Source organism: Candidatus Tumulicola sp. (assembly GCA_035601835.1).
Taxonomy (GTDB): domain Bacteria; phylum Vulcanimicrobiota; class Vulcanimicrobiia; order Eremiobacterales; family Eremiobacteraceae; genus DATNNM01.
The window spans coordinates 57672-172041 of record DATNNM010000007.1 but is presented as its reverse complement, the minus strand read 5'-3'; the positions used below and the strand labels follow the sequence as shown (position 1 = coordinate 172041).

The 114370-nt window shown below is 64.5% G+C and carries 113 protein-coding genes, 1 tRNA gene, 1 other RNA gene and 1 pseudogene (1 of these 116 running past the window's edge); 82 read left to right on the top strand and 34 right to left on the bottom strand.

Features of this window, described 5'->3' with window-relative positions; genetic code table 11:
- Positions 1-75: 75 nt before the first annotated feature.
- The 7 genes from VN934_02640 (at position 76) to VN934_02610 (ending at position 5411) form a co-directional block, all read left to right on the top strand.
- The gene (locus tag VN934_02640; GenBank protein ID HXM17688.1) at positions 76-687 is read left to right on the top strand and encodes a superoxide dismutase; all 612 of its coding nucleotides are present in this window, start codon (positions 76-78) and stop codon (positions 685-687) included.
- Between the two features lie 9 nt (positions 688-696).
- Positions 697-1473, top strand: a complete 777-nt coding sequence (locus tag VN934_02635) for an enoyl-ACP reductase (GenBank protein HXM17687.1) — start codon at positions 697-699, stop codon at positions 1471-1473.
- An 85-nt stretch (positions 1474-1558) separates the two neighbouring features.
- Positions 1559-1768, top strand: a complete 210-nt coding sequence (iscX, locus tag VN934_02630; protein HXM17686.1) for a Fe-S cluster assembly protein IscX — start codon at positions 1559-1561, stop codon at positions 1766-1768.
- Complete coding sequence (locus VN934_02625; GenBank protein HXM17685.1) at positions 1738-2367, top strand: CoA pyrophosphatase; 630 nt, start codon at positions 1738-1740, stop codon at positions 2365-2367. Before iscX ends, VN934_02625 begins: the two co-directional genes overlap by 31 nt.
- Positions 2364-4370, top strand: a complete 2007-nt coding sequence (locus VN934_02620) for an ATP-dependent Clp protease ATP-binding subunit (GenBank protein HXM17684.1) — start codon at positions 2364-2366, stop codon at positions 4368-4370. Before VN934_02625 ends, VN934_02620 begins: the two co-directional genes overlap by 4 nt.
- Positions 4358-4615 (top strand): YciI family protein, encoded by a 258-nt coding sequence (locus VN934_02615; protein ID HXM17683.1) that lies wholly within the window; start codon positions 4358-4360, stop codon positions 4613-4615. The genes VN934_02620 and VN934_02615 overlap by 13 nt, the downstream gene beginning before the upstream one ends.
- Before the next feature lie 25 nt (positions 4616-4640).
- Positions 4641-5411, top strand: a complete 771-nt coding sequence (locus tag VN934_02610; protein ID HXM17682.1) for a hypothetical protein — start codon at positions 4641-4643, stop codon at positions 5409-5411.
- Positions 5412-5421: 10 nt separating this feature from the next.
- Here VN934_02610 and VN934_02605 read toward each other — a convergent pair whose 3' ends face one another.
- Both VN934_02605 and VN934_02600 read right to left on the bottom strand, forming a co-directional pair.
- The gene (locus VN934_02605) at positions 5422-6327 is read right to left on the bottom strand and encodes a hypothetical protein (GenBank protein ID HXM17681.1); all 906 of its coding nucleotides are present in this window, start codon (positions 6325-6327) and stop codon (positions 5422-5424) included.
- Between the two features lie 67 nt (positions 6328-6394).
- On the bottom strand, positions 6395-6865 hold the full coding sequence (locus VN934_02600) for a DoxX family membrane protein (GenBank protein HXM17680.1): 471 nt from the start codon (positions 6863-6865) through the stop codon (positions 6395-6397).
- Between the two features lie 121 nt (positions 6866-6986).
- On the opposite strand from VN934_02600, the gene VN934_02595 reads away from it, so the two are divergent.
- Both VN934_02595 and VN934_02590 read left to right on the top strand, forming a co-directional pair.
- A complete protein-coding gene (locus tag VN934_02595; GenBank protein HXM17679.1) occupies positions 6987-8000 on the top strand; it encodes an NAD(P)/FAD-dependent oxidoreductase in 1014 nt (337 codons plus the stop codon).
- 18 nt (positions 8001-8018) lie between these two features.
- Entirely contained in the window at positions 8019-8639 is a 621-nt protein-coding gene (locus tag VN934_02590) for a hypothetical protein (protein HXM17678.1), read from the top strand.
- Positions 8640-8708: 69 nt separating this feature from the next.
- On the opposite strand, the gene VN934_02585 is transcribed toward VN934_02590, so the two are convergent.
- Entirely contained in the window at positions 8709-9470 is a 762-nt protein-coding gene (locus tag VN934_02585) for a hypothetical protein (GenBank protein HXM17677.1), read from the bottom strand.
- Positions 9471-9625: 155 nt separating this feature from the next.
- On the opposite strand from VN934_02585, the gene VN934_02580 reads away from it, so the two are divergent.
- The 9 genes from VN934_02580 to VN934_02540 are packed head-to-tail and all read left to right on the top strand — an operon-like array spanning position 9626 to position 18419.
- Positions 9626-10408, top strand: coding sequence for a thiazole synthase (locus VN934_02580; GenBank protein ID HXM17676.1), 783 nt, complete (start codon positions 9626-9628; stop codon positions 10406-10408).
- A 4-nt stretch (positions 10409-10412) separates the two neighbouring features.
- On the top strand, positions 10413-11570 hold the full coding sequence (gene thiH, locus VN934_02575) for a 2-iminoacetate synthase ThiH (GenBank protein HXM17675.1): 1158 nt from the start codon (positions 10413-10415) through the stop codon (positions 11568-11570).
- Positions 11567-11767, top strand: coding sequence for a sulfur carrier protein ThiS (gene thiS, locus VN934_02570; GenBank protein ID HXM17674.1), 201 nt, complete (start codon positions 11567-11569; stop codon positions 11765-11767). The genes thiH and thiS overlap by 4 nt, the downstream gene beginning before the upstream one ends.
- Positions 11764-12429, top strand: a complete 666-nt coding sequence (gene thiE / locus VN934_02565) for a thiamine phosphate synthase (protein ID HXM17673.1) — start codon at positions 11764-11766, stop codon at positions 12427-12429. Before thiS ends, thiE begins: the two co-directional genes overlap by 4 nt.
- 13 nt (positions 12430-12442) lie before the next feature.
- A complete protein-coding gene (locus VN934_02560; GenBank protein ID HXM17672.1) occupies positions 12443-13027 on the top strand; it encodes a sulfite oxidase-like oxidoreductase in 585 nt (194 codons plus the stop codon).
- Positions 13024-13935 (top strand): hypothetical protein, encoded by a 912-nt coding sequence (locus VN934_02555; GenBank protein ID HXM17671.1) that lies wholly within the window; start codon positions 13024-13026, stop codon positions 13933-13935. The genes VN934_02560 and VN934_02555 overlap by 4 nt, the downstream gene beginning before the upstream one ends.
- Before the next feature lie 35 nt (positions 13936-13970).
- Positions 13971-15596, top strand: coding sequence for a retropepsin-like aspartic protease (locus tag VN934_02550; GenBank protein ID HXM17670.1), 1626 nt, complete (start codon positions 13971-13973; stop codon positions 15594-15596).
- A complete protein-coding gene (locus VN934_02545) occupies positions 15593-16786 on the top strand; it encodes an amidohydrolase family protein (protein ID HXM17669.1) in 1194 nt (397 codons plus the stop codon). Before VN934_02550 ends, VN934_02545 begins: the two co-directional genes overlap by 4 nt.
- Entirely contained in the window at positions 16776-18419 is a 1644-nt protein-coding gene (locus VN934_02540) for an ABC transporter substrate-binding protein (protein HXM17668.1), read from the top strand. The genes VN934_02545 and VN934_02540 overlap by 11 nt, the downstream gene beginning before the upstream one ends.
- Positions 18420-18458: 39 nt before the next feature.
- On the opposite strand, the gene VN934_02535 is transcribed toward VN934_02540, so the two are convergent.
- From VN934_02535 to VN934_02525, 3 genes are read right to left on the bottom strand one after another with little or no spacing between them, the layout of a single operon-like run.
- Positions 18459-19505: a zinc-binding dehydrogenase gene (locus tag VN934_02535; protein HXM17667.1), complete on the bottom strand. Its 1047-nt coding sequence runs from the start codon at positions 19503-19505 to the stop codon at positions 18459-18461.
- Between the two features lie 16 nt (positions 19506-19521).
- Positions 19522-20817 (bottom strand): hypothetical protein, encoded by a 1296-nt coding sequence (locus VN934_02530; GenBank protein ID HXM17666.1) that lies wholly within the window; start codon positions 20815-20817, stop codon positions 19522-19524.
- Positions 20814-21428: a DUF4337 family protein gene (locus tag VN934_02525; GenBank protein HXM17665.1), complete on the bottom strand. Its 615-nt coding sequence runs from the start codon at positions 21426-21428 to the stop codon at positions 20814-20816. Before VN934_02525 ends, VN934_02530 begins: the two co-directional genes overlap by 4 nt.
- Positions 21429-21628: 200 nt before the next feature.
- On the opposite strand from VN934_02525, the gene VN934_02520 reads away from it, so the two are divergent.
- The gene (locus VN934_02520; GenBank protein ID HXM17664.1) at positions 21629-22129 is read left to right on the top strand and encodes a hypothetical protein; all 501 of its coding nucleotides are present in this window, start codon (positions 21629-21631) and stop codon (positions 22127-22129) included.
- Positions 22130-22150: 21 nt separating this feature from the next.
- Here the strand turns inward: VN934_02520 and VN934_02515 are convergent, their stop codons facing one another.
- The 4 genes from VN934_02515 to VN934_02500 form a co-directional block, all read right to left on the bottom strand.
- Positions 22151-22702, bottom strand: coding sequence for a hypothetical protein (locus tag VN934_02515; protein ID HXM17663.1), 552 nt, complete (start codon positions 22700-22702; stop codon positions 22151-22153).
- 82 nt (positions 22703-22784) lie between these two features.
- Positions 22785-24251, bottom strand: coding sequence for a copper amine oxidase N-terminal domain-containing protein (locus VN934_02510; protein ID HXM17662.1), 1467 nt, complete (start codon positions 24249-24251; stop codon positions 22785-22787).
- A 332-nt stretch (positions 24252-24583) separates the two neighbouring features.
- Positions 24584-25885: a copper amine oxidase N-terminal domain-containing protein gene (locus tag VN934_02505; GenBank protein HXM17661.1), complete on the bottom strand. Its 1302-nt coding sequence runs from the start codon at positions 25883-25885 to the stop codon at positions 24584-24586.
- Between the two features lie 96 nt (positions 25886-25981).
- On the bottom strand, positions 25982-27382 hold the full coding sequence (locus VN934_02500; GenBank protein HXM17660.1) for a copper amine oxidase N-terminal domain-containing protein: 1401 nt from the start codon (positions 27380-27382) through the stop codon (positions 25982-25984).
- 317 nt (positions 27383-27699) lie between these two features.
- Between VN934_02500 and thyX the strand changes: the two genes are divergently transcribed.
- On the top strand, positions 27700-28500 hold the full coding sequence (thyX, locus tag VN934_02495) for an FAD-dependent thymidylate synthase (GenBank protein ID HXM17659.1): 801 nt from the start codon (positions 27700-27702) through the stop codon (positions 28498-28500).
- 310 nt (positions 28501-28810) lie between these two features.
- On the opposite strand, the gene VN934_02490 is transcribed toward thyX, so the two are convergent.
- Complete coding sequence (locus VN934_02490; protein HXM17658.1) at positions 28811-29350, bottom strand: redoxin domain-containing protein; 540 nt, start codon at positions 29348-29350, stop codon at positions 28811-28813.
- A gap of 65 nt (positions 29351-29415) precedes the next feature.
- Here VN934_02490 and VN934_02485 point away from each other — a divergent pair, with 65 nt between their 5' ends.
- Genes VN934_02485 through VN934_02455 form a run of 7 tightly spaced genes read left to right on the top strand, consistent with a single transcriptional unit; the run spans position 29416 to position 39584 of the window.
- The gene (locus tag VN934_02485; GenBank protein HXM17657.1) at positions 29416-29916 is read left to right on the top strand and encodes a MarR family transcriptional regulator; all 501 of its coding nucleotides are present in this window, start codon (positions 29416-29418) and stop codon (positions 29914-29916) included.
- Between the two features lie 3 nt (positions 29917-29919).
- The gene (locus tag VN934_02480) at positions 29920-31233 is read left to right on the top strand and encodes an efflux RND transporter periplasmic adaptor subunit (GenBank protein ID HXM17656.1); all 1314 of its coding nucleotides are present in this window, start codon (positions 29920-29922) and stop codon (positions 31231-31233) included.
- 26 nt (positions 31234-31259) lie between these two features.
- Positions 31260-34484: an efflux RND transporter permease subunit gene (locus VN934_02475; protein HXM17655.1), complete on the top strand. Its 3225-nt coding sequence runs from the start codon at positions 31260-31262 to the stop codon at positions 34482-34484.
- Positions 34481-35887 carry a TolC family protein gene (locus tag VN934_02470; GenBank protein HXM17654.1) on the top strand — a complete coding sequence of 469 codons (1407 nt, stop codon included), beginning with the start codon at positions 34481-34483 and terminating at the stop codon, positions 35885-35887. Before VN934_02475 ends, VN934_02470 begins: the two co-directional genes overlap by 4 nt.
- A 54-nt stretch (positions 35888-35941) precedes the next feature.
- Positions 35942-36316: a plastocyanin/azurin family copper-binding protein gene (locus VN934_02465; protein HXM17653.1), complete on the top strand. Its 375-nt coding sequence runs from the start codon at positions 35942-35944 to the stop codon at positions 36314-36316.
- Positions 36317-36345: 29 nt separating this feature from the next.
- A complete protein-coding gene (locus VN934_02460; protein ID HXM17652.1) occupies positions 36346-37959 on the top strand; it encodes a peptide ABC transporter substrate-binding protein in 1614 nt (537 codons plus the stop codon).
- Positions 37956-39584 (top strand): peptide ABC transporter substrate-binding protein, encoded by a 1629-nt coding sequence (locus VN934_02455; GenBank protein ID HXM17651.1) that lies wholly within the window; start codon positions 37956-37958, stop codon positions 39582-39584. The genes VN934_02460 and VN934_02455 overlap by 4 nt, the downstream gene beginning before the upstream one ends.
- Positions 39585-39587: 3 nt before the next feature.
- On the opposite strand, the gene bioB is transcribed toward VN934_02455, so the two are convergent.
- Genes bioB through bioA form a run of 4 tightly spaced genes read right to left on the bottom strand, consistent with a single transcriptional unit; the run spans position 39588 to position 43718 of the window.
- Complete coding sequence (gene bioB / locus VN934_02450; GenBank protein ID HXM17650.1) at positions 39588-40619, bottom strand: biotin synthase BioB; 1032 nt, start codon at positions 40617-40619, stop codon at positions 39588-39590.
- Positions 40620-40626: 7 nt separating this feature from the next.
- Positions 40627-41298 carry an AAA family ATPase gene (locus tag VN934_02445; protein ID HXM17649.1) on the bottom strand — a complete coding sequence of 224 codons (672 nt, stop codon included), beginning with the start codon at positions 41296-41298 and terminating at the stop codon, positions 40627-40629.
- Complete coding sequence (locus VN934_02440) at positions 41270-42436, bottom strand: aminotransferase class I/II-fold pyridoxal phosphate-dependent enzyme (GenBank protein ID HXM17648.1); 1167 nt, start codon at positions 42434-42436, stop codon at positions 41270-41272. The genes VN934_02445 and VN934_02440 overlap by 29 nt, the downstream gene beginning before the upstream one ends.
- Positions 42429-43718 carry an adenosylmethionine--8-amino-7-oxononanoate transaminase gene (bioA, locus tag VN934_02435; protein HXM17647.1) on the bottom strand — a complete coding sequence of 430 codons (1290 nt, stop codon included), beginning with the start codon at positions 43716-43718 and terminating at the stop codon, positions 42429-42431. The genes VN934_02440 and bioA overlap by 8 nt, the downstream gene beginning before the upstream one ends.
- Before the next feature lie 157 nt (positions 43719-43875).
- Here bioA and VN934_02430 point away from each other — a divergent pair, with 157 nt between their 5' ends.
- The 4 genes from VN934_02430 (at position 43876) to VN934_02415 (ending at position 47933) form a co-directional block, all read left to right on the top strand.
- Positions 43876-45075, top strand: coding sequence for a hypothetical protein (locus VN934_02430; GenBank protein ID HXM17646.1), 1200 nt, complete (start codon positions 43876-43878; stop codon positions 45073-45075).
- Positions 45076-45259: 184 nt separating this feature from the next.
- On the top strand, positions 45260-45769 hold the full coding sequence (locus tag VN934_02425; protein ID HXM17645.1) for a hypothetical protein: 510 nt from the start codon (positions 45260-45262) through the stop codon (positions 45767-45769).
- Positions 45766-46341, top strand: coding sequence for a prepilin-type N-terminal cleavage/methylation domain-containing protein (locus tag VN934_02420; protein HXM17644.1), 576 nt, complete (start codon positions 45766-45768; stop codon positions 46339-46341). The genes VN934_02425 and VN934_02420 overlap by 4 nt, the downstream gene beginning before the upstream one ends.
- A complete protein-coding gene (locus VN934_02415; protein ID HXM17643.1) occupies positions 46338-47933 on the top strand; it encodes a hypothetical protein in 1596 nt (531 codons plus the stop codon). Before VN934_02420 ends, VN934_02415 begins: the two co-directional genes overlap by 4 nt.
- Here VN934_02415 and VN934_02410 read toward each other — a convergent pair.
- Positions 47930-48733, bottom strand: coding sequence for a class I SAM-dependent methyltransferase (locus VN934_02410; GenBank protein ID HXM17642.1), 804 nt, complete (start codon positions 48731-48733; stop codon positions 47930-47932). The genes VN934_02415 and VN934_02410 overlap by 4 nt on opposite strands.
- On the opposite strand from VN934_02410, the gene VN934_02405 reads away from it, so the two are divergent.
- On the top strand, positions 48723-50024 hold the full coding sequence (locus tag VN934_02405) for a glutamate-1-semialdehyde 2,1-aminomutase (GenBank protein HXM17641.1): 1302 nt from the start codon (positions 48723-48725) through the stop codon (positions 50022-50024). The genes VN934_02410 and VN934_02405 overlap by 11 nt on opposite strands.
- Here VN934_02405 and VN934_02400 read toward each other — a convergent pair.
- Both VN934_02400 and VN934_02395 read right to left on the bottom strand, forming a co-directional pair.
- Positions 50021-51685 carry an AMP-binding protein gene (locus VN934_02400; protein HXM17640.1) on the bottom strand — a complete coding sequence of 555 codons (1665 nt, stop codon included), beginning with the start codon at positions 51683-51685 and terminating at the stop codon, positions 50021-50023. The genes VN934_02405 and VN934_02400 overlap by 4 nt on opposite strands.
- 1 nt (position 51686) lies before the next feature.
- Entirely contained in the window at positions 51687-53273 is a 1587-nt protein-coding gene (locus VN934_02395; GenBank protein HXM17639.1) for a benzoate-CoA ligase family protein, read from the bottom strand.
- Between the two features lie 150 nt (positions 53274-53423).
- Between VN934_02395 and VN934_02390 the strand changes: the two genes are divergently transcribed.
- The 7 genes from VN934_02390 to VN934_02360 all read left to right on the top strand — a co-directional run bounded on the left by VN934_02390 (position 53424) and on the right by VN934_02360 (position 60265).
- A complete protein-coding gene (locus tag VN934_02390; GenBank protein HXM17638.1) occupies positions 53424-54539 on the top strand; it encodes an ABC transporter substrate-binding protein in 1116 nt (371 codons plus the stop codon).
- Positions 54540-54615: 76 nt separating this feature from the next.
- Complete coding sequence (locus VN934_02385) at positions 54616-55494, top strand: branched-chain amino acid ABC transporter permease (GenBank protein ID HXM17637.1); 879 nt, start codon at positions 54616-54618, stop codon at positions 55492-55494.
- Positions 55495-55498: 4 nt separating this feature from the next.
- Entirely contained in the window at positions 55499-56347 is an 849-nt protein-coding gene (locus tag VN934_02380; protein HXM17636.1) for a branched-chain amino acid ABC transporter permease, read from the top strand.
- Positions 56344-57108: an ABC transporter ATP-binding protein gene (locus VN934_02375; protein HXM17635.1), complete on the top strand. Its 765-nt coding sequence runs from the start codon at positions 56344-56346 to the stop codon at positions 57106-57108. Before VN934_02380 ends, VN934_02375 begins: the two co-directional genes overlap by 4 nt.
- Positions 57105-57827 carry an ABC transporter ATP-binding protein gene (locus VN934_02370; GenBank protein ID HXM17634.1) on the top strand — a complete coding sequence of 241 codons (723 nt, stop codon included), beginning with the start codon at positions 57105-57107 and terminating at the stop codon, positions 57825-57827. Before VN934_02375 ends, VN934_02370 begins: the two co-directional genes overlap by 4 nt.
- A 312-nt stretch (positions 57828-58139) precedes the next feature.
- On the top strand, positions 58140-58841 hold the full coding sequence (locus VN934_02365) for a response regulator transcription factor (protein ID HXM17633.1): 702 nt from the start codon (positions 58140-58142) through the stop codon (positions 58839-58841).
- Positions 58838-60265 carry a HAMP domain-containing sensor histidine kinase gene (locus VN934_02360; protein ID HXM17632.1) on the top strand — a complete coding sequence of 476 codons (1428 nt, stop codon included), beginning with the start codon at positions 58838-58840 and terminating at the stop codon, positions 60263-60265. Before VN934_02365 ends, VN934_02360 begins: the two co-directional genes overlap by 4 nt.
- Here VN934_02360 and VN934_02355 read toward each other — a convergent pair.
- A complete protein-coding gene (locus VN934_02355; GenBank protein ID HXM17631.1) occupies positions 60255-61556 on the bottom strand; it encodes an HD domain-containing phosphohydrolase in 1302 nt (433 codons plus the stop codon). The two genes, VN934_02360 and VN934_02355, sit on opposite strands and share 11 nt — an antisense overlap.
- Positions 61557-61648: 92 nt before the next feature.
- Between VN934_02355 and VN934_02350 the strand changes: the two genes are divergently transcribed.
- The 3 genes from VN934_02350 to VN934_02340 are packed head-to-tail and all read left to right on the top strand — an operon-like array spanning position 61649 to position 64457.
- Positions 61649-62113 (top strand): plastocyanin/azurin family copper-binding protein, encoded by a 465-nt coding sequence (locus VN934_02350; GenBank protein ID HXM17630.1) that lies wholly within the window; start codon positions 61649-61651, stop codon positions 62111-62113.
- A 4-nt stretch (positions 62114-62117) separates the two neighbouring features.
- The gene (locus VN934_02345) at positions 62118-63518 is read left to right on the top strand and encodes a hypothetical protein (GenBank protein HXM17629.1); all 1401 of its coding nucleotides are present in this window, start codon (positions 62118-62120) and stop codon (positions 63516-63518) included.
- Between the two features lie 12 nt (positions 63519-63530).
- Positions 63531-64457, top strand: a complete 927-nt coding sequence (locus VN934_02340) for a UPF0158 family protein (GenBank protein HXM17628.1) — start codon at positions 63531-63533, stop codon at positions 64455-64457.
- Between the two features lie 213 nt (positions 64458-64670).
- On the opposite strand, the gene VN934_02335 is transcribed toward VN934_02340, so the two are convergent.
- Entirely contained in the window at positions 64671-65501 is an 831-nt protein-coding gene (locus VN934_02335; protein ID HXM17627.1) for a M55 family metallopeptidase, read from the bottom strand.
- 64 nt (positions 65502-65565) lie between these two features.
- On the opposite strand from VN934_02335, the gene VN934_02330 reads away from it, so the two are divergent.
- From VN934_02330 to VN934_02320, 3 genes are read left to right on the top strand one after another with little or no spacing between them, the layout of a single operon-like run.
- Positions 65566-66075, top strand: a complete 510-nt coding sequence (locus VN934_02330) for a SprT family zinc-dependent metalloprotease (protein ID HXM17626.1) — start codon at positions 65566-65568, stop codon at positions 66073-66075.
- On the top strand, positions 66072-66800 hold the full coding sequence (locus VN934_02325; protein ID HXM17625.1) for a methyltransferase: 729 nt from the start codon (positions 66072-66074) through the stop codon (positions 66798-66800). Before VN934_02330 ends, VN934_02325 begins: the two co-directional genes overlap by 4 nt.
- 18 nt (positions 66801-66818) lie before the next feature.
- Positions 66819-67385: a UbiX family flavin prenyltransferase gene (locus VN934_02320; protein HXM17624.1), complete on the top strand. Its 567-nt coding sequence runs from the start codon at positions 66819-66821 to the stop codon at positions 67383-67385.
- Between the two features lie 3 nt (positions 67386-67388).
- Here the strand turns inward: VN934_02320 and VN934_02315 are convergent, their stop codons facing one another.
- A complete protein-coding gene (locus VN934_02315) occupies positions 67389-68216 on the bottom strand; it encodes a sulfite exporter TauE/SafE family protein (protein HXM17623.1) in 828 nt (275 codons plus the stop codon).
- Positions 68217-68314: 98 nt separating this feature from the next.
- Between VN934_02315 and VN934_02310 the strand changes: the two genes are divergently transcribed.
- The 4 genes from VN934_02310 to VN934_02295 are packed head-to-tail and all read left to right on the top strand — an operon-like array spanning position 68315 to position 71828.
- A complete protein-coding gene (locus VN934_02310) occupies positions 68315-69160 on the top strand; it encodes a bifunctional 3-deoxy-7-phosphoheptulonate synthase/chorismate mutase (protein HXM17622.1) in 846 nt (281 codons plus the stop codon).
- The gene (locus VN934_02305; protein ID HXM17621.1) at positions 69156-69425 is read left to right on the top strand and encodes a GIY-YIG nuclease family protein; all 270 of its coding nucleotides are present in this window, start codon (positions 69156-69158) and stop codon (positions 69423-69425) included. Before VN934_02310 ends, VN934_02305 begins: the two co-directional genes overlap by 5 nt.
- Positions 69425-70174 (top strand): TIGR00266 family protein, encoded by a 750-nt coding sequence (locus VN934_02300; protein ID HXM17620.1) that lies wholly within the window; start codon positions 69425-69427, stop codon positions 70172-70174. The genes VN934_02305 and VN934_02300 overlap by 1 nt, the downstream gene beginning before the upstream one ends.
- A gap of 46 nt (positions 70175-70220) precedes the next feature.
- A complete protein-coding gene (locus VN934_02295) occupies positions 70221-71828 on the top strand; it encodes a retropepsin-like aspartic protease (GenBank protein HXM17619.1) in 1608 nt (535 codons plus the stop codon).
- On the opposite strand, the gene VN934_02290 is transcribed toward VN934_02295, so the two are convergent.
- From VN934_02290 to der, 4 genes are read right to left on the bottom strand one after another with little or no spacing between them, the layout of a single operon-like run.
- Entirely contained in the window at positions 71825-72670 is an 846-nt protein-coding gene (locus VN934_02290; GenBank protein ID HXM17618.1) for a sulfurtransferase, read from the bottom strand. The two genes, VN934_02295 and VN934_02290, sit on opposite strands and share 4 nt — an antisense overlap.
- A gap of 15 nt (positions 72671-72685) precedes the next feature.
- Positions 72686-73243 carry an elongation factor P gene (efp, locus tag VN934_02285; protein ID HXM17617.1) on the bottom strand — a complete coding sequence of 186 codons (558 nt, stop codon included), beginning with the start codon at positions 73241-73243 and terminating at the stop codon, positions 72686-72688.
- Positions 73244-73247: 4 nt separating this feature from the next.
- Complete coding sequence (plsY, locus tag VN934_02280) at positions 73248-73850, bottom strand: glycerol-3-phosphate 1-O-acyltransferase PlsY (protein HXM17616.1); 603 nt, start codon at positions 73848-73850, stop codon at positions 73248-73250.
- A gap of 2 nt (positions 73851-73852) precedes the next feature.
- Entirely contained in the window at positions 73853-75238 is a 1386-nt protein-coding gene (der, locus tag VN934_02275) for a ribosome biogenesis GTPase Der (protein ID HXM17615.1), read from the bottom strand.
- Between the two features lie 55 nt (positions 75239-75293).
- Here der and VN934_02270 point away from each other — a divergent pair, with 55 nt between their 5' ends.
- The 9 genes and pseudogenes from VN934_02270 (at position 75294) to VN934_02230 (ending at position 86772) form a co-directional block, all read left to right on the top strand.
- Positions 75294-76124 carry a PEGA domain-containing protein gene (locus VN934_02270; GenBank protein ID HXM17614.1) on the top strand — a complete coding sequence of 277 codons (831 nt, stop codon included), beginning with the start codon at positions 75294-75296 and terminating at the stop codon, positions 76122-76124.
- Between the two features lie 50 nt (positions 76125-76174).
- The gene (miaB, locus tag VN934_02265) at positions 76175-77497 is read left to right on the top strand and encodes a tRNA (N6-isopentenyl adenosine(37)-C2)-methylthiotransferase MiaB (protein ID HXM17613.1); all 1323 of its coding nucleotides are present in this window, start codon (positions 76175-76177) and stop codon (positions 77495-77497) included.
- Positions 77470-80016 carry a DNA mismatch repair protein MutS gene (gene mutS / locus VN934_02260; protein HXM17612.1) on the top strand — a complete coding sequence of 849 codons (2547 nt, stop codon included), beginning with the start codon at positions 77470-77472 and terminating at the stop codon, positions 80014-80016. Before miaB ends, mutS begins: the two co-directional genes overlap by 28 nt.
- A gap of 70 nt (positions 80017-80086) precedes the next feature.
- Positions 80087-81580, top strand: a complete 1494-nt coding sequence (locus tag VN934_02255; GenBank protein ID HXM17611.1) for a sensor domain-containing diguanylate cyclase — start codon at positions 80087-80089, stop codon at positions 81578-81580.
- A gap of 47 nt (positions 81581-81627) precedes the next feature.
- Entirely contained in the window at positions 81628-83337 is a 1710-nt protein-coding gene (gene mutL, locus VN934_02250) for a DNA mismatch repair endonuclease MutL (protein HXM17610.1), read from the top strand.
- A 5-nt stretch (positions 83338-83342) separates the two neighbouring features.
- Complete coding sequence (gene miaA / locus VN934_02245) at positions 83343-84269, top strand: tRNA (adenosine(37)-N6)-dimethylallyltransferase MiaA (protein ID HXM17609.1); 927 nt, start codon at positions 83343-83345, stop codon at positions 84267-84269.
- A gap of 62 nt (positions 84270-84331) precedes the next feature.
- A pseudogene (gene hfq, locus VN934_02240) lies at positions 84332-84511 on the top strand (RNA chaperone Hfq).
- 157 nt (positions 84512-84668) lie between these two features.
- Complete coding sequence (gene dapF / locus VN934_02235; GenBank protein ID HXM17608.1) at positions 84669-85511, top strand: diaminopimelate epimerase; 843 nt, start codon at positions 84669-84671, stop codon at positions 85509-85511.
- Complete coding sequence (locus VN934_02230; GenBank protein ID HXM17607.1) at positions 85495-86772, top strand: radical SAM protein; 1278 nt, start codon at positions 85495-85497, stop codon at positions 86770-86772. Before dapF ends, VN934_02230 begins: the two co-directional genes overlap by 17 nt.
- Positions 86773-86799: 27 nt before the next feature.
- Here the strand turns inward: VN934_02230 and VN934_02225 are convergent, their stop codons facing one another.
- Positions 86800-87465: an NAD-binding protein gene (locus VN934_02225; protein ID HXM17606.1), complete on the bottom strand. Its 666-nt coding sequence runs from the start codon at positions 87463-87465 to the stop codon at positions 86800-86802.
- Positions 87465-88127: a TrkA family potassium uptake protein gene (locus tag VN934_02220; protein HXM17605.1), complete on the bottom strand. Its 663-nt coding sequence runs from the start codon at positions 88125-88127 to the stop codon at positions 87465-87467. Before VN934_02220 ends, VN934_02225 begins: the two co-directional genes overlap by 1 nt.
- A 133-nt stretch (positions 88128-88260) precedes the next feature.
- On the opposite strand from VN934_02220, the gene VN934_02215 reads away from it, so the two are divergent.
- The 6 genes from VN934_02215 (at position 88261) to ssrA (ending at position 92064) form a co-directional block, all read left to right on the top strand.
- A tRNA-Pro gene (locus VN934_02215) sits at positions 88261-88335 on the top strand.
- Positions 88336-88380: 45 nt separating this feature from the next.
- Positions 88381-88767 (top strand): Clp protease N-terminal domain-containing protein, encoded by a 387-nt coding sequence (locus tag VN934_02210; GenBank protein HXM17604.1) that lies wholly within the window; start codon positions 88381-88383, stop codon positions 88765-88767.
- Positions 88768-89394, top strand: coding sequence for a DedA family protein (locus tag VN934_02205; protein ID HXM17603.1), 627 nt, complete (start codon positions 88768-88770; stop codon positions 89392-89394). It begins immediately after the preceding gene.
- A gap of 41 nt (positions 89395-89435) precedes the next feature.
- Positions 89436-91274, top strand: a complete 1839-nt coding sequence (gene uvrC / locus VN934_02200; GenBank protein HXM17602.1) for an excinuclease ABC subunit UvrC — start codon at positions 89436-89438, stop codon at positions 91272-91274.
- 26 nt (positions 91275-91300) lie between these two features.
- Positions 91301-91669, top strand: a complete 369-nt coding sequence (locus tag VN934_02195) for a phage holin family protein (protein HXM17601.1) — start codon at positions 91301-91303, stop codon at positions 91667-91669.
- A 42-nt stretch (positions 91670-91711) separates the two neighbouring features.
- Positions 91712-92064: a transfer-messenger RNA gene (gene ssrA, locus VN934_02190) on the top strand.
- Between the two features lie 15 nt (positions 92065-92079).
- On the opposite strand, the gene VN934_02185 is transcribed toward ssrA, so the two are convergent.
- The 3 genes from VN934_02185 to VN934_02175 are packed head-to-tail and all read right to left on the bottom strand — an operon-like array spanning position 92080 to position 93540.
- The gene (locus tag VN934_02185; GenBank protein HXM17600.1) at positions 92080-92529 is read right to left on the bottom strand and encodes a periplasmic heavy metal sensor; all 450 of its coding nucleotides are present in this window, start codon (positions 92527-92529) and stop codon (positions 92080-92082) included.
- Positions 92519-93001, bottom strand: coding sequence for a hypothetical protein (locus tag VN934_02180; protein ID HXM17599.1), 483 nt, complete (start codon positions 92999-93001; stop codon positions 92519-92521). The genes VN934_02185 and VN934_02180 overlap by 11 nt, the downstream gene beginning before the upstream one ends.
- The gene (locus VN934_02175; protein HXM17598.1) at positions 92998-93540 is read right to left on the bottom strand and encodes an RNA polymerase sigma factor; all 543 of its coding nucleotides are present in this window, start codon (positions 93538-93540) and stop codon (positions 92998-93000) included. Before VN934_02175 ends, VN934_02180 begins: the two co-directional genes overlap by 4 nt.
- Positions 93541-93735: 195 nt before the next feature.
- Here VN934_02175 and VN934_02170 point away from each other — a divergent pair, with 195 nt between their 5' ends.
- Genes VN934_02170 through murI form a run of 3 tightly spaced genes read left to right on the top strand, consistent with a single transcriptional unit; the run spans position 93736 to position 97045 of the window.
- On the top strand, positions 93736-94194 hold the full coding sequence (locus VN934_02170; GenBank protein HXM17597.1) for a GerMN domain-containing protein: 459 nt from the start codon (positions 93736-93738) through the stop codon (positions 94192-94194).
- The gene (locus VN934_02165) at positions 94191-96242 is read left to right on the top strand and encodes an N-acetylmuramoyl-L-alanine amidase (protein HXM17596.1); all 2052 of its coding nucleotides are present in this window, start codon (positions 94191-94193) and stop codon (positions 96240-96242) included. The genes VN934_02170 and VN934_02165 overlap by 4 nt, the downstream gene beginning before the upstream one ends.
- On the top strand, positions 96239-97045 hold the full coding sequence (murI, locus tag VN934_02160; GenBank protein HXM17595.1) for a glutamate racemase: 807 nt from the start codon (positions 96239-96241) through the stop codon (positions 97043-97045). Before VN934_02165 ends, murI begins: the two co-directional genes overlap by 4 nt.
- On the opposite strand, the gene VN934_02155 is transcribed toward murI, so the two are convergent.
- On the bottom strand, positions 97038-97694 hold the full coding sequence (locus VN934_02155; GenBank protein ID HXM17594.1) for a hypothetical protein: 657 nt from the start codon (positions 97692-97694) through the stop codon (positions 97038-97040). The genes murI and VN934_02155 overlap by 8 nt on opposite strands.
- A 38-nt stretch (positions 97695-97732) precedes the next feature.
- On the opposite strand from VN934_02155, the gene VN934_02150 reads away from it, so the two are divergent.
- The 8 genes from VN934_02150 to VN934_02115 all read left to right on the top strand — a co-directional run bounded on the left by VN934_02150 (position 97733) and on the right by VN934_02115 (position 105898).
- Positions 97733-98485 (top strand): alpha/beta fold hydrolase, encoded by a 753-nt coding sequence (locus VN934_02150; GenBank protein HXM17593.1) that lies wholly within the window; start codon positions 97733-97735, stop codon positions 98483-98485.
- Between the two features lie 80 nt (positions 98486-98565).
- A complete protein-coding gene (gene secG / locus VN934_02145) occupies positions 98566-98943 on the top strand; it encodes a preprotein translocase subunit SecG (GenBank protein ID HXM17592.1) in 378 nt (125 codons plus the stop codon).
- Between the two features lie 18 nt (positions 98944-98961).
- Positions 98962-99990 (top strand): ABC transporter ATP-binding protein, encoded by a 1029-nt coding sequence (locus VN934_02140; protein ID HXM17591.1) that lies wholly within the window; start codon positions 98962-98964, stop codon positions 99988-99990.
- On the top strand, positions 99983-101056 hold the full coding sequence (locus VN934_02135; protein HXM17590.1) for a dipeptide ABC transporter ATP-binding protein: 1074 nt from the start codon (positions 99983-99985) through the stop codon (positions 101054-101056). The genes VN934_02140 and VN934_02135 overlap by 8 nt, the downstream gene beginning before the upstream one ends.
- 114 nt (positions 101057-101170) lie before the next feature.
- A complete protein-coding gene (gene topA, locus VN934_02130; GenBank protein ID HXM17589.1) occupies positions 101171-103429 on the top strand; it encodes a type I DNA topoisomerase in 2259 nt (752 codons plus the stop codon).
- The gene (trmFO, locus tag VN934_02125; GenBank protein ID HXM17588.1) at positions 103426-104811 is read left to right on the top strand and encodes a methylenetetrahydrofolate--tRNA-(uracil(54)-C(5))-methyltransferase (FADH(2)-oxidizing) TrmFO; all 1386 of its coding nucleotides are present in this window, start codon (positions 103426-103428) and stop codon (positions 104809-104811) included. Before topA ends, trmFO begins: the two co-directional genes overlap by 4 nt.
- Before the next feature lie 32 nt (positions 104812-104843).
- Entirely contained in the window at positions 104844-105374 is a 531-nt protein-coding gene (gene hslV / locus VN934_02120; GenBank protein HXM17587.1) for an ATP-dependent protease subunit HslV, read from the top strand.
- Complete coding sequence (locus VN934_02115) at positions 105329-105898, top strand: GNAT family N-acetyltransferase (protein HXM17586.1); 570 nt, start codon at positions 105329-105331, stop codon at positions 105896-105898. The genes hslV and VN934_02115 overlap by 46 nt, the downstream gene beginning before the upstream one ends.
- On the opposite strand, the gene VN934_02110 is transcribed toward VN934_02115, so the two are convergent.
- Genes VN934_02110 through VN934_02100 form a run of 3 tightly spaced genes read right to left on the bottom strand, consistent with a single transcriptional unit; the run spans position 105895 to position 108748 of the window.
- Entirely contained in the window at positions 105895-107295 is a 1401-nt protein-coding gene (locus VN934_02110; GenBank protein ID HXM17585.1) for an NAD(P)(+) transhydrogenase (Re/Si-specific) subunit beta, read from the bottom strand. The two genes, VN934_02115 and VN934_02110, sit on opposite strands and share 4 nt — an antisense overlap.
- Positions 107295-107591: an NAD(P) transhydrogenase subunit alpha gene (locus tag VN934_02105; protein HXM17584.1), complete on the bottom strand. Its 297-nt coding sequence runs from the start codon at positions 107589-107591 to the stop codon at positions 107295-107297. Before VN934_02105 ends, VN934_02110 begins: the two co-directional genes overlap by 1 nt.
- The gene (locus VN934_02100; protein ID HXM17583.1) at positions 107591-108748 is read right to left on the bottom strand and encodes a Re/Si-specific NAD(P)(+) transhydrogenase subunit alpha; all 1158 of its coding nucleotides are present in this window, start codon (positions 108746-108748) and stop codon (positions 107591-107593) included. Before VN934_02100 ends, VN934_02105 begins: the two co-directional genes overlap by 1 nt.
- A gap of 119 nt (positions 108749-108867) precedes the next feature.
- Between VN934_02100 and VN934_02095 the strand changes: the two genes are divergently transcribed.
- The 7 genes in view from VN934_02095 to VN934_02065 are tightly spaced (at most 39 nt apart) and all read left to right on the top strand, a layout consistent with a single transcriptional unit that may run on beyond the window.
- Positions 108868-109704, top strand: coding sequence for a hypothetical protein (locus tag VN934_02095; protein HXM17582.1), 837 nt, complete (start codon positions 108868-108870; stop codon positions 109702-109704).
- A 39-nt stretch (positions 109705-109743) separates the two neighbouring features.
- Entirely contained in the window at positions 109744-111159 is a 1416-nt protein-coding gene (gene hslU / locus VN934_02090) for an ATP-dependent protease ATPase subunit HslU (GenBank protein ID HXM17581.1), read from the top strand.
- Positions 111159-111680 (top strand): peptide deformylase, encoded by a 522-nt coding sequence (gene def, locus VN934_02085; GenBank protein HXM17580.1) that lies wholly within the window; start codon positions 111159-111161, stop codon positions 111678-111680. Before hslU ends, def begins: the two co-directional genes overlap by 1 nt.
- 19 nt (positions 111681-111699) lie before the next feature.
- Positions 111700-112578, top strand: a complete 879-nt coding sequence (fmt, locus tag VN934_02080; GenBank protein HXM17579.1) for a methionyl-tRNA formyltransferase — start codon at positions 111700-111702, stop codon at positions 112576-112578.
- A gap of 17 nt (positions 112579-112595) precedes the next feature.
- A complete protein-coding gene (locus tag VN934_02075; GenBank protein ID HXM17578.1) occupies positions 112596-113891 on the top strand; it encodes a transcription antitermination factor NusB in 1296 nt (431 codons plus the stop codon).
- On the top strand, positions 113881-114315 hold the full coding sequence (locus tag VN934_02070; protein HXM17577.1) for an FHA domain-containing protein: 435 nt from the start codon (positions 113881-113883) through the stop codon (positions 114313-114315). Before VN934_02075 ends, VN934_02070 begins: the two co-directional genes overlap by 11 nt.
- A gap of 38 nt (positions 114316-114353) precedes the next feature.
- Positions 114354-114370, top strand: the 5' end (the start) of a protein-coding gene (locus VN934_02065; GenBank protein HXM17576.1) for a protein phosphatase 2C domain-containing protein. 1096 nt of this gene lie beyond the right edge of the window; 17 of the gene's 1113 nt are visible here — the first part of the coding sequence; it begins with the start codon at positions 114354-114356; its stop codon lies off the right edge, out of view.

Genomic DNA, 114370 nt, shown 5'->3' with positions numbered 1-114370 from the left:
GACTTGCGCCGCGGAAGTGCAATTCGTTCAAGCCTTTTACTGCGCACATGCGTATCCACGAGGGGAGCGAGAGCCATGCCCTTTACCGTACCGAACCTGCCGTATGCATACGATGCACTCGAGCCGCACATCGACAAGGAGACCATGACGCTGCACCACGACAAGCATCATGCCGCGTACGTGAACAACCTCAACGCCGCGATCGAGAAACATCCCGAGCTCGGCAGCAAGAGCGTCGAGGATCTCATCAAGAACTTGAGCGGGGTGCCCGACGACATCCGCACGGCCGTGCGCAACAACGGCGGCGGACATGTGAACCATAGCATGTTTTGGGAGATCATGGGACCAGGCGGCGGCGGCGACCCCAAAGGCGCGCTTGCCGACGCCATCAAGAGCACGTTCGGCGACCTTGCCACGTTCAAGACGCAATTCCAAGACGCCGGCGTCAAGCAGTTCGGCAGCGGTTGGGTGTGGCTCGTCGTCGCGGACGGCAAGCTGCAAGTGGTCAGCACGCCCAACCAGGACAACCCGATGTCGCAAGGCCACAAGCCGGTCATGGGCAACGACGTTTGGGAGCACGCCTACTATTTGAAATATCAGAACCGGCGGCCCGACTACCTCAAGGCGTGGTGGAACGTCGTGAACTGGGACGCGATAGCCAAGCGCTTCGACGCGGCCAAGAAATAAGCGGCGGGCATGGACCGGCTGTTGTCGGGCAAGACCGCGCTCGTCATGGGGGTGGCGAACCGCTGGAGCATCGCATACGCGATCGCAAAGGCGCTTCACGCGCACGGGGCCGCTCTCGCGCTCACCTATGAAGGCGAGCGCACCAGGGACGAAGTCGAAAAGCTCGGCGTGGAGCTGGGCGACGCGCATACGACGCTCTGCGACGTGGGCAAAGACGAAAGCATCGCCGCGCTGCGCGCCTCGCTGGAATCAAAAGGGATCAAGCTCGACGCGCTCGTGCACAGCTTGGCTTTTGCGCGCAAGGAAGAACTCGGCGGCAAATTCTACGCCACGACGCGAGATGGTTTTTCGCTGGCGCTCGATATCAGCGCATATTCGCTCGTCGCTTTGGTCCGGGAGCTGCGGCCGCTCCTCAACCCCAACGCGTCGGTCATGGCGATGACGTATTTGGGGTCGGTGCGCGCGGTCATGAACTACAACGTCATGGGGGTGGCCAAAGCCGCTCTCGAGTCGGTCGTTCGGTATCTGGCGCTCGATCTCGGCGAAGAAGGCGGGGTGCGCGTCAACGCTATCTCGGCCGGTCCGATCAAGACCGCCTCGGCTCGAGCGGTCAGCGGCTTCACGAACATCGTCGGGGAGGTCGCGAAGCGTTCGCCGCTGCGCCGCAACGTGGTGGCGGAGGACGTCGGCAACGTCGCGACGTTTCTCGCCTCGGATCTCTCGTCCGGCATCAGCGGCCAAGTCCTGTACGTAGACGCCGGCTACAATATCGTCGGCATCGTGTAGCGCATCCAGCGGAGAACAGAGGTTCGCGGCACACGGGTGCCCAACCAAAAGGTCCGCCGCGACGCATGGGGGTTGTAGCAGCTAAATGGGCCTTACTTGGCAAGACGTTGAAGACATCGGGTTCGAGTTGGCGCAGGCTCATCCGGACAAGGATCCTCGCGAGGTGCCCTTGCCCGAGCTGCTGCAATTGGTCACCGACCTCGACGATTTCGAAGACGATCCCGAGCGGGTCGACGAGGGAACGCTCGAGCGCATCGCCGCCGCATGGCGCGAGGAACTCCTTCCAAAGACGTAGGTTCGCACCTGAAACACGCGGGCGCCGCCCCCGGTATCCAGCTCTTGCGGGAACGGCTCGCCGCGCGCCGCCCGCTTGCGCTGCGCGACGCACCTGCCACCCGGAGAGCGGCGGTGCTCGTGCCGATCATCGGATCGGACGACGACCTCATCCTGCTCCTCTTCCAGCGAACCCACTCCGTGCTTGAGCATAAAGGCGAGATTTGTTTCCCCGGCGGCTCGATCGAAGCTGAAGATAGGAACGTGACCGATGCGGCGCTGCGCGAGGCGAACGAAGAGTTGGGGTTGCAGCGCGCCGACGTCACGCTGCTCGGGCAGCTGGACGACGTCCACACGATCGCGAGCAGCTACATCATCACGCCGGTCGTCGGACACTTGACGCGCATGCCCGAGTTGATCTGCGATCCGCTCGAGGTGGAGCGCCCCGTGATCGTGTCGCTGCGCGAACTCACGGCGCCGGGCGCCTGTGGCACGCAGTGGCTCGAATGGGGCGGAGTGAGCCGCCTGCGCTACTACTATGACGTCGCGGGTGGGCGCATTTGGGGCGCCACGGCGCGCATGCTTCACGAGCTGCTCGAAGTCTGGTTCGGTGCGCGGTGAGCGCGGCGGCGGCGTGCGAGCGTTGCGGCAAACGGCCTGCGGTCGGATCTGCTCCGATATTGCGTGGCGGCAAAATCGCAGTAGCTTCCCTGTGCGCGCAGTGCATGGCGGCGCAGACGCGCAGCGGGCTCGCGGTGCTCGGGGGAGCGGCGCTGGCGGCGATCGCCGCAGGTTTGGGCGCCGCGCTGTTCGCCGAACGACTGTCGCGCTCGAATCCCGATGTCGCGACTCAGGCGCCTGAAGGCGCGACCGCCGAGCGCCCTCGCGGCGGCTTCGCCGCGACTCCCAATCGCCACCGGACGCCGATGCTCAACTCGTTTTCGCGCGATCTCACGCAGCTTGCGAGCGAGAACCGCCTCGATCCCGTCATCGGGCGCGACACCGAGATCGAGCGCATCATCCGGATCCTCGCCCGCCGCAACAAGAACAATCCGGTGCTCATCGGGGACGCCGGCGTCGGCAAGACGGCCATCGTCGAAGGACTCGCGCGCCGCATGGCGCGGGGCGACGTGCCGCGCACGCTCATCGGCCGCCGCGTTTTGGCCTTGACGCTCGCCGGCGTCGTAGCGGGCACGAAGTATCGAGGCGAATTCGAAGCTCGCCTCAATCGCGTGCTGGAGGAGCTGGCGCGCTGGCCGGACGACGTCATCTTGTTCATCGACGAACTGCACACCATCGTCGGCGCCGGCAGCGCCGAAGGCTCGACGGTGGACGCGGCCAACATGCTCAAACCAGCGCTGGCGCGCGGCGAGATCCGCTGCATCGGGGCGACCACGTTCGATGAATACCGGCGCTACATAGAGTCCGACGAGGCGCTCGAGCGCCGCTTTGCGCCGATCGTCATCGAGGAGCCGTCGCCGGAAGCTGCGTTGGAGATGTTGCGCGGCACGCGCGACCGCTACGAGCACCACCATCGCGTGCGCATCGCCGACGAAACGCTTGCCGCGTCCGTGCAGTTGAGCGCGCGCTATATCATGGACCGCAACCTGCCGGACAAGGCGTTTGACGTGCTCGACGAAGCGTGCGCGATGGTCGCGCTGCGCGGCGAACATGAAGTGGGCGCGGCGGATATCGCGCGGATCGTCTCGGGCTGGACGGGCGTGCCTCTGGACACGCTTGAAAGCGGGGAAGCCGAACGGCTGCTGCGCTTCGAAGATCTGCTGAGCGAGCGCATCGTAGGCCAGGACGACGCGGTGCGAGCTGTCGCCGAGTGCGTGCGCCGCGGGCGCGCCGGCATGAAAGAGCATCGCGGCCCGATGGGCGCGCTCCTATTCGTGGGACCGACCGGCGTCGGCAAGACGGAGCTGGCGCGAGCCACCGCGGCGGCGTTGTTCGGGAGCGACGACGCGCTCCTGCGCTTTGACATGTCTGAGTTCTCGCAGCCGCTAGCGGTGACGCGGCTGGTCGGCGCGCCACCGGGCTACTCCGGTCACGAGCGCGCTGGCGAGCTCACCGAGGCCGTGCGCCGTCGCCCGTACAGCGTCGTGCTGTTCGACGAAATCGATCGAGCGCATTCGGAAGTCGTCGACCTGCTGCTGCAGCTGCTCGATGACGGGCGGCTCACGGATTCGCAATCGCGAGCGGTGGATTTCCGCAACGCGCTCGTCATCTTGACCGCGACGGCGCCGAGTTCGGGCGATCTTTCCCGCGTGGGCGAGCATCTTTCGAGCGAATTGCTCAACCGGCTCGATGACGCGGTCGTCTTCCACCCGTTGGGGCGTTCGCAGATCCGCCACATCATCGCCCTGCAAGTGCGACCCCTCGTGGCGGCAGCGGCGGAGAAAGGCATCGCGCTGCGGGTGTCGGACGCCGCCCTCGAGATACTGGCGGCTGAAGCCGAAGATCAGCGTCAAGGCGGGCGGTTGGTGCGTCGCGTGCTCGAACGCCGCTTAAGCGCGCCGCTGGCCAAAGCGGTGCTGGCCGGAGAATTTCGAAGCGGACACAGCGTCTTGGCGGAAGCCGGCGCTCAAGGAGGCATCACGCTGCAACTATGCGCTACGTAGTGCTAGTGGACTACACGGATATGGAAGCGCGCGCCAAGGTGTTGGATCGCCATCGCGCTTATATCGAGGCGGCCCGGCAAAGGGGCGTCGTCACCGAATCAGGTCCCTTCGAGGACGGCAAAGGCGGCATGTATATCCTCAAACTGCCGGATGAAGCCGCCGCGCGCGATTTCGTCGCCAACGATCCGTATCAGGAGGCGCACCTGCGCATCACGCTGCGCCCCTGGAAATCAACCGCCGGCTAGCGCACGAAAAGACAGGTCAAACGTCGTGGCCGCTCCGTTCGAACCCGTCGCCGAGGCGACGAACGCATTCAAGAAGCTGTTTCAAAAGCGCAACTGGCTGCTTGGCCTACCGGTGGTTGTCGGGCAGATCGTCGGTGCCATGCTTGGTGCGGGCGCCTTTCTCCTCGTCATTGGCCCCACGATCTTGCCGGCTGCGACAAGCGCGTCATCGAAGCCACCCGACATAACGCCGACTCAAATCGCGACGATCATCCTGGTCTTTGTTCTCGCCATCGTCGTCGCCAGCATTGTGAACGCATTCGCCTATGCGTGGACGTTAGCAGCGGCCGACCCCGTTTGGGCCGACGGCGATCCGGCTTTCGACCGGGGCTTCAACCGAGCCGTTTCAAAACTGCTGCAGTTGGCCGCGTTTCAACTGCTGATCCTCGTGATGGTTCTCATATCATTGATCACGATCGTCGGTCCGATTATCATCGCCGTCCTTTTGATATATGGCCCGGCCTTCATCGTTCTTGGCAATCGCTCCGCGACGCAGGCGATCGCCGACTCCTTCAGACTAGTAAGCCGAAACGCCGCCGAGACGATGGTGCTGGTGTTGGCATTCATCGTCGTTTCGATCGCCGCGTTCATCCCGCAGTTCGTCTTGGGTTTTATTCCCTGGGTTGGAATCCTTGTGCAGCTCGCCATTCAAGGCATCTTAAACGGCTACATCGCGTTAGCCGTCGTCCGCTTCTACGGTCTGTTGACGATCGCGTCTGACACCCCGTCTGCGCCGGTGCCGAGCCCTTCGACCTAGCAGCCCGGTGCTAGGCGGAGTAGGCCTTCAGGATGTCGTGGATGCGGCCGGTCATGGCTAGCGAGTCATCCCACTTGCGCTGCCACAGATTGCGACCGAAGATAAGCCCGGTGACTCCTGCGTCCATGGCGATCCGGGCCTTGCGAATCACGTCTTCGTCGCCGACCTTGCTGCCGCCCGAGATCAACACAAGCGTGTTGCCCGCCGACTTGACGACCTTGGCGATCGCCGCTTCCTCGCTGAGGTGCAGCGTGTTGTAGGGCTTAGGCTGCTTGTCGAGGTTCTCGTCTACCTTGGGTACGTTGAGTTTGACGACGTCGGCGCCCAGCTCGCACGCCAAACGCGCCGCGTAGTCCACCGCGTAAAGCGTATCGTTGCCGCCCTTTTCCTTCATGGCCTTGCCGCGCGGATACGACCATAAGAAAAGCGGCATGCCGTAGCGGTCGCAATCTTGGCGCACCCGGTTGAGTTGCGCGATGTCCTCGTCCTGCCGCGGACTGCCCACGTACAGCGTGTAGCCGATCGCGTCCCCACCCAACCGCACCGCGTCCTCGACGCTGGACGTCATCGGTGAAAATGCTTCGTCGTCGTTTGGGACATTGGTCTTGCCGTTGACCTTCAGAAGCAATGGGATCTTACCGGCATACTTCGAGAAGTATTTCTTCGCCAGTCCGATGTGCATCGCGATGCCCGAGTAATTGCCCTCGATGGCGAGTCGAAAGATGTAGTCCTGGTCGATGCTCTCCGGATTGTCGAAGAAATCCACCGGTCCGTGCTCGATGCCTTGATCGATCGGCAGCATCAAGAGCGTGCCGTTGCCCGGGCCGTATTCGTAGAGCATGCGGTGCAAGCGCGCTCGCTTGCCGGGCATCAGCGACAGATCGTCGAGGGTGGGCCGGTGGACCTTGGTCAGCATCGAAGACCTCCAAAGCTGAAACGAATTGAAGAAGCCTGCTAGATTTCTGCGCCTCGACGGCCGCTACCTAGCGTCGCCTGCCCCTGAACAGCAGAGCATCGAGCGAAAACGTTCTCGCGCCCGGCGCAAGCGCGCACACGAGACTCACGACCGCCGTGAACATATCGAAGGCCGTCCAGCCGGCCAGCGTCATGAACGAGCCCTTCGCGATGAAGTATTGCAGCGCCAGGAAAGCGCCGCCGATGCCGCCGGCGATGGTGAGCAGTCCGAGGAGCAGCGAGACGCCGACGAGCAGTTCGCCCCAAGCGACGAGGTTCGCGACCACTTGCACGTGCGTGAGCACGACGTTGACGACGAAATCGTGGTACGGCCCGCTCGTGTCTTTGATCATGTTCTGCACGATCTGGACCATCAGGCCGTTCGGCGCCGACCACTCCGGGTTAGTCAGTTTGCCGTATCCGTGATAAAGCCAAAAGATGCCGGTGAAGATGCGGAGCACCGCAAGCCAGGCGTTGTTGGAGCCGGAAGAGGTTGCCACAGGCTATTCCTCCTTAAGCGGATCGCATGGCCCTGAAGGTCGATGCCTACAACTTCCAGCGCGGTGCTACCTTTGAGCTCGCTTGAGAAGAAAGACCGGCCTCGCGTCTAATACCTAGAGCGTGGAACTGTTCGATATAACCGCGATCGGCGGCGGCCCGTCGGGCCTCTTCGCTCTTTTCTATGCGGGCATGCGCGGGGCCAAAGCCAAGGTCATCGATGCTTTGCCTGAATTGGGCGGCCAGCTCTATGCGCTGTACCCGGAAAAATGGATCTACGACATGCCCGGCTACCCCGCTATCCTTGGAGCGGATCTGGTGAAAGCATGCATCGAGCAGGCCATGCAGTGGCCGCACGCGGTATGCCTCGAAGAGCGCGTGCAGCACATCGAAAAACTGCCCGACGGCAACATCAAAGTGACGACCGACAAAACCGAGCACTTGAGCAAGACCGTCGTCCTGTGCTCTGGCATCGGCGCCTTCACGCCGCGCAAGCTCGCGGCCCCGACCGCCGAGCAGTTCGAAGGCAAAGGCTTGACGTACTACGCGCGCAACTTCGACGACTTCGCGGACAAGCGCGTGGTGGTGGTGGGCGGCGGCGACTCGGCGGTCGACTACGCGCTCGCCATCGCGAAGAAAGCGAAATCGGTCGACGTGGTGCACCGCTCGCAGTTCCGCGCGCATCCCCATACGGTCGGGCAGCTGCGCGCGTCGGTCAGCGCGATCCATCAGCCCGACCACGAGATCAAGGAAGTGCACGGCGACGGCAAGGTCGAGGCGGTGACGATCGTCAACACCAAGTCGAAAGAAGAGACACGCGTGCCCACCGACATGATCCTGTGCGCGCTCGGCTTCGTCTCCGACCTGGGTGAAGTGAAGAAGTGGGGCATCGAGATCGAAGGCAGCGGCATCAAGGTCAACACCGCCACGCAAGAGACCAACGTGAAGGGCATCTATGCGGCCGGCGACGTGATCTCGCATCCGGGCAAACTCAAACTGATCGCGTGCGGCACGTCCGAGGCCGCCATCGCGGTCAACCAGGCGATCAATTACATGGATCCGAGCCAGAAAGTACAGCCCGTGCACTCGAGCAACTTGACGCTGCCGATCTCCGCCAAAGTCGGCGCCAAGCCGTAGCGCATTTCGATCCAGCCGATGGAAGCGATCGCCGCCGCGCTGCTCTTGCTGTTCTCAGCGGCGCCGCAGCACGGTCCAAGCGCGGGCCAAGTGCTCGAGCGCATGACGGCGCTCAACGCTCCGTTGCGTTCGTATACCGCGCGCGTGCACTTCTACATCAAGGTGCACAGCTTCATCACGCTGCCGTTCCGGCTGAACGCGACGTACTATTTCAAGCGACCCGATAAAGCGCTGCTGGTCTTCGATTCGTTGCCGAAGTCGGCCCAGCAATTCAAGCACTTCTATGCCACGCGCGGCACGCCCGAATCGTGGCCGAAGGAGTATGGGGTAGACGTGGTGAGCGGCGGCGACGCGGCGCCGACGGCAATCGTGCTTCTCTTGACCCCGAAATCAGAAGGCAGCCTCGACCATGCAGCGATCGCGGTCGATCCCCGCACCTATGCGGAGATCCATGAGGATTGGCTCTACCGCGACGGTTCGACGATCCACGTCGATACGAGCAACGGCCGGCGCGGGCGCTATCTGTTGCCGAGCCGGCAGGTCGGCGACTTCAACTTTCCATCATATAAAGCGCACGTGGTCGCCGATTTCGAGAGCTATTCGCTCAACCCCAACATCCCAGATAGCGTCTTCAAGTAAAAAGAAGAGGCGCAGCCCCAGAAGGGTTGCGCCCAACATCCGAACTTCGTTCGGAACGCTACATCGGTCTTAGGTCGGGACGACCGCCGTCCCCGTGTGGGTGAGCAGTTTGTACCAGCGCACGATCGCCAGGACGTTGAAGGCGCCCAAGACCGAGCTGACGGCCAAAGCCACGATGTGCCCGAGGATCGGGATGATGCCGAGGATCGCGTTGACGATGCCGCCGGCAATGCCCACGACGATCAGCCCCAGCAGCAGCATCAAGGTGGGTCCGAGATTCTCGCGCACCAACTTGATCGACGCGCCGATGGCGCCGGTGCCGCCCTCGTTGCCGAGCACGATCAGAGGGAGGACGTAGAGGCAGAAGAATCCCCAGATGATCGGTCCGATGAACGTGATGCCGAGCAGCAGCATCACGATCGCGACGATTCCTCCGCCGATGGCCACGGGGCCAAGTTTGCCCATCGCGCGGCCGATGCCGCCGCCGATATCAGGCGCGCCGCCGCCCCACATTGGTTCGGCTGCTTCGATCGCCCACGCGTAGGTCAGCATGATGAGCACGATGGCGACGAGACAGCCGATCCCGATGAGCACAATGCTGAGGAAACCTAGCCCGGCCGCGCCGGCGTTCGCAGCGCTGTTGTTGCCGCTCATCATGGCCGCGCCCAACAGCGGGGCGATCGCGATGAAGAAGACGATGCCCAGCACGATGCCGGCCACGATGAAGCCGATGAGGATGGGCAGAGCCAGCATCCAGTTCTGGCCTTTGAACAACATCTTGAACAGGTTCTGGAATTCGTTGACAGCGTCGATCTGAGGAGCAGTAGCCATTGGGCCTCCTTGGGCAGAGGGCGAAAAGCCGAAACTCCGAGCGAAACGAACGGTAGGAGTGGCCGTTCCTAGCGCTAGGGCGTTTCCCCTGCGACTGTTCGCGAGCCGGGATTGTCGCGACATCCCGCAGAACGGAAACAATCCCGGAGGAGTATGTGGCAGAAGCAGTGACCGACCTGTTCGAACTTGGCGGCCGGACGTTCCGTTCGCGCCTCATCGTCGGCACGGGCAAGTTCGCGAGCCCGGAGTTGATGGCAGATGCGCTTGCCGCCTCCGGCGCGGAACTCGTCACGGTAGCGCTTCGGCGCGTGGAGCTCGACTCGCCGAGCAATCCGATAACAGATTTCATCGATCGCGAGCGCTACCTCATCGTGCCGAACACTTCGGGCGCCGCCGATGCGGATGAAGCGGTGCGCCTCGCGCGTCTGGCTCGCTCCGCCGGCCTCCCGGCGTGGGTGAAAGTCGAGGTCATCCCCGATCCGCGCTACCTCATGCCGGATCCCGTGGACACGCTCAAAGCGTGCGAAGCGCTCGTCAAAGAAGGCTTCGTCGTGCTGCCGTACATCCACGCCGACCCGGTGCTGGCCAAGCGCCTTGAAGAAGTCGGCGTCGCCGCGGTCATGCCGCTTGCCGCACCGATCGGCTCGGGGCGTGGATTGAAAATGGAAGCCGCCATCGCGATCATCATCGAGCAGGCGCGCGTGCCAGTCATCGTCGACGCGGGTCTGGGCGTGCCCTCGCACGCTTCTGCCGCGATGGAGATGGGCGCAGATGCGGTGCTCGTCAATACCGCGATCGCGGCAGCCGCGCAACCGGCACGCATGGCTCGCGCGTTCAAACTCGGGGTCGAGGCCGGGCGGATGTCGCGCCTCGCAGGGCGCGCCCCTGAACTGCCGCTCGCCACGGCATCGAGTCCGCTCACAGGCTTCCTCGAGTAGAGCCATGCCTTTTTCGACGGAATTCGACCCGGCAGCGATCGCACGCGCGCTCGCGCGCGGCGCGCGCGCGGACGCCGACGCCGTCCGCGGCGCTGCCGCGCAGGGCGCGCCGACGCTCGAGCAAACTGCCGCGTTGCTCTCCGAATGCGGCGGCGCAAGCCTCGAGGAACTTGCACAGGCGGCGCATGCCGCCACGGTAGCGCGCTTCGGCAGGACGATCGGGTTGTATGCTCCGCTGTATCTGAGCAACGAGTGCGTGTGCACGTGCACGTACTGCGGCTTTTCGATGGGACTCGACATCAAGCGGCGCACGCTGCGCATCGACGAGGTCGTGCGCGAAGCGCGCACGCTCGCGGGCCGCGGCATGCGCAACATCCTGCTGGTCTCGGCGGAGCACCCCAAACGCATCAGCGTCGAATATGTGGCGCAATGCGTACGCGAGACGAAGAGGCTGGCCCCGTATGTCGCGCTGGAGATCGCCGCCACGGAAGTCGAGCAGTACCGGATGTATGCAGACGCCGGCTGCGACGGCGTGGTGCTCTACCAAGAGACGTACGATTCCGACGCCTACGCCGCGCACCATCTGGGCGGCCCGAAGAAGCAATACCACTGGCGCCTTGACGCACCCGAGCGAGCATCGCAAGGCGGCATCCGCCATCTCGGCATCGGCGCGCTGTTAGGCCTGGCGGATTGGCGCTTCGAAGCTCTTGCTCTGGTCGCACACGCCCGCTACCTCGAACGCAACTGTTGGCGCGCGCAGATCAATTTGTCCTTGCCCCGCATCAACCACGCGGAGGGCGGGTACGTGCCGAAGCATCCCATCGATGATCGGGACTTCGTCCACATGTTGTGCTTCTTGCGCTTGGCGCTGCCGACGGCGGGCATCGCGCTTTCGACCCGCGAGGCACCCGCGCTGCGCGATCGACTCGTGCCCCTTGGCGTGACGCTGATGAGCGCCGGTTCGAGCACCGAGCCGGGCGGATACGGTGAGCCCGGCAGCGCCGGCGAGCAATTCGAACTCGAGGACACGCGTACGCCGCAAGAAGTGGCGGCGCGGCTGCGCGAGCTCGGTTACGATCCGGTGTTCAAGGATTGGGAAGTCATGGCTTCCCCCGCGGCTCGCGGCGTTGCGAGGGAAGCACGGACGATGACGACGCCATGAACGTGCATGCGAACGGCAAGCCGTGCGCGCTGCGTGACGGCGCCTCCGTCAGCGACCTGCTTCGCGAGCTTCGTCTCGAGCCGTTGCAGGTGATCATCGAGCGCAACGGCGAGCCGCTCGAGCGGGATAGTTTTTCCACCACGCCGCTGCGCGAAGGCGATCGCCTAGAGATCGCTCAGATGGTCGGAGGAGGATGACGCCGCCGGTGCAGGCCGACGCCCGCATCGGCGCCGTGCGGCTCTACCTCATCACCGACTCGACGCCGTGCGTCTCACCGCTCGAAGACTTTCTGGAGCAAGCGGTTGCGGGCGGGGTCGGCATGGTGCAGCTGCGCGAAAAGCGCCTATCCGATTCGGAATTGCTCGACGTCGCGCGGCGCTGTGCGCGGGCCTGTGCGCGCTTGCGGATCCCCTTCATCCTCAACGATCGCGTTGACATCTGTCTCGCCGCGAAAGCCGACGGCGTGCACCTCGGCCAGGACGATCTGCCGGTCGAGTCGGCCCGCGCGCTCTTGGGCAAGGGCCGCATCGTCGGGTTGTCCACCCACTCGCGAGAGCAGATCGACGCTGCGCGGCGGCTTGCCGTGGACTACATCGGCGTCGGTCCGATCTTCGAGACGCCGACCAAGCCTGGCCGGTCGGCCGTCGGGGCCGAACTCATCGAGCATGCGGCCGCCAACGCGGGCCTGCCGTTTTTCGCGATCGGTGGACTCGAGCCGGATACCATCGCCGGTGTTGTGCGCGCCGGAGGCACGCGCGCATCCGTGCTTCGCTGGATCGCGCAGGCAGAAGATCCGCGGGCCGCGGCGGCCGCCATGCTGGCGGCCATGGACGCGGAAGGTCCAGCGCTCCGTTCCTGAACAACGATACGGCATGGCTCGAGAGAAGCTCGACGACGTCCTCGCTTCACGGCTGCCGCCCGGCCAATACGCTGTGCGCGACTTTCCGGTGCTGCAGGTCGGCGAGGTGCCCCGTTTCGATCCAAAGACCTGGCGCTTCCGCATCGGCGGCGAGGTGGACAACCCGGTCGAGCTGGACTGGGAGAAGTTCACAAGCCTGCCCACCAAGATCGTCCGAACCGATATCCATTGCGTCACGCGCTGGACGAAATTCGACACGACGTGGGAAGGCGTTCCGTTTTCGGAGATCGTGAGCATCGGCAAGCCGAAGCCGGGCGTTCGTTTTGTGCTCACGCATGGGGCCGGCGGCTACAGCGCAAACCTGCCGCTCTCGATAGCAAGCGGAGACGACGTTTTGTTCGCCTACAAGTACGAAGGTGAGCCGCTTGAGCCCATCCACGGCGGTCCGATGCGCATGTTCGCGCCGAAGCGCTATTTCTGGAAAAGCACGAAGTGGTGCAACGGCGTCGAGTTCCTCAACGACGATCGCCCGGGGTTTTGGGAGTTGCGCGGTTATAACAACGACGCCGACCCCTGGAAGGAAGAACGCTACTGGTGACGCGGGCCGGGGCGCCGGCTCTGGCCCTCGCGATCGTGACCGCCGCCGGCGCCGCAGTCTTTGAAGTGCGGCCTTTTCTGGCAGTTTTTCACACGTGGGTCTTCGCCGTCCTCGCGCTGCTGGTCGGACTGCTTTTGTTGGCCCAAGGCATCGCGAGCGTTCGGGCGCGCACGAGAGCAGAGGGTTTCGCTGCGCTCGGAGCGCTCGGCGGCGCGCTGCTTGCGGGATCGATGGTCGTCGCCGCCTTTCTGGTCGGACCGCCGCACGTGGTTCAGGGAGTCCCGGGGCAGTTCTACCCGGTCGGGCCCGGCGCCGCCATCAGTTATCCGGAGGTTTCGGCTCAGCGGCTTGCAGCGAACGACGCCCCGAGCGAGGTCGCCGTCTCTGCGGGAGCGGGCCGCGCGCGGCTCGGGCCCGATCAGGAAGTCCGCCTTGGCGCGTACGTCTTCACCGCGCGCTTGACGCCGATCGCGTACGTCGCCGCGCGCTCGGCGAAAGGCTTGCCCATGACCGTCACGCAGCCGAACGGCGCCACCTTCGTCTCGCCGTACCTGTTATTTCCGCTGCAGCGCGGGGCTCAGCACATCGACGCGTTTGCCGTGCCCGCGCTGCATCGAACGGTTCAGGTCGTGTACTACAGCGGGCTGCCCGAGCGGGGAATAACCACGCCGTTCGTGCTGCTGCAAGTCGCAGAAGAGAACGGCGGCGTCGTCTCGCAGGGCGTCACCATCAGCGGCAAGCCCTACCGGGCGCGTGGCGTGACCTTGACCTTCGCGCTCGGCAAGTACCCGGTCGTCAGCGTCGCGTCGGCACCCGCCCCCATCCCGTTCTTCGCGGGCCTGTTGATGCTCGGCGCAGGTCTAGTCGGCTATTTCAGCGTGGGTCTGCGCCGCCCGCCTACTCGCTGACGGAGGTCCGAAGGGCCTAGTCGAAGCCGCGACTCATGAGCGTCCGCCTCGCCGCGATCTTGGGCCTGCTGTGCTTTGCCCTGATGCCGCTGGGCGTGCTCGCGGATACGGTCGATCAAGCGCCGTCGAACATCGAGCCGACTCAAACGAGTCTTGCCGCGGTTCTGCGCCATTTCAAAACGGCTCAAGGCAGGTCCGACAAAGAGTTCTCTTCATACTCACAAGACTGGCGGGTCGTGGAGCGCGGTCTCGAAGGGACGTACCGGGAGGTAGGGCTGAGTGAGGACTACAGCGCCGCGATGATTCTCGGCCCCTTCGTCACGCGCGCCGGCCGAAGGCACGGGCAAAGCTGGAGCCAGAACGAAAACGGACTCACCATCAAACGGCAAGGCATCCACCAGCGAACGGACATCAGCGAGCGCGCGCTCGAGTACGCGCTCGATCATCCGGAAAATCCAGGACCTGGCGTACGCCTCCTCGGGCAGAGTTCTTCGCCTGAGGGCGCCTATGTTATGGAGCTCAAGCCTCCGGGCGGCCGGCTCGAATGGCTGTTCTTCGACCAGAAAACCGGCTTGGTCGTGCGCGAAGAAGAAGTCGTCGCCGAGCGGCGCGAGACTACGACCTACGACGACTACCGCCCCGTGGACGGCCAGAACATCGCCTGGCATTTTCACAGCTCCGACGGAAGGCCCTTAAACGACGGTGACTGGACGCTGACCAGCATGGCGCATGACGTCAAGATCGCTGCGTCAGACCTCGACATTCCGCCCGACGCGAGACGGCTCGTGGAATTTCCAGCGGGTACGTCGCGCGTCCGGCTGCCGGCGCAGATCATCCGAGGACGCATCTACGTCCGCATCACGATCGATGGCCGCGGTCTGGATTTTCTGCTGGACTCCGGCGCCAGCGGCATCGCGCTCGACAGCACGGTCGCAAACGAGCTGCATTTGCCCACGCTCGGCAAGGCCACGCAGACGATCGCGGGCACCTTCGATCGCTCCAAGGCGGTCGTGCCTTTGATTCGCGTCGGCGATCTTAGCATGCGCAACGTCGTAGTGTCGACGCTGCCCTTCGAAGCCAATACGCTGGTGTCGACGAAGATCGTCGGCTTGCTCGGGTTCGATTTTCTCGACAGCGCCGTGATCCGCATCGACTACGAACACGGCACGGTCGATGCGATGGACCCGTCGCAATTCACGCCGCCCGACAACGCCAAGCCGTTCAACGTCGCGCTCGACGACGGCGTGCCGTTCTGCAGCGCGGTGTTGGGGAATCAGCGCGGCGAGCACTTCTTGCTCGACACCGGCTCGAGTTTCGTGGTGGTCTTCTCCGAATTCGCAAACGAGCATCCCAGCGCGGTGGCCGACATGGGCGGCGGAAGGGCAGAACGGATAGCCTCTCCGGACTTCCACGGCATCGGCGTCGGCGGCAACGTGCAGCAATTGCCGGTCGAAGTGAGCGATCTTCAATTCGGCGGCGTCGATTTCGGGCGCCAAATGATCTATCTCACGCATTCGGCGCGGGCTCTCGAAGGCGAAGACGAAGACGGCCTGATCGGCAGTCCCATCCTCCAATACTTCAACGTCTTTCTCGACTACGGCCGCGGCCGAGTCCTTTTGCAGAAGAACGCCCTGTTGCTGAGCCAGAAGGGCAGCCGTTGACGCGCACGCGCGCCGTCATCACCTCGCGTCTGCTGATCGTGGACGCAGCAAGCGCGCCGGTGTCCAACGGCGCCGTGCTCGTCGAGGACGGGCGCATCCGGGCCGCCGGACCGCGAGCCCGGGTCCAGAAGCTCGCCAAAGGCGCGGTGGAGATCGACGCGAGCCGCAACACGGTCATGCCCGGTATGATCAACCTGCACGCGCACCTCGATTCGGATTGCGGGCCTGAGTTCATGGCTTTCATCACGATGCTGGACGAGCAGACATCGGTGCTGCTCGCGGCGGACAGCGCGCGACGGACGCTGCTCGCCGGCGTGACGACTGTGCGCGACCTCGGCAACAAGTTCGCCGCCGCGATCGCGGTGCGCGACGCGATTGTGCGAGGCTGGATCCCCGGCCCCCGCATCGTGGCGGCCGGCAAGCTCGTGTGCATGACGGGCGGCCACGGCTGGTTCTTGGGCCATGAGTCGGATGGTCCGAACGAGATGCGCAAAGCCGTGCGCTTGAATCTGAAGCGCGGCGCGGATTGCATCAAGGTGATCGCGACCGGCGGCGTGCTATCGCCCGGCGTCGAAGTCGGCAGTTCGCAGTTGGATGAGGACGAGCTGGAGGTGGCGGTGGCAGAGGCGCACAAAGCCGGGCGCCGCGTCGCCGCCCACGCTATCGGCAACGCCGGCATCAAGAATGCGCTGCGCGCCGGCGTCGACACGATCGAGCATGGCTGCTATCTCGATGACGAAGCGCTGCGCCTGTTCCAGAAGACCGGCGCGACGTACGTGCCGACGCTGTGCGCCCCGCACTTCTTGCACGAGAACCTCGACAAGCTGCCCGCCTACGTCGTGCGCAAGACGACGGAAGTGTATGAGGCGCACCGCGAGAGCTTCAAGCGGGCGCTCAAACGAAACATCCCGATCGTCACCGGAACCGACGCGGGCACCCCGTTCAATCATCACGCGGCTTTCGCGGTAGAGCTCGAGCTGATGGTGAAGCTCGGGATGTCTGCGGAGCATGCGCTGCGCGCTGCGACCAGCGGCGCCGCAGAAGCGCTCGGGCTCTCGAATGAATTGGGCACGCTCAGCGCCGGTAAGTCGGCGGATTTGATCGCCGTGGACGGCGATCCGCGAAAGGATATCCGCGCGCTCGCGCGCGTGCGGGGCGTCATGACGCGGGGCATCTGGCATGCGGCCTAAACTGTTGCTGGCAGCGCTGGCGCTGGCGCTGGTCGCGGCGGTCGGCTGCACGAAGATCTCTTCGAGCGTCAACTCCGGCAATGCCGTCAACGCATGGACGGTCCACGGCGTCTTGCGCATCGGCTCGTACGAGGACCTCGACCATCTCAATCCGCTGCTGTCCAACCAGCTCTTCGTGTCCGACGTCGCGCAGATGCTGTTCTCCGGGTTGATCGACTACGACGACCACGGCAACCCGATCCCTGACGTCGCGCTCTCCTTTCCGACGCGCCAAAACGGCGGCGTGAGCGAAGACGGCAAGACGGTGACATACCATCTGCGTCACGGCGTGCTGTTCTCGGACGGCGCGCCGCTCACGTCCGCCGATGTGAAATTCACGTGGCAGCAGATCATGAATCCCGCGAACAACGTGGCGGTGCGCTACCCGTACGATGACGTCGACACGATCGACACGCCCGACCCGTATACCGTCATCCTGCGCCTCAAAGCGCCGCTTGCCTTCCTGGTCGCCACCTTCATGCGCAACGGCACTACGAGCGCGATCCTACCCAAGCATCTGCTCGACAAGTACTCGGACCTCAACAAGGTCGCGTTCAACACGAATCCAGTCGGCAGCGGTCCCTTCATCGTCGACAAATGGCAGCCGGGCGTGCAGCTCGAGCTGCGGGCCAACCCGCGCTACTGGCGCGGCGCGCCGAAGCTCAGGCGCGTTGTTTATCGCATCATCCCGGATCAAAACACCCTGCTTACGAGCGTGCGCAGTCACGACGTCGATTTCTATTTCGATGCGCCCGAGACGCAGTACGCGCTGCTGAAAGCCACGCCGGGCGTGCGCGTGACCGCGGTCCCCAACCAGAATTTTGAGCACATCGAATTCAACTGCCGAAGGCCGCCGTTGGACGACGTCCGGGTGCGCCAGGCTATCGCGTTCGCCATCGATTGGAAGCAACTGGCCGACAAGGTCTACCAAGGCATCGACACGCCGGGCATCGCCGACACGCCACCCACGTCATGGGCGTACGATCCTTCGGTCAAGCCGTATCCGTACGACCCGGTAAAGGCGCGCGCGCTGCTCGCGCAAGCCGGCTGGTCGCCGGGTCGAGACGGCATTCTTCAAAAGGACGGGCGGACGTTCCGCATCGGCATCACGACGGTCACCGGCATCACGACGCGCGCGAAGGTCGAGGAGTTCATCCAGGCCGAGCTCAAAGACGTTGGCATCGCGCTCGACATACGCAACTATCACGCGAACATCTTGTTCGCGACCTATGGGTTCAACGGCGTCCTGGCGCGCGGCAAATTCGATCTGTCGCTTTTCGCGTGGAGCTATACCGTGCCGGATCCCGACGATACGCAGACGATCGGTCCAGATCAGATCCCGCCGACCGGCACGAACTACACGTTCCTCGACGACCCGGTGATCGGGAAAGCGCAAGAAGGCGGGCGCGTCAACTACGACCGCGCGACACGCCGCAGATATTACGTGACGATCCAGCACCGCGTGCACGATGTCATGCCGCGCCACACGATCGTATGGCGGGTGAACATCGATGCGGTGAACACCGATATGAAGAATTTCAAGCCCGCTCCGGCCGTCAGCGACTTTTGGAACTCGTACGAGTGGCAGATCTGAGTTGTATATCCGTCCGTGGCTACATTAAGCCGGTGTTTATCAAATCGTGAGGGCCAGTTTGCCCGTCTGCTCGCCGGAGGCGAGCCGCTCGAACGCTGCGCGAGCCTCCGCCATCGGATAAACCTTTTCGATCAGCGGCTTTGTCCGCGCTCGCTCGACGAAGCGCAACAGCGCGGTGAACTCGTCGAGCGACCCCATGGTTGAGCCCAGGATGCGCAACTGGCGCCAGAACACGCGCCCGAGGTCGGCTGGCGGGTTCGGGCCCCCGGTTGCGCCGGCGACGACGATCGCGCCGCCCTGACGGACGGCCCGCAAGCTCGTCTGCCACGTCGGCTCGCCGACCGATTCGATCACCGCGTCGACGCCATAGCCATCGGTCAGGCCCATGATCGACTTGGCCGCGTCTCTCCCGGCCGGCACCGCGTACGCCGCGCCGAGGCGCTTTGCGCCTTCAAGTTTTGCCTCTGAGCGCGACGAGGCGAAGACGGTGACGCCGGCCGCCGCGGCGAGGGAGATCGCCGCCGTGCCCAACCCGCCGCCCGCGCCTTGCACCAACACCGAGTGTCCGGGGCGCAATGCGGCCTTTGTGAAAAGCATACGATATGCGGTCAGGTACGCCACGCCGAGGGCGGCGGTCTCCTCCATCGTCAGATGCGCCGGCTTCGGGATCGCGTTTTCAGCCGGCACCGTGACGAACTCTGCGAACGAGCCCTCAAAATCGCCGTCGCTGAGCATTTCGAACTTGCGGCAAAGCATCGGGTCCCCACCGCTTTGGCACACTCGGCATTTTCCGCAAAAGCGCATCGGGTAGACGGCGACTTCGGCGCCGACCTCCGGCGCCCAGGCCGGTCTCTCGCCGCCATACGAGTCGACGACGCCGGCAGCATCGCACCCCAAGATCCTGGGTGGAGTGATCGGATAGCCGACGACTCCTTTGAGCGTCCAAAAATCATGATGGTTGAGCGTTGCCGCCCGCACGCGCACCCTGACCTCGCCCGGCCCCGCGGCCGGCTCGGGTCGCTCGCCGAGCACGAGGTTGTCAAGCGGCGTGTCCCCGCCGAGCTTCGCAGCGTACAACGCTCGCATCAGCGCGACTTCCTCATCAATGTGCCTTCCTTTCAACGAGCCCTAAACTAGTCGGGTACTGACACGTCTTGATGCGCGCGCCGATCCGATGCAAGCTTCGGGTATCGTAAACATCCACGCTGTCGCTGCGCGCGCCGGGCACGTACAGACGGTGTCGAAGCGGATCGATGCGCGGAGCCCATGGCGCCCTGCCGGTAGGCAACACGGCTAGGCGTCGCATGCTGGGCAGCGCATATACCACGACGTCGTCATCGCCTTCGTTGGTGACGAAGAGGCGAGAGGTGCCGGTGTCCACCGCTACGCCGATGGGCAAAGAATTGGGCGAACCGGTCACGATCGGCGCGCCGATGCGCTGCAGCGTCCGCGTGAGGAAGATCTCGAGTCCCGGGCGCGATCGATTGCCGCTGATCACCGGCGTGTCGTTGTCCGCCACGAAGAGCAGCCCATGCCGTTCGTCGAGCGCGACGCCGAAAGGCCGCGTTCCCGTGGGGACCCGCGAGCGCAGCAGCGCCGTACCGCCGCGCACGTCGAAGCGCATCAGCTCCCCGCTATTGACGTTGGTGACGAAAAATGTGGAACCGTCCGCGGAGGCGACGATGCCCTCGGGCGTCTCGCCGGCCGCAACGCTGCCGACGAGCAGAGGCGCGCCGAACGAATCGATTCTGAAGAGTCTCACGCCGGGCGCTCCAGCGGCGGCGTTGTTGTCGGTCGCGGCATAAAGACCGCCCGCCAGCGCAGCGACGCCCGAAAAACGCGCGCCTGCGATCGGCGCAGAGGCGATCGCGGTCATGCGCGCAAGATCCAGCCCGAAGACCCTCTCGCGGGCGGCCACGAACGCGGTGCGCCGGCTCGCGTCGACCGCGATGCCCGAAGCGAGCGGTCCCGCCTGCACCTCGCCGAGCCGGCGGAAATCGGCTGGATCCCGGACGTCAACCGCATCGCCCTCGTAACACGAGATCAAGACGAGCGGCTGATCCGGAGGCGGACGCGCGATGGCCACGTCGACCGCGGACGCCGTGCCGTCGACACCGGCCGCGATGATCGCCGAATCGACTCCGATAGGCGCGACGAAAAGTCCATTGCTGGCGATGCTGCCGGGGCCGACGACTTGCCAGCGTACCGGCTGTTGTTTGCCGAACTGGCCGCCGGTGACAAACGCCGCGAAGGGCAAGGCATTCCCGCCGAACACGACCGCATCGATCGGCTCGATCGCCACCCGCGGCGCGAAGTCGGGCAGCGTGGGAGCGACGCCGCGCGGCGCGCTCGCGCCGTCAACGGCGATGGCCGCAGCCGCGGCGGCGAGAAAGATCAAGACAGCAGGCCGATGACGCCGAACACCGCGGCGACCACCCCGACCACCAACGCTATGTAGAACAGCGCCGGCCGCCGGACCATCGCGGAGACCGACGCCATCACGATCGCGATTTGGAACAGCGCGACCGCGACGTCGATCAGCAGCTTGCGACTCTCAAATTTTTCCGCGCGCTCCATCGAGGTGATGCGCTCGTCGGTGAGTTTAAGCGCCTCGATCTTGAGCGGATTTTGCCGGGCTTGATACATCTTGGCATCGGCAGCGAACTTCTGCCTCAGCGCAGGCGTGGCTGCCAGCAGCGACGCGGTGTCCGCGACGTGCTTCTTCAAACTGTCTGCCTGATATTCCGACCACGTGTCCGATGCCTTCGCTTGCGCAAGAATGCCTTCGTTCTTCAAGGATAGCATCGTTTCTGCAAGCCTGCCCGCGTACAGACTCGAAAGTCCGGCGAACACGGCCAAGATCGCCGCAGCGAGCGGAACGGCTCTGAGGAGCGCATGTTCGATGCGACCCGCCTCGCCGCGTCCGTCATCTCCGCCCTCGCCGCGCAAAGCCTCTTGCGCACGCTCGGCATGTTCCAAGCCTTCCTTGGCGCTATATGGCTCCGACATCTCACCGCCTCCGATCGCTCATGCCTGAGCGTTCCATTTTAGACCCGCGTCCCGAACCGGCCTGCGGTCGCTGGGCGGCAGGGCGGGCAAGTTTAGCCACGCTCGCCTTGGGGGAGAAAGTGACTGCTGGCACAGTGACTGGTGGCACCGTCACCGCCGTCCGATATCTTATATAATGAACACGAGGTGCTTTTAGCATTATGATGACTCGAAATTTGACGGTTCTCGCCTTCGCGACGCTGCTCGCAGCGGTTGCGTTCGCGACCGCCACACCGGCAGACGCCCGCTATCGGGTAGCCCCAGCGGACGAGTATTTCGGCCGCATGAAGATGAGCACCCTGGGGATCGACAACACGATCCGCGACACCGGCATCCGCGAATCGTACAACCCCGAACTGGCGTCTCGGCTTTTGAACGGGCTGCTCGACGCAGAAGATGCGCTGCGCGACTGGTCACGGAAATACCCGCAAGACAACTGGATCCCGAAGCGAGCATACGATCTATCGCATTTGCTCTGGCGCACGCACACGAACGAAGGTAACGCCGCGGCGGATCGCTGCCGAGGATTGCTCTTCCGGCTCTTCCCGAAATCGCGCTGGGCGGGAATAGCGCGCCATGAAACAGAGATGGCCGTCGCCCCGCGGCCGGGTGCAGCGCCCGCGCCCACGCAACAGCAGATCCTGCCGCCGAAATACCCTTAAGGAAGATCTACCCGGGCTCGGTCACCGCAGCCGGCGAGGCAAAACGCCGGCTGCCGTTTCCTTTGCGCTCACGATCGGCAGCTCCGCGACGTCGAAATCCGGTGTGTGATGATACGTCTGGACGATTTTCGCCGCTTCGCGCCCCGCTGGGGTGGCGGCGTATCGATCCTCTAACAACAACAGGTAGCCGACCGCAGCCACGTCCGTGAACGGGCGCGCCTTCGACTGCAGAAACTCGGCGAACTTCAGGATCGAATCGGGCAGCCAGCGATCGCGCGGATACTTGTCCGCCCACTCCGCAAGGCCGGCGCTCAGGCCTTCGATGTTGGCCATCTGACCGGGAAGAGCCAGCGGCGAAGTGCCCTCGAGCGTCATGAAGTGGAGCATGTTGCGCATGCCCAGATTGCTGAGCCGCTGCGGTCCGAAATACTCATCGACCGGCGCTGAGCTCGCCGCCAACGGGTGCTTGGTGATCGCGATCTCCGTCCAAACGCCGCTGTCGTAGGGCTGGCCCGCGAGTGCTGCGGTAGCCAGCGCGCACCACAGGGTCAGGGCGAACAATCCGAGCCGCATATACCGCATAACAGTCGCCTTCAACACAAGAAAACGGCGCCCCCCGCAAAGGGAGCGCCGCTTTTCGCAGTGGACCCGCTGATTAGAACTTGAAGCCAAGTCCGATGTACGGGCCGGAGTGCGTCTGGTTGTACGGCTTGGGCGGCGTCACCGCTGGCGGAGTCGAACCCGACCCCACGGTGATCGTGTTGCTATTACCGGTGAAGCGGTCTCCGCTAAACCCGCCGTAGATGTAGAACGGCGACGAGCCGAAATTGTAGGAAACTCCCGCATCGTATTTGATGATGTTGTAGCGCAGGCGGTACTGGTTCGTGTCGTTCGGACTTTCCGGATCCACGACCGTGTACGTGGCCTGGGCCGCCGGGTAGTCGAACACCGAACCGAATAGGCTCAACCCGCCCGGATTGTTCAGTTTGGGCAGCGCTTCCAGACCTGCGCCGACGCCGCGGATGGCGGGGTCGCCGTAGTTGTTCGCGGCCTGGATGTAGCTGACGCCGATGTAGTAGTACGGCTTCCAGATCCGATACTCTACACGGCCGTCGACGGTCGCCGCTTTCTGTTGGGTGGGCGCGATGAAACACGTTCCGCCGTCAAGCGTGCTGAAGAACGTCACCGGGGCGCCTACGGGAATCGGTCCACCGGCGTCTTGTGATGACGGATCGCACACCGCGTCGAAGGTCGAAGCCAAGAACGTGGTGTCAGGCGGCAGCACGCCGTTGACCGTCGTGGAGTAGTGGTCCTGACGGAAGTCGCCCTTGAAGGCGAACTCACCGCTCAGGTACGCACCGGCCGCGACGTACGACTTGCCCTCATCCTTTTGTCCGGCGGCATAGGCGTTGTACACCTTGCCGGCTGTTAGGCCAGCCTGCAGGAAGCCACGATAGCGAACCGGCGTCGGGGTCGGCGTAGGCGTCGGAGCAAGGGTCGGAGGAGCCGTCGGCGGCGCTGTGGGCGGTGCCGTCGGCACCGGCGTCGGCGGTATATAGCGGACGACGCAGATGCGGCGGTCCGGAACCCACTGCACGTATGCACCGAGGGATTCCGACATCACGCGCACTGGCACGACGACCGAGCCTTTGTAGATTTCGGGCGGCACGTCAAGCGGGCGGGCCTCGCCGTTGATCACAGCTTCGTTCTTGCCAACCGTGACCTGTACCGACGCGCCCGTCTTTTGGGCAGTGGCGGTCTTGCTCGCGGCGTTCCACGAAACGGTCGCGCCCATCTGCTCGAACATGCTGCGAAGCGGAACCAAAATCACGCCGTTGCGTACCAGAGCGGCGAGCACGCGATTCTGTTTGAGCTCGTCGGGCTTGGCATAGACGTGGTGGTCGTTGTAGAGGATCGGGATCTCGCCCGATGGCGGAGTGCCGAAGTTTGCCGACATGGCGTCAGCGATCTGCGTGCCGGACGTTGCCAAAGTTGCCGTTCCGGACACGGTCGTCGCTTTGACCGCGGCAACGTTGACAGCCTTACCGTCAGCGAAGCTGGGTGCGATCCCCGTGACGACAAACAATGCCGCTACGAAGGCCGCGACGTGGAGTTTTTTCAACCTGTTACCCTCCTGGCGATGAGTGACATGAAATCTAAGATTTCTCGCGGCGAGCAACGATCGACCCGGCAGGGTGCCGCAACAGCTCGTCCGGCGAGGGACACGCTTCCGGTTTACCCCGCCCAAGCGAAGCCAAACGGGAGGATCGCGCCCCAAATAGGCAACCTCATGCGAACGGAAACGCCGCTCGAGGGCCGCATCATGGTCCTTTTCACTGCGAAGGGGGCAAGCCCTCCCGCTGGCCAAGGGCGGCAGCGCGGGACATGCCCGAATAAACGAGGCGGGCGGCTCTTTAGCGAGCCGTCCGCCTCATCGTTTTCAGATCCGCTTCGTTAGAACCGGATGCCGATGCCGGCGTACGGACCCGCGTGCGTCTGGTTGACCGGCGCGTTGGTGTTGGCCGTGTACTGGTCCCCGTTGAAGCCGAGGTACAAGTACAGCGGCGACCTGCCGAACAGGTAGTCCAGGCCGACGTCGTACGTCCAGACGTGATACTGCTGTCTGAAGCTGAGGCCGAAATTCGGACTGGCTGGATCGTTCACCACGTAGCTCCCGGTGACCGACGGATGATAGAAGCCCGATGCGTGCCAGCTCAGCTGGCTGGTGAATTCGGGCAGTTTCTCGAGGCCGAAGCCCCAGCCGCTCAAGCGCGGATAGCCGTAGTTGTTGTTGGCGCTCAAGTAGTCGGCGCCGATCATGATGTGCGGTTCGGCCACTTTGTATTCAAGCGCGCCGGTAAGCCACGACTGCCGTGCTTTGAACGGATTGGTGAAGCACCTGCCGCCGTCGATCGTGTTGAAGAACGTGGCGGGCGCGCCAGGCGTGAAGGGCGCCGGCGGATTGGTCGGGTTGCAGATCGGACCGACGTTGTCTGGAAGCAGAATCGTGCCGTTGGTCGTCGTCTGGTATTGGTCGTAACGGAAATCGACTTTGACCGCGAACGGATCCCACAGATACGCGCCGGACGCGATGTAGCTGCCCGTGGAGGTCTGCTGGGCCGCGAACTCGTTGGAGATCTTACTGAACGAATACGCGCCTTGAATGAAGCCGTGGTAACTCGGCGCGATCGGAGCTGGAGTCGGCGTCGGCGTCGGTGCCGGCGTCGGCGGCGCGGTCGGAGCAACCGTCGGCGGTGCGGTCGGCACCGGCGTCGGCGGTATGTAGCGGACGACGCAGATGCGCCGATCCGGAACCCACTGCACGTACGCGCCGAGGGATTCCGACATCACGCGCACCGGCACGACGACCGAACCTTTGTAGATCTCGGGCGGCACGTCAAGGGGGCGGGTCTCGCCGTTGATCACCGCTGCGTTCTTGCCGATCGTGACCTGCACCGACGCACCAGGCTTTTGCGCCGTGGCGGTCTTGCTCGCGGCGTTCCACGAAACCGTCGCGCCCATCTGTTCGAACATGCTGCGCAAGGGCACCATGATCGTGCCGTTTTTGACCAGCGCGGCAAGCACGCGGTTTTGCGCGAGCGTATCCGGCTTCGCGTACACGTGGTGATCGTTGAAAAGAATCGGGATCTCGCCGGACGGCGGCGTGCCGAAATTCGCCATAGCGTCGGCGAATGACGGTGCGCTGCCGGCAAGCAAAAAGAGGGCCGTCGCGGCCATCACCATCTGCGATTTCATGAGTCATCTCCTAAAGACGATGCGGGTTCTCGCTCGCGCCGTTTCAGAAAGAACAAGCGGCGCCCGGTGGGACGCCGCTTGCAGTCGTGGTGTCGTTTAGAAGTGGATGCCTAACCCGGCGTACGGTCCACCGTGCGACTGGCCGACGGGCGCATTCGTCTTGACGGTCCATCGGTCTCCAGAGTAGCCGACGAGGATGTACAGCCCAGTCGGGGCGTTGCCGAACTTGTATGTGAGTCCGACGTCGTATTTCGTGATCTGGAACTGTTGTTTGAAGACCAGTCCGGCGTTGGCGCTCGGGATGCCGAACTGATTGACGGCTGGAACGGTGTAGTTGCCACTCATGCTCGGGTAGTAGAACGCCGAGGCGTAGTAGCTCAACGCCGAAGTGTTGTTGAAGTCGGGCAATTTCTCCGCGCCGAAGCCGAAGCCGTTGATGCGCGGATACCCATAGTTGTTCGTGTCGCTCATGTATGCCGCGCCGATGTAGAAGTGGGGATTGAAGACCTTGAACTCGAGGCGGCCATCGAGCGTGTTTTGTCGCGCCCGGAACTGTCGCGCGCAATCCGTGCCGCCGTCAATCGTGAAGAAGCACGTGAGCGGCTGACCTGCGGCGGCCGCGATTTGGAAATACTGGCGGCAGAGCAGGGCATAGTTCGGATCGGCCGCGTTCGGCGGCTGGCAGTTGAGCGTGGTATCGTACTGATCCTGGCGATAGTCGACCTTGATCGCGAACGGGTTGAACAGCAGCGCGCCGTGTGCTTGATAGGCGCCGCCCTTGTCGGTGTTGCCGGCCGAGAACTCGTTGTAGTTCTTGCCGGTCGCATACGCGATGTCGACGAAGCCGTTGTACGGTACGATAATGACCGGCACAGGCGTCGGCGTTGGTGCCGGCGTCGGCGGCGCGGTCGGAGCAACCGTCGGCGGCGGGAGCGGCACAGGCGTCGGCGGGATGTAACGGACGACGCAGATGCGGCGATCCGGCACCCACTGTACGTATGCGCCGAGGGATTCAGAGATGACGCGCACCGGCACGACGAGCACGCCCTTGTACATCATGGGCGGCACGTCTAACGGACGCGTTTCGCCGTTGATAACGGCTTCGGCTTTGCCGAGCGTCACCTGGACGGAGGCGCCGGCCTTTTGCGCGGTCACCGATTTGCTGGCGGCATTATATGATACCGTTGCGCCCATCTGTTCGAACATGCTGCGCAGCGGCACCATAATCGTGCCGTTCTTCACTATCGCGGCAAGCACGCGGTTTTGCGTGAGAGTGTCCGGCTTCGCGTACACGTGGTGATCGTTGAATATAATAGGGATCTCGCCGGACGGCGGCGTGCCGAAATTCGCCATAGCGTCGGCGACTTGCGCGCCGGTTGTTGCCGTTGTTGCCAATCCGGTTCCAACGTTATCCGCGAAACTCGGCGCGAAACCCGAAACGACGAAAGCCGCCGTTGCGAGCGCCGCGACCATAAGGCTCGTGTGAAACTTCCTCAAATTACCCTCCTCGGTTTCTCTAGTACCGGCGCCACCGCTAGGGTGCGTCGGCGAACTGCAGGCTCCCGCCTCGGCGCATGCCTTGGCAGGCGCGGGCGGGCTGTAAGCTCGGTATTATACGTATCCCCAGATGGGGCGACTTCATAACTATTCAGCGCCGATTATGTCCCGCGCCGAGCGCTTGCCCGGCCGCAAGGACGTTCCTCCTTTGGACCCCCTGGCTTGCTTTTCCCTCTGACATAAAGCCATCTTCCAAAAGCGCGCCTTTCTTGGCGCGGGCGGACAGGTTTAGGCGAAGCGCGAATCGCGTGGTCACCATGCCCGAAGTATCCGTGCGCGTGACGCTGCTGGAAAAATCGCCAACGCCCACCGCCATGACCGCGACAGCGGCCCGAACCTGCTATTCGGCAAACGCGCCCGACGCGATCGTGCGGCGCTGGGAAGAAAAGCCCGACGACATGGTGCGAACCGTAGAGCGAGTGCGCGACGCCGGCCACCATTCGACGCTCGAACATAACATCTTTATCTTCGGCGTGACGGGCATGTCGCGAGCGGCGACCCATCAGCTCGTGCGCCATCGCCACTTGCAGTTCGATCAGCAAAGCCAGCGCTATCTGGCATTCAAGAACGCTGATTTTCCGTACGTCAAACCGAAGCGCATCGCGTCACTGCCCGAACTGTCCAAGGCGTTCGATCAAATGATGAGCGATGCTGCGCGCACGTATCAGGCGTTGTTGGACGCCGGCATCCCGAGCGAAGACGCGCGCTTTGTTCTGCCCAATGCCGCCGCGAGCCAACTCGTCGTGTCCGGCAACGCGCGCGCCTGGTACGAATTCCTGACGCTGCGCACGTGCAACATGGCGCAGTGGGAGATCCGTGAGATGTCGTTTCAGGTGCTGCGCATCCTCAAGCGCGAGGACCCGGTGCTCTTCAAAGACGCCGGCGCGACTTGCGTGCGCGGATTCTGTCATGAACCGGGCGGACCGGATTGTCCGCGCTACATCGCAGTCGTGAAGGCGCAGATCAAGGAAGCGGAGACCGCAAAGGCTTGGCTTGCATCGCGCCATAACGGCAAGTCCAAGACCGTGGAGCAGGAGCTCCATTCTGACTCTTCTTAGCCACACACCGAATTCTCACGTTGTCACGGACCGACTTTTCATGTAGCTACGGACCTTTAGGTCCGTGCCCGCCGGTGCGCGAGCAGACGCCCTAGCGTCACGGGGTCGCCACGCTTCGACACGCCGAGAAGTCGGGATAAATTTCCCTCCCGGCTCTACTGAGGCGGCGAGAGCCAGCCGGACCCGAGGCGCGAAGCTTCAATATTCCCGACTCTTCGCGCCGTCCCCGCGCAGGCGACTGATCGCGCAGCGGCGATCGGGGAGGGTGCACGGAGCTAAAGCTCCGTGGCTACTTTGAGAGGTCTACTATCTAAGGAAGAATCTTCGCCACATCCGCGTCCAGATCCGACGCCGACAGCTCCCCGACATGAATCGCCCGAACAATGCCGGAGGAGTCAATGAAGATCGACGTCGGGATGGCGTGGATGTCGTAGGTCAGCGTGCCCTCGCCTTTGTCGACGACGACAGGGAACGTCACGCCGGACAGCTTCACGAACGCGCTCACCTCCGTCGCGCCTTCCTCTTGATCCACGCCCACGACGAGAAGCCCCTTGCGGCGCAGCTCCATATAGCGCCGCTGGAGCAATGGAAGCTCCGCTTTGCACGGCACGCACCACGTCGCAAAGAAATTCAACACGAGCGGGCGCCGGTAGAACATCGCGAGTCGCGCGGGTTTGCCGAGCAACGTCCACACCGTCGCATCCGGAGCCGGTGCGCCGATCGCGGCACGTCCCGAGGTCGGCTGCCCGGTGGTGCGCCATTTGTTAACATCTATCCACAGCAAAAACCCAGCCAGAACGAAGAGGATAATGACTATGACCCAACCGATGCGTCCGGGTATCAGCCGCATGGCTGGCGCTTTTGACGAACCGACCAGGAGAGCCTTCGCATACTTAAGAACATAAACAATCGAGTATGTCAACAACACTGCCCTTGCGGCGCCGTCGATCCGGGGCGGCGCGCACGCAAACCTTTGGCGCCGACGCGTGGCATTTGATGATGGAGCTGGTCCGCTCGCAGCACCGCCACTTCGCCGCGATCGCCGCGGAGTTCGACCTGACCGCGCAGCAGGCGTTCGCGCTGAAGCTCTTGCTGGCGGACAAGCCGAAAGCGATGAGCGACTTGGCGATGACGATGCATTGCGACGCATCGAACATCACCGGCATCGTGGATCGCCTCGAGGCGCGCGGGCTGGTCGAGCGCGGCAACGCCGTCGGCGACCGCAGGGTCAAGACCCTCGTCGTCACCGAGCTTGGGGAGCGGATCTACAAACAGCTGTCGGCGCGCGTGCGCAAGCCGCCGCCGGCGATCGCCGCGCTCTCGGAAGGCGATCAAAAGCTGCTTCGCGATGTTTTGCGGCGGGCGCTGCGGCCGGGGGCCTCTCGAAACTTCGGGCCAGGCGCGCGAGTAGGTTAGGGCATGGATAACAACTTTAGTTCCAGGTCGAACGTCTTTTTTGGCATCGCTGCCGCTGTTTCGTGCGCCGTGGTGCTCACGGCCTGTGGCGGCGGCAAACCTCCGGGCGGAGCCGCTTCGGCGAAGCAGGCCAACGGGCTGCCGGTCGCCGCAGTGCAGGCGAAACGAGGCGACATCACGGCGCGCTTTTCGCTCACCGGCGTCGTGGCGCCGCGTCAGCAGGCCTTGCTGTCCTCGGTGATCTCGGGCACCGTCGTATCGGTCAACGTGGTCCTCGGTCAGCGCGTGCACGCCGGCGACGTCCTCGTGCAGATCGACGACAGCACCATCCGCGCCCAGCTGCAACAGGCCGAGGGCGCGCTGTCGGTCGCTCAAGCGAGGCTCGCTCAGGTGCGCGCAAACGACACCGGCACCTCCGCCACCGCGCAAGCGAACTTGACGTCGGCAAAGATCGGGTACGACAACGCGGAGTTGAACCTCACGCGAAACGAACAGCTGTTCAAGCAGGGCTACGTCTCCAAGTCTACGCTCGATCAGGCGCAGAGCCAAGCGGCGGCGGCCGAAGCGCAATATCGTTCGGCGCTGATCGCAGCCCAGAACGCGAGCATGCAGGGCGGGCAAAGCGCCGCCCAAGCAGACGTCAAGTCGGCTGAGGCCGCAGTAGCCCAAGCTTCCGGCGCGGCGCAAGTGGCGATGGCGCAGCTCGCGCAGACCACCATTACCGCGCCGTTTGAGGGCACCATCACGCAGCGCAACGTCGACCGCGGCGCGCTAGCGGCGCCCGGCACGCCGGCCATCCAAGTGTCGCAGCTCGATCCGGCTTGGGTCAACGTCGGCATCCCCGACGAGGATCTGAAATACGTGCACAGCGGCACGCCGGTCACGATCACGGTCGACACGATCACCGGCCGCACGTGGCATGGCTCGGTTCAGATCGTGAACTCGGCGGCATCCGCCGGCACGCTGAGCTACCTCACGCACATCGTCATCCCCAACCCGGACATCGCGCTCAAGGCCGGTATGGTGGCAAATCTCAGCTTCGCGCAGGCGACGCACCGCGGCGCGCTGCTCGTGCCCCGCGTGGCCGTCTTCCAAGGCGCCACCGGCAGCGCGGTCTACACCATCAAGAACGACAAAGCCAAGTCGGTCCCGGTCACGACCGGTCTGCAAACGGACACGCTGGTCGAGGTGTCCGGCCTCGCGCCTGGCGACATCGTCATCACGCAGCGGCCTGATTCGCTGCAGGACGGATCGGCGGTGACCGTCGTCGGCTCGCCGGAGGGCCAAGGCAAATCTTCCTCTCAAACTTCTCGGTAAATCGCCCAGTCGCGGTCATCATGGCGATGGCCACGATTATTTTTCTGGGCGTCTATGGGCTTCGCCAACTCAGCATCGACCTGTTGCCGAGTTTCTCGTTCCCCCTGATCTTCCTCACCGCGACATATCCGAACGTCGCGCCGGAGGAGATGGAGAAGCTGATCGCCCGGCCGCTGGAGGACGCGGTCAGCCAAGTCCCGGGAATCCAGCAGGTCACGTCGACCTCGTTCGAGGGCGTCGCGACCGTGCGCGCACAGTTCAATTTCGGGATCAACCCGGACACGGCGGCGACCGACATCCGCGAACAGCTCGACCGCATCAAGAACCGGCTGCCGAACGATCCCAATCTGCAGCCCATCGCGATCTTCAAGGCTGACCCGAGCCAATTGCCGGTGCTCATCGCCGGCGTATCCGACCAGAACGTGTCCGCGACCGCCCTCGACGATCTCGTCACGAACACGATCCTGCCTCAGATCGAAGAAGTTCCGGGCGTCGCCACCGCGGTCGAGACCGGCGGTGTCGTGCGCGAGGTCCGCGTCGAGGTGGACAATCAGCGCTTGGCGGCGCTCGGCATCCCTATTTCGACGGTCATCAACCGCATCGCGCAGCAGAATGAGAACGTGGCCGGGGGCATCGGGCGCGAAGGCAGCACCGAGTATGAGATCCGCGTCACCGGCTTATTGCAAAGTCCGAGCCAGCTCAACTCCCTGGTGCTCGCCAACGCCAAAGATGGCACGCCGATTTATCTCGGCAGCCTTGCGCGCGTGCTGGATACCGGCAAGGACCAGCGCGTCATCGGGCGCTTGAACGGCGTGCCGTCGGTCGGCGTGACGATCAGCAAGCAAAGCGACGCGAACACGGTCGAGGTCGTCCGGGCCGCATATGTCCGGCTCAAGAAACTCGAGCAGACGTATCCCGGCTTGCACTTCGCATCCATCTACGACCAGCATTTCTACATCGAAGATTCAATCACGGCGCTGCAACAAAACGCCGCGTTTGGCGCGCTGCTCGCCATCCTCGTCATCCTGTTCTTCCTTCATAGCATACGCAGCACGCTGGTCATAGCATTGACCATTCCAACATCGGTCGGCGGCGCGTTTCTCGCGATGTATCTGGCGGGGTTCACGCTCAACATCATGACCTTGGGAGGGTTGGCGCTGGCCGTCGGCCTGATGGTGGACGACGCCATCGTCGTGCTGGAGAACATCTTCCGGCGGGTCGAAGGCGGCGAGAACCAGATCGAAGCGGCGAAGGCCGGCGCGGCGCAGATCTACGGCGCGGTGATGTCGTCGACGATCACGGTCATGATCGTCTTCCTGCCCATGCTCTTGTTGGGCGGCGTTGCGAGCAAGCTGTTCCAGCCGTTCGCGCTGGTCGTCGTGTTCGCGGTCGGCGTCTCGCTGCTCGTCGCGTTGAGCGTGGTGCCGATGCTCGCGGCGCGCTTCATCCATCGCAGCGACGTCGAAGAGTCGCACGTCGATCCGCGCGCCAATATTTTCGCGCGAACAGAAGAGTGGCTGTTCGAGCGCTTCGGCGCCGGCTATCGCCTGCTTGAAACACGCTACCGTGCGATCTTGAGCTGGGCGCTCGATCACGGCTTCGCGGTCGCCGGACTCGCCGTGGTCGCCGTCGTGGCCGGCGTCGTACTGGTCAGGCTCGCCGGTTTCGAGATATTGCCGCCCGCCGTTTCGAACTACATCACCATCAACTACTTATTGCCGACGGGTACGGCGCTCGCGATCAACAACCAGTTCGCGCTGAAGATGGAGGACGAGCTGCGCAAGGACACGGCCAACGTGCAGGACGTGTACGCCAATGTCGGCGCCGGCGGCAGTTTCGTGGGCCTGGGCACGCGCCCGATCACCAACACCGGGCAGATCTTCCTCACGCTGAAGCCGTTCGGAAGGGGTAGTCCTCGGCGCATCTCTTCCGACGCGTACGTGCAGAAATTGCGGGGCGAGTTCAATGCGATCCCGGGCGTTCAGGGATATCCGGTGGCGGTCGACATCGTCAGCCGGATCCTGTCGTTTGCCACGGGAGCCAACCAAGGCATCACGGTGGATCTGTACGGCCCGGATCTCAAACAACTGTCCGACCTGAGCAACGCGGCCGTCGATCAACTGCGCGGCAAGATCCCCGGGCTGATCAACTTGCGTTCTTCGATCACCAATTCCGCGCCGCAGATGGCGATCGCCGTCAATCGCGATCGCGCGGGTCAGCTCGGCGTGCCCTTGTCGACCATCGCCGACACCGTCGCTACCGCGACCAACGGCACGATCGCATCGCGCTATGAGAGCGGCGGCCAGCAGTACGACATCAATGTGATCCTGCCGCCGAGCCAGCGCAAGACGTCGCAGAACATCAACGATCTCACGGTCACCACGCCGGCCGGCAACGTCGTGCCGCTGGCGGAAGTCGCCTCGGTGACCTTCGGCACCGGCCCGAACCAGATCACACGCCTCAACAAAGAGCGCTACGTGGAGATCCAAGGCGACGTGGTAGGCACCACGCCCGTAGGCACCGTCGCGCAAAAGGTCCAAGCGCAATTGAGCGGGTTCGCGTTGCCGCCGGGCTACCGTTTCGACTTCAGCGGCGGCACACAGGCGCAAAACCAGGCGTTCTCATCCCTGGGCTTGGCGCTGGTCTTGGCCATCGCGCTTATCTACATGCTGCTCGCCGCGAAGTACGAGAGTTTCTGGCAGCCGCTCGTCATCATGCTCACGCTGCCGTTGGCGGTCGTCGGCGTGGGCGTGGGGCTCATCTTGTTCCACAAGTCGATCGGACTGACCGCGATGATCGGCGCACTTGCGCTCATCGGCATCGTGGTCAAGAACGCGATCTTGGTCGTCGAGTTCACGAACCAATTGCGCTCGGAAGGCATGAGCATCCGCGCCGCGCTGATGCAGGCCGGGCCCATCCGCATGCGACCCATCCTCATGACCACCTCGGCCACCTGTCTTGGGCTCCTGCCGCTCGGGTTAGGCTTGCAGGCCGGGAGCGAAACACAGGCGCCGCTCGCGGCGGTCGTCATCGGAGGACTGCTCACGTCGACGCTGCTCACCCTGGTCGTCATACCGGTGGCGTACCTCAACGGTCAGCGCTTCATCAATTGGTATCTGCGCACCGGCGTGGGCCGCTGGCTGGCTGACCTATTCGGCGTCGCAACGCCGCGCAACGGCCAACCCCCCGGACGCGCGGTGGAACTCCGCGACGAGACCGCATCACCTATAGCAGAAGAGGAGAGAGTATGACCCGACCACTCGTGCCCGTTTTTTTGGTCGCTGCACTCATTTTGAGTCTATGCACGCTGCCAGCCGCGGCAAAAACAGCGTCCCCAACCCCGACGCCGATGCCGATGACGACGCCGAATCCCGCCGCGTCGCCTGGGCTAACGCTTCTCACGTTGAAGGATGCGGAGACGATCGCGCTCGCGTCATCGCCGCTCCTCGAACTGGCTCGCGCAGCGCTGGACCAGGCGCGCGCCGGCATCGGCACCGCGCAAAGCGGCGCGCTGCCGAATCTGAGCGCGACCGGCAGAACCGACCGATCGAAATCAGGCAGCCGCGGGAGCGGCACCGGCGGTTCGGGAGGGACGACAGGCGGCACGACGATCTTCACCACGACGAGCGCAAGCGTTGATCTCAAACAGCTGCTGTTCGACGGCGGTCGCGTGTTCGCGGAGATCAGTGCCGCCCGCTTCAACACCGACGCGCAAGCACTGTTGCTGCGCCGCCAGATGGAAAGCGTCGAGTTCACGGTCGCGCAGCAATATTACGCGGCGCTGCAGGCGCGTCACCAGTACCAGGTCGCGCAAAAGCAGCGCGACAACGCGCAGATACAAGAGCAGTTGGTCGAAGCGCAGTTCCGCGCGGGCGCCGCGTCGAGGGCCGAAGTGCTCACTGCGCAACTGCCCGTGGCCCAAGCCGATCTCGCGCTGGCGCAGGCCAAAAATGGCGAGCAGTCGCAGATCGCCGCGCTCTTGAACGCCATGGGCTTGCCGTCGAACGCGCCCGTGCAGCTGCAGGACGATAACACCGAACCGACCTTCGCCAAGACGCTGGACGCGCTGCTGACGATCGCCTCGACGGAGCGCAGCGACCTCGCCGCGGCGCGCGCTAGCGAGCGGTCTGCAGGAGAGGGCGTCAGGGCCGCAGGGCTCGCCCGCGTTCCGGTGCTCAGCGGCACGGCGAGCGACGGCGTCGGCACGACCGGGCTCAATCCGAACGGCAGCCTCGCCACCGGCGGCGGCCCGTACGCGAACACGTACTCGTTTGGCGTGTCGCTCACGTTCCCGCTTTACGACGGCGGACTGATCTCCAGCCAAACGGCGTCGGCCAAGGCGCAGCAGCGCAGCGCGCGAGCAAACCTGAAAAGCGCGGAACTCGCCGTCTCGTTCAGCGTCACCCAAGCGTTCCTGGCATATCAGACCGCGCTGGCGGGCGTGTCGGCCGCGCATGTCGAGCTGAGCCAAGCCCAAACCGTCCTCGACGTGACCAACGCGCAATACAAAGCGGGCGTCACGACCCTCCCGCTGTTGCTCAACGCCCAAACCGGTTTCATCAAAGCCCAGAACGATTTCGTGAACGCCTTGTACACGGCGAAGACCGCCGAGCAGCAAGTGCTGTTCAGCGCGGGTCTGATCGGCAGCTTCTAAGCGAGCGCGAGCAAGGTCGGAGGGTATCTCCGCAAAGCGTCAGAAGGCCCGCGCATGCAATCGGCATCTCGCCGCGTCGCGGGCCTCGCCTGCATGCTCGCCTTCGCCCTGTTCTGGGGCCTCGGTTGCCAGCCGAAAGAACAGTCCGGTTTCGTCACCGTCAATATCCTCGGTGATCGCGGCAACCGGTCGTACGATCCGGGCAACATCACCGTCGATATGGGGACTGTCGTCACATGGATAAATCAGGATTCGCAGGGGCACACGGTCACGATGGCGGGGGCCTTCGACTCGGGCCCGATCCCGCCGAGCGGCGGCCGCTGGTCGTGGGTCGCGTCCACCGCCGGCACCTTCACGTATCACTGCCTGATCCATCCGGAGATGAACGGCACGGTCACGGTCGTCGTCCCCCCGCCGCGCAGCCAGTAGCGATACTGCTCGCCGCGGCGCTGCTCGCGTTGGTCGCCACGGGCTGCTCGAAGGTCTCCGAAAACGCCGGACCTGGCGGACATGCCGTCGGCACGATTCCCGGCACCCTCCGCTACGCGGACATCTCGGAGCCGACCAGCATGAACCCGCTGCTGCGGCTCGAGGCGGTCGGCACCGACCTCGACATGCTCATCCACGGGTTTTTCTTCAACCTCGACGACAAGATGCAATTCGTTCCGGAGTTGGCGTTGGAAGTCCCGACCTACGCCAACGGCGGTATCAGCAAAGACGGCCTGACGATCACCTATCACCTGCGACATGGCGTGAAGTGGCAAGACGGCTCACCGTTCACCGCAGCGGACGCGGTTTTCACCACGAAAGCCATCCTCAACGATGCCAACAACCTGCAATCGCGCAACGGGTGGGACCAACTCGTCAAGAGCAACCCGGCGGACGCGCCGGATGACTACACGGTCCGATTCCATCTGCAGCGGATCTACGCCCCGGCGATCTCGACGTTCTTCGCGGAAGGCGGGTTGTACCCGGTGCTCCCTGCGCACCTCTTGGCGAAATATCCGGACCTCAACCGGATCCCTTACAATACCCATCCGGTGGGCTTGGGGCCGTTCAAGTTCGGGAAGTGGGTTCACGGAGACCGCATTGAACTGGAGGCGAACCCGTTGTACTGGCGCGGGCCGCCAAAACTGAAGCGGATCATCTACAAGATCGTCGCCAGCGACAACACGATTCTGATCCAGCTCAAAACGCACGAGATCGACGCCTGGTTCCGCGCGCCTTCGAACCTGTACCCGCAATACCAGCCGCTCGTCGATCAGGGCTACGTCATGCAGCTCAAACCCGGCATGGTCTACAGTCACATCGACCTGAATCAGAAGAAGGCGTTGTTCAACGACATCCGAGTGCGCCAAGCCATCAATTACGCCATCGACAAGAAGAAGTTGCTCCACGACGTCACGCACGACGTCCAGATCCGCGCGTATTCCGACCAGTCGCAGCTCTCGTGGGCCTACGAGCCGAACGTTGTGCACTACGACTACGATCCGGCGAAGTCGCGTCAATTGCTAGCGGAGGCCGGCTGGAAACCCGGTCCCGATGGGATCATGGAGAAGAACGGGCAGAAACTCGCCTTCAACGTGTCGGGAGTTGCGGGAAATAGCACCGGCCTGGCCACCGAGGCGATCGTGCAGCAAGAGCTCAAGGCGGTCGGCGTGCAGGTCTCTATCAAGAACTTTCCGACAGAAGTGTATTTCAACTCATACCAGCAAGGCGGGATCCTGCAGCACGGTGACTACGACGCGGGCTTCTTCGCGTGGGTAGCCGGAGCCGATCCCGACGACAAGTCGATCTACGACTGCCGCAACATCCCGCCCGCAGGGCAGAACAGCGCGTATTGGTGCGACAAGACGATCCAGGACGCCGAGGACGGCGCGCTCTCGTCGTACGACCAGAACGTGCGCAAGAAGTACTACTCGATCATCCAGAAGGAGTTCGCGCTGCAGTCAGTGGTCATCGTCTTGTGGTTCCAGCGCCAGATCTTCATCACGTCGCCGAACTTCCACGGCTTCAAACCGGCTCCGGCGACGTCGAGTAACTGGAACAGCTGGGAATGGACGATGGAGTGAGGTTTCTCGGACTTGTCCTCGCAGGCATAGTCGTCCTGAGCACAGGCTGCTCCAAGGTCTCCGAAAGCACGACCTCCGCCGGCGGCAGCTTCATCCCCGGCGTGCTGCGCTATGACGACATCGCCGAACCCGACAGCCTCAACCCGCTCCTCTCCACCCAAGCAGTGGTGGCCGATGTCGAATACCTCACGTTCTCGTTTTTCTTCCGCTATGACGATCAGCAGCGCTTCGTCCCCGATATCGCCTTGAAAGAACCGTCGCTCGAGAACGGCCTCATCAGCAAGGACGGCAAGACGATCACGTATCGCCTGCGGCACGGTGTGAAATGGCAAGACGGCGCGCCGCTGACCGCTAAGGACGTCGTCTTCACGTTCCATGCGATCATGAACCCGAACAACAACGTCCAAGTGCGCACGGGCTACGACCAAATCGCGGACGTGTCCGCCCCGGATGCGTATACGGTCGTGGTCCACATGAAGAACGTCTTCTCCCCGATCATCGCCTACTTCATGTGTCAGCAGGGCGGCTTCCCGATCGTGCCCGCGCACCTGCTCGCGCAATACCCGAACGTCAACAACATCCCGTACAACACCAAGCCGATCGGCTCCGGACCATTCCGCATCACCGAGTGGGTGCACGGCGATCACATCACGATGGAGGCGAATCCCTCGTATTACGGCGGTCCGCCCAAGCTGAAAAAGATCGTCTACCGTTTCATCGGCAGCACCAACACCATCAAGGTGCAGCTGCAGACGCACGAGACGGACGCGTGGTTTCGCGCGAACACCGACGTGACGCCGGAGCTCAAGAAAATAGCGGGCCTCGTCGTCACCAACTCGCCCGAGAATCTGTTCGCCCACATCGATTTCAACGTGAAGGACCCGATCCTGTCCGACCTGCGCGTGCGCAAAGCGATCGAGTACTCGCTGAACAGGGTAGAACTCGTCCGCAACGTCACCCACGATATCAACACCGTGGCCAACAGCGACATCGCCGAGTATAGCTGGGCGTTCCCAAAAGATCTGCCCATGTACGACAACGATCCCGTCAAAGCGCGCGCCCTTTTAGATGATGCGGGTTGGACGGTCGGGCGAGACGGGATACGCGTGAAGAACGGGCAACGCCTCGAGCTGCAGTATTCCTTGATCGCCGGTTCATCCACCGGCGAGAAGATCGCAGCCATCGTGCAGGCGTCGGCCAAGATGGTGGGCATCGCGATCAGCATCAAAGGCTATCCGGCGTCAGCCTACTTCGCGTCCGCTCAGACAGGCGGCATCCTCAACGCAGGCAAGTACCAGCTCGGCAGTTTTTCTTGGTCCAGCGGGGTGGATCCCGATAACTCTTCGCTTTACATGTGCGACTATTTCCCGCCCAAGGGCCAGAACAATCTGTTCTGGTGCGATCCGACGCTCGACGCGGCGGAAAAGGACGCGCTCAGCACCTTTGACCGCAAGCGGCGCATCCGCGATTACCAGACCATCGAGCACGAGCTCATCGAGCAAGTGCCCACGATTTTTCTGTGGCACTCGCGCCGCATCGACGCCTACTCAGAGCATTTCCACGGGTTCAAGCCGTCGCCGGCGACATCGGCGAATTGGAATCCGTGGGAATGGTCGATGGAATAGTCCCTACGCGCTCCAGGCGCGATAGCTGCGCGCAAACTCTTGGGCTAGGTCCTTATCCGCATCGGGCGATTGGCCCGCAGTGGTGAGATAATCTCCGATGATCAGGCCGTCGGCGCCGGCGACAAGACCCAGAGCCTGATTCTGCGCGAGCGTCCGTTCGCGGCCGCCTGAGAGCCGGATGAGCGCGCTCGGGAGCGCGAAGCGCATCATCGCGACCGCGCGCAGCGCTTCGTCGAATTCGAGCAACGGTCTGTCGCCGAGCGGCGTGCCCGGGCGCGGGTCGAGAAAATTGACCGGCACCTCCTCAGGCTCCAGCCGCTGCAGATCGCATGCGAGGTCGACGCGATCGCCCAGGTTCTCGCCCATGCCGAAGATGCCGCCGCTGCACAGCTCCAGCCCCGCGGCCTTGACCGCGCGGCACGTCTCGAGACGCTCCTCGTACGTATGGGTCGAGCAGATCGTGGAGAAGAACCTGGGCCCGGATTCCAGATTGTGATTGATCTTGGCGACGCCTGCCGCTTTGAGACGCGCGACTTGATCCGGCGACATGATGCCGAGCGACACGGCCAGCTTGAGCGGCGTCGCATCGCGCACGGCCTTCACGCAGCGGATGACCTGCTCGAGCACGCGCTCGCTGGGACCGCGCACCGCGATGACCAAGCAGAACTCGCTCGCGCCGTTGCGCTGCGCCCGCAATGCGGCTTCGACCGCCTCGTGTTCTTGCATGAGCGGCCGCACGGCGATGCCGGTCGAATAGCGCGCTGACTGCGAACAGAACGAGCAGTCCTCCGAGCAGGCGCCGGTCTTGGCGCTCACGATGCCTTCCAAGTTGACCTGCGCGCCCGCCCGCGCGAGCCGCATGCGCAAACTGCGCGCGAGGAGCGCGTCGCGATCCGAGTCGGCGAGCCGCAAAACGCCCAACAGCACGTCGCGCGCTGCAGGACGCCGCGTCGCTATGCAGTCATCGAGTTGTGAAAAAAGTTCTGAAGCGATCACACTGGATACGTTCTGATTTGCCGGACTAAAGTCCGGCATACCACAGCTAAAGCTCCGGCACTACATCGATCAGACTTTGGACGGAGGCGGCGAGGCGCTGCGCGTTGGTCTGGTCGCCGAACGCGACGCGCGCCACGACGCGCAGGCCGCGCGCGGCAAGATCCGCTTCAGTCGATTCCAAATACCATGCGTCGCAAGGCCCAAAGCGCTCGCACAGAACGACCCCGTCCATCGGCCGGCCGATCGCGTTCAAGTATTCGGCCACCCCGAATGAGTGGCTGAGCACGCCGAGCTTCAACGCCGCCACGAGAAGCACGCGGTAGTGCGGCAGCGCCGTCGCCAGGTCGGCGACGTACTCCGTATCCGACAGCGGCGTCAAGGCCCCTCCGCACGTCTCGACCACCACCGCGTCCACGCCGGCTTCGGCGCTGCGAACGCACGCCGCGCAAGCGGCGATCGAGGGCGCGGCCGCGCCCGCCGCGCGCGCCGCTGCGCTTGGGGCGGCTGCCAATTCGAGGCGCGCGCCCGCCACGCAACGCACCGCGTTCCCGGCTATCGCACGAATGACGTCCAGATCTCCGCGTTCGGGCGCACCGGTCTCAACGGGCTTGCAAGCCGCGACGAGCAAGCCACTGCGCAACGCCGCAGCGCACAATGCGGCTGCGACAGTCGTCTTTCCGACGTCGGTGTCAGTGCCGAGCAGTAAGTAGCGCCGCACGCACGTCCTCGATCGCAACGGCCAGCGCGTCGACGTCGTCCTCGCTGTGACCGGCCGTCAGCGAGATGCGGATCCGGCTGCGCCCATCGGGCACCGTCGGCGGCCGGATAGCCGGCGCGAAGATGCCTCGCGCGAGGAGCGCCTCACCAAAGGCGAGCGCTTGACCCGCATCCCCTATATTAATGAAGAGCAAATGCGGGGCGGCCGCAGCATCCCCGCCAATCGAAACGTCGGACGACGCGAGCCGGTTGCGGAGCCGCGACGCCAAGCTCGCGACCCATCGGCGCTCTTGCTCCATCTCCGGCACCAGCTCGAGTGCGGCGCGCGCGGCGCGGATGACGGCCGGCGGCAGCGCGGTATCGAACACGAACGTGCGCGCAGCGGTCACCAGGTACTCGATGGCGGCGCGGGGTCCGGCTACGAAGCCGCCCAACGCGCCGAGCGATTTCGAAAGCGTGCCCATCACGACGCCGTGCGTGCGCTTGGCGAAGGCGGTCCCATGACCGCGCCCTGCGATTCCGACCATGCCGATCCCATGCGCATCGTCAACAAACGTCCGCCAGCCTTGACGAACGGCGCTATCGCCCAGCCCATCGAGCGGCGCCGCGACGCCGTCCATCCCGTAGACGGCTTCGGTGACCAAGAGGACGGTTTGGCCGGCCCGCGTCTCGGGCACGCTGCCGGCCTGGTAGATGCGTTTCGTCAGCCCCGCCAGCCGTATGCCGTCGATAAGACACGCGTGATTGCGCTGATCCGACAGCACGAGGTCGGCTCCGTGCGCGAGCGCTGGGATGGCCCCCGTGGCGGCCAAGTAGCCGCTCGAGAAAACCAGCGCCGCTTCCTGATCGAGGAAGCCGGCGAGTTCGCGCTCGAGCGCCGACAATTCGCTTGAGCTGCCCGAGAGCAGGCGCGAGCCGGTCGAACCAGCGCTGGCAGCCGCGCGCATCGCCGCTAGGACCTGAGGATGCGCCGACAAGCTCAGGTAATCGTTGGAAGAAAAGACCAGCACCGGACGGCCGGCGAGGCGGCCGTGCACGCCTTTCAGATCGAGATCGCGGATCTCTCTCCGCAAATGCCGCGCATCCAAGTCTGCCAGCGCCTCTGACACCCATGCATAAGGCCGGCCGGCATCATCCATCAAGCGCCTCGGAGACGGCGGACACCAGCCCGCCCAGTTCCTCACCGGTTGAAGAGAGCGGCGGAACGAGCAGCAATGTCGGGCCGACAGGCCGCACGAAAAATCCCCGTTCCCATAACGCATCGCACAAGGCCCACGCTCGCGTCGGCGCGGCGCTCGCGGCGTCGAGGCCGTCGCGCAGTTCGACGCCCGCGATAAAGCCGAGACGGCGAACGTCCGCCACGCGGGGATGCCGGCGCAAGGCGTCAAGCGATTCGTGCCACTGCGGGAGAGCGGCTCGCACGTGATCCAGGCTGCGCTCGGTCGTAAAGAGATCGAGATTCGCAATCGCTGCCGCACATGCGATCGGGTTGCCGGCGTAGGAGTGGCCGTGGAAGAAGTGGCGCGCGGCGCGCGGCTCGCCCAAAAAGGCATCGAAGACGTCATCGGAGACGACCGTGGCGGAGAGCGCCAGCGTGCCGCCCGTCAGGCTTTTGCCGAGACACACGATGTCCGGCACGATCTGCGCCTGCTCGAACGCGAACATGCTGCCCGTGCGGCCGAATCCCGTGGCGATCTCGTCGACGATCAGCAATACGCCGTGTGCACGGCACAACTCCGCTGCGCGCGTCAGCGAGGCGGGCGGCATCAGCTTCACGCCGCCGGCCATTTGCACGAGTGGTTCGATGGCGACCGCCGCCACCTCATGGCCGCGCGCAAGCAACGTGTGCTCCAGTTCATCGAGGTACGCAGGCGACCACGCCAGTTGCACGCTGGGGAAGCGGAGCCCCGCGAAAGGGCGCAGGAAATCGGCGACTCCGGAAACGCTCATCGCGCCGGTCGTGTCGCCGTGATAGCCGCGCTCGTGCGCCACGAACAGCGCCCGCGTTTCGCCCCGGTTGTGCCAATACTGAACCGCGATCTTGAGCGCCGCCTCGACCGCCGAGGCGCCGTCGCTCGCATAGAATGTCTTGCTCAAGCTCGCCGGCAACAGAGCTGCGAGCCGCGCGGCCAGCAGCGCCGAAGGCGGATTGGATTGACCTAATAGCGTGGCGTGGTCGAGCAGGCGCGCTTGCGCCGCGATCGCGTCCGCGATCGCAGGGTGACAATGCCCGTGGACCGTGACCCAGATGGAAGAGGCAGCGTCGAAAACGGCGCGCCCGTCGGAGTCAAAAAGATAGTTGCCGCGGGCGCGCTCGATGAGCCGCTCGTGGCCATGATACGCGGACATCTGCGTGAACGGATGCCACACGTGACGGCGGTCAGCATCAAGCGCCGCCGCGATCCCAGCCTGCATTGCCATGCCGGCTCGGCTTCTATCAAGCGCTTAGGCTGTCCCGCGAACAAAGTAAGAGGAGGAAGCGTGAGCGACTTCCTCCTTGGCGGTATGACCCCCGCGGCGGGCTTTTCGTTACATCCCAGGAAGCTCGGGGAACGGTGCGGGGTATAATGAGGAGCAGATGATATCCTTAGGCCGGATTTTCGGGGTGGACGTACGCGCGCACTATTCGAGCCTGTTCGTGTTCGGCGCGCTTGCGGGCATGTTGGCCTACGGTTATCTGCCGCAGCTGGCTCCCGCTACGCCGGCGCTTGAGAGGATAGCCGTTGCGGCCATTCTCGCCGCAGTGCTCTTCGGCTCGCTGCTCGCGCACGAGTTGGGGCACGCCGTGATAGCCCGAAGGCGCGGCCAAGCCGTGGCCAACGTGACGATGTACCTTTTCGGCGGCACCACGCACGCGGAAGATCTGCATGCCACAGCGGGAGACGAGATCGCCGTCGGACTCGGCGGTCCCGCGGTCAGCGCCGCCATCGCGGTCTTGTTTCTCAGTGCAGGGTTGCTGCTGTTGCGCGTCAACGAGCGGGCGGGCATTTTGCTGGCCGACGTCGGCGTGGCGAACGCGCTGCTCGCGGCGTTCAACATCTTGCCCGGCTACCCGATGGACGGCGGCCGCGTCCTGCGCGGCATCTTCTGGAAGTTCGGCGGCAACGCCGTGAGCGCGACGAAGCGGGCTGCGCTCGGCGGCAGGCTCATCGCGTATCTGACGATGGCGGCCGGCGCCGCTGCGATCGCGTTCGGCGACGCGCTGGACGGGATCTGGATCCTCGGCGCGGGCTGGTTCTTGTCATCTCTTGCGCACGCATATTACCGTTCGTTGATGACGCGGATGGCGCTTGACGGTCTGACGGCCAAAGATTTTTGCGCCGCTCTGCCGACGCTCCAGACGGACGACACCGTCGCATCAGCCGCGACGCATTTCGGCGCGGGCGCGGTTTCGCGCGTTCTCGCGGTCCTATTCGGCGAGCGGCCGGCGGGGCTCGTTTCCGACGTGGACGTGGCGCAAGCCGATGCGGGGGAGGCCGCGACGACTCCCGTTTCAGTCGTGATGAGACGGCTTGCCGACGTCGCCCAGGTAGATCTCAATGTTCCGGCGCTTGACACCTATTCGGCTGTGACCGCGGGCCCGTCCAGCGCGGCGGTGGTGTGCGACGAGGCGGGTTGCTTTTTCGGACTCGTCCGCCGGGAAGACATCGTCCGCTACATAGACATGGTTGAAGAGTTGGGCAACAGCGCGGCGGCCTCGAGGCAGAATCTCAGGGGCTTGGTCAAAACTGCGGGACATCTTCAGCCTGACCACGGGTCCCGAACGAACGATTTTTAACCCCTGTGGGTTGCCGCTTCGGACCCGTGACGATATACTAGGGAGTAGGGAATTTCCGACCGAGGTTGGTCAACACTCTGGTTGAGAGCGGCCCGCGGGACACCGGGCAACCAACCGCGCACAAGGGAATTTCATGAATCCAAGACGGTCGTTTCCCCGCGCGCTTAGCCGCGCTTTTTCGTTAGTGGAAGCGCTGATCGCCGTCACGGTTCTGACGATCGCGTTCTTGTATTGGTCGCAGACCATGATCGCTGCGACGCAAGGTCAGAACAAGTCCGCGAACCACACGCGCGCCATCCAGGCGGCGAACTATCTGCTCGAGCAGATGCGCCGCGACAATCAGTTTTGGGGCAGCGAGTGGGCGGGCAGCGGCTGCACCACCGTGACGCCTGCGTGTTGGCAGACGATGGATGTCACGAACAAAGACGATTGCAACAACGTCTACCCGCCGTACAAAGACACGTACAGCATCGCGTTCGCGAGCTGGCATACCGGCTGCATCAACGGCATCACCCAAAATGTCCAAGGCACGACCCTTACGGTCCCGTTCCGGTATCTGTGGCGCGCTGACCCGCACGGCGCGTGGAACGGCGCTGCCGATACGAACATGGCTGATTTGACGGTGTGGGTGTACATCACCATCGACGGCCGTACGGAGATCTACAAAGTCACGGGAATGAATCGCTTCCAATGAGAGGCTTCACGCTCGTCGAGGCGCTCGTCACAACGGTGATCATCGGCATCGTACTGACGCTTTCGGTCGCCGAGTTCAGCCAAGTCGCCCGCCACTATTCGAAGACGACCGGCGACCTGCAAGCAGAAGTCGAAGCGCGCAACGCCATGGCCAGCGTCACCAAAGAGCTGCGTCAGGCGATGAGCAACCCCAACGTCGTGGCGACGCCTCCACCGGTGCTGCAACCGACGCCGGGCCCTTCGCCCACCTCGATGGTGCAATTCACGGAAGCCGAGAATATCACCGGCGCCGACTATACCACGATGAAGTTCGACACGATCACGATCGCCCCCAAAGGAACGCCGCCGCCTGGGCATACCTACCCGAACCTGGTTTTGACACGCGACAACGGGGTGACCGCGACGGACAGCGTGATCGGTCAGGACATCAAATTCTTTTCGGTGACGGGCGTCTACAAGTCCGTGTACGACGTGCAGATCACCACGGCGCCGCCGATGCGGCCGGACATGCCCGTGAAAGACTTCACGTTGAACACGCGCGTGTTCATCAGCTACTATAAGACCAACTCGTGAGCTCCAGGGAGATCTTCGTGAGAAGTCCATACGATCCGAACAAGCAGCGCGGGGTGGCGTTGCTCACCGCGCTTATGATCGTCGCGGTGCTGCTGATCTTGGTCGGGGCGCTGATCGAGTTCATCACCGGTGAGGTCCACGGCGTGGCGTACACCGGATACGACAACCGGGCGCTGTACATCGCCGACTCAGGCATCGAAGCGGCGGTCGTGGGCATCGAGGAGACGTCGCCGAAGTGGGCGAGCACGAGCGATATCCCGAACTATTCGTACGCGCCGGAACCGGATGGCTCGCAAGCCAGCTATTCGGTGAAGATCAACGAAGGCAAGTACGTCTCCGGTCTGCGCACGTACTGGGTCAGCGCGAAGGGCGTTGCGCCGAAGGGACAGGATCGCAACGTCGACGCGGTGGTCCAAGAAGTGAGCTTCTCGTATTACGACTATCTGGAGAAAGATGCGACGCCGGGCGGTTGGTGGGTCTCGGGCCTCACGCAGCTCAACGGCCCGGTATACCTCGAGGGAAACGCGCACCCCGAGAACTTCCAGTGGATCGACAGCAAGCCCTCAATCGCGCTGGACACCACCATCGTCTCCGGCAACTACGACTACTATAACAACACGCCGCCGAGCTCCACGACGGATTGGACGGCGATGGACGTCCTAGGGCAGCCCGGCGTCGCGTTCAAGCCGAGCAACTTCCTGCCGTTCCCGCCGGACGTAGCCAGCGCGCTTATCTCACAAGAAGCGCTCAACGGCACCGGCGGCAGCACGATCCCCTCCCCGAGCACGAAGGGCGTCTATATCGATCAGAACGAGATCCAAGCCGGAACCAGCGGAAATCTCACGACCGGCATCTTCGTGCAAGGCGATACGAACCTCGCGCTGTCCTCGACCGCCACGACCCAGACGTTCGCATTCACCCCGACGGGCAGCGGCACGAGCATCCCGAATCCTGTGACCGTCACGGTGAATTTCAGCGCGAACACCACGACCGTGACCGAGAAGTCGACGACGCTCACCTTCAACGGCGTGCCGTCGGGCGAGTCGACCACGGGCTCGGGCGCCAATGGTGCGGTCTTTGTCAACGGCAACGTGTCGGGGCTCAACGGCACCGTGCACGGCCAATACACGATCGCCGTGCCCGATACGGCGTCACTTGCGAACGACATCCATTTCTCCGGGAGCGTGCTGATGCAGAACGACCCGCAATCCTGCGGCTGCACGAGCACGGATGTCCTAGGCATCTACGGCCACAACTTGTACCTGGACAATGGCGCGCCGAACAACATCACGATCGAAGCGGCGCTCTTCGCCGGCAACTCGCATGACGTCACCACCCAGAACACGCAAGGCACTTTCACCGCGAACTTCAATACGGGCTCGCACCCGATCGCCGGCTTCCTGCACGTGTACGGCAGCACCGTGCAGCACATCGGCGGAAGTTTCGGCACCTTTAGTCCGGGGTGCGGCTGCATGCAGAGCGGCTACAACGACAGCTATCTGTACGACAACCGCTTCCGGATCACGGCGCCGCCGTACTATCCGCGCACAGGACAGTACAAGATCATCGCTTGGAAGGACAAGGGCGTCTAAGCGGTCGCGCTGCAGACGAAGGCGTTGAGCCGCGCCGAGATCGGCCCGTCACCGTACCTTTGTCGGATAGCGGTTCGCACAGCCTCGCGCACTTCGTTCACGACCGCCTCTCCCCGATCCGCGAATTCATTTCTCAGCGGGCTGCCGTCCGTCCAACCGCGAGCGACGTCCAGGGCGGATGCCGACGATCCCTCGAGCGAGACCGGCTCGACCAAGATCTGCGAAAAGCCGCTGGATTCCACGTCGCGCTGTAGCCGGAGCGGATCGTGGTGCCCATACGGCGTGTCGAAGAAGGTAGGCGGCGAACCGAGCACTTTTGCCACGGCATCGCGGACGACAACAACCAGCTCGTTCCGCTCGATCCGGTCCCATACGTTGAAAAGCCATCGGCCGCCGCGTGCAAGCACGCGCCGCGCCTCCCGCGCAGCCTGAGGCTTATCGGGGAAGAACATCCAGCCGAACTGACAGACGACGGCATCGAAGGAGCCGTCTGCAAACGGAAGTGAGGTCGCATCCGCCTGCTGCCATTTTATGCCATCGGAACCCAAGCGCTCTCGCGCACAATCGAGCATGGCCTGGTTAAGATCGGTCGCCATCAACGTTGAGGCGGAGTCGAGTTCTCCGCGCAGATGCCGGGTCACGATTCCGGTGCCGCACGCGATTTCCAAAACGCGCATGCCCGCACGTACGTCAAGGCGGCCGGCCAGGTCGACGGCGTAGGGCTCGAAAAGCAAGGGACGCAGGTAGCGGTCGTAGTTTTCGGGGATGCTGCCGGTGAAGGCGCGATGCGTGTCAGTCATTAGAGAATCTCCACAATCCGGCGCTGAAAGGCAGATGGTCCGGGCGCTCGAGGTTTTGGCGGGCGGCGTCAACTCGCCTGTGCGCGCGGGCACGCCCATGGGCGGCCCTTCGCCGCTGATCGCATCGGCACGGGGCAGCAAGCTGCGCGACACCGCCGGCCGCGAATACATCGACTATCTGTGCGCCTACGGGGCGGCGCTGCTCGGACACGCGGCCGAGCGGATCGCGCGTGCGGTCACGGGCGCGCTCGCGCGGGGCGCGGTTTTCGGCGTGACGCACGCGGAAGAGATACGCCTCGCGCAGCGCATCCGCGAGCGCTTCCCCTCGATGGAGCGCGTTCGACTCGTGACGACCGGCACCGAGGCGTGCATGAGCGCGATCCGCACGGCGCGCGCGTTCACGCGCCGCGAGCGCTTCATCCGCTTTGCCGGAAATTATCACGGACATTCCGACGAGATGATTTTCTCGGCGGGTGCGTCCTCACGATCGGCGCCGTCGCTCGAATGCGGCGTGCCGGCGTCTGCTATCGCCAACGCCCTGGTGCTGCCTTACAACGATGCCGATGCCGTCGCCGCGGCGATCCGGGAATGCGGCAGCGAGATCGCGGCGATCGTGCTGGAACCGATCGTCGCCAACATGGGACTGGTGTTGCCCGCGCCCGGCTATCTAGAGCGCCTGCGCGAACTTTGCGATCGCAACGGCAGCGTGCTGATCTTCGACGAGGTGATCACGGGCTTTCGCGTGGACGCCGGCGGCGCGCAAGCGCGCGTGCGCGTGCGACCCGACCTCACGTGCATCGGCAAAACGCTCGGCGGCGGTCTGCCGATCGCCGCGTTCGGCGGGCGAGCGGACATCATGGGCGTGCTCGCGCCCGGCGGCGGCGTGTTCGTCGGCGGCACGCACGCCGGCAATCCGGTCAGCGTGGCGGCCGCCCACGCTTTCCTGGACGAGTTGGAGGCGGACCCCGGCATGCACGAGCGCCTGAACGGGTTAGCTCGCCGGCTCGCCGAGGGAGCGCGAGCAGCGTTGAAGGAGGCCGCTCTCGACTATCCGGTGGTACAAGTCGCGTCGATCGTGGACTTCATGTTCCGAACCGGCCCGCCGCATCGGGACTACGCAAAAGCGCGTGAGGCGGACGAGCGCGCGTACGCGGCCTACTATTGGAGGATGATGGAGCGCGGCGTGTTCTTAGCGCCTTCGCAGATGGAGGTCATGTTCCTCACCGCCGCCCACACGGAAGAGGACATCGACCGCACGATCGCCGCTCTGAGAGGATCTTTGCTGGATTAGGCGGTTGGGATGATCGCGTCGGCTTGGCGCCCGAACTGCTCGATCGCCATCTCGCGCAGCTTATATTTTTGGACTTTGCCGCTCGCCGTCATCGGATAGGAGTCCACGAACATGACGAACGCTGGGACCTTCTGGCGCTGGATGTGGCCCTGGCAATAGCCGATGACCTCCTCGGCCGTCAGCGTCTCGTCCGGCTTCACCTTGACGACGGCGCAGACTTCCTCGCCGTAGCGCTTGCTCGGGACCCCGATGACCTGCACGTCCGAGATCTTCGGATGGCCGTACAGATACTCTTCGACCTCGCGCGGGTAGACATTCTCGCCGCCGCGGATGATCATGTCCTTGATCCGGCCGACGATCTTGACGTAGCCGGCCTCATCTTTGGTGGCGAGGTCGCCCGAATGCTGCCAGCGCTCCTCGTCGATCGCCTTGGCCGTCGCCTCGGGATCCTTGTAGTAGCCCTTCATCGTGCCATGGCCGCGCGAGCACAACTCGCCCGGCGTGTCGGCCGGCAGCGCTTGGCCGGTTTCCGGATCGGCGATCTTAATGGTGACGCCGGGCAGCGCCCGACCCACCGTGGTGACGCGCCGCTCGATCGAATCCTCGGGCCGAGTTTGCGTGAGCACCGGCGAGGTCTCGGTCAAGCCGTAAGCGATGGTCAGCTCGCGAGCGCCCATTTTTTCGGTCACCGCTCGCATCACTTCGATCGGGCAGGGCGCCCCGGCCATGATGCCCGTGCGCAGGCTGCTCAGATCGAACGACGCGAAGTCCGGATGCTCGAGTTCGGCGATGAACATCGTCGGCACTCCATACACGGCGGTGCAGCGTTCTTTGTGGATGGCGTGCAGGACGGCGCGCGGCTCGAAGGCCTCGATCGGCACCATGCATGCGCCGCGCGTCATGCAGCCCAGACTCGCCATGACGCAGCCGAAGCAATGGAACAACGGCACCGGAAAGCACAGCCGGTCTTTTTCGGTGAAGTTCTGGCAGCCGCTGACGTGGTAGGCGTTGAGCACGATGTTGCGGTGTGTGAGCATCACGCCCTTGGGAAAGCCGGTCGTGCCGCTGGTGTACTGCATGTTGATGACGTCGCCCGGCTCGAGCGAATCCTCGCGGCCGCGCAGCTCGACCGGGTGCATCTGCACCGCAAGATCCATGACGTCCTCGAAGAGCAGCATGCCGGGGCGGCGCTGATCGCCGATGAACACGATGCGCTTGAGACGCGGCAGCTTCGCGAAGGACGCATGCCCGACCGGCGCGTTGTCCAATTCCGGCAACACCTCGCGCAGCGTCTTGACGTAGTCCACGCCCTTGAAGCCGCCGATGAGGAATAACGTCGTCGTGTCGCTCTGACGCAGCAAATACTCCAGCTCGCGTTCGCGGTACGCGGTGTTCACCGTCACGAGGACCGCGCCGATCTTGGCGGTCGCGTATTGCAGGTAGAGCCACTCGGGCACGTTCGACGCCCAGATCGAGACGTGTTCGCCCTTGCGGATGCCAAGCGCCATCAAGCCGCGTGCGAGCAGTTCGACGCGATCGCGGAACTGCCGGTAGGTGAGACGAAGCTCGCGGTCCGTGTACACGAGACATTCGCGATCGCCGAAGCGCTCGACCTGACGGTCGAGCAGCTGCCCGATGGTGAGCCTCTCGATGTCCTGCATTCTAAGTCCCCGCCAGCTCGCGGAGTTTGAAGCGCTGGATCTTCCCGGTCGCCGTCTTGGGTAATTCTTCGACGAAGAGGACGTTGCGCGGATACTTGTACGGCGCGAGCCGCTCTTTCACATACGCTTGCAGCTCGCGGCCGAGATCATCAGATCCGGTATGCCCGCGTCGCAACACGACGTACGCCACCGGTTTCGTCAGCCCGGCTTCGTCCGCGACGCCGATCACGGCGGCTTCCAAGACGGCCTCGTGCGCCACCAACGTGTTTTCGACTTCGACCGGCGAGACCCACTGACCGCCTACCTTCAGCATATCGTCGCTGCGCCCCGCGTACCAATAGTAACCGTCCTCGTCGATGCGATAGGTATCGCCGGTGTCCAGCCACTCGCCCAAGAACGTCGCTTTGGTCTTTTCGTGACGATTCCAATAACCCGCGGCGACGCTGTCGCCCGCGATCTGCAGTCGCCCGGTCTCGCCGGCGGGCACGGGCTTGCCTTCGCCGTCCACGATGCGCGCCGCATAGCCGTCCACGACTTTGCCTGACGAGCCCGGCCGGATGTCGCTGGGCGTGTTGCTGATGAACATGTGGGCGGCTTCGGTCGAGCCGATCCCATCGATGATGTCGAAGCCGAACGCCTCTTTCCAGCGGCGGAAGATATCAGCCGGCAGCGCTTCTCCGGCGGAGACGCCGAAGCGGACCGAGCCGAGATCGAAGCGTTTTGCGCCGTCCGACAAGTCGAGCATCGCCGCGTATGCCGTGGGCACGGCGAAGAAGATCGTCGGTTTGGTCCGCGCCGCCAGTTCTAAGATGACGTCAGGCGCGAAGCGCCCCGGGTACAGAATCGTGGTGGCGCCGACCCCGAACGGGAAATACAGCGCGTTGCCAAGCCCGTAGGCGAAGAAGAGCTTCGCCACGGAAAAGGTCCGATCGCGTTCGGTGATCCCGAGCACGTGCTTGCCGAAGTGCTCGCAGCAGAACACCATATCGTGATGCAGGTGGATCGTGCCCTTCGGAAAGCCTGTGGTGCCCGAGCTGTACAGCCAGAACGCGGCGTCATCTTTGCTGGTCGCGTACGTTTCGATTGCGGGCGCTGCCGCGCTCAGCGCGGCGCGCAGGTCTACGCAGGCGACCTCGCCCGTCTTGGGCATGCCGGTGCCGGCGTCGTCCACCACGGCGATGGTGCTCAGGTGATGCAGTTCGCCCAGGATCGGTTCGACGGAGGGCCAGAGCGAGGTCGACACGATCAGCACGCGCGAGCGGCTGTCCTCCAACATGTAGCGATAGTCGTGCGGGCGCAGCAGCGTGTTGGTCGGAATACCGACGGCGCCGATCTTCATGGCGCCGAAGAAAGCGTACACGAATTCGGGGCAGTCCGGCAGCAGGATGGTCGCCCGTTGCTCAAGCCCGAGGCCGATCTCGCGCAGCGCGTTGGCGCAGGCGTTCACCGACCTGCGCACGGCATCGTACGTCAGCCGCTGGTCGCCGAACTCGATGGCCACCTTGCCGCCTCGGCCTTCCTCAACGTTGCGATCCACGAAATAGGTGGCCGCATTGAAGACGTCGGGAACGTCAGTGACGTCCGCCATCCGGGGTGTCCTCCTCTCGCCTGAGTTCGAGCGCCTACCACCCCGAAGAGGTCGGCTCCTCCAGCGCCGCAAAATCAACGCTCACATTTTTCCACCAGCCGGCCGGCGCACTTGCCGGGCCGGCGCACATGAGCGAAATGAGGCTCCATTATGCGCAGCTTCGTACGAACGTTTTCGGCTCTCGCCGCGCTGTGCGCGAGCGCCTCGATCGCATGCCCGCCTGCATTCGCGGCGCCCAACACCGCGACGATCGGCGCCATCTTCGACATCTCAGGTTCGGCCGGGGCCTACGGGGCTTCCCAGACCGAAGGACTCAAGCTCGGCGAGACCTATGTCAACAAACACGGTCGCGTCTTTCTTAATTTTGACATCCAAGACTCGGCTTCGCAAAAGACGCAAGTGGTGAATCTTTTCCAGAAATACACCACCAACGGCGCCGCCGCGATCATAGGTCCCACGCTGTCGAGCGAGGCGTTCGCCGCGGATCCGATCGCCGTCACCGCGGGCGTGCCGGTGCTCGGCGTCTCCAACACGGCGAACGGCGTCACCGCCATGGGGCCCTGCGTGTATCGCGACTCGCTCACCGAAGCGGCGGTCGTGCCGCACGTGCTGGCTGAAGTGGCCAAGCGCTATAAGGTCAAGAAAGCCGCCATCATCTACGGCAACGACGACGCGTTCACGAAGACCGACTACGAAGTCGCCAAAAAAGCGTTCGACGACCTGCACATAACGATCGTGGACACGGAGACGTTCGCCAAGGGCGACGTCGATTTTTCCGCGCAGTTGACGAAGATCAAAGCGGCCGGACCCAACGTGATCTTCGTCGGCGCGCTGGCTGAAGAGGCGGCGCACATCATCTCGGATGCGCACAAGCTCCAGATCAGCGCGAAGATCGTCGGCGGCAACGGCGCGAATTCTCCCAAGGTGTTCGGCTTGTCCGGCGGCGCTTCAGAGGGGACGATCGTCGGCGCGGCGTGGGCGATCGGCGCGGCCAATCCCGGCAATCTCGATTTCGTCCGCGACTATCGCGTCAAGTACCTCAAGGATCCCGATCAGTTCGCAGCGCAGGCCTTTGCGGGCGCGCAGATCATGGAAGCGGCGCTCTCAGGCGCAGCGTCCGCGTCGCCTAAAGATGTGTGCGTGGCGCTGAGCCGCCTCAAGCACGTGAACACGATCCTCGGAGATTTCTCGTTCGATCCGAATCGGGATGCCGTCGGCAACGGCGTCATCCTGGTGGTGCATAACGGCCGCTTCGTCGGCTTCTAGTCAAGGAATCTGATGTAGTGCCGGGGCTTTAGCCCCGGTCAGGCCCGAGGCTAAAGCCTCGGCACTACGTTTTAATATGCTGATACAGCAGCTCGTCAACGGCCTGTTTCTCGGCAGCGTCTATGCCCTGTTCGCGCTGGGCTACACGCTGATCTTCGGCGTGCTCGACATCCTCAATCTGGCGCACGCCGCGATCTTCATGCTCGGCGCGTTCGCCGCACTGGTGCTGGTCGGCTTGCACGCGCCGCTGTGGCTGGCGATCGCCGGCGGCGCGGTCGTGGGCGGATTGCTGGGAGTGATACTCGATAGGGTCGCTTTTTGGCCGCTGCGGCGGCGCCAAGCCGGGCCGCTTGCGCCGCTGATCTCGAGCATCGCCGTCGGCATGATTTATGTCAGCGCCGCCAATGGGCTGTTCGGACCAGACATGCGGCGCTTTCCGGCAGATGTCGTGCAAACGCGTTCGTTCGCCATCGGTCCAGCCACGGTGACCGACTTGCAGCTCATCATCGTCGCGGTGTGCATCGCGCTGATGCTCGGCCTTCAGTTCCTCCTGAAGCGAACGCGCCTCGGCGCCGCCATCCGCGCCGTAGCCGAGAATCCCCGCGCCGCGCAGCTGCTCGGCATCGATCTTGAAGGGGTGATCGCGCAAACGTTTTTCATCGCTTCGGCGCTCGGCGCGGTCGCGGGCATCTTGTTCGGGCTCAACTTCAACGCGGTCAGTCCGCAGATGGGCGAGTCGGTCGAACTCAAAGGCCTTGCCATCATCATCCTGGGCGGGATGGGCTCCATCCCCGGCTCGGTGCTCGGCGGCTATCTCATCGGGCTTTCGGAAGTCTTTTCGGTGGCGCTGCTGTCGTCCGGCTACCGCGACGCGATCGTGTTCGCCATCCTCTTCGTGGTTCTCGTCGTGCGGCCCGGCGGCTTGCTGGGGCGCCGCACGCTGCGCGCAGCCTGACAAGATGATGCATGAACTCGGCGCCTTCTACGCCGCGCACTCCAATCTCATCAACCAAGTCGGCATCAACGCGCTGCTCGCGCTGTCGATCTGGGTGACCCTTTCGTGCGGGCAGCTCTCGCTCGGCAACATGGGCTTCATGGCGATCGCCGCGTATTCGTCGGTACTGCTCGTCAAGGACGCGCATTGGCCGTTCGCCGCAGCCGTGCTGGTCGGGTCCGTCGCCGCGGCGCTCGCCGGACTGATCCTCGGCTGGCCGGTGCTGCGGCTGCGCGGCGTTTTCTTAGCGATCGCCACGATCGGCTTCGGCGAAATCGTGCGCATTTTCGCGGTCAACCTCGACATCACCGGCGGCGCCGAAGGCATCAACGGCGTGCCGCCGCTGACCACGCCGTTCATCGTGTATTGCTCGCTGGGCGTGACGCTGTTCTTGCTGTGGCGCCTGCGCTGCTCGCGCGCGGGGCGAGCATATGCTGCGATCGCGCAAGATGAAGTCGCGGCCGAAGGCCTCGGCATCGACACGACGGCGTACAAGCTCTCCGCCTTCACCCTCGGCGCGTTCGTCGCCGGCTACGGCGGCGCGCTCGCCGCGTTCGCGTCGTATTTCATAGGGCCAAGCGACTTCGGCTTCGGCAAAGCGGTGGACATGTTGACGTACGCGGTGGCAGGCGGTATCGACGCACTGGGCGGGCCGGTGCTCGGGGCTGCGCTGCTGACGGTCCTGCCCGAAGTGCTTCGCTTTTTGCAGAACTACCGCGACATCGCCAACGGTTTGGTGCTGCTCCTCGTCATCGTGTTCTTGCCCTCGGGGTTGTGGTCGGCATTCTCCCTACTGCACAAGAGAGCGGCATGATAAGCCTCGATTCGGTCAGCAAGGATTTTGGCGGCGTTCACGCGGTGAAAGGCCTGTCGATGACGGTCGCGGCCGGGTCGCTAACCGGTTTGATCGGACCGAACGGCGCGGGCAAAACCACGGTGTTGAACCTTATGACCGGGCTGACGCGCCCCAGCACAGGTCACGTGGTGTTCAAAGATCGTCGCATCGAACGCATGCGACCGCATCGCATCGCCGCCCTCGGCGTCGCGCGGACCTACCAGACCACGCGGCTTTTCGGGCGGATGACGGCACTGGAGAACGTCGTGGCGGGCATGCATCTGGCGGCTGAAGATTCGCTTTTTGGTCATCTGATCTGTTGGCCGCCGACCTTGCGCCAGGTGCGGCGCCTGCGGCGCGCGGCGCGCGAACACTTGGCGGAGCTGGGCATGGCGGAGCGCGCGGAGATCGAGGCGCGCAATCTTGCCAACGGAGAGCAGCGCCGCGTCGAACTCGCGCGCGTCATCGCGACCGGCGCCGCGCTGCTGCTCCTCGATGAGCCGGCGGCCGGTCTCAACCCGAACGAAACGGCTGCGCTGCGCGACGAGATCAAAAGACTTGTGCGCGAGCGCGGCATCACGGTGCTGCTGGTCGAGCACGACATGGCGCTCGTGATGTCGGCGTGCGATCGCATCGTGGTCCTCAACTTCGGCGAGAAGATCGCGGAAGGATCGCCGGCGCAGGTGCGCAGCGATCCGCGCGTCATCGAGGCGTATCTCGGCGCGCAGGCGCCGGCATGAACGCGAGGCCGCTGCTCGAGGTCGAAGATCTGCGCGTCGCTTATGGTCAAGTGGATGTCGTGCACGGCGTATCCTTGCGGCTCGAGGAAGGCCGCGTGGCGACCATCATCGGCGCCAACGGCGCCGGCAAAACGACGACGCTTCTCGCGCTGTCGGGAGTCCTGCGACCGCGCGGTGGCAGTATCATGTTTGGCGGCGCTCGCATCGACGGGCAGCCCTCGCATCGCCTCGTCGGACGGGGCTTGATGCACGTGCCTGAAGGGCGCGCGATTCTCGCGCACATGAGCGTGCGCGAGAATTTGGAATTAGGCGCGTGGACGCGGCGCGACCGCGCTGCGGCGCGCGTGGATCTCGACAAGATGTTCGCGCGCTTTCCGATCCTGCGCGAGCGCTCGAGCGTTGCCGCCGGCTCCCTTTCGGGCGGCGAACAGCAGCTGCTTGCCATCGCGCGCGGATTGATGAGCAGACCAAAGCTTTTGTTGCTCGATGAGCCCTCCATGGGTCTCGCGCCTACGCTCGTGGCCCAGGTCTTCGGCATCGTCGCACAGCTGCGCGCCGACGGTCTATCGATTCTGCTGGTCGAGCAGAACGCGCGCCAGGCGCTCGCGGTGTCCGATTACGCGTACGTCATGGAGCGCGGCCGCATCGCGCGAGAGGGCCCCGCGCATCTACTCGCCGGCGATCCGGCAGTGGTTGCTGCCTATCTCGGAGGTCAGTGACGCACTAGTCGAATCAGCGCCCACTCGCTTGATCCGCCGAATTGTGGGAATTTTTCTTGAGGGAGCGAATATCTGTTGGACATATGGAGGTTTGGCTTTGGATCCTGCTTATACCGGGGTGTCTCATCGTCGGCGCGCTTCTGTTCTTCCTGAGGCTCGTGAGGTCGGCTGCGCGAGCGACAGTTCCTAAATCCCAGCGGTCCGAGATTGACGACGTTCCTTAGTCCACTACAGCCTATAAGCTAGATCACCAAGGTCACCCGATCCATCAGCACCCAGGGCTTTCCCAGCCTCCCTCGCTAAGGTCTAAATATGAATGGCAAAATGGCGGCGCCGCCCAAAGTCGCGGTGGTCGACGACGAGCGCCACGTGCGCGAAATGCTCGAACTCGGGCTGGCGCGAGAGGGTTACGCCGTCCGCTGCGCGGCCGACGGCGCGCAGGCGCTGGACCTGGTCGGCGAGTGGCAACCCGACATCGTCATCCTAGACGTGATGCTGCCGAAGATCGACGGCGTCACGCTCTTGCCGATGCTGCGCAAGAAGACCGAAGCGCCGATCATCATGCTCACCGCCAAAGGCGGCGTCCCCGATAGGGTCGCCGCGCTGGTACGCGGCGCGGACGACTATCTCGCAAAGCCGTTCGTGTTCGAGGAGCTGCTCGCCCGGCTCACCGCGGCTTTGCGCCGGCCGCGCCTCGCGGGCGGCGATATCTTGCGTTACGTGGATCTGACGATCAATCTCGAAACGCGCGAAGTGACCCGCGGCGAGCGCCAGATCGGTCTGACGCCGCGCGAGTTCGACTTGCTCGTCGCCCTCGCGCGCACCCCGCGCAGGGTCCTCACGAAGGAACAGCTCCTGCAGCAGGTATGGGGCCACGACTTCGAGGGCGAAGTAGGCATCGTGGAGACGTACATCTCGTATCTGCGCGCTAAAGTCGACGCGGGTTCTCCTAAGCGGATCATCCATACCGTGCGTGGCGTCGGCTACGCGCTGCGCGAGGACGCGCCGGCTTGAGCTCACTCTCGCTGCGCCTCGGGCTGTGGTACGCGGCCATCTTCGCGCTGCTGTTGCTGCTCGTGGTCGGCGTGTCTTCTCTCATGCTCAACTTCCGGCTCGCCCACGAAACGCGCGAACGGCTCCTGGCCCGCGTCGGCGACGTCGTCGCGCTCGGCAAGGCGTATGGTTCGAACGTGAAAGCGCTCAGCGAGGTGGCGCCCTCGATCGCGCAGGACTTCGCAAACCTCGGAGTGGACGGCGCCGTCTTCGACACGCAAGGCAATTTTTTAGCCGGAGATCCCGCGCAGAAGCAAGCGGGCGCCGCGTTCGCACATCTCAAGCACGCGGCGGGGGGGACGCCGGGTAGCCCGACCACCGCCCCGCAAGCCAACGCATGGGGCCCTGCAGGTCGTCCGCCGGGGCCCGGCGGGGTGGAAGAAAGTGATGGGCTTCGCGTCCTTCCGTATCCGGGCGGGTACCTCACCATCGCGCCCATGCGCGGCTTCGACATCCTCAACCTCGGTCAATACTGGGTCACGCTTTTGATCCTGGTGCTGGTCGCGTTGGTTTTGGCGTTCGTATCGGGTCGGATGCTGGCGGGGCAAGCGCTTAAGCCTGTGGACGAAGTGACCGTCGCGTTGCGCAGTCTGGCCGGCGGCGATTTCTCGCGCCGGGCTTTCGTTCGCGGGGAGAAAAACGAAGCCGGCGCGCTTGCCGGAGCGTACAACGCCGCAGTGGAGCGCGTGGCGAACGCGCTCGAAGAGCGGCGTCACACCGAAGAGCGCATGCGTCAGTTCTCAGCTGATGCCGGACACGAGCTGCGCACCCCGTTGACGGTGATCTCCGGTTACGTATCGGTGCTGCGGCGAGGCGCCGTCGGAGAGCGTGCCGTGGCCGAGGACATCCTCGCGACGATCTCCGATGAGTGCGAGCGCATGCGCCAATTGATCAACAAGCTGATGCTGCTCTCGCGGCTGGACAGCGTGCCGCCCACGTCGTTGGACGTCGTCGACGTCTCGCAGGTGGTGCACGACGCCGTGGAGAGCGCCCGTCCGCTCGTGAACGGTGACAAGCTCACGGTGAGCGCAGACGTGCCGCTCAAGGTACGGGCCGACACGGACGAACTGCGCGAAGCCGTGCGCAATTTGATCGACAACGCGCGGAAGTACGCGCCGGGCGCCGCCATCGAAGTCTCGGCGCGGCGCGACAATTCGTCGGCGGTCATCGACGTGCGCGACGATGGCCCGGGCATGCCGGCCGAGGAACAGACGCACGCGTTCGAACGATTCTACCGCGGCGCGACGCGAGACGTGCCGGGATCGGGCCTTGGACTGGCGATCGTCAAAATGGCAGCCGAGCGCGCAGGCGGGACTGCGACGCTATCGAGCGGCGCCGGCAAAGGCACGCGCGTGACGATCAAGCTGCCGCTGGTCAAGGAATAGCGCGAAGTTTTTGGGCGACGGCCGGATGCGCGGTGAGGGCGCTATCGAGCGCTTGGACGACGTCGGGGTCGAATTTCTTGTAGGTGCTGATGGCGATGCGCGCGAGGGCTTCCTCGCTCGCCATCGCCTCGCCGTGCGGTTTCGGACTGGTCAGCGAGACGTACTCTTCGGCGACCGCGACGATGCGCGCAAGCACATTGATCTCTTCGCCCACCAATCCGCGCGGATAGCCGCTGCCGTCCATGCGCTCCCGGTGCTGCTCGACGATATCCGCCACCGCGCGGTAGTCGCGCCAGCGCGCCACTAAGCGAGCACCCTGTTCGATGTGACGCGGCGTGCGCTCGCCCGCTTCAGCCAGCATCCCGATGTCATGCAAGAGAGCGCCGCGGCGCAAGATCTCGAGTTCCGTGGTCTCCATGCCGAGAACCGACCCGATGCTGAACGCGACCGAAGCCACGCGCCGAGATCGGCCGCTGTCGCTGCCGTCGCGGTAGTCGACCGCGAGTGCAAGCGCCTCCACAAGATCGCCGTTGACGCGATCGAGCTGACCGATGCGGTCGAAGAACTCTTTGTTCTCACGCTCGAGCGCGCTCAGGTAGCGGTCCGCGTTCGCACGCGGCGATGCGAGCGCCCAACGCACGATCATGAGCGGTGCGCTCAGCGCGAGCAAGATCGTCCAGCGCCCATCGATCAGGTCCGGCGTGACGACAAAGCCGAGCGCGGAGATCGCGAAATATTGCAGCGCCGTGAACGGCGACATGCCGTCGATCGACAGCGCGAGCGACGGGAGGCCGATGCGCCGCAGGAGCGCTTGGAGCGCAGACACCTCGGCCAAGTAGGCGAAGGCCGCGTACAAAGCGTCCGCAAGCAACGGGGATGCGCCGATCGACGTCACGCCTGTCGCGGCAAGTCCGCCGGCCAGCGGGCCGAGCACCGACGTGCCGAGCGTCATCGCGACATCGTTGAGGGACGTGACGCGGTTGACGAGCAGCCGGGCGGCGCCGCGCGTGAAGCCGACGAGTACCGCCGCGGGCGCACCGTAGATCGCAAAGGCCGCCACCACGATCGCAAGCGAGGGTCCGATGACGCGCCGGCCCGGTCTTAGGACGTCGCCGGCGAACGCTTCGAGGACCACGGCGCACAAGACGAGGACGGCAAGCAAGCTCGGGAGGTGAACGGCCGCGAGCACGGCCCACAACAAAATGGCGCCCGCCAACCCGATCAGGATCTGCGGGCCGTATTCGGAGAGCATGGGTGGCCGCGGCGCCAGCAATGCGCGGCGAAGCCGCAAGCGGCTCATTTCGCATGTAAGACGATAGCGCCCGATTTGACGTTACCTAAGGGACGAAAAGTATGACGCAGGACACCATCGAAAGGGTACTTATGTCTTTCAGAACGGGACGGCTCGCTGCACTCGCGGTCGCATGCGCGGCCCTGGCGGTCGGAATCCTATCCGCCTCAGCCGGGGCGGCGGACCTGGACGTGAGTCTGAGCATGAGCCGCAACAGCAAAGTGGTGCACATCAGAGCCGGCGACGCGATGGGCATCGCACCCCTAGTCTTGAGGGTGCACGTCGGCGATCGCGTGGTCTTCGTGGATGACGACGTGAAGCAACATCACACCGCCACGGGATTGACAGGCGCGAGCGCGTTTGTCGACGACCCGCGCTGGACCGATGCGTCGCTGAAAGCCTACGGCCAGATCGGTCCGGAGGCGTGGAGCACCGGTGACCTGGCGCCCGGCGCGCGCTCGGCTCCGCTCGTGGCGGCGAAGCCCGGCACGTACCTGTACGGCTGCTTCTTTCATTATACGGCGGGAATGCGTGGCGAGATAATCGTCGAACCCTAGCGCCATGGAATTCCGCGAGCCCATCGAGCGGCTCATCCGCGATCCGCGCGAGTTCACGCGCGACGTCAAGTTTCCGCCGGCTTCCGAGCTGCGCGTCTACGACACCTCGCTGCGCGACGGCGAGCAGATGTGCGGCATCGCGTACACGCCCGAGACCAAATACGAGATCTGCAAGCGTTTGTCCGATATCGGCGTGCACATCATGGACGTCGGCTTCCCCGCCGTCTCAGAAGACGAACGCCGTTCGCTGCAGCTCATCATGCAGGGCAAGCGCAAGGGCGAGATCCGCACGGATCTCGACGTCGTCGTGATGTGCCGCAGCACCAATAAGGACATCGACGCCACTCTAGGCGCGCTCGAGGACATCGACGTCGCGCCGCGCGAGGTCACGTTCTTCGTCTTCACCTCCGGCAGCGATCTGCACATGAAGTACAAGATCGGCAAGTCACTGCTGGCTCGCGAAGGCAAGCCCGAGTCGGAGTGGCTCGATCTGCCGCTGTCGTTCTACCGGCAGGCGAATATCCGCATGCAGTGCGACGCCATCCGCTATTGCCGCAGCAAGGGCGTGGAGCGCGTCGAGTTCGGCGGCGAGGACGGAAGCCGCGGCGACGTGGACTATTTCATCGAGTTGTTCAAAGAAGGTCTGAAGGCCGGGGCCACGCGACCGTCATGGCCCGACACCGTGGGCTGCCTGACCCCCGAGGCCACGCGCTGGTTCTGCTCCCGCATCGTAGCGGCCATGCCCAAGGACGTGACCCTGCTCAATCACTTCCACAACGACTATGGCATGGCCACGGTCAACTGCATCGCCTCGTTGGCGTGCGGCTTCAAGGCGTTCACGGTCACCGCGAACGGCTACGGTGAGCGGGCCGGCAACGTGCCGCTGCATCAAGTGGTCACCGCGCTGCGCGTGCTGTACGGCGTGGAGATCCCAGGCTTCAAGTACGACAAGCTCTGGGAGCTGGCGCGGTTCATGGAACAGGTCTCCGGCTATCCGATCCAGGCGCACGAGCCCATCATCGGCGCGAACGTGTTCGCGCACGAGTCGGGCATCCATACGCACGCCATGCTCATCGACCGGCGCATGTACGAGGCCGTGCCGGCCGACCTGGTGGGCGGACATATGCATTTCATCTTCGGCAAGCATAGCGGGCTCTCGGTCGTTGACGCGACGCTGCGCAAGCGCGAGGGCGACCTCGCACGCGCCGGCGTCCAGGTCGACGGCCAGCTGGCCAAACGCGTGCTCGACGAAGTGAAAAGGGTGCGCGAGGAGCGCGCCAAAAGTGGGCGCACGCAACAGATCATCGCGCAGTACTACGACGGCGTGAACGGCCTCGGATTGACCGAGGACGATGTGGTCAAGATCGCCGAAGGCATCGGTGGGCGCGAACGCGCGACGGCATAAGGACGACAAACCATGAGCGACGCAACGACGAACAACACGAACCTCACGGCGGAATGGATCCGCAGACCCCAGGCCGATCTCGGCGGCGCATCGCCGGCGGACGCGGTGGCCGACCCGGGCGCCCGCCGAAAACTCGAAGACCTGCTCGTAGAGCTTGCCGGGCATCACGTACGGCTGACCAATCTCGGGTTGCCCGCGGTGAATCCGGCCGATATCCGCAAAGCGCTCGGTCTGGAGGCGCACGCGCACCCTGCGCCGGCGCGGCCGGCGGCGCGCATGGTGCGCCCGGGCCCCGTGAAACGCAACCCCATGCTGGACGAGCTCGGCACCGCTCTCACGGGCGGCGACGTTGACAGCGTGTCGTTTTACAACACCAAGACGCACGCAGTCGAGCATTTCATGCACAACCTCGGCGATGTCGAGAACGCGCGCATCGCGGAAGCGGACGGCAATGCCGACTTCAAGAAGATCACGCCGGTGACGACCGACGTGCGCTACGGCATCATGTCCGACTTCATCAGTCTGATCGAGGACATCAACGTGGCAGGACGGCTGCGCACGGCGATCTCGGGCAAGGGTGCGTTTCGGCGCTTCCGCGAGACCGTGGACGAGGACGATACGCTGCGCCGGCGCTGGCTCGGGTACCGCACCAAGCGGCACTACCATCTAGCTTTGGATTGGCTGCACCGCAACGAGCTCAAGCCGGATGGCCTCAACCCCGCCGACTACGATTGGGAGCCGTCGAAGGAGCCGGAACATCCGGCCCCGGCGCGGCGCGAAGCCCCGAAGGCTGAAGAAAAACCGGCGGAGCCTGTCGCGGCGGCGCCCGAACCGGCGGCCGAGGCGACGCCCGCAGAGGCTCCACCCGTCGAAGCCGCAGCTGAATCCGTGGCTGAAACCGCGGCCGAAGCCACCGCCGAGGCGCAAACGCCGGCCTAATGTAGTGCCGGGGCTTTAGCCCCGGACCAAAATAAAGACGCGGTCGAAGGGGCAACGACCGCGTCTGGTGCCATGCGCTTATGCGCGCTTCTCGTTGGAGGGTAGCCGAATGACGCCTATCCTTGGGGGACCGCACGAGCGTCACCCGGCTTATCTAAATGACTAGCCGCCGCCAGGTTTCGTTACAGTCGCCATTGCGGCGCCCGAGCTTTCTCAGGATACGCCTGAACCCAGTGCCGCCATGGCGCGAAAAGCACGAAAAACCGTCAAAATGTCTGCGTGAGTGAAGCGCAGATCTCGAGCGGACAAGCGTTCGCTGCCCGGGAGCAGCGCCGCGATGTCCGCTTTGGCGCTCGACGTGAACGACAGTTCCAACACGAGGGGCGGTTCGATGCGATAGGCCTTGGCGCCGCGGCCTGGCGCCTCTTTTAGCGCTTTTGCCAGACCCGTTTTGATGGCGGCGCGAGCCTCGTGCGGCGATAACGAAGCCGCGGCATAGCGCCCGATCGCCTGCTTCACTTGCACCGTCTCCGCCCAAGGCAAGAAAGAGCGCGCGTCCGCGCACGCGCTTTGATCGCCCGACAGGAACACGATCGGCACCCCGAAAGCGCCGGCCACCAACGCATTGATGCGCGCCTCGCTGCAGCGCACGCCGTTGAGCTTGACGTCGTAGAGCGTCTCGTCGGTATAGGTGTGATCGAGAACGGCATCCTGCGTGCCGATGCTCGCGTGATAGCCCACGAACGCCGCCGCGGTGAATGACGGATCCAGACCCTCGTTCATCGACAACGGCTTGAGCGCGCCGCGGATGAGGCGCACCGAATGCGGCAGTTCCTCGTGGATGATATTGCGCATGTTCCAGTGCGAATCGTTGACGACGATCTCGCTCGCGCCGGCGGCCAACGCGCCTTCGCACGCGGCCCTCACCTCGCCGGTCATGAGCTGGCACGAATACGCATACTCCGGCTGGCCGACCGGATTCGTCTGCTCGACGGCGGTGATGCCGGCGACGCCCTCCATATCCGCAGAGATGTAAACTTTCACTTGCGGAGGTCCGTTCATCCCTTGAAGGTCCGTTCCTACGAGAGTCCCGAATGAGAATTCTCACGTGCTCGATTTTTCGACCAGCGTCGCGCCTCGCGGACTGCCGAGCGAAGCCGACCTCCAATTGCTCTTCGCGCACCTCAATACGGCGCTCTTCGACGGCTCACTCCCAAGTCACCGGATCGTCTTCAACGCTCGGCTAACGGCCGTCACCGGACGAATCACGCACCGCCCGCCGCGCATCGAACTCTCAACGCGGCTGCTCGCCGCGCACCCCGAACACATCCAAGCCACCCTGCTCCACGAGATGGTCCACGCCTGGCTGCACGTACGCCGGCAGCCCTCCGGGCACGGCGCTCCCTTCAAGAAGAAGATGCGCGAGGTCGGCTTGACGAGCATCTACCACTACCTGCCGACCCAGCCCCGCCGCAGCGCCCGTCGTTACGTCCTCGAGTGTCCGCGCTGCAAGATCGCGCTGCTGCGCCGGCGGCGTCCTGGGTCGCGCGTGTCGTGTGCGCGCTGCTCGCCGCGCGGATTCGATGCGCGGGTGGAGATGAGGGTGCGCGCGCTGTGACCCCGTGGGCGTATCGCCAGCGCGCGCTCGTGATCGCGCTGATCTATGCGGCTAGCTTCTTCTTCGGCTACCTGGTCCAAGGTTACGCGGTGAACGACGTCACGCCGACGTATGTGCTCCTCGGCCAATACGTGGGCGGCAGCGGCACTATCGCTATGGCGTTCCTGGCGGCTGCATTCGTTGCGGCTACATACTTGATACGCTTGTGGGCATCGAGTTACCATGTGCCCGGCGTGGTCATGAAACACGACGTGGTCACCGACCGCTTGACCATCGCCGGTCCGTATCGCTTCGTGCGCAATCCGCTGTACGTGGGCAATGTCCTCTTGTCGGTCGGCATCGGGCTGCTGGGCCCACCGGTCACCACGGTGCTGATCTTCCTCGGCAACCTGGTCTTCGTCAACTGGCTATGCGCGGTGGAAGAACAGTTCATGGCGACAACGCATGGCGAGATCTATCGGCAATACTGCGCCGAGGTGCCGCGCTTGCTGCCGCATCTCTGGCCGATCAGGCAAAGTTCGAACGCCCCGGCGCCCTCTTTCGAGCTCGGCTTTCGCACGGAGATCGCGTTCTTGGGAATGACGCTCGCGATGCTGTACTTCGCGATCGTCGCGGTGCCGCTCGATCGGCAGTCGTACGTCGCTTGGATCATGATCGCGATCGTCGGCGTGTTCCTTTTGTGGCAGTACCTGGCGAACCGCTCATCCAAAGGGGCTACCCGATAACGCCCTGAAGTCGGACGCATGGCCACCTACGTCGTCGGCATCAGCGGAGCGAGCGGCACGATTCTCGGCATCCGCGCGCTCGAGGCGCTCCGCTCGGTCAAAGGAGCGCAGGTCCATTTGGTGATGACCGATCAGGCCAAGGTGACGATGCGGCTCGAGACCTCGTACACGCCGGCGAAGGTCGCCAAGCTCGCACACGTCGTGCATGACGAGCGAAACCTTGCGGCCGCGATCTCTTCCGGCTCGTTCAAGACCGACGGGATGGTCGTCATCCCTTGCTCCATCAAGACCGCTGCCGCGATCGCGTATTCGCAAAACGACACGCTGCTGGTGCGCGCGGCGGACGTGCATCTCAAAGAGAAACGCCGGCTCGTGCTGGTGGTGCGCGAAACGCCGTTGCATCTCGGCCACTTGCGCGCGCTGATGCGGCTGGCGGAGATCGGCGCCATGATCGTTCCGCCGATGCCAGGCTTCTACCACAAGCCGAAGTCCGTGGACGACATCGTGAACCACATCGTCGGCAAAGCGCTCGACGCGCTTGGCGTCCCCCACGAACTCTTCGCCCGCTGGAAGGGCTCCAGGTAGCGCCTATCTCGCGATGATCAAATAGATCGCCGCGAAAAGTATCGCCAGCGACAACCAGCGCATCAGCGGCGCAGCCTTCATGCGCAACGCCAAGAACGCCCCGAGCGGCGCGCCGGCGATCGCCCCGAGCGCCAACGCCAGCGCCGGCAGCGGAAGCACGTCGCCGTAGTACAGATGCGAAGCGGTTCCGAAAAACGACGTCACCGCGATGATGAATTGCGACGTGGCCGTGGCGACGTGCGCCGGGAATCCGAAGAGATACACCATCGCGGGGACCTGCACGACCCCGCCGCCGATCCCGAACAAGCTCGCCAGAAATCCCGTTGCGACCGAGACCGCGATACCGCCGATCAAGCTGTAGCGGTACGAATGCCGCACGCCGCGCGCGTCGTCGAAATCGCGGCGCATGTGCCAAGCCGAAGCCGCGCCTCGCGGCGGCGTCGAATCGTCAGATAGGCTCTCGGCTTTTTCGCGCACCAGCAAGATGCGCGCGCCCACGACGAGCAAGAGCACCCCGAACAGAAGCGTGAACACGCGATGCGGTATGAACTGGTCTGCATACGCGCCCAGCAGCGCGCCGGGGATCCCTGCGATCGAAAAAATCAAACCGCTGACGAGATCGACCCTTCGCTGACGAAGGTACTGGAACGTGCCGGACACCGAGTTGACCAACACGACGGCAAGCGACGTGCCCGCAGCCACCTTCGCAGGCTGGTGCATGAACAAGAAGACCGGGACCATCAAGAACCCGCCGCCTACGCCCACCATCGTGCCATAGGTGCCGACCACCAGGCCGAGCGCGACGAAGGCTACGAACTCATACCAGGGCATCGGCCTGCGACACCGGTGGCACCCACACGCGAGGGCGCGCGCCGCCAAACGCGAAGTGAGGCGGGTAACAGCCAGCCACACACAGAGGGTCGCGATTCATGGCGCTGTACAGCGCGCGTAAGGGCTTCAATATCGGCCTCACGGTCGGCGGCGTCAATCTGAACCGCGGCTTCCATATGGTCGCGGGGCCGTGCAGTGTGGAATCGGCCGCGCAGATCGAGACCACCGCCGCTCACCTTGCAGGCAAGGGCGTTCGCATCCTCCGGGGCGGCGCGTTCAAACCGCGCACCTCGCCGTACTCGTTCCAGGGACTTGAAGAAGAAGGCCTGCGCCTTCTTGCAGACGCCGCGCGGCGACACGACATGATCACCGTGTCCGAGGTGATGGACACAGAATCGCTGCCGCTGGTCGCAGAGCACATCGACATCCTGCAAGTCGGCGCCCGCAACATGCAAAACTTTTCGCTGCTGAAGAAACTCGCCAAGCAGCCCAAGCCGGTCCTGCTCAAACGCGGCATGTCGGCGACCATCGAAGAGCTGCTGCTGGCGGCCGAGTACGTGCTCAACGGGAACGACCGCGTCATCTTGTGCGAGCGGGGCGTGCGCTCGTTCGAAAGACTGACGCGCAACATGCTCGATCTGGCCGGCGTGGCGTTGTTGCATGAGATGAGCCATCTGCCGGTGATCGTGGACCTTTCGCACTCGACCGGCCGAACCGACATCGTGATGCCGCTCGCGCGCGCCTGCGTCGCCCTGGGTGCGGAAGGCATCATGGTCGAAGTGCACCCCAATCCGCAAGCTGCGCTCTCGGACGCCGATCAGGCGCTCTCGTTGGAAGAGGCGTCGCGGCTCATCGACGACCTTCAACCATGGATCGAATTGCGTTCGCGCATCGCCGCGTCGAACGGGTCCCTAGCAAAACCCGCCGTACCGGCCGACCATTAAGAAGCACTACGTATATCTCGCCCGCGCCGCGGACGGCGCGTACTATTGCGGTTACGCGCTCGATCCGCGCGCACGCGTGGAGAGGCATAACGCCGGCGCCGGGGCGAAGTCGCTGCGCGGGCGATTGCCGGTCACGCTGGCCTACGCGCGCAGCTTTGCTTCACTGGGCGATGCGTTGAAGTTCGAGATCTTCTTGAAGAAGCAGACGCACGCATTCAAGCAGTCGCTCGCGAAGCGTTGGCGCGCTCGCAGAAGAGGAAAATAATGGATCATCGCATTCTGGGCACGACGATGCCCGTGTTGGAGATGACGCTTGGCGCTGGTGAGAGCATCGTGGCGACGCCGGGCGAACTGTCGTGGATGTCGGCGAACGTGCAGATGCGCACCTCGACCCAAATGGCAGGCTCGGCCGGTCTGTTCGGTGCGCTCAAGCGCGCGCTGGGAGGCGGCGGTCTGTTCATGACCGAGTACAGCGCGCAAAACGCGGCCGGTATGGTGGCGTTCGCAGCCAAGATCCCCGGGCAGATCCTCCCGGTCGACGTCACACCCGGCAAGGGCTACATGATCCATAAACACGGCTTCGTGTGCGGCACGTCCGGCGTCGAGCTTTCGATCGGTTTTCAACGCACCCTTGGCGCCGGCGTGTTCGGCGGCAACGGCTTCATCCTTCAGAAACTCGCGGGCACCGCCAGCGCCTGGATCGAACTAGGCGGCGAGATCGTGATCTACGAGCTCGCGCCCGGCCAAACGCTGCTGGTGCATCCCGGCCATGTGGGCATGTTCGACGAGAGCGTCAAGTTCGACATCACGATGATCCGCGGCATCAAGAACATCATCTTCGGCGGCGACGGCGTGTTTCTCGCGCAACTGAGCGGACCCGGCAAAGTATGGCTGCAGTCGCTGACGCTGCCCAATCTCGCACATGCGATCGGCCAGTACATCGGCGGCGAAGCCGCGGGTGCCGGCGTGGCGGGCGGCATCGCCGGCGCGGTGCTCAAGGGCCTCAGCGGCTGAAGCCATGCTGACGTTTCGTGCATGCCTCGTGACGGTACTAATGGCGATGAGCGCCGTCGCTATCGCGCGCGCCGCTTGGGCCGACGGCCTCGGCAGTCAGCCCCCCGGCATCAAGCCGACCACCGCAACGCTGAGCGGCGTCATCTCGGCCAACCTCAATGCGCGAGGCAAGGCGCTTGAGACTTTTACGAGCTACGTGCTCGACTACTCGTATTCGGCCGGCGGATTTTTGGGCAAGACCGACACGATCGCGGTCGGGCGCGACTATCTGACCACCGACACGTACGGCCCATTCACCGACCTCGCCGGGCGCCTCAACGGCCAGTATTGGACTCAGAATGAGAACGGCCTTACGGTAGCTCTTTCGGGATTGCGCGGCCGCGCGGATATGAACAGACTAGCGATCAAGGCGCTCGAGGGCGGCGCCACCGTCGATGCGGCGCGGCTCCTCGGCGAGACGAGCTCGCCGGTTGCGGCGTACGTCGTCGAAGTGCACCCGCAAGAAGGGCTCCTGGAATGGCGCTTTTACGGCGTCAAGTCCGGCTTGCTGGTGCGCGATGAGACCTTCGACGGACGATTTCGCACTGTGCGGACGTACGACGACTTCCGCGACACCAAGGGCGCGGTGCTTGCGTGGCACTATCACGTCACGGACGGCGATCTGACGAACGACGAGGACTGGAAAGTGTCCAAACTGGACGTCAACGTGCCGGTATCGCTCAACGATTTGAACATCCGCCAAGACGCCCGCGCCCTTGTCGAATTCCCAGTCGGGAAAGAATCGGTCGAATTACCGATGCGCGTGGTGGACGGTCACATCATCACGCGCCTGTTCATCAACGGTAAAGGCTACGACTTCATGCTCGACTCTGGAGCGGGCGGCATCTTCATCGACCGCGGTCTCCTGGCGGACCTCGGCTTGAAGCGGTACGGGAGGATCAACGCGACGGCTGCGGGCCAGTTCGAGTTGGTGCGCTCGATCGTCCCCGAGATCCATTTCGGTGACCTCACGATGCGCAACGTCGCGGTGTACGGCATTCCATTTCGCGGCAACGTGCGGGCGGATACGAAGATCAACGGGCTCGTCGGCTTCGACTTCATCGCCGATTGCGTCCTCAAGATCGACTACGATAAGCAGAAGATGGTGGCGATCAAACCGGATGCGTTTCAGATGCCCGCCGACGCGCTCGGTCAGATGCCGATCACGTTGGACTCGAGCGTTCCGGAAGTCCGCGCCGGCATCGGCGGCGCGTACGACGACCACTTCATCGTGGATACGGGTGCCGGGGACGTGGTCGTCTTCTCAAAATTCTCGCTCGCGCATCCGCAAGAGACGTCGGATTTGGGCCGAGGTAGAGCCGAGGCCAAAGCCATCAACGGACTCGGGTTCGGTGATCTGCTCTTTGCCGGTGGCGTGGGCGGATCGTTTCGCGTCTGGCCGACCGAGATCGAAAAGTTCAGCTTTGGTCCGGTGAACTTCGTCAACTGGGTGATCGAGAAGACGGATCCGAACGAGGGACTCGACGATGGCGAGCACGACGGACTCATCGGCTACACCTTCTTGCGCCTCTTCACCATCTACTTCGACTACAATCGGAGCAGGATGATCTTGGCCCCGAACGGCCTCTATCGGAGCGTGACGCACACCGGCTAGCGCTGCTTCGGTGTCTCCGTCTCGATCGGAGTGGCCGGCATGAAACCCCATTCTGCCCAGGAGCCATCGTAGACGCTAACGCCGCGACGACCCAGCAGTTCCGAGAGCACGAACCACGCGACGCTTGCCCGATTGCCGATCGTGCAATAGGTGATGAGGTCGCGGACGTCGTCAAGCCGGGCGGGGAACGTCCGACGCAGCACATCAACCGGCGCATACGATCCGTCGGCATTCACGACCGCGTCAAGCGTGACGTTGAGCGCGCCCGGGATGTGCCCGGCTCTGCCCGTATTCTCCGTAGCGCCGGACGGCCAGAACCGCTCGCCACGGAATTCTGCTTCACTGCGCACGTCGAGAATCGCGCATTCCGCGTCGCCGATCGACGCTGCGACCATCGGCTGCTGGGCTCGAATCTCACCATTCGGCTCGGGTAGCGGGTAGTGCGTTGCCATCGGCTCGGGCCGATCGGTCGTCCACGGCCGGCCGTCTTCTTGCCATTGCCGTTTCGAGAGATTCAGCACGCTCGCGTCGGCATGGCCGTACAACTTCAGCAACCAATAACCCAGCGCAGGCCCATACCCGTAGAACACGACCTTCGTGCTCGGGGTGATGCCTGATGTGCTGAGGAGGCTCGCGCACGCCACATCGTCGACGAGCCGGTACTTCGGATCTTTCAGGGCCTTATAAATATCCCAAAAGACTGCGCCGGGGATATGGCCTTCGTCGTACGACTTCGGACTGACGTCGACCTCGACGACGCGCACGCCTGGATCGGCACGATGCGCGGCGAGCCAATCCGCGGAGACCAGCGCGTTGGGATTTGCGTAGACCTCTTTACTCATAGAGTCCTGGGCGCTCTACATTCGGGAGATGTATTTGCGGTCGCGCGTGTCGATGCGGATGCGGTCGCCGACCTTGATGAAGATCGGCACTTGGACGGTCGCCCCGGTCTCGACCTTCGCCGGCTTCGTGAGGTTGGTCGCTGTGTCGCCGCGAAAGCCGGGCTCGGTCTCGACGACTTCCAACTCGATGTGGTTAGGCAGCTCTGCGCCGATCACGCGTCCGTCGTGGAACTGAACGCTGACGACCATGCCTTCTTTGAGCAGGTCGGAGCCCTCCCCCAGCATGTCGCGGGCGAGCACGACCTGCTCGTAGTTCGATTGATCCATCAGATGGAACTCATCGCCGCTTCCATACAAGTACTGCATGTCGCGCGTGTCGATAATGGCGCGCTGCAGCATCTCACCGGCGCGAAAGGTCTTCTCGAGCACGTTGCCCCGGATCACGTTCTTCAAACGCGTGCGCACGAACGCCGAGCCCTTACCGGGCTTCACGTGCTGGAAATCCACCACGGTCCAGATCTGACCATCGACGATGATGCTGATGCCGGTGCGAAAATCGTTCGAAGAGATCATGCGGCTACGTTTTGGCTCCTATGCGCAGTTCGCTGCCGTCGAGAAGGCGGTGGATATTCGCCCGGTGCTGCCACACCACGAGGATCAGCGTCACGACGGCGTAGGCGACGTACGCGAGCGGCTGTGCGAAGACCAAGAGGGCGATGGGCACCGACACGGTGGCCAGCAGCGATGCCAAGGACGAGTAGCGGGTGATGAGCGCCGTTGCCAGCCAGACGACCGCCCACACCAGCGCGGCCGGGAACGACAGGATCACGATTACGCCCAAGCTGGTCGCCACGCCTTTCCCGCCCGAGAATTTCAAAAAGCAGGACCAGTTGTGTCCGACGATCGTCGCAAGCCCTACCGCAGCGACGGCCGCCGGCGAGCGATGCAACAAGAAAAGCGCGCCGGCGGTGGGAGCGATGCCTTTGACGACATCACCCAGCAGCACCAGCACCGCGCCGACTTTGCCCAACGCGCGCAGCGCATTGGCGGCGCCGATATTGCCGCTGCCGACCGAACGCGGATCGACTCCGAAGAATCCGCGCCCCACCAGAATCCCGATGGGGATCGAGCCGACGAGGTACGCGCCGACGACCAGCGCGACATCGAGAAGCGCGGGCATCGTCACGCGCGCTCGCTCCCGGCCTTATCCAAGATCGCGTCCTCCGCTTTGGTGGCGTCTTGCCGCACGCGCGGCCGGAACACCAAACTCAGCGGCGTTCCCACGAACCCGAACGCGTCGCGCAGCGCGTTTTCGATGTGGCGCTGGTAGGAGAAGTGCAGCAGCCTCGGGTCGTTCACGAAAAACACGAATTCAGGCGGCGCTACGCCCGCTTGCGTCACGTAATAGAACTTCAATTCGCGGCCGCGGAACATGGCCGGTGGATGCACTCGGAAGACATCGCGCACGACCTGATTGAGTTTTGCGGTCGTGACGCGCTTGCGCCGCTCGTCGAACAGCGACGCTGCGCTCCCCCAGATCTTGTGCAGCCCTTTTTTGGTCAGCGCGGAGCCATACAGGATCGGCGCGTAGGGGGCGAATGCGAAGTCTTGACGCAGGGCCGCTTCGATCTCTTTGCGATCGAATTTCGCGGCATCGATGAGGTCCCACTTGTTCACCAAAATCGCGAGCGCCTTGCCCTGCTCGACCGCGAGACCGGCGATGCGCCGATCCTGCGCGGTCACGCCGACTTGAGCGTCGATGAGCAGCAGCACGACGTCGCTGCGGCCGATCGCCGCCACCGCGCGCAGCGAGCTGTAGTAATCCAACGGCGCGCCGCCATAGTTGTCGTGCCGGCGCAGCCCGGCCGTGTCGATCAGGACATACTCGCGTTCGCCGTGGCTGATGGCGGTGTCGGTCGCATCGCGCGTGGTGCCCGGTTCAGGCGATACCACGGCGCGCTGCCTGCCGAGCAGCGCATTCACGAGCGACGACTTTCCGACGTTTGGTTGGCCCACGATCGCGAGATGAATCGTGCGATCGTCACCTTCGGGTTCGACGTCGCCCGCCGGCGGCAATTTCGCCGCGATGGCATCGAGCAGGTCGCCGCTCTGCAGCCCATGGATCGCCGAGACGCCGAACGGCACGTCAAAGCCCAACCCGCAGAACTCGTAGATCGCCGCATCGGTGGCGGGCGATTCGACCTTGTTGGCGACCAGCAGCACTTTCTCGCGCTGCGGGCGCAGCAGCGCGGCGACGTCGACATCACCCGGCATCACCCCGGTCTGCGCATCGACGACGAAAACGATCGCGTCTGCTTCTTGGATGGCGATCTCTGCTTGGACGCGCGTCTGCGCGGCCAGATCCTCGACGCGCCCCGTCTCGATCCCGCCCGTGTCCACCAGCGTGAAGGTGCGGCCGGCCCACTCCACGGGCGCGTACAGGCGGTCGCGCGTCACGCCGGGGGTCGGGTCGACGATCGCTTGACGTTGACCGACGAGGCGGTTGAACAGCGCGGACTTGCCCACGTTGGGACGTCCAACGAGCGCGACGATAGGCGTTGCGGACACGATGTAGGTTGATTCGGCACGCGGGTCGCATCTCCCGGCACAGGGAGGTTCGTGCATGCTTCAACTCGCGATCGTGGTCGCACTCGCCCTACGCTCTGCGATGTTGTTCGCGAGCCCTTCGCCTACAGCGGCTCCGTCAGTCAGCGTGGCACCCACTGCCGCACCCACCGCGACGCAACTCCCTTCGCACGGGGGCGCGTTTGTCACCACGCTTCCGGAAGGCGCCGAGGTGTGGGTGGATGGTCAGTACGCCGGGCGTTCGCCCACGTACATCGATCTGCTGACGCCCGGCAAACATGCCTTCACCGTCTCGCGCACGGGTTGGCAAGCGCAGACCGCATCGACCGACATCGCGGTCGGGCACGTCACCATGATCGCATTGGTCCTCGAGAAGGCGACGCGCGCGCCCGCGCAGGCGAGCAAGGGGGAAGGGGCGCTTTTCGTTCGCGGTTCACCCGCGGGCGCGAGCGTGTTCGTGGACGGCTCGAAAATCGGAACTCTGCCCGTTGCCGGCGCCGTGAAAGTGAAGGCGGGGTTTCATATCGTGTCGGTCGTGCCCAAGAGCGGCGCTCACCTGCTGCGCGCGGTGGAGGTGTATCCTGATACGACGACCTCGATCGCCGTGAACCTCGCGTCCGCGCGTTCCAACCCCGAGGCGGAGGAGATCCTTGCGCCGGCAAGCAGCTTCTTGCCGCCGGAAGCGATCGCGCGGTCCGGCGACCAGATCACGATCCATTATCGCGGCGTCCAGGTCAAGTGCAGGATCGGGTCGCGCTCCTACACCTACAACGGCAAAGCCGGTACGCTCGAGATATCACCGGCCCTCGTCGCAGGCAAGCTCTACCTGCCGCAATCGCTGCTGCAAAAGATCAAGGGCGTGAAGTGAGCGCCACCACGCGGGGAACCTCAAGCGGTCGGCGCGAACCAGGCCGGCCAATGGCTTCCATCTATCTGCAGACATTCGGCTGCCAGATGAACGTCGCCGATTCAAACGGCTTGGCCCATCAGGCCTGGTCGATGGGCTGCACGTTCGCCAAGCAGCCTGAAGACGCCGACATCATCATCATCAACACGTGCGCCATCCGCGAAAAGGCTGAACTGCGCGTCTACGGTCGCCTCGGCCAGCTCAAGGTCCTCAAAGAGCAGCATCCGCAGACGAAACTGCTCGTCGCCGGTTGCCTCGCGGAAAAAGACCGCAACATCATGCAGAAGAAGGCGCCGTTCGTCGACGCGCTGCTCGGTCCGCGCGAATACAAGCGTTTCAAAGCGCTGCTCGGCGAATGGGGCGTGCCCACCGACGCGCCGCCCCCCGGCACCGACTTCGTCATGCCCTCCGCCGAGGACGATCCGGCGCACGACGCCGCCCTTGAGTTCGCGCACCTGCGCGCGCTCGTGAACATCACGCGCGGCTGCGAGAAATTCTGCACCTACTGCATCGTGCCGTACACGCGCGGCCCGCTTGAGAGCATCGACCCCGACGAGATCGAAGCGCAGGTGCGCCGCGAGATCCGCTGCGGCGCTCGCGAGATCACGCTGCTCGGCCAAAACGTCAACTCGTACTTGTGGGAACCCACGGGGCTCGACTTCGGCGATCTGCTGCTGCGCATCGGCTCCATCGAAGGACTCCAGCGTCTCACCTTCATCACCTCGCATCCGAAGGACTTCGGACCGAAGGTCGTCGACGCGCTGGCGCAATTGCCCAACGTCTCGCCGCGCCTGCACCTGCCGGTGCAATGCGGCAGCAACTCCGTGCTCGCTGCAATGGCGCGGTTGTATACGATTGAAGAATACTTGGACAAGATCGCGTACTTCCGGGAGCGCCTCGCAGGCTGGGCGCTGACCACCGACCTCATCGTCGGCTACCCCACCGAAAGCGAGGATGATTTCCTCAAGACGCTCGACATCGTGCAGCGCGGCACGTTCGAGCAAGCGTTCATCTTCGCGTTCTCGCCGCGCGCGGGCACGCCGGCTGCGAGCATGACGCCGCAAGTGCCGCCGGAAGAGAAGATCCGGCGCCTGCAGGCGGTCAACGCGGCGCAGAACGAAGCCACGCGGCGCTTCCACGAGTCGTTCATCGGCGAGACGCTCGAAGTGCTGGCGCAAGGCCCCTCCAAGAAAGATCCTTCGAACATGGCCGGCAAGAGCGGGCACAACGTGACGGTCATCTATCCGCGAACGGACGCCACCGCGCACGCGCCGGTCGCGCGCGTCGCGATTGATCGCGCCTTCAACTGGGGCCTCTCCGGACAGGTGGCCTAAAGGTTCGCAAGAGCGCACGCGGTGCGCGGGCCCCGCACCAAGATCGCGACGCCGCCGGCACGGCGGAAAATGGCCACGCGCTGGTCGCGGCCGAAGAGGCGACCGCCAGCTCACCGCTCATCGCGCAATATGTCGCGCTGAAAGCGCAGTATCCCGAGGCCTTGATGCTCTCGCGCGTCGGCGATTTCTACGAAGCGTACGGCGCCGACGCCGAAGACCTGGCAGCTTCAGTTCATATCATCCTCACCTCGAAGGAAGCCGGCAAGGGCCGGCGCGTCGCGATGGCCGGGGTACCGCACCACAACCTCGACATCTACCTCGCGCGGCTGATCAGACAGGCGCGCGTCGTCGCGATCGCCGAGCAGATGGAGCCGCCGGCTCCCAACCGCCTGGTGCGCCGCGAAATCGTTCGCGTCATCACGCCGGGGACGGTGCTCGAAGAGCACCTGCTGGCCGCCGAGCGCAACAATTACCTGTGTGCGATCGCCACCGAGGCCGGCGTGACCGCGGTGGCATCTGCGGATGTCTCCACGGGCTCAGCGAGCGTGTGCGTGGTCGAAAACGACGACGAACTGGCGGCCGAGTTCGATCGCACCGCACCCTCGGAGATCGTGGTCGCCGACGATGCAGACGTCGCGCGCTATCGCCCCTTCGTCTCTGCGCAGTGCCGCATCGCGGTCGCGGAGGTGGAAGATCAAGCGGCGACGCTCGACGGCAGCCAGCTCGAGGAATTCGCGCGCTCGGAACGCCCGGCTGCGAACTCGGCGCTCGAGCTGCTTTCGTCGTACCTGACCTATCTGCGGCTGGACGGCAGGGCGATTACCGCGCGGGCGCGGGCCCGGACCGCGCGCGCCTCGATGATGCTTGATCCGGCGACGCGCCGTCACCTGGACCTCACGAGCGGCAGCGGCGAGAACTCGCGCGCCTCCCTGCTCGGCGTGCTGTCGCGCACCAAGACGCCGATGGGCAGCCGCATGCTGGCGCGCTGGCTGTGCGCGCCGCTCGTGGATGTCGAGCGCATCCGCGCCCGCCACGATCGCGTGGAAGAACTGGTCCTGGCGGCGGCGCTGCGCGTGCGCCTTCAAGAAGCGCTCGCCTCCATCGCGGACATCGAGCGCATCGTTCAAAAAGTTGCGGCGCTGCGCGCGGGTCCGAAAGACTTGGCGGCGCTGCGCGACTCGCTGGAAGCGACGCAAAGGCTCTCCGAGCTTCGCTCGGAACGCTACATGACCGTCGCAGGGCCGCTGGCGGGGCAGCTGCGGGCGGCGCTAGCCGATGATCCGCCGGCGAACCTCGCGGATGGGGGCGCCATCCGGCCCGAACACTCGCCCGAATTGCTCGCGCTGGTGGAGTTGCGCACCAAGACGCGCGAGCATCTCCTGGCACTCGAGGAACGAACGCGCCGGCGCACGAGCATCAAATCGCTCAAAGTCAAGTATACGCAGGCGTTCGGTTATTATTTCGAAGTGACGCGCGCGCACGCCGACAGCGTGCCGGCCGATTTCGTGCGGCGCCAAACCCTGGTCAACGCCGAGCGCTTCGTCAATGAAGAGCTGCGCGCGCTCGAGGCAGAGATCCTCAGCGCGCGCTCGCGCCAGATCGCCGTGGAGCGCGAACTGTTCGACGAACTGGTGGCAACGGTGGCGGCGTCGCGCGATGCGCTGCTCTCGCTCGCCGAAGCCGTCGCGGAGATCGACGTGTATTGCTCGCTTGCGCAGGTGGCCGGCGAGCGGCGCTACGTCCGGCCGGAGATCGTCGAGGCCGATGAAGTGCACGTGGTCGCGGGTCGCCATCCGATCGTCGAGGCGTACGGCGGCGTCGACTTCGTGCCCAATGATTGCCATCTCGACGCGGAGCAGCGCTTCCTCTTGATCACCGGCCCGAACATGGGCGGCAAGTCCACGTACCTGCGGCAAACCGCGCTGCTCGCGATCCTCGCGCAAATGGGCTCCTTCGTGCCGGCGGAGAGCGCGCGCATCGGCATCGTGGAGCGCTTGTTCACGCGCATCGGCGCGGGCGACGACATCGCAGCCGGCCGCTCGACCTTCTACGTCGAGATGGCGGAGATGGCGCTGATCTTGCGCCGCAGTCAGCGCGCGAGTCTGCTGCTCATCGATGAGGTCGGCCGAGGGACCGGCACGACGGACGGCCTGGCCATCGCGCAGGCGGTGTGCGAACACCTGCTTGGTCTCGATGCGGGCATGCCCATGGTGCTCTTCGCGACGCATTTCCACGAACTCGTAAAGCTCTCGAGCGCCTACCCGGTCGTCCAGAACTTGCACGTGGCGGTCGCTGAGGAGCCCGGCGGGCCGGTATTCTCGCACCGCTTGCTGCATGGCTCGAGCAGCCGCTCATATGGGATCGCCGTCGCCAAAATGGCCGGCCTGCCAGCGGACGTCGTGCGCCGCGCGCAAGAAATTGCCGATGATATTGAGGAAAGGCCGGTGAGCTCCGGACCCCCACCGCGGCGCCGCCGGGAAGGCGCTGGACCAGACGATACCCAGCTAAAACTCGTCTAAATTCACTCCTCTTAGGAGAATCGCCCTGAACGCCGCGCGCGGACTGACATTTCCCGTTCTCATCGCCGCGATGCGATGGCTTGCCATCGTCCAAGCGTTGATCGCGCCGCTTGGCGACGCGCTCCCCTATTGGATGTACCCAAGCCTCGTCGGTTACGGGTTGTTGACGAGCGGCATCGCCCTTGGGCCCAAAGTATTCAACAGGGCCCCCGATCGCTCGGAAGACCTTTCGAAAACCACGCTCCTGCTCTTGGTGCTGCTCGACATCGCGGCTGCCATCGCCGTGGCGTACTACTCCGGTTTCAGCGCGCTGATCATGCTAGCCGGGCTCGACGCGGCGGCCCTTCCCGTCGTGACCGCGCTGCTGGCCTTGCTGTTCGCCGCCATGGCCATCGCGGCGATGATGCTGTTCGCGCGCTCCACCGATCTCGCAAGCGCGCTGATGTTCCCGCTATGCACCTCGTTGCTGACGTACGTCGGCGCCGCATACGGGCTGTACGGCAGGCGCCGCGCTGACTATCAGATCATCGCGATCAACAAGGTGCTCGAAGCCGGCTCGGATCTCGGCGTCAAAGTGACGATGCCCGAGGTCTTGACCCAACTCGTGCAGATGATCCGTCAATTCCGAGAGTCGGTGCCGTGGAGCAACGTCGTGGTGTTCATCGCGCGCTTCGACGAGGACGCCAAAGAAGAAATGCTGCACGCCGAAGCGGTGGACGGGGTGTACGCGGACTACTATCGCGGCGCGAGTCTGCGCTTCGGTGAAGGCGTCATCGGCCACGCTGCGATGGAGCAGCGTCCGATCATCGTGGCCGATCTGCAAAAGGATTATCGCGAAACGCATGTCACGAAGCCGCGAGCGGTGCACGGCTGCCTTGCGGTTCCGATCGTGAGCGAACGCGTGACCATCGGCTGCATCGCCCTGACCTCGACGAAAGCCGGCATCTATGGGTTCGATCATCAACGGCTGATCGATCGGCTCGTCCGCCTCGCCGCCGTCGGCATTCAAAACGCGCGCCTGCACACCAAGACGCTGGAGCTCGCCGAAACCGACTCGATGACGGGTCTGCTGACCAACCGCGCATACCAAGAGCGGCTCGAGACGGAGTTCCGATGCGCGCGCACCACGCGTCAATCGCTTTCGCTGCTGATCCTCGACGTGGATTTCTTCAAGCGCGTCAACGACACGTACGGGCACCCGCAGGGTGACGATCTGCTCCGCAAAGTAGGCGAAGTCATCCGCCAGCACGCCCGCAAGGTCGACATCTGCTGCCGCTACGGCGGCGATGAATTCGTCGTGCTCATGCCCGGAACGATCAAGGCTGAAGCGGCGATGGTGGCCTCCCGCATGCGCGAGGCGATCGAGGACATGGATTTCGCCTTGGGCGAGAAGGTCGCCAAAATCACAGCATCGATCGGGGTCGCCGGTTATCCGCAAGACGTCTCCGAGAAGGCCGCGCTCGTGCAGGCTGCGGATTCGGCGATGTACGCGGCGAAGCGTTCCGGACGCAACAACGTGAAGCTGGCCGGCCGAACCGATATGGTTCTTCCCGTCCGCACCTAGATCTGTGGTATGCCGGACTTTAGTCCGGCAAGACATAATCGTGGCGCATGGACGGCCGCGGCGCGATCCGCCAACTCGACGATGCGACCATAGCGCAGATCGCGGCCGGCGAGGTGATCGAACGGCCCGTCTCCGTGGTGAAGGAACTCGTCGAGAATAGCCTCGATGCCGGCGCGACGCACATCGCCGTGGACGTCGAAGACGGCGGCAGATCGCTTATCGCCGTCGCGGATGACGGCGCCGGGATCCCCCGCGAGCAGCTCGCGCTGGCCCTGCAACGCCACGCCACGAGCAAGCTGGCGGCGGCCGCGGATCTCTTCGCGATCCGGACGCTGGGTTTTCGCGGCGAAGGCCTGGCCAGCATCGCCGCCGCCGGCAACGTCGAGATCATCTCCCGTCCCCGCGGCGTGGAGATCGGCGCGCGCATCGAGGCACGAGGCGTCTCCGTCGGCAAGCCAGCGGCGCACGCGGCGCCTCCGGGCAGCAAGGTGACGGTTCGCGATCTGTTCGCGCTCACGCCCGCGCGGCGCGAATTCGTCAAGAGCGCGCGTGCTGAGTTCGCCCGCATCAGCGGGTACTTGAGCCAGGTGTCGCTCGGCTGGCCGCGGGTAACGTTCGTCCTGCGGCACGACGGCCGCGACGTGTGGAGTCTGCCCGCCGTCTCCGATCCGGTCGATCGGCTGGAGATGGTGTTCGGCAAAGGCGCGCGAGGAACGCTGGTGGCGATCAGCGCGCCCGACGTCGCCGGACGGGAAGCGGTCACCGGCTACGTGAGCGCGCCGGGTCACGACCGGACCAATCGCGCGCAACAAGTCTTTTTCGTGAACGGACGCCTGGTGCGCAGCCCGGCGCTCGCCGCGGCGTGGCTTGCGGGCTACGGCGCGTTCGGCATGACCGGGCGTTTCCCGTTCGGCATGCTCGCGGTCGGCTTGCCACCCGAAGACGTCGACGTCAACGTGCATCCCACCAAGATCGAAGTGCGCTTCGCGTACGGCAACGCCGTCTTCGACGCCGTGCGCTTGGCGATCGCGAGCACGCTGCGCGCAGTGGAGCCGGCTCGCGCTCTGCCGATAGGCACGCTCGAAGTCGGCGGCCCCGGGCTGCCGGGTTCGGCCGGCCCCCAAGCGGCGCCCCTCATCTCCGTATTGCCCTCGATTCCCGAATCGTCGCGCAATGAGGTGCGGGTCTACGGGCAGATCGATCGCACGTTCATCGTGGCCGGCGATGCGGATGGCATGATCGTCATCGATCAGCACGCCGCGCACGAGCGGATAGCCTACGAAGCGTTGCTGGAGACCGGGGCCAAAGCCTCAGGCTCTGCACAGAGCGGATCCGCGCAAACGTTGTTTCCGATGGTGGTCGAGCTCACGCCCGCGCAGGCCGCGATTCTGCACGAGCACGACGTCGAATTGCGGGCCGCCGGAGTCGTCATCGAGGAGTTCGGCGAAAGCGGCGCTTACCGGATCGCATCGCTTCCGGCCGGATACGAGCGTCGCCGCTTCGATCTGCCGGGCATCTTGGAAGATCTGGTGGCCGATGACGCGCCGCGGGAAGGCGTCGCGCATCGCAACAGGCTGCTGGCGACGATCGCGTGTCACTCCGTCGTGCGTGCCCACGAGCCGTTGAGCCTGCTCGAGCAAGCGGCGCTGTACGAGCGCTTGCTGCGCTGCGACGATCCGCACACGTGTCCGCACGGCCGCCCGACGATGCTTCGGCTGGACGCATCGGCGCTGGCAAAAGCGTTCCGCCGGACGTAGCCGCGATGTCACCCATCACCGCGCTCGCGGTCTGCGGACCTACGGCTTCGGGCAAGTCCGAGATCGCGTCGCTGCTCGCCGCGGAGATCGGCGCTGAGATCGTCAACGCGGATTCGCGCCAGGTCTACGCGGGCATGCCCATCGGCACCGGTTGGCCGTCCGAGCAAGCGCGCGCCCGCGCCCAACATCACCTCTACGGATTCGTCGACCCCGGCGAGCGCTACAGCGCAGCCAGGTTTGTCAGCGACGCCTCTGCCGCGTGCGAACGCATCGCGCGCTCGGGAAAAATGCCCATCCTTGTCGGCGGCACCGGGCTCTACATCGAAGCGCTGAGCGGAACGATGCCGCTAGACCGAGCCGTGGCGGACGACGAACTGCGCGCGCGCGTCCGCATGGAAGCGGCCGTGCACCCGCACGAGACTTTGCGCGCTTGGCTCGCCGCGATCGACCCGGAGGCAAGCGCGCGCGTCCGGCCGCGCGACGCGTATCGGACGCTGCGCGCGTTGGAGTCCGCGCTCGCGCGCCGTAGTGATAGTCGTAGCCACGGAGCTTTAGCTCCGTGCGTCCCTGTTGCGCTGAAGGTGGTCGTCTTGGAGGTCGATCGAGAGGTGTTGCGCCGGAGAATCGTCACCCGCGTGCGCGACATGTTCCAGAAAGGACTGGCGCAAGAGGCGCAAGCCATCGCCGCGCGCTGGCCCGATTCGCCGGCGCTCAGCGGCCTTGGCTACGCCGAGGCGCTGGCATGGCAGCAAGGTCTCGCGACCTACGAAGAAGCCGTCCGCGCGACGATACGGCGAACGGGTCAATATGCGAAGCGGCAGCAGACGTGGTTCAGGCGGATGTCGGACGCGCTGCGCATCGAGGCGGACGATCCAATCGCGGCGCTCTCCGCGTTGCGAGCTGCGGCAAGGGAAAACGCGACATCGACGTGAACGATGAAGCGTTCTCCATTAGAGAGAGAACTGGAGACGAACACGTGAAAACGCACTTCCCTTTGCAAGACGCATACCTTCTCGCTATCAAGCGAGAGAATGCTCCCGTTACCATCTATCTGCGCAACGGTTTTCAATTGCGCGGCCACGTCCGCGGTTTTGACAATTTCACCATCATCTTAGAGTACGATAACAAACCGCACCTGGTGTACAAGCACGCGGTGTCGACGGTATCGCCGCAAACGCCCGTGCAGTTCACGGGTGGAGAGCTTGCCGCGGCCCAGCGAACGCAAGCGCTGCCGGAATCCGCATCAGGGTCTGCGCCGGCGGCCGCGCCGACGCCCGCGGCCGATGGCGCGACCACTCACCCCGTCGGGAACTAACCGCCCCTAGGCGACAATGCCGACCCTCGCCGTCACTAAAGTTCAAGGGACGGGCAACGACTTCGTCCTGCTCGACAATCCCCGCGGTGCGTCCCACGACTACCCGGCGCTCGCCCGCTTTCTATGCGACCGGCGCTTCGGCATCGGCGCCGACGGTTTGCTCGTGCTGCTGCCCCCTAACGGCGAGGCCGACATCACGCTTCGCATCTTCAACGCCGACGGCAGCGAAGCCGAGAGCTGCGGCAACGGCGTTCGCTGCGTCGCGCGCTATCTCGCACAAGAGCGAGGTGATAACAGCAGGTCGCTCGCGATGGACACCAGTGCCGGCCTCGTGCGCGCGGACTTGCTGCCCGGTGACCTCGTGCGCGTGGACATGGGCAGGCCAAAGGTAGAAGCGTCAGCGTCAGAAGTAGAAGCTCTCGGAAGAACGTTGACCTGTCACGCCGTTTCGGTGGGCAACCCGCACTGCGTCATCTTTGTGGATGAAGATGTGGCCTCGATCGATCTCGCTGCGCTGGCGCAAGCCGTCGATCGCAGCGGCCGATTTCCGGACGGCGTGAACGTCGAGGCGGTGCGCATGGCCAGCGGCGTCGCGCAGGTGCGCGTGCGCGAGCGCGGCGTGGGCGAGACGTGGGCCTGCGGCACCGGCGCATGCGCTGTGGCAGCGGCCGCAATCGTGACGAACCGCGCCACATCGCCCGTGTCGGTGACGCAGCGCGGCGGAACGGTGACGGTCGCGTGGCCGGCGCCCGCCGGTTCAGCCCTCCTGACCGGGCCGGCGCAAGTCGTGTTTCGGACGATCGTGGAGGTGCCCGCGAGCCTTCTGGCTCCTGACGTCCGCGTTGCAACGAGCACGTAAGGGCGCTTCGCGCGCGCCGCGCGCGGTGTTCGCACGCGGCGATGGAAGCGTTCTGGATTGCCCGCAGTATGCGGCGGCCGCCGATGGCGGCGTTCTTCTCACCGCGGCCGCCGCAGACTTCATCCCGATCCCCAAAGGCACGCTGTTGCTGACGCTGCCGGGCCGCTCGCCGCTGGGGTTCGATGCCGGCGAGCGCGTAGCGCTTCACGATTTCGAAGGCGCGCCGATCGACGCCGTCGCGGCCGCCCTGCCCCTGGGCTACACGCGAACGCTCTTGCCGGCGTTCGCAATCCGACGCGATGCGCCGCCGCTGCCGTTGTACGGGTACGCGGCCGTGGCGTGGCACGAAGGCCGGCTCTGCGTCGCCGGGCTGCTCACCGATCAGCTCGAGACGTGGTCGAGCAGCGCGCACGATCCGGAGCCGCTGCGGCGCGCCGTAGCCATGCGCCTGCTCGAGTTTCCAGGCAGCCCGCAGCTGCGCCAGCTCGAGCGCTGCGCGCTCGAATACGGATGCTACACCGCGCAAAACACGTTCTTGCGCCAAGGCGAAGCGGCCATCACGGTCTCTCCCGCCTGCAACGCGCGCTGCATCGGCTGCATCTCGGAACAAGAACCCGAAGCGGGCATCGCAAGCGCGCAAGAACGCGTGCGCGAAACGGCGGCCGCCGATGACATCGCACGGCTCGCGGTCGCGCACCTCGAGAGCGCGACGCACCCCATCATCTCTTTTGGGCAAGGTTGCGAGGGCGAACCCTTGCTCGCCGCACCGCGCATCGCCGCCGCCATCCGAAAGATCCGCAAAACGACGCAGCGCGGCACGCTGCACATCAACACCAACGCCAGCCGGCCTGCTGCGCTTGCGCAGCTCTTGGAGGCAGGGCTCCAATCCGTGCGCGTGAGCCTGAACAGCGCCAGGCCGGCGACGTATGCAGCGTACTACCGGCCGCGCGGCTACGGTTTCGACGACGTGGTGCAATCGCTCGAGGTGGCGCGCCGCGTCGGCGCGTCCGTATCGCTGAACCTGCTGACGCATCCGGGCGTGACCGATGATCCAGACGAGATGCAAGCCTTCGGTGCGCTTCTGCGCGACCACCCGGTGGACATGGTGCAGTCGCGCACGCTCAACGTCGATCCGTCAGTTTATTTTCAAGCGGTCGGGCGTCCGAAAGAGAAGCCCGTCGGCATGCGCGCTTGGTTTGCTTGGCTGCGAAGTGAGTTTCCGCGCGTGCGGGTCGGCAATTTCACACGCGGCTTCGGGTAATGTAGTGCCGGGGCTTTAGCCCCGGTATCAGTTCGCGCCGATCAATTGACGGCGCAATTCCGCGGTCGAGCCGGGCTGGGTGACGATCAGCATCGCGTCGCCCGCGTGGATGGTGGTGTCCGCATCCGGCACGACGACGTCCCCGTTGCGCTCGAGCGCCACGATCACGCAATGGCGCGGCAGCGATAGCTCCGCCAACCTGCGTTCGTTCGCGGGCGAGGAAGAGGGAACGGCAAGCCGCACTAGTTCCAGGTTTCCGCCCTTGAAGCTCATGAGCGGGGCCAGATCGCGCACGTTGACTTCCTGCTGCACCATCTTCATGACGACCTCGGTGCTGCTCACCACCGAATCGATGCCTAATTCCTCGAAGATGACCTTGTTCTTGGGATTGTTGACGCGCGCGATGGTGCGCGGCCGCGTGAAGCGCTTCTTGGTGACCAGACAGATGACGAGATTGTCCTCGTCGTCCCCGGTGTCGGCGACCACCACGTCGGCCCGGTTGGCGCCGGCCTCCTCGAGCACCAGCGGGTCGCAACCGTCGCCTACTTGCGCGATCTCGCAGTTGAGGGTTTGCGAGAGCGCCTGCGCCTTGCGCTCGTTTTTCTCAATGACGACGACTTCGTGCTTCTCCTCGAGCAGTTCGCGCGCGAGGTACGTGCCGAGCTTGCCGCCGCCGACGACGATGATGAACATCAGCGTTTGCCTGCGAGCTGCGGCTCCACGGTCTTGCGGAACTGATCCAAGTACTCCGGAATCACCACGGTCACGACCTTGTCGTCAAGCTCGAGCCGCATGTCGGGCGTCGGCAGCAGGCTTCGCTCCTTGCGCACCACCACGCAGACCTGCGTCTTGCCGGCCACGGTCATGTCCGCCACGCTCTTGCCCGCAAGATTGGCGGTCACGAGGAATTCGATCACCTCGACGTCGTGCCGCTCGAACGGCAGCATGCGAAACGGCTGCTCCACCAACGCGTTCGCCATCAGGTGCGCCCCGACGGTGGTCGGACAGATCGTCGCCACGCCGAAGTCGCGGTACATCGACGAACGCTCGGGATCGTAGATGCGCGCTACCACGCGCTTGATCTTGAAATGCTGCTGCGCGACCAGGGCCGCCATGATGTTGCGGTTGTCGCCCTCGGTGACCGTCGCAAAGCCGTCCGCCTGCTCGGCGCCGGCGCGCTTCAGCACATCGACGTCGATGCCGGTGCCCAGCACCACCTTGCCTTGAAAATTTCGTCCCAATCTCCGAAAAGAGGCGGAATTCTCGTCGACAACGGTGACATCGTGGCCCGCGCGCGCGAGACGCTTCGCCAGCGTGGAACCTACTCGCCCACACCCGACGATAAGATACTTCATCCCAAAAAAACTCCGAAAATGATGACCGCCAACCATGACATCGCTTCGTCGCGCGAGCCGCACTCTCCTCACCCGTGACGCGCAAGTCAAGGAGCGCACGAGCATGCGGGCGAAAACCACGGCCTGGCAACTGCGGGGCGTAGCTCAGCTTGGTAGAGCGCTCGGTTCGGGACCGAGAGGTTCGCAGGTTCAAGTCCTGTCGCCCCGATGTGTTCACCGTGGTATGCCGCACCTTCAAGCCCATCGGAACACCGTGTTTTCGCAATTTAGTCAGTCCGCGCAAGCCGTCGTCCACCTTGCCGAGCAAGAATGCCGGAACGCTAGCCACTATTACCTCGGAACGGAGCACCTCTTGCTCGCCATGGCGATCGATCCGCCCTCCGACGCCCGCGCATATTTCGCCCGCATCGGCGCCGAGCCGTGGGAGATCAAACAGGCGCTGCGCGAAGCGATGGATGCACCGTCGGAACACCCCTGGGAGGGCGTCATCATCACGCCGCGGGTGCGCGAGATCTTCGAGCGGGCCGCACGGGAAAAAGGCGCGTCAGCGCTGATCGAACCGGTCGACATCTTGTGCGGCATCGTGACCGACGGCGGCGGCGTCGCCGCGCGCGTGCTCGCGCACTGGAACTCCCACTAGGTGCACATCATCCAAGCGGTGACCCATTGGGTCATCGACTTCATCTACCGGCTTGGATACGTAGGCTTGACGCTCGGCATGTTCGGCCAGGCGGTCGGCGTGCCGCTGCCGAGCGAAGTCATGATGTCCTTCGGGGGCTATCTCGCGTTCGCGAGGGACTTGACGCTGCCGCTGGTGATCGCCGCCGGCACCTTCGGGGACACGGCCGGAGCGCTGGCGGCCTACGCCATCGGCTATTATGGCGGCCGGCCGTTTCTCGTGCGCTTCGGCCGCCTCTTCTTCGTGCGCCAGCACGAGATCGACCGCGCGGACCGGTTTTTTGAAAGCCACGGCGTCAAAGCCGTGTTCGTCTGCAAACTGCTGCCAGGGATCCGCGCGTTCGCCTCGTTTCCGGCGGGCGTCACCCGCATGCCGCTGGTCCAATTCGTGCTCTACACGCTCGCCGCGTCGATCATCTGGTGCACCGGCTTCGCGTTCATCGGCTTCACGCTCGGCAAGCATTGGGATAGGGTGTCGCACTATCTCCGGCCCATCTCCATCGCGCTGCTCGCGCTGCTCGTGGTGGCGGTCATCGTGTGGCTCGTGCTGCATTTCGCCGAACGCGCCAGGGCGCGAGCCCGCCGCTAATCCAAGGTAGCCCGTCCGGCGCCCAGAAGTATGAAGGCGCCATGACCGACGCACTGAGCCAGAAGCTCGAACGCCTGCCGGCCGAACCCGGCGTCTACGAAATGCTGGACGCTGCGGGCGCGGTGCTCTACGTGGGCAAGGCGATCGAGCTGCGCTCGCGCGTGCGCTCGTATTTCCAACCGGGCCGCATCCATCACGTGCGCACCGACGCCTTGGTCGAGCGCATCACCGACGTCCGCACCATCATCGTCAAGAACGAAGCCGAAGCGCTGCTGCTCGAATGCAACCTCATCAAGCAGCACAAGCCGCCGTATAACGTCCGGCTCAAGGACGACAAGAAATATCCGTATCTAAAGGTGACGAACGAGCCCTTCCCGCGCGTCATCTTCACCCGCAAGCTCGTGGACGACGGCGGCCGCTATTACGGTCCCTATACCAACGCGGCCGCGCTGCGCGATTCCATCAACTTGATCCGGCGCGTGTTCCCGTTGCGCACGTGCAAGCTCACCGACATCGGCGTCAAGAATCATCGGCCCTGCCTGCAGTATCACATCAAGCGCTGCAACGCGCCGTGCGCGTTCCTCCAAACCCGAGAAGATTATCTCGCCACGGTCGCCCACGTGCGCCTCTTCCTGGAGGGGCGTCAGCACCTGGTGGTGGGCCGCCTCGAAACGCAGATGCGCGGCGCCGCCGATCAATTCTCGTACGAGTACGCGGCGCGCTTGCGCGATCGCATCGCCGAGATCAAGCGCGTCATGGAGCGCCAAGAAGTCGTGTGGCGCAGCCGCATCGACATGGATTTGATCGCGGGGGCTCACGGGCAGGGCTGTTCGAGCATGGAGATATTCTTCGTGCGGGCCGGCAAGCTCGTCGGGCAGGAGCACTTCATCGTCGAGGGCACCGAAGGTCGCCGGCCGGACGAGATCTTATCCGAGTTCGTGCAGCTGCACTACGCGCAAGCGCCATCGGTCCCCAAGGAGATCATGCTCGAAACGCAGATACCGGATGCCGCCGAAGTCGAGCGCGCATTTTCCGAGCTGCGCGGCAATCGCGTACGCTTGATCGTGCCGCAACGAGGCCAGCGCGCAGAGTACATGCGCAAGGTGCGGCGCAACGCCGAGCAACACTTGGCCGATCACCTGTCCAAGAGCGCGGTGGCAGAAGAGCGAGCAACAGTCGCGTTGGAGGAGCTTGCGGCCGCCCTGAGCCTGCCCGGTCTGCCGTCGCGCATCGAGTGCTACGACATCTCGCACGTCCAGGGCACCAACGTCGTCGGCTCGATGGTGGTCTTCGAAGACGCCAAACCCAAGAAGAGCGACTACCGGCGCTTCAAGATCCAAGGCGCCGAGAAGAACGACGATTTCGCGAACATGGCGCAGATGCTGCGCCGCCGCCTGCGCTATCTCAACGTCGACGCCTCCGGCAAGGAGAAGAAGTTCTCGCGCCGCCCCAATCTGCTGCTCATCGACGGCGGGCGCGGCCAGCTCAACGCCGTCCTCGACATCCTGCGCGAGTTGGATCTCATCGCTATCCCGGTCGCGGCGCTCGCCAAACAATTCGAAGAGCTCTATCTCGCGGACGAGAGCGAGCCGATTCTGCTGGCGCGCAATTCGCCGGCGCTGCACTTGATCCAGCGGGTGCGCGACGAGGCGCACCGCTTCGCAGTCGCGTATCATCGGAAGTTGCGCGGCAAGGGGCAGGTCGCGTCAGGGCTCGACGGAGTGCCGGGCATCGGTCCCGCGCGCAAGCGCGCGCTCATCCGCGCCTTCGGCTCAGCCGCCGCGATCAAGCAGGCCAGCCCGACCGAGCTGGCCGCGGTTCCCGGGATGACGCAGGCCGCCGCGCGCGCCGTGCACGCAAGCCTGCAGAAAAAGGACTAGCCGCATCGCCCGCTAAGGGCTGGCGCATGCATTTCGTCATCCGCTTGATCATCAACGCACTGGCGCTGCTTGCGATTTCGTACCTGCACGCGTTCCACATCAGCGTGGACGGTGTCGGCTCGGCGCTGATCGTCGCGCTTGTGCTCGGCCTCGCGAACGCCATCGTGCGGCCGATCCTCGTCGTGATCAGCTGTCCGCTCATGATCTTGAGCCTTGGGCTCTTCACGTTTGTGATCAACGGGCTGATCTTCTATTTCATCAAGTACGTCGTGCCGGGGTTCCACGTCCCCGACATCTGGGCCGCCATTTGGGGAGCGATCTTGATGTCGATCATCTCGTGGGCCATCTCGCTCGTCATTCACGAGCCGGAGTCCGACGAAAGCCCCCGCCGCTAAGGTTGCGCGGCCGGACGGAATACGATAATATAAGTAGGTCGCGGGGGCGTCACGGTCTCGACGGGTTGTGCCCAGGCGAAGGAAGCAAGCGGAGTTCCGAGCCCTCCTTAAACGATCGGAAAACGTATACACGCGAATAGCGAATACGCACTGGCAGCCTAATCTAGGCTAGTCACGTCCGCGGGGCAACGGCGCCGGCACGGGCCCGCAGATGTCAAACAAGACGGCTACCGCGTACGGGCGCTCCGACGCGCGCGGGAAATTGATCGGAGCTGGCAGCCGCGGCAATCGAGTTCGGCGAGTACGCGGTTGCGAGATCAAAAACCGGACTAAGCTTGTAGACGCCTTCGTGGGGGTCTTCTCGGACACCGGTTCAACTCCGGTCGCCTCCACCATCTCCCTTCCCGACCTCAATTCGGCATGGGCGGACCAGGTTTAAGCCGTTGGAGTTTCGCCTGCTGCTCGGCCGTGAGAATGTTCTTCACCTGGATCATGAGCCCGAGCTGCGCGTGTTTCATCTGACGCTCGAGCTCGAGCTCTTGATCGAGCTGCGTCATGACGCGGGACTCATCGACGCGCGGCTGCGCCAGCAGCGAGCCGAGCGCGCTCATCGACTCTTGTATGCGGAACTGCAACTTCATGGATTGCGTCTGAGCGTTGATCGCCGCGGATTCGATGGCGTTGCGCTGCGTATCGTTCAGACCGATCGCGCCGCCGTGCGCGATCACGAAATCCGGCGGGAACAGGTTTTGTCCGATTGGATCCGGGCCCGGCGGCTGCATCGGCATCGGCGCCGCGCTCGCACTGGACACTGCCACGATCAAAGCCAGCACGATCGCGTAGAAGATCTTAACTCGCATGTTTTCCTCCTTGCGCACGCGACGGGGTCGTCTCGGTGCGCGTCGTCAGGGTCGGTGTCAAAAGAACGTCAGTAGGTGATCGCCAGTGCGACAAGGCCGACGCCGCGGCAAGCGCGGCCGTGGCTTGGTGTTGCGCTCGCTCAGCGGGTCGACTCAACTGCAGCGTCGCCGCCGCTGCGACGATAGCGATCCCCGCGGCCATCGCGACGGCGATCCGCAACCGCCCGCTAGGCGATAGCCCGACGCCGGCCGATTGAAGAGCCGCAGAGAGACGTGGGCGCAGGCTCGGGCCGGGCTCGGCTGCGCCCAAGCGAGTGAGGCTCCCGTCAATCGCAGCAGCCAGCGCACGCAGTCGTTCTCGCGTGCCCGCGCAATCCGGACAGGTTTCGACATGCTGTCGAGCCGAGTCCCCAAGGGGCCGTCCGAGCGCATGCTCCTCGAGCTGTTCGAGATAGTGTTCGCAGTCGTTCATCGGTAAAGCGTCCTCAGCAATAGTTTGCGGGCGAGATGCAGACGCGAGCGTACGGTCCCCTCGGGGATCCGCAGAGCCGCGCCGACCGTGCGCGCCGCGAGTCCGTTCACAGCGCACAGCAGGACGACTGCGCGCAATTTCTCGGGCAATCCAAGGATTGCAGCGCGCAGGCGTCCTTCATCCATGCGCGCAGCCACAAGTCCGTGCGGATCGTCGATCGCCCCGGCCGGATGCATGACCGCAGCAGCCTCATCGCGAGCTTGCGCGCGCCTCTGCCGCCGGCGGCTGTTCAACGCCAGGCGGTAGCTCGTGCGCGCCACCCATGCGCGAAACGCCTGCGGGTCGCGAAGGTCTGAGCGCCTGCGGAAAGCGGTGAGGAAGACATCCTGCGTGACGTCCTCTGCGTCAGCGCAGCTTCCAAGCACCGCGTGAGCGATGGCATACACCACGCGCTGCGCCTCGCCCATTTGTCGCTCGAATTCTTCGACGCCGGTCCGCGCGGCGACCGAAAGGGGAAACGACTCCGCTCCGGCGCTCATGGATCGATCTCGGCTTTCATCTACTACTCAAGACACCACCACATCACGATTCGTTCACTGCCGGGCAGCTTGGCGCCTCGAACGGGCGTTCTTGTCAGGTCCCTCGCAATCGTGTAATATAGGGGGCGATTGATCAATCCCGCTCGGTCTCGTGCAGTCCTCGTCGCTGCCCTCGCGGTGGCGATTGTTGCGTCTATGCCCGCCTGCACCAAGAAAGCGGAAGTAACGCAATCGCAGCCCCTGAAGATCACCGTCTTCTATTGCAAGGCTGGAACCGAGGAGCTGATGCCGGTGGACTATACGGCGAAAGCTTCCTTGGACGGCGCGCAGGTGGCGAACTACGCGACCGACCAGCTCTTGGCCGGTCCATCCGTCGGCCGTGATGCCGTGGCGCTCTTCCCCATCGGCACGCAAGCGAGCGTCACGTTGAGCGGCGGCACGGCGACGGTGAACCTCATCGGCCCGATCCAAAAATCCTCGAGCGTCGGCACGAGTGACGAAGTGGCGATGTTCAAGGCGCTTGTCTACACGCTCACCGGCCTGCCGAACGTCAAGGAAGTCCAGGTCCTCGTCGGCGGCCAAAAGGTCGCGGCGCTGCCCGGTGGACATCTCGAGCTCGATCAGCCGCTGACTCGCGAAACGTTCGCACAATGACCCTTCGCGTCACCGCGTTGCTCTGCGCAGCGCTCTCGTTTGGTCTGCCTGCCGCGACGCGCGCCGCCGGCATCCCGTTCACGCAAACGGGCGCGAAAGTCTACGTCGCGGGTCGTCAGGTTCATTTCCAACATCTGGGCGTCGCGTACGGCGATCCGGTCGCCCCCGCGGGAGACGCCGGCTTGCGCGACATGTTGGGTCTCGTCGCCGCGCAGCTCACGTGGCAGCCGGGAACGCGCTTCGCCGCCATCACGCGCGCCGACGGCAAACTCGTCACCTTCACTTTGGGCAGCACGGCCGTCTCGATCGACGGCACGCCGACCGCGATGCCGTTCGCGCCGTTCTCTAGAGATTCGGACATGTATCTGCCGCTCATCCCGCTCGCCAAGGCGCTCAATCTCGGCGTGCGCGGCTTCCAAGGCGGCTACGTCTTCGTGCCGCAGATCCTTAGCGTGCGCGGGCACGCCGAATCCGATCGCACGATCGTGCAAATGACCGCTTCCGCACCCGCGGAGTACAAAACGGCTTTCAACCAGCGCGCGGGAACGCTGGTGATGAGTTTCCCCGGATTCGGCACCGACCTGAAGGGGACGATCGCGCTCGGCACGCGCACCGCCACCCGCGCCGCGGTGAGCATGGCTGGTCCGCCCGGTTTCCCGACGACGACCGTAGCGATCTCGGTGGCGCGCGGCGAGCGCTTCGCGGCGCATCACATGGCCGGCAACGCGGGCGTCGAACTCATCGTCGCCAAGAGCCAAGCGGCATTGCGCGTCGAAGATGTCGCTTCGTCCACCGGGACCGTGCGTCGCACCGAGCGCAAGACGCCTGCGCCGGCTTCCACACCGCGACCTGCAACGCCGCCACCGACCCCGACCGCCACACCCGCACCGACCGCGTCGCCGACACCCACGCAGACACCCGCTGCGATGCCGAGCAACGTGCCGACCGCGCAGCCCATGGTCACCGGGTCCGCTTCACCGGCCGCCGAACCGACCGACAACGGCGTTTCGCCGGCGCCGCAGGTCTCGCCGAGTCCAGGCGACCAACGCATCACGGCTTTAACGGTCGACGACGTCGCAACGGGCACGCGCATCACGCTCACGCTCTCGGGACCGGTGAGCTTCGAATGGCACCGGCTTGCCGATCCCGATAACCGTTACTGGCTGGACATCAAGGGCGCTGTGCTCATCGGGCCGTCCCAGACGCTCGCGTCGACGCTGCCATTCATCAAAGAGATCAAAGTCAGCCAGAACCAAGTCGACCCCGAGCACGTCGTGCGCGTCTCGATCACGCCGACGCAGCCGATCGACGTCGCGGTGGGGCCGATCGCGCAGTCGGCGAATCAGATGGGCGTCGAGATCCAACGCACCCCTCCCGGACCGGATGCGCCGCATGCGGGCATCGGCACAATCAGTTTTACGCCTCCCAGCCCGACGCCGATGGTTCGCGGTCCGCTCCAACACGACCTCATCGCCATCGATCCGGGGCACGGCGGCAACGATCCTGGCGCGATCAATACCGGCTACGGCTTGGTGGAAAGCCACATCGCCTTGGAAGTCGCGCTGAAGGTGCGCGACGAGCTGCGGCACCTGGGTTGGAAGGTCATCATGACGCGCGAGGGAGACAATGAAGTCGGCGATCCCGGCGGCGCCGACCGTCAGGAACTGCAGGCCCGCTGCGATGTGGGTAATGCGGCCGGCGCGCGCCTCTTCCTGAGCATCCACGTCAACTCATCGACCGCGCAGTATCTCAACGGCACGACCACGTACTACTACCGGCTCGGCGATAAACCGTTTGCGCAGGCCGTCCAAGCGGCGACCGTCGCGTCAGACGGCATCGCCGACGACGGCGTCAAGCGTCAGGCGTTCTACGTCGTCAAGAACACGATCATGCCGGCGGTGCTGGTCGAGACGGCATTCCTCTCCAATCCGCATGACGCCGCGCTGTTGGCGCAGCGCTCGTTCATCGCGCGTCTCGCGCATGGCATCGCGCGGGGCGTGATGGACTACACCGGCGGACCGCAGACGATCCCCGCGGGCACGCAATGAAGACGGCGCACGGACCGGTCGCCATGTTCGACTCCGGCCTCGGAGGATTGACCGTGCTGTCGGCGTTGCGGGCGCTGGTCCCGTCGGTCGACGTGGTCTACTTGGCAGACACGGCGCACGTGCCGTACGGCGATAGGACGCTCGAAGACATCGCTCAGCTCGCGGCCGGCAACATCAAACGCTTGCAGGAGTACGACCCCGCGATCATCCTCATCGCGTGCGGCAGCAGTTGTTCCGCCTTCGACGCCCGCGGCTGGCCGGACACGCAGGTTCCGCTCGTCGGGCTCGTGGAGCACGGAGCGCGCGCCGCCGTCGCGGCGAGCAGGTCTGGGCGCATCGGCGTCATCGCGACGCAAGCCACCGCGAAGAGCGGCGTGTTCGGACGCGCCATCCGGCGTTTGCGTCCGGATGCTATGCCGGTGGAGCTAGGCGCGCCTGCACTCGTGCCGATCGTCGAAGCCGGTGATTCGAGCACCGAGCGCGCCGCCATCGCGGTAGCGCAGGCTTGCGAGCCGATCAAGGCGGGCGTTTGCGACGCGCTCATCCTGGGCTGCACGCACTTCCCTCATTTGAGCGCGTGGTTCGCACAGGCGCTCGGACCTCAGGTCGCGCTTGTCGACCCGGCACAAGCATGCGCACGCGAATGCGCGGAGATGCTCGAAGGCGCGCCGCCCGGCCAAGGCCGGTTGATCGTAGAGGTCACCGGCGACACGCACAGCTTCGCACGGCACGCAGCCGCCCTCGGCGCGCCTGCGATCACGCAGTTGGTGTCCTATGCCGGACTTCGGTCCGGTCCTAAATGATGTGGAATAGTTTGAGGAACAGAATCGACGACGCGATGGCGAGCACGGCCCCGGCGACGACTTGCGCAAGCGTGTGACTGCGTAGATAGACCCGCGACCAGCATACCAAGGGGACGAGCGCCACGTACGGCAGCGGGATCTCATGGAAGAGCGCGATCAACACGGCGAACGGTCCGGTGATGCCGAAGGCGTGCGTGCTGATCTTCCAATAGCGGGTGATCAGCATCGTGCCGAGCGCCGTGCCCCAGTAGCCCCATGCCACGGCCACGAGCTCCTGTCTGACGCCCACCAACGTGAAGCCGATGGCGGTGAGCAGATACACGGCGACGAAGACCAAGAACACGCGCTCGCGTTCGTAACGATCGGACATCTCGAAATCCGAGATGCGGCCGGTGACGTACAGATACAGAACGCATATCAACGGAAGCACGGTGAAGCAAAAGACGCTGGTGGAGGACAGCACCCAGAACTCGAGCGTCGATTTGGAGTAAGCGTGCGAAACGATGACGAATAATATCGCCGCGCATACGAACGGATTGAAAATCGTGGAGAGCGCCTTGGCGAACTCCACGAGGGCGCGGTGTTGCCGGATGACCACGATCTTGGGAGCCGGATCGTGATCGGAGCCGATGCGCGAGGGATCGTGCATGGAGTACCATTATATCCGGCAGAGCGGCGGTCTGTAAAGTGACTCGAGTGCACGAAGCGCGCAAGCGAGCCTCAGTTCTCCTACTCCACGGATTTGCCGGGAGCCCGTTCGAGATGCATGAGCTCGGCCGCCGCTTGGAAGAGCGCGGCCTGGGCGTGCGCGCACCGACGTTACCAGGTCATGCGACCGCTTCGCGCGATTTGCGAGGCGTGACCCCGGACGATTATTTCGAAGCGGCTGAATCCGCGTACCAAGCCGCGGCTCGCGACAACGATCGCGTCTACGTCGTCGGGCTTTCGATGGGCGGCTCGCTCGGGTTGCATTTGGCTGGCACGCATGCGCTCGCCGGCCTGATCACCATCTCCACGCCGCTCTCCGTGACCCAGCTCGTGGCGTCGGGCGTGCCGCTGCTGCAGCGCCTCGCGCCCGGCCTGCCGGTTCCGTCTCGCATCGGCGCGCGCCTTGCCGGCGATGAAGGCTACGCCAACGTGCCGGTGGCATCCGTCGGCGTCTTCCTATCCGTCATCGAGCGCGTGCGCAGCGGACTGCAGCGCGTCGCCTGTCCTTTGCTGATCGTGCACAGCATCTACGACCCCACCATCCCGGTCAAGAACGCGCAGCAGATCCACGACGGCGTCGCCAGTCGCGACCGGAGCATGCACATCATAAAGCAGGGCCTGCATCTGCTCACGCGTCCGCGTTACGTCGGATTCATCGAGCCCGCGATCGGCGCGTTTATCGAGCGCCTCGAAGCTGAGAACAGCCGGACTGAAGTCCGGCATGCCACATAGGCGCACAGGTAGCCTGACCGGGACGGCAGAACCCTGTCCTCCGCCAAAACCGCTTCGCCCCTTATGGAGCACGTAATCTTTTGCTGACTTTCCTTAGTATAGCAGCCGCTTTTGCGGCAGGCGGCGCAGCCACTCCGGGCGTGACGCCGGTGGCGGTTCCGACCCCGATCCAGATAGCGACCACAAGTCCCATATTCCGGCCGCTGACCTTCAGCCAACAGCACCCGTTCCTGACGTCCTCGGTCGAGCTGCTGTTCCTCGTCCTCACCGTGGCCGTCATCTTGCTCATGTCCATCCAGACGACCAAGAACGAGGGCTTGTCGGGAAGCATCGGCGGTCGCGCTGAGGCGGCCTACCGCGGACGGCTCGGGCTCGACCAGCAGCTCAAGCGCGCGACCGATTTCGCCGCCGGCTCGTGGATCGTGCTCGCCATCTGCCTGCTGTTCCTCACCCGCTAAGAGAGATCATCGACGCGCATGCCGCTGTTATCCGTCAAAGACCTCGAGGTCACGTTTAGCACGGACGACGGCATCGTCCGCGCGGTCAACGGACTTTCCCTCGATCTCGAGGCCGGAAAGACGCTGGGCATCGTCGGCGAGTCGGGCTCCGGCAAGAGCGTCACCGCTTTGTCCATCATGCGCCTCATCGCGATGCCGCCGGGCCGCATCGAGCGCGGCACGATCGAGTTCGAGGGGCAGGACCTGCTCAAGCTCGGCGAGGCGCAGATGCGTCACATCCGCGGCAACAAGATCTCGATGATCTTCCAAGATCCGATGACCAGCCTCAATCCGGTGCTGACGATCGGCGAGCAGATCGCCGAGACCATCATGCTGCATCAGCATAAGAACCGCCGGCAAGCATATGAGCGGGCCATCGAGATGCTCGACGTCGTACGCATCCCCGAGGCGGCCAGCCGCATCAAGAACTATCCGCACCAGTTCTCCGGCGGCATGCGCCAGCGCGTGATGATCGCCATGGCGCTCGCGTGCGATCCGCAATTGCTCATCGCCGACGAACCCACGACGGCGCTCGACGTCACCATCCAAGCGCAGATCCTCGACCTGATGCGCGATCTGCAAAAGCGGATCAACTCCGCGATCATCATGATCACCCACGACCTGGGCGTGGTCGCCGAAGTGTGCGAGAAAGTGTTGGTGATGTACGGCGGCAACATGGTCGAATACGGCACCGCCGAGCAGATCTTCAGCAGCCCCAAACACCCGTACACCGTCGGTCTGCTGGAGTCGCTGCCCAAACTGCATGAGGAAGGAAGGCAGCGCCTCGTGCCCATCGAGGGACAACCCCCGAATCTCTTGCGCCTGCCCCCGGGCTGCGCGTTCGCGGCCCGCTGCCGTTACGTCCAGCCCAAACACATCGTCGAGCGCCCGCCGTTCGTCGACTTCGGCGACGGTCATATCGCGCGCTGCTGGCTCTACGACAAGGATAAGAGCTTCGATCTGAGATCTGCCGAGGTCACGGTGAAGGCGGCGGCCCGGAATGGCTGACGAAGGCGCACGCGTGGCGGATAGCCCGCTCGTCGAAGTCCGCAACGTCAAGAAGTACTTCCCGATCACCGCGGGCGTGTTCTCTCGTCATGTCGCAGACGTCAAGGCCGTGGACGACGTGTCCTTCGCGATCAAGCGCGGCGAGACGCTCGGACTTGTGGGCGAATCAGGCTCCGGCAAGACGACTATCGGGCGCTGCATCCTGCGCTTGACCGAGCCCACTGCAGGCGAGATCCTCTTCGAGGGCAACGACATCACGCGCATCAAGCCCAAGGAGATGCGCGCGCTGCGCAGAGAGATGCAGATCATCTTTCAGGATCCCTACGCCAGCCTGAACCCGCGCATGACGGTCGGCGAGATCATCTCTGAGCCGCTCAAGATCCACCATTTGGCTCGGGGCAAAGAGGTCGACGAGAAGGTCAACGATCTGCTGAAGACCGTGGGCTTGGCGCCATATCACGCCAACCGCTATCCGCACGAGTTCTCCGGTGGGCAGCGCCAGCGCATCGGCGTGGCGCGCGCGCTCGCGGTCAGCCCCAAGTTCATCGTCGCCGACGAGCCGGTCTCCGCGCTCGACGTCTCCATCCAAGCGCAGGTCGTCAATCTGCTCGAGGATCTGCAAGAGCAGTTCAGCCTGACGTACCTCTTCATCGCCCACGATCTTTCGGTCGTGCGCCACATCTCCGATCGCGTGGCGGTGATGTATGTCGGCAAACTCATGGAGATAGCCACGCGCGACGAGCTTTACAAACGACCGCTGCATCCGTACACGCAGTCGCTGCTGTCGGCGATCCCCATCCCCGACCCGCGCATCGAAGCGCGCCGCGAACGCATCATACTCGAGGGCGACATACCGTCGCCCGTCAACCCGCCCAGCGGCTGCCGCTTCCACACGCGCTGCCCCATCGCGTACGACCGTTGCGTGACCGAAGTGCCCGAGCTGCTCGAATACAAGGGCCATTTCGTGGCATGCCACAAAGTTCAGGAATTGGGCGGTGAGCAGCCCGATATCAGAGCCGGTCGCTCAAAGTTCACGGGCGCCGCAGCCGCCTCCAAAACGGCGTAATTCCGTCCCCAAAAGCCCGCTATCCGTCTGTCCCGCTTTTGACACCCTTGACGCGCTAGTGTATAGTAGGGGACGTTTGAACACAAGTTCGGTACGTCCCGAATCCCAGGATAGGTGAACCCCCGTTTGTCGAGATCGCTGATCATCGTCGAGTCCCCCGCGAAAGCGCGCACCCTAAAGAAATTCCTAGGGTCGCACTACCAGGTATTGGCGTCGGTCGGGCACGTCCGCGATCTTCCGAAGAGCCGGCTGGGGGTGGACGTCGACGACAGCTTCGCGCCGACGTACGTCACGATCAAAGGCAAGGGCGACGTCATCAAAGAGCTGCGCAGCGCGGCCAAAAAAGCCAAGCACGTCTACCTCGCGACCGACCCGGATCGCGAGGGCGAGGCCATCGCCTGGCATTTGGCGGAGATGCTCAAACTGCCGGAGCCGAAGCGGATCGAACTGCACGAAATCACCAAGAGCGCCGCGCAAGAGGCGCTCAAGCATGCCAGCGCCATCAATCTCGATAGGGTCAACGCGCAGCAGGCCCGGCGCATCCTCGACCGCCTCGTCGGATATAAGATCTCGCCGCTGCTGTGGCGCAAGATCCGCGGCGGGCTTTCCGCCGGCCGCGTGCAGTCCGTCGCGGTGAAATTGATCGTCGACCGCGAACGCGAGATCGAACGCTTCCGACGGCGCAAGTATTGGACCGTCGCGGCGCGTCTGTGGCCACACGGTCACCACGACGCGGCGCACACCTTCATCGCCGACCTCGTCAGCATCGACGGCGTCAAACCGGAGCTCACGCCGACCGGCGACGCCGCGACGGACGAGCGCATGCCGAAGCTCTCCATCGCGGCGTTCGGCGACGAGCAGAGCGCGGAAGCCGCGGCCAAGCGGCTGCGCGCGTCGAAGTTCGGCGTCAAGAGCGTCGCCCATACGGAGCGCCAGAGTTTCGCCGCTGCGCCCTTCACCACGAGCACGCTGCAACAGGAGGCATCGCGCAAGCTGAAGCTGCGCGTGCGCCGCACCATGCAGATCGCGCAGGCCCTGTACGAAGGCGTGGATGTCGGCGCCGAAGGCACGGTCGGTCTCATCACCTACATGCGCACCGATTCGACGCGCCTTTCGGACGTGGCCATGGGCATGGCGCGCGAGTACGTCCACAATCTGTACGGCGACGACTATCACCGGCCCAAGCAATATAAGGTCTCCGAAGACGCGCAGGACGCGCACGAGGCCATCCGGCCGACCGACGTCAATCGCACGCCCGAGGTTGTGGCGCAGTACCTCGATGCGCAGCAGTTGAAGGTATATCGCCTGATCTGGCAGCGCTATGTGGCGAGCCAGATGTCGCCGGCGGTCTACGATCAAACGACGGTCGAGGTCGAGGCAAAGGGCTGCGTGCTGCGCGCCACCGGAAGCACATTGAAGTTCCCCGGCTACACCGTCATCTACGAAGAAAGCCGTGACGAAGACGAAGAGGAGACCGACGAGCGCAAGCGCCACCTGCCGCCGGTCGAGCAGGGGCAGGCGCTTGACCCGCGCGCGATCCTCAACGAACCGCACGAGACGCAGCCGCCGCCGCGTTTCACCGAAGCGAGCCTCGTGAAGACGCTCGAAGGCGAAGGCATCGGGCGGCCGAGCACCTATGCGACCATCGTCGACACGATCCAGCACCGCGGGTACGTGCGCATGGATCAGCGCCGCTTCGTGCCGGACGAGATCGGCTATGTCGTGACCGACATGCTGGCCGAGTATTTCCCGGAGATCGTCAACCCCAACTTCACCTCGGAGATGGAGCGCCGCCTCGACCGCGTCGAGGAAGCGCACGACGATTGGGTCTCGCTGCTGCGCGAATTCTATGGCCCGTTCGCCAAGGAACTTGCGCATGCGGACGAGGTCATCCCCAAGGTCGAGATCGTGGAAGAGGAGATCGACGAGGTCTGTCCGGCATGCGGCCGGCCGATGAAGATCAAGACCGGGCGCTTCGGCAAGTTCATCGCGTGCTCGGGATATCCCGAGTGCAAGACCACCAAACCGATCGTCAAGGACTCGGGGGTGGTGTGCCCGCGCGACGGCGGGCGCATGCTCGAACGGCGCAGCCGCCGGGGCCGCACCTTCTGGGGTTGCGAGAAGTACCCGGCGTGCGATTTCGTCGCGTGGGATCCGCCGATCGTCGGGTCGGCTTGCCGCGAGTGTGGAACATTCCTCGTGCGCAAGCGCGCCCGAGGCGGCGAGCGCATCGTATGCGCCACGGATGCGCACCACCAGCACGGCTACGAGCCCGTAGGGGGGATCGCGGTCAACGGCGTGGTGGGCGCCGGTCAGGAAGTCGACGTGGACGTCGAGGAAGAAGAGCCAAGCGACTTCAAACAGTCCGCGTGACTCGACTCCAATGTAGCGTTCCGAGCGAAACTCGGACTCCCAGCGTCAACGTCGTCGGCGGCGGTCTCGCAGGCAGCGAGGCGGCTTGGCAGCTCGCGCAAGCCGGCGTTCCGGTGACCCTATTCGAGATGCGGCCCGGCCGTCAGACCGGGGCCCATCAAACCGGCCGCCTGGCCGAACTCGTGTGCAGCAATAGCCTGCGAGCGCTCTCGCTCGAGAACGCCGTCGGCCTATTAAAGGAAGAGATGGCGCGCCTCGGTTCGCTGATAATCGAAGCAGCGCGGGCTACCGCCGTGCCGGCCGGCGGAGCGCTGGCCGTCGACCGCGAGCGGTTTTCCGACTTGGTGGAGCGCCGGCTTCACGATCATCCCCTTGTCGACGTGCGTCGCGAAGAAATCACCGCGCTCGATGCCGACGTCGTCATGATCGTCGCGTGCGGACCGCTTGCTTCCGAAGCGCTTGCGCTCGAGCTGGCGCGGCTCTGCGGTCGCGAGCAGCTCCACTATTTCGATGCCGCTTCGCCCATCGTCGCGGCGGACTCGATCGACCGCTCGAAGACCTATGAGGCATCGCGCTACGGCAAAGGCGGCGGCGCGGACTATCTGAACCTGCCGCTGGACCGGGCGCAGTACGAGCAGTTGGTCGTCGACTTGGTGAGCGGCGAAAAACACGAGCCGCACGGGTTTGAGCTTGACGCCGCCGCGGGCAAGGTGCCGTATTTCGAAGCGTGCCTGCCGGTCGAAGAAATGGCCCGCCGCGGGGTGGACACGTTGCGCTTCGGTCCGCTCAAGCCGGTAGGCCTTGACGATCCGCGCACGGGCAAGCGCCCGCACGCGGTCGTGCAATTGCGTCGCGAGAACGCCGCGGGCACGGCGTACAACCTCGTGGGGTTTCAGACGCGGCTGACGTGGCCGGCCCAGAAAAACGCCTTCGGCAAGTTACCGGGGCTCGAGAACGCGGAGTGGCTGCGCCTCGGCGTGATGCATCGCAACACGTTCGTCGACGCGCCTCGCGTATTGAATGAGGATCTTTCGCTGCGCGCCGCCCCGAACGTGTTTCTAGCCGGACAAGTCACCGGCTGCGAAGGCTACGTCGAAGCGGCTGCGACCGGACTCGTGGCCGCCGTGAATGCAGCCCGCCGGGTTTCGGGTGACCAACGTCCCTTCGTGCCGCCGGCGCACACTGCGCTCGGTGCGTTGCTGGCGTATCTGCGCGACGGCACGAGCCCCGACTTCCAGCCGCAAAATGTGACCTACGCGTATTTCACACCTCTGGATCCGCCCGTCAAGGACAAGAGAGCGCGCCGGATCGCGCTTGCCGGGCGGGCCCTGTCCGCTATCGACCGGATTGAAATGCCGTGGAGCGCGACACTCCGAGTATAGGGCCGCGGAAGTTGTCCGCTGAAGCAGGCGGCATGATGCGATCCACGACCATCTGCGCGGTGCTTCGCAACGGCCAGCTCGCGATCGCAGGCGACGGCCAGGTCACGCTCGACAAGGTCGTGATGAAGCACACCGCGCGTAAAGTACGCCGCATCGCCGACGGCAAGGTGCTGGCCGGCTTCGCCGGATCGGCGGCAGACGGTATCACGCTGCTCGACAAGTTCGAAAGCAAGCTCTCGGAATATCGCGGCAACATCACCCGCGCGGCCGTTGAACTCGCCAAGGATTGGCGCCAGGATCGCGTCCTGCGCCGCCTCGAGGCGCTCATGATCGTCGGGGACAAAGAGCACCTGTTCACGATCTCCGGCACCGGCGACGTCGTCGAACCCGATGACAACGTGGCGGCCATCGGAAGCGGCGGACCGTACGCTCAGGCGGCCGCGTTGGCGATGGTGGAGCACACGGATCTGACGGCCGAACAGATCGTGCTGGAAGCCCTACAGATCGCGGCGAAGATCTGCATCTACACCAACGATGCGATCACGGTGGAAGTTCTGTCCTAGTCGACGCCGAGCGCTCTCTTGAGACCTCAAGGCTCTCGCTCGAGCCCCTCACCGTCGCGCACGCGGTGGAGTTGTTCGAGCCGCTGCAAGACGCGCGCATCTATACCTACGAGTCGCTGGCCGCGCCGGCGAGCCTCGCGTTCCTTGAAGCTCGATACGCGCTGCTCGCGAGACGCCGATCGCCTGACGGATCGCAGATCTGGCTCAATTGGGCGGTTCGGCAGAGGGCCGGCGAGTATGTCGGGCTGGTGCAAGCGACGCTCGAAGGCCGGCGCGCGCTCATCGGCTATGATTTCTTTCCGCCGTTTTGGAGACGAGGTTTCGCGCGCGAGGCATGCGCGGAGGTGGTGCGCTTTCTCGTGGCCGAATGCGCCACGAGGGTGGTCGAGGCCACGGTGGACGTCGAGAACGCCGCCTCGATCAAGCTGCTCGAAGCGCTGGGCTTCTCGCGCGTGTCAACCGGACCCAGCGACGACATGCGCGGCCACACCGATCACCGTTACGAGTACGCTGCGAAAAACTAGACGCGCGCCACTTCGGCGACAAGCTTTTGGACCGTGTCTTTCGCATCGCCGAAGAGCATCATGCATTTGGGATTCTCGTAAAGCGGGTTGTCGATGCCCGCGAAACCTGGATTCATGCTGCGCTTGAGCACGACGACGTTCTTGGCCTTATCGACGTCCAGGATCGGCATGCCGTAGATGGGGCTGTTCTGCACGCTGCGCGCGGCCGGGTTGGTGACGTCGTTAGCCCCGATCACGAGCGCCACATCGGCCGCCTCGAATTGGGGATTGATCTCGTCCATCTCGTGCAGCTGCTCGTAGGGCACGTTCGCCTCGGCCAGCAGCACGTTCATGTGCCCGGGCATGCGGCCGGCCACGGGGTGGATCGCGAATTTGACGTCCACGCCGCGCTTTTCGAGATTTTGCGCGAGTTCGCGCACCGCGTGCTGCGCCTGCGCCACCGCCATGCCGTAGCCGGGAACGATGATGACGCTGCGCGAGTAGGCGAGCAGCGTAGCCACATCCTCAACCGAAGCCGTGCGCACCGCGCCGCCGCCGCTGGCCGTTTCGGGCCCCGCGCCCGCCGTCTTCACGCTGCCGAACGCGCCGAACAGAACGTTGGCGAGCGAACGGTTCATCGCGGTGGCCATCAGCGTGGTGAGCAGCGTGCCCGAGGCGCCCACCAGCGTGCCGCTGATGATGAGCACGTTGTTGGATAGCGCAAAACCGGTGACCGCCACCGCAACGCCGGTGAACGAGTTCAAGAGTGAGATGACGACGGGCATGTCGGCGCCGCCGATCGGCAGCACGCCCAAAATGCCCAGCAAGAGCGCTGCGCCGACCAAGCCGATGAACGCGGCGGCCGTCACGTTGCCGATGAGCAGCCAGGCGGCCAGCCCGAGGATCGACGCCAACACCAGCCCGTTGACGATCTGCTGACCGGCATAGGTGACGGGCCGGCCGGTCATCAGTTCCTGCAGTTTCGCAAAAGCGACGACGCTGCCCGAGAAGCTCACCGAGCCGATGATCGAGCTCAACATGATCGGCAGCATCCGATCCCAGGTGGGAACCGCGCCGCCGCTCGTCAGTCGCAGGAACTCGCCGGCTGAGACCAGCGCCGCGGCGCCGCCGCCCGCGCCGTTGAACAGCGCCACCATCTGCGGCATCGCGGTCATCTTGACGAGGCGCGCCGAGACGAATCCGATGGGCGCCCCGATCAGCGCGCCGATGACGATGTCGGTCCACGTCAAGATGTGCGCGTCGAAGCAGGTCGCGACCACGGCGATGAACATGCCGATCATCGCCAGGATGTTGCCGACCCGCGCCCTGGCCGGCGAGCTCAAGAACTTGAGGCCCAAGATGAACAATACCGCGCTCACCAGATAGGCGATCGCGAGCACGGCCTGCTCGGCGGTCATCACGGACGCGTTCCCGCCCTTCCTTTGAACATCTCCAGCATGCGCTCGGTGACCGCGAAGCCGCCGACCACATTGATCGTCGCGAGAATCATGGCTGCTAGGCCGATCGCGCGGCCGGCCGGACCGCCGATCGCGGCGCCCGCGACCAGCATCGCGCCGACGATGACGATGCCGTGGATCGCGTTTGTGGCCGACATCAACGGCGTGTGCAGCATCGACGGCACTTTCGAAATGACTTCGAAGCCGACGAAGACCGCCAGCACGAACACCGTCAGCTCGATGATCAGATGTTCCATTAGGCGCGGCCTCCTTGCCCTTGCAGGCGCGAGCGGATCGCATCGTTCGTGATCTGGCCGTCGCGCGTGATGCACGTCTCTTTGGTGATCTGGTCGCTCATGTCCAATTGCAGCGCGCCGTCGTGAACGAGGTGGGAGAAGAGCGCGAAGACGTTCCTGGCGTACAATTGACTGGCGTGCAGCGGCATGCTGCTCGGCAGATCGAGGGGGGCGATGATGGTGACGTCGTGTTTGACAACCGTCGATCCGGGTTCTGAGAGCTCGCAATTGCCGCCCATCTCGGCAGCCAGGTCGACGATCACCGACCCCGGACGCATGGCCGCGACCGCGGCCTCCTTCATCAAGATGGGGGCGCGCTTGCCGGGGATGAGCGCCGTCGTGATGACGACGTCAGAGTCCGCGGCCGCCGCGGCGATCACCTGACGGTCGCGCTCCTGCTGGTCGGATGACAGCTCTTTTGCGTACCCGCCCGTCCCCTCGGCCTCTTCGTGCGGCGTGCTCACGAAGATCGCGCCGAGGCTCTCGACTTGTTCTTTGACCGCGGCGCGCACGTCGAAGCCTGAGACGACTGCGCCCAAGCGGCGCGCGGTCGCGATCGCCTGCAGTCCGGCCACGCCTGCGCCGAGCACGAGCACCTTGGCCGGGGCGACCGTGCCCGCGGCGGTCATCAGCATCGGAAAAAATTTCGGCAGCGCGTCGGCGGCCACCAGGACCGCCTTGTAGCCGGAGACGGTGGCTTGCGACGACAGCGCGTCCATGCTTTGGGCGCGCGATATGCGCGGGATCAGCTCCATGGAGAAAGCAGTGACCTTGCGCGCGGCGAGCTGCTCGGCGATTTCGGGTGTCACCAGCGGCTGCAGGAACGCGATGAGCGCCGAACCTTCGCGCAGCATCGCGATTTCGTTCGCCCCGCCGTCGCCCGAAAATGGCCTTTGCACCTTGAGGCTCAGGTCCGCCTGCGCGTACACGGCGGCTGCGTCCGCCGCCATGGTGGCGCCGGCGGCCTCGTAGGCCGGATCGAGAAAACCCGCTGCTGCGCCCGCGCCGCGCTGGACGAACACGGTGCAACCCGACTCGACCATGCGCGAGGCTATGTCGGGCGTCGCGGCGACGCGGCGTTCGCCCGGCGCGATCTCCTTGGGCACGGCAACGTTCAAGTATGACCTCCTCGTATGGGACAGCAGGCCACTATTCGCGCGCCTAGGTCGAAATCTTTCACGATGCTCTCACGAATTGCTCAGTATTCGGAAGCTCGGTGCGGCGTACAATTGATTCCATGAAGGCCGCACTTGCCATCGCCATCGGGTTGCTCGGCGTCGCGGCGCTCGCTTTCGCCGCCCACCCGGCCAAGAGCGCGAACAACTGCGCGAAGAGTTGTACCGTGTCCAGCCACATGCTGATGCCGGGCATGCCGATGGGCGGGGCGGTGGTCGCCGACAACCCGCAACCGCGGGGCGAGCCGAAAGGCCAGGCGGCTGACGAGGCGATGCAGGCGATGAACGACACGCACATCATCGCTGGGCACATGAGCATGACCAAGTCGCGTCCGGCGAGCGCGGCCGACCGCGCCCGCGCCGACGCGATTTTGACCGCGCTGCGCGGCGCCGTCGAGCCGTTCAAGGATTATCGCGCGGCGGAACAGGCCGGTTACAAACAGTTCCTGCCCAATATCCCGCAACCCGTGTATCATTTCACCAACTGGTCGAACGCGTTTCAAAACGTGTTCAGCTTCGATCCAGCTCGGCCGACCTCGCTCATGTATCGCAAGACCGCCGGCGGCTACGAACTGATCGGCGCGATGTACACGGCGGCTGAGAAAGCGACCGACGAGCAGCTGAACGCGCGCGTGCCGCTGAGCATCGCCACCTGGCACCTGCACACGAATTTGTGCGCGCCGCCGTCCGATCGCACGGCTGAGATGCTCCAACCCCACACCCAGTTCGGCTTGGCGGGCACCATCACAACGGCCGACGCGTGTCAGAAAGCGGGCGGAACGTTCAAGCCGGTCATCTACAATTGGATGGTGCATGTGTGGCCGTTCGAAAAAGATCCGTCGAAAGTATGGGCCACGGAAGAAAATCCTGGCGCGATGGGTCATATGGGGAACATGTGAAAGGTCATGCTGTAGGCTTGGGAAAAGAACCAATGCAGCATGGACCCGAACGAACTCACTCCTAAACGCATCGTCTCCGAACTCGACCGCTACATCGTCGGCCAGGCGCAAGCCAAGCGCGCCGTCGCGATCGCGCTGCGCAATCGCTATCGGCGCGAGCGGCTTGGCGGCGAGATGCGCGACGAGGTGATCCCGAAGAACATCCTGATGATCGGGCCGACCGGAGTCGGCAAAACCGAGATAGCACGCCGCCTTTCGAACCTGGTCGGCGCGCCCTTCATCAAAGTGGAAGCCACCAAATACACCGAGGTCGGGTATGTAGGCCGCGATGTCGAGTCCATGGTGCGCGACCTCGTCGAAGCCGCCGTTCGCATGCTGCGCGCGGAACGTGTGGAAGAGACAAAGGATCTGGCCGAGGACCTCGCCATCGAGCGCCTTGCCGACATCGTCGAGCCGTCGACTCGCGTCGCGACGAACTCCGAAGCAAATCCCTTCTCCGCGCTTTCTGCGATGCTCGGCCGGCAGCAGGGCGCTCGCGTCGCGCCGGAAGCGCCGCCCGCGCCTGCGCGCAGCGAAGAGCTCGAAACTCGCCGTCAGCGCGTGAAGCAAGAATTGCGCGACGGTTTCTACGACGTGCGCATGATCGAGATCGACGTCGAGGAGTCGCAGCAGATCATCATCGGCGGACCGCAGGGCGAGGAGATGGGCGCCAACATGGGCGACCTGCTCGGCAACATCCTGCCGAAGAGGCGCAGCAAGCGCCGCGTGACGGTCGCCGACGCCAAGCAGATCTTCACGCAAGAAGAAGCGGCGAGGCTGGTCGATACCGATTCGCTCAAACGCGAGGCGGTGCGCCGCGCCGAAGAGAACGGCATCATCTTCGTCGACGAGATGGACAAGATCGCAGGCGGCAGCGGCCGCGGCGGCGGCGTTCCGGACATCTCGCGCGAGGGCGTGCAGCGTGACATCTTGCCGATCGTCGAAGGGTCGACCGTGATGACCAAATACGGTCCGGTGAAGACCGACCACGTTCTGTTCATCGGCGCCGGAGCATTCCATATCAGCAAGCCGAGCGATCTCATCCCCGAGCTGCAAGGACGATTTCCGATCCGCGTCGAGCTGGCCAGCCTGACGAAAGATGATTTCAAGACCATTCTGACGCAGCCGAAGAACGCGCTCATCGAGCAATATAAACAATTGCTCGCCACTGACGGAGTCTCCCTGACGTTCACCGAGAGCGGCATCGATGCGATCGCGCGCCTGGCCACGCTCGTGAACGAGCAGACCGAGAACATCGGAGCGCGGCGCCTGCACACGATGCTGGAGAAGGTCTTGGAGGGCGTTTCGTACGAGGCGCCTGAGCGCGGCGGCGAGATCGTGGTGGACGAGCAGTACGTCGAAGAACGCCTCGCCGAGATCGTCAAAGACCAGGATTTGTCGCAGTACATTCTGTGATGGCCTACACACGCCGCATCCTCACCGACCCGGATCCAATCCTGCACAAGGTCGCTAAAAAGGTGTCGGCCTTGGAGCTGAAGCTGCCCATGACTCAAGCGCTCATCGACGACATGTTCGAGACGATGTACGCGGCGCCGGGCATCGGGCTGGCAGCACCGCAAGTCGGCGTCGTCAAACGCATCATCGTGGTGCATGTCGGTGAAGACAGCGGGCCTTACGCGATCGTCAATCCGGTGCTGAGCGGATTCGAGGGCGAGATCCAAGGCACCGAAGGGTGTCTTTCGATTCCCGGCACGATCGGTGACGTCAAACGCGCGGAGAAGTGCGTCGTGAGCGGGCTCGACCGCCACGGGAAACGACTGCGCATCGAGGCGGAAGGGTGGTTGGCGCGCTGCTTCCAGCACGAGGTCGACCACCTCGACGGGGTACTGATCACGGACAAGGCCACCAACATCCGCGATGCCGTGCCCATCGAGGCTGGCGCAGACGAAGACGGAGAAGCCGTTCGCAACGTCTAGGCCGGGCGCGCCCCGCAGATTGCGCACTATTTTCTTCGGCAGCTCCGACTTCGCGATACCGAGTCTAAGCGCACTAGCCTCAGCGCACGACATCGCCGCGGTGTACACCCAGGCTGACCGCCCCGCCGGCCGAGGCCTCAAACTGACGCCCACGCCGGTGAAAGCGGCGGCTGTGCCGCTCGGGCTTGACGTTTTCACGCCGGAGAAGTTGGACGCGGGATTCGTGGCGCTCGCAGCGGGCCTGCGGCCTGAACTGCTCGCATGCGTGTCGTACGGGAAGATACTCCCCGTCGCGCTCTTGGAAAGCGCAACGCTTGGCGCCCTAAACGTCCACCCTAGTCTGCTGCCGCAGTATCGCGGCGCGACGCCGATCCAGGCCGCATTGCGCGAAGGCCTAAAGACCACCGGCGTGAGCGTCATTTGGATGTCACCACGGATGGATGCAGGCGACATTGCACTCCAACGATCAGTGGCGATTGAGGCAACCGATGACTTTGCCGCGCTGCACGATCGCCTTGCAAGACTCGGCTCCGACATGTTGCTTGAAGCCGCCGCTCAGCTTGATGAGGGGCGGCTCGCTCGAACGCCGCAAGAACACGAGCGCGCGACGTACACCAAGCCTCTGAGAAAAGAAGACCTTCGGATCGATTTCGATTCCGATCCGCTCGCTGTCGTGAACCAGGTGCGCAGCCTGAGTCCGAAGCCTGGCGCGTGGGCGCTCGTGAACGGCGTGCGCGTCAAAGTCCTGGAAGCCGAGGTGTCGCCTCGCGGGGATGTCGGCGTTGATGGCGACGCTTTCGCGGTCGCGTGTCGCGGCGGGGTCGTGCGTCTGCTCAGAGTGATTCCCGAGGGGAAACCCGCGATGACGGGTGCCGAATTCGCGCGTCAAGTCAAATGAACGGAGCTAAAGCTCCGTTGCTACAAGAGCGGGTCAAGAGCGTCAGCCCTGCGCGGGCGGTCGCCTGGCGCGCGCTTCTGAAAGGCGGCGACGCCGCCGGCGCGCTCGATCGCGAATCGCGCGCCGCGCATCTCGACCCGCGAGACCGCCGGCTGGCGACGGAACTGGCGCACGGCACGCTCAAACGACGCCGCAGCCTCGAGTGGGCGTTGCAAAAACAACTTCGCCGGCCATTCGCCGAATTGGATCGCGGGCTTCAGTGGGCGCTCCTGCTCGGGGCCTACCAATTGTTGTATCTCGATAGAGTGCCCGCGCACAGCGCCGTCAACGAAAGCGTGGCGTTGGCGCGCGCGGGCGGCCACGCGGGCACCGCGGCGGTCGCGAACGCGATCTTGCGCAAGCTCGCACTGGCGCGAGTTTACCCGCCGAAGCCAGAGGTCGACGATCCTCCCTCGGCGCTTGGCCTCTACGCGTCGCTGCCGGATTGGCTCGCGGAGCATTTCATCGAGCGCTTCGGCTTCGGCAGCGCGCTTCAAATCGCGGACGCGATCAACGCGACGCCGCGTCGCGCGCTGCGCGTCGACACTGACGCGGCGCCGGCTGGGGGCAAGTACGGAATTCCCGAGTGCCTGATCGTCGAAGATGGCATTGCCGACGAGAGGCAGATCATCCAAAGCGAAGAGAGTCAGCTCGCGGTGCACCTGCTCGCGCCGAAACCCGGCGAGACGATCCTCGACGCGTGCGCCGGCCGCGGGGTAAAGACCGGCATGATCGCAGCGCGGCTCGGCGGCAAGGGCACGATTTATGCGATCGACGACGACGAGCGCAAACTCGAGCACGTGCGTCGTCTCGCCGCAAAGTCGCCGACCCCGATCGTGGTCATGCGGGCAGACGCCAAAGAGCCATATCCTGATGCGGTGCCGCAAGAGGTGGACGCCGCGCTGGTCGACGCGCCGTGCTCGGGCATCGGCATCATCGGGCGGCGAGCCGACGCCCGCTGGCGCAAGAAAGCCGACGATCCAATCCGCTTCTCAAGCATCCAGCAGGCGATCCTCGAGCGCGCCGCGGAACGGGTAGCGCCACGCGGCCGCTTGCTGTACGCCACCTGCTCCACGCATCCCGCTGAGGATGAAGACGTGGTCGCGAACTTCTTGACGCATAACCCGGAATGGAGCGCGACGTCACTGGCGAGCTGGGCCGCCAAGACGGAGTCCGCGCGAGCGCTCGGCCCGTATCTGCTGACCGTCCCCGGCGTTGACGGAAACGACGGATTCTTCTATGCGCTGCTCGAAAAAAAGCGCGATGATGGCTGATGCGCTCGCCGTGCGCTGGGAGTCGCTGATCGTCGCGCTCGCGACGCTGGCGCTGGCGCTGTGGGCGTTCCGCCGCCCGACCCCGGCAGCTCAGCCTGCGGGAAAGACGCCGCCGGAAGGCGTCGCGCTGCAAATCGTCCGGCCCGGTGCCGCGCCCGAAATCGTGGAAGTCAAGGACGGCTGCGTGCTCGGTCGCGGTCAAGCCTGCACGATCGTCTTCGATGACGCGACGGTCAGCAAGCTGCACGCGCGCTTCAAGCTGGACGGTAGCGAGGCGGTCATCGAAGATCTTGATTCCACCAACGGCACGTTGCTCAACGGCCGCCGCCTCAGCGGACCTGCGCCGCTGCGGCGTGGGGACAGGATTGGTCTTGGAGCCAACCAAATAGTCTTTCTGGGCGTGGCGCCGAGCAAAGACGATTAAGTCCTCATCGCGCGCCCGGCAAAAGGAACATGTAGGCGATGGAAATTGGCGTCGC

Bases quoted from the DNA above. Each gene is read 5' to 3' on its own strand.
- hslV (HXM17587.1), top strand. From the start codon at position 104,844: ATGATGCGATCCACGACCATCTGCGCGGTGCTTCGCAACGGCCAGCTC.
- VN934_02220 (HXM17605.1), bottom strand. From the start codon at position 88,127: ATGAAGTATCTTATCGTCGGGTGTGGGCGAGTAGGTTCCACGCTGGCG.
- VN934_02430 (HXM17646.1), top strand. From the start codon at position 43,876: ATGATATCCTTAGGCCGGATTTTCGGGGTGGACGTACGCGCGCACTAT.
- thyX (HXM17659.1), top strand. From the start codon at position 27,700: ATGCCCGAAGTATCCGTGCGCGTGACGCTGCTGGAAAAATCGCCAACG.
- VN934_02475 (HXM17655.1), top strand. From the start codon at position 31,260: ATGGCCACGATTATTTTTCTGGGCGTCTATGGGCTTCGCCAACTCAGC.
- VN934_02225 (HXM17606.1), bottom strand. From the start codon at position 87,465: ATGTTCATCATCGTCGTCGGCGGCGGCAAGCTCGGCACGTACCTCGCG.
- VN934_02375 (HXM17635.1), top strand. From the start codon at position 56,344: ATGATAAGCCTCGATTCGGTCAGCAAGGATTTTGGCGGCGTTCACGCG.
- murI (HXM17595.1), top strand. From the start codon at position 96,239: ATGAAGACGGCGCACGGACCGGTCGCCATGTTCGACTCCGGCCTCGGA.
- VN934_02195 (HXM17601.1), top strand. From the start codon at position 91,301: ATGCATTTCGTCATCCGCTTGATCATCAACGCACTGGCGCTGCTTGCG.
- VN934_02410 (HXM17642.1), bottom strand. From the start codon at position 48,733: ATGACTGACACGCATCGCGCCTTCACCGGCAGCATCCCCGAAAACTAC.
- thiH (HXM17675.1), top strand. From the start codon at position 10,413: ATGCCTTTTTCGACGGAATTCGACCCGGCAGCGATCGCACGCGCGCTC.
- VN934_02420 (HXM17644.1), top strand. From the start codon at position 45,766: ATGAGAGGCTTCACGCTCGTCGAGGCGCTCGTCACAACGGTGATCATC.
- VN934_02485 (HXM17657.1), top strand. From the start codon at position 29,416: ATGTCAACAACACTGCCCTTGCGGCGCCGTCGATCCGGGGCGGCGCGC.
- VN934_02170 (HXM17597.1), top strand. From the start codon at position 93,736: ATGCCCGCCTGCACCAAGAAAGCGGAAGTAACGCAATCGCAGCCCCTG.
- VN934_02470 (HXM17654.1), top strand. From the start codon at position 34,481: ATGACCCGACCACTCGTGCCCGTTTTTTTGGTCGCTGCACTCATTTTG.
- VN934_02490 (HXM17658.1), bottom strand. From the start codon at position 29,350: ATGCGGCTGATACCCGGACGCATCGGTTGGGTCATAGTCATTATCCTC.
- VN934_02295 (HXM17619.1), top strand. From the start codon at position 70,221: ATGAGCGCCGTCGCTATCGCGCGCGCCGCTTGGGCCGACGGCCTCGGC.
- VN934_02465 (HXM17653.1), top strand. From the start codon at position 35,942: ATGCAATCGGCATCTCGCCGCGTCGCGGGCCTCGCCTGCATGCTCGCC.
- VN934_02315 (HXM17623.1), bottom strand. From the start codon at position 68,216: ATGCCCTGGTATGAGTTCGTAGCCTTCGTCGCGCTCGGCCTGGTGGTC.
- uvrC (HXM17602.1), top strand. From the start codon at position 89,436: ATGACCGACGCACTGAGCCAGAAGCTCGAACGCCTGCCGGCCGAACCC.
- VN934_02615 (HXM17683.1), top strand. From the start codon at position 4,358: ATGCGCTACGTAGTGCTAGTGGACTACACGGATATGGAAGCGCGCGCC.
- dapF (HXM17608.1), top strand. From the start codon at position 84,669: ATGCCGACCCTCGCCGTCACTAAAGTTCAAGGGACGGGCAACGACTTC.
- VN934_02520 (HXM17664.1), top strand. From the start codon at position 21,629: ATGATGACTCGAAATTTGACGGTTCTCGCCTTCGCGACGCTGCTCGCA.
- VN934_02350 (HXM17630.1), top strand. From the start codon at position 61,649: ATGTCTTTCAGAACGGGACGGCTCGCTGCACTCGCGGTCGCATGCGCG.
- thiE (HXM17673.1), top strand. From the start codon at position 11,764: ATGACGCCGCCGGTGCAGGCCGACGCCCGCATCGGCGCCGTGCGGCTC.
- VN934_02185 (HXM17600.1), bottom strand. From the start codon at position 92,529: ATGCGAGTTAAGATCTTCTACGCGATCGTGCTGGCTTTGATCGTGGCA.
- VN934_02550 (HXM17670.1), top strand. From the start codon at position 13,971: ATGAGCGTCCGCCTCGCCGCGATCTTGGGCCTGCTGTGCTTTGCCCTG.
- VN934_02270 (HXM17614.1), top strand. From the start codon at position 75,294: ATGCTTCAACTCGCGATCGTGGTCGCACTCGCCCTACGCTCTGCGATG.
- mutL (HXM17610.1), top strand. From the start codon at position 81,628: ATGGACGGCCGCGGCGCGATCCGCCAACTCGACGATGCGACCATAGCG.
- VN934_02625 (HXM17685.1), top strand. From the start codon at position 1,738: ATGGCGCGAGGAACTCCTTCCAAAGACGTAGGTTCGCACCTGAAACAC.
- VN934_02480 (HXM17656.1), top strand. From the start codon at position 29,920: ATGGATAACAACTTTAGTTCCAGGTCGAACGTCTTTTTTGGCATCGCT.
- VN934_02135 (HXM17590.1), top strand. From the start codon at position 99,983: ATGGCTGACGAAGGCGCACGCGTGGCGGATAGCCCGCTCGTCGAAGTC.
- VN934_02635 (HXM17687.1), top strand. From the start codon at position 697: ATGGACCGGCTGTTGTCGGGCAAGACCGCGCTCGTCATGGGGGTGGCG.
- VN934_02290 (HXM17618.1), bottom strand. From the start codon at position 72,670: ATGAGTAAAGAGGTCTACGCAAATCCCAACGCGCTGGTCTCCGCGGAT.
- VN934_02155 (HXM17594.1), bottom strand. From the start codon at position 97,694: ATGCACGATCCCTCGCGCATCGGCTCCGATCACGATCCGGCTCCCAAG.
- VN934_02070 (HXM17577.1), top strand. From the start codon at position 113,881: ATGATGGCTGATGCGCTCGCCGTGCGCTGGGAGTCGCTGATCGTCGCG.
- VN934_02560 (HXM17672.1), top strand. From the start codon at position 12,443: ATGGCTCGAGAGAAGCTCGACGACGTCCTCGCTTCACGGCTGCCGCCC.
- VN934_02345 (HXM17629.1), top strand. From the start codon at position 62,118: ATGGAATTCCGCGAGCCCATCGAGCGGCTCATCCGCGATCCGCGCGAG.
- VN934_02175 (HXM17598.1), bottom strand. From the start codon at position 93,540: ATGAGCGCCGGAGCGGAGTCGTTTCCCCTTTCGGTCGCCGCGCGGACC.
- VN934_02535 (HXM17667.1), bottom strand. From the start codon at position 19,505: ATGCGAGCGTTGTACGCTGCGAAGCTCGGCGGGGACACGCCGCTTGAC.
- VN934_02165 (HXM17596.1), top strand. From the start codon at position 94,191: ATGACCCTTCGCGTCACCGCGTTGCTCTGCGCAGCGCTCTCGTTTGGT.
- VN934_02180 (HXM17599.1), bottom strand. From the start codon at position 93,001: ATGAACGACTGCGAACACTATCTCGAACAGCTCGAGGAGCATGCGCTC.
- iscX (HXM17686.1), top strand. From the start codon at position 1,559: ATGGGCCTTACTTGGCAAGACGTTGAAGACATCGGGTTCGAGTTGGCG.
- VN934_02140 (HXM17591.1), top strand. From the start codon at position 98,962: ATGCCGCTGTTATCCGTCAAAGACCTCGAGGTCACGTTTAGCACGGAC.
- thiS (HXM17674.1), top strand. From the start codon at position 11,567: ATGAACGTGCATGCGAACGGCAAGCCGTGCGCGCTGCGTGACGGCGCC.
- VN934_02340 (HXM17628.1), top strand. From the start codon at position 63,531: ATGAGCGACGCAACGACGAACAACACGAACCTCACGGCGGAATGGATC.
- plsY (HXM17616.1), bottom strand. From the start codon at position 73,850: ATGCCCGCGCTTCTCGATGTCGCGCTGGTCGTCGGCGCGTACCTCGTC.
- miaB (HXM17613.1), top strand. From the start codon at position 76,175: ATGGCTTCCATCTATCTGCAGACATTCGGCTGCCAGATGAACGTCGCC.
- miaA (HXM17609.1), top strand. From the start codon at position 83,343: ATGTCACCCATCACCGCGCTCGCGGTCTGCGGACCTACGGCTTCGGGC.
- VN934_02255 (HXM17611.1), top strand. From the start codon at position 80,087: ATGCGATGGCTTGCCATCGTCCAAGCGTTGATCGCGCCGCTTGGCGAC.
- efp (HXM17617.1), bottom strand. From the start codon at position 73,243: ATGATCTCTTCGAACGATTTTCGCACCGGCATCAGCATCATCGTCGAT.
- hslU (HXM17581.1), top strand. From the start codon at position 109,744: ATGGACCCGAACGAACTCACTCCTAAACGCATCGTCTCCGAACTCGAC.
- VN934_02320 (HXM17624.1), top strand. From the start codon at position 66,819: ATGGCCACCTACGTCGTCGGCATCAGCGGAGCGAGCGGCACGATTCTC.
- VN934_02505 (HXM17661.1), bottom strand. From the start codon at position 25,885: ATGAAATCGCAGATGGTGATGGCCGCGACGGCCCTCTTTTTGCTTGCC.
- bioA (HXM17647.1), bottom strand. From the start codon at position 43,718: ATGGCAATGCAGGCTGGGATCGCGGCGGCGCTTGATGCTGACCGCCGT.
- VN934_02380 (HXM17636.1), top strand. From the start codon at position 55,499: ATGATGCATGAACTCGGCGCCTTCTACGCCGCGCACTCCAATCTCATC.
- VN934_02310 (HXM17622.1), top strand. From the start codon at position 68,315: ATGGCGCTGTACAGCGCGCGTAAGGGCTTCAATATCGGCCTCACGGTC.
- VN934_02605 (HXM17681.1), bottom strand. From the start codon at position 6,327: ATGCTGACCAAGGTCCACCGGCCCACCCTCGACGATCTGTCGCTGATG.
- VN934_02440 (HXM17648.1), bottom strand. From the start codon at position 42,436: ATGGATGATGCCGGCCGGCCTTATGCATGGGTGTCAGAGGCGCTGGCA.
- VN934_02300 (HXM17620.1), top strand. From the start codon at position 69,425: ATGGATCATCGCATTCTGGGCACGACGATGCCCGTGTTGGAGATGACG.
- VN934_02365 (HXM17633.1), top strand. From the start codon at position 58,140: ATGAATGGCAAAATGGCGGCGCCGCCCAAAGTCGCGGTGGTCGACGAC.
- VN934_02095 (HXM17582.1), top strand. From the start codon at position 108,868: ATGAAGGCCGCACTTGCCATCGCCATCGGGTTGCTCGGCGTCGCGGCG.
- VN934_02110 (HXM17585.1), bottom strand. From the start codon at position 107,295: ATGACCGCCGAGCAGGCCGTGCTCGCGATCGCCTATCTGGTGAGCGCG.
- VN934_02585 (HXM17677.1), bottom strand. From the start codon at position 9,470: ATGGCTACTGCTCCTCAGATCGACGCTGTCAACGAATTCCAGAACCTG.
- VN934_02590 (HXM17678.1), top strand. From the start codon at position 8,019: ATGGAAGCGATCGCCGCCGCGCTGCTCTTGCTGTTCTCAGCGGCGCCG.
- def (HXM17580.1), top strand. From the start codon at position 111,159: ATGGCCTACACACGCCGCATCCTCACCGACCCGGATCCAATCCTGCAC.
- VN934_02540 (HXM17668.1), top strand. From the start codon at position 16,776: ATGCGGCCTAAACTGTTGCTGGCAGCGCTGGCGCTGGCGCTGGTCGCG.
- VN934_02390 (HXM17638.1), top strand. From the start codon at position 53,424: ATGCGCAGCTTCGTACGAACGTTTTCGGCTCTCGCCGCGCTGTGCGCG.
- VN934_02525 (HXM17665.1), bottom strand. From the start codon at position 21,428: ATGTCGGAGCCATATAGCGCCAAGGAAGGCTTGGAACATGCCGAGCGT.
- bioB (HXM17650.1), bottom strand. From the start codon at position 40,619: ATGCCGGACTTTAGTCCGGCAAATCAGAACGTATCCAGTGTGATCGCT.
- VN934_02515 (HXM17663.1), bottom strand. From the start codon at position 22,702: ATGCGGCTCGGATTGTTCGCCCTGACCCTGTGGTGCGCGCTGGCTACC.
- VN934_02400 (HXM17640.1), bottom strand. From the start codon at position 51,685: ATGCAGGACATCGAGAGGCTCACCATCGGGCAGCTGCTCGACCGTCAG.
- VN934_02395 (HXM17639.1), bottom strand. From the start codon at position 53,273: ATGGCGGACGTCACTGACGTTCCCGACGTCTTCAATGCGGCCACCTAT.
- VN934_02105 (HXM17584.1), bottom strand. From the start codon at position 107,591: ATGGAACATCTGATCATCGAGCTGACGGTGTTCGTGCTGGCGGTCTTC.
- VN934_02370 (HXM17634.1), top strand. From the start codon at position 57,105: ATGAACGCGAGGCCGCTGCTCGAGGTCGAAGATCTGCGCGTCGCTTAT.
- VN934_02640 (HXM17688.1), top strand. From the start codon at position 76: ATGCCCTTTACCGTACCGAACCTGCCGTATGCATACGATGCACTCGAG.
- VN934_02385 (HXM17637.1), top strand. From the start codon at position 54,616: ATGCTGATACAGCAGCTCGTCAACGGCCTGTTTCTCGGCAGCGTCTAT.